This window comes from Xanthomonas hortorum pv. pelargonii, assembly GCF_024499015.1.
GTDB lineage: Bacteria > Pseudomonadota > Gammaproteobacteria > Xanthomonadales > Xanthomonadaceae > Xanthomonas > Xanthomonas hortorum_B.
This window is the reverse complement of sequence record NZ_CP098604.1, coordinates 3,334,754-3,450,096: the sequence shown is the minus strand read 5'-3', so window position 1 is coordinate 3,450,096 and position 115,343 is coordinate 3,334,754. Positions and strand designations below refer to the sequence as shown.

The following is a 115,343-nucleotide window of genomic DNA, read 5'->3' as shown; positions in this document are numbered from 1 at the left end:
CGCCGCGTAGCTGGGGGCGGTCGGGCGTGAGTCGTAGCGCGACCGCTGCGCCAGTGGTTTCCACGCGCGTGCGCGCCACCTCGCGGCCATCGCGCCAGGCCACCGCTTCGAGGACGCCCGGCGCGTACTGCACCTGCCATTGATTCATCTGCGCGCGATCCACCGCCTGTTTGCCGAGCGAGCGGCCGTTGAGCCACAACTCCACCTGCGCGGCATTGCAGAACGCCATCACCTTGATCGGCTGGCCTTCGCGGCCCGGCCAGTTCCAGTGCGGCAACAGATGCAGCACCGGCGCATCGTCGATCCACAACGCGCGGCGCAACCAGTAGGCTCCCTTGGGAAATCCGCACTGGTCCATGATGCCGAAGAACGAGCCCACCGACGGCCATTCGAACGGCGTGGGTTCGCCGCGATAATCGAACCCTGTCCACACGAAACTGCCGGCGACGAATGGGCGTTCGGCAATCAGCTGCCAGGCGCGGCGATGGGTATTGCCCCAGTCGGCGGCCAGGCTGTCGTCTTCGGCCACCACGTGTGCGTCCATGTCGGTGAACCACGCGCCGCGGGTCTGAAAGGCACTGGTGTCTTCGCTGGACAACATCGGCGTGCGCGGGCGCGCGGCATGCACGCGGTCGTAGTTGTACTGGCGATAGTTGAAGCCCAGCACGTCCACCACATCGGCCGCGCCGCGGGTGGCGAACATGCCATCGTTCATGCCGGCAGTGATCGGGCGGGTGTCGTCGAGCGCACGCACGGCGCTGGCGGCGCGCGCCATGATGGCGTAGCCGGTGGCGGTGCCCTGCAGCGGCTCTTCGTTGAGCAGCGACCACAGGAATACGCTGGGATGGTTGCGCTGGCGCCGCACCATCGTTTGCAACAGCGCCACGTACTCGGGTGCGGGGTTGAACAAGCGGTTCTCGGCCATCACCAGCATGCCGAGCCGGTCGCAGGCCTGCAGCAACTCCGGCGCCACCGCGTGATGCAGGCGGATGGCATTGCAGCCCATCGATTTCAGGCGACGCAGGCGAAACGCATGCAAGGCATCGGGCAGCGCCACACCAACGCCGGCATGGTCCTGATGCAGGCACACGCCCTTGATCTTGAGCGCGCGGCCATTGAGAAAAAAGCCGTGGTCGGCATCGAAGCGCAGGCTGCGAAAACCGATCTCGCACTCGGCATGATCGCTGCGGCCGTCTTCGCCGCGCACGCTGGCCACCACGCGATACAGCGCCGGCGTGTCCACGCTCCAGCGCTGTGGCTGCGCGACCGATACGCTCACTTCTGCTTGCGCAGTACCGAATGCAGCGACGCGTAATTGCGTCTCGCCATGCGCCACCACAACACCACGTGCATCGCGTAGTTCGACATCTACCCAGGCCTCGGCAGGCTGCTCATCGCTGTTGACAAGCTCCAGCTGCACCGGCACCTGCCAGACATCGCCCGGGCCTTCGCGCGGCACCACTGCCAGGCCATCGCCAGCAACATGCAACGGCGTACGCAGCACCAGCCAGGTGTGCCGGTAGATGCCGCCGCCTTCGTACCACCAACCGTCCATCGCTTCGGCATCGACGCGGATGGCGATGCTGTTCAAGGCGTTACCGTAGCGCGCGACCGGCGTGAGGTCGATCACCAACCCGTTGTAGCCGCTCCAGCTACGTGCCATCAGCATGCCGTTGACCCACACGGTGGCATGGCTGGCGATGCCGTCCAGACGCAGCTCCACCGCCTGGCCGCGCGCGGAGTCTTCCAACCGCAGCGTGCGCCGGTACCAGGCGATACCGCGCGGGCGATAGCCTTGCGCGATATTGGCGTCGGCGCGCACTGCCTGCTCCACCACAAAATCGTGCGGCAATTGCAGCTGCCGCCAGCCGGTGTCGTCGAAGTCCGGCGCCGCCGCACCCCAGGCCCGGCCCGCCTTGGCGTTGTCGTAGGTCTCGTCCTGCGCAAGCAGACGCGGGAACGGCAGATCGCCGGCATGGAACCGCCAGCCCTCATCCAGATCCAGCCATTGGCCACTGCCATCTTTGACCGATGGCGGCGGAGTAGGACGCGGCTTACCGGTAACACCAGCGCGTGCAGTTGCAGCGCTCGCCATGCCGGGAGTCAACGTCGGCACACCAAGCAACGAGGAGGCGCAGACGCTGCCGGCGAGGAAGTCACGCCTGCGCATGGCAGTGCCCGATCAACAGCATTGCGTACATGCCCTGCGAACGACGCGCAGCAGCAACACCCGCAGCATCTTTGAACTGCGCTTCCACAACAGCTGCAGCATTGCATTCAATGCGTGCTGTAGCACGCAGCCGTGCACACTGGCGCTGCGCGCCCTCCCCGCCATCAAAGCATGTCCCACTGCATCGACAGGTAGTAGCTGCGACCGGTGACCCCAGTCATCTGCCAACGGCTGGTGATGTCCTTGTAGGCCTCTTCGGTGCGGTTGGTGAGGTTCAAACCGCCCAGCTGGAAGCTGAGCTTGTCGTTGACCTGATACCCGAGCACCGCATCCAGCTGCGTGCGCGCCTTCATGGTGTGGCCTTCGCGCGCGAAGAAGCTGTCGCTGCTGTCCTGCTCGTATTCGCTGCGATGGTTGAGCGAGACGCGTGCCGAATAATGCTGGCTTTCCCAGTATGCGGTGGCGTTCCAGGTCTGCTCGGACAGATTGCGGATCTGGAATGCCGTATCGCGCTGCGGAATCACGCGGGTGAAGTTGGAGGTCACGCCGAAGCCATCGATCGGCAGCCAGGCATCCAGCGATTGTGTCCAACCCAGCTCGTAACCACGGATCTTGACCTTGCTCGGATCGTTGGTGGTGGCGGTGATCTCGTAGATGTTGCCGACGCCGTCCACGCAGTCGCCGGCCGCATTGCTGGACAGTGCGGTGCCGTTGAACGCGCCCGGGCAGACGATGCTATTGAAGGTGCCGTTCTTGATGTTCTTCCAGAAGCCGGCAACGGTCAGCGCGCCACCGTTGCCGTAATACCACTCCAGGCTCAGGTCGGCCTGGTCGGCGGTCAATGCCTTCAGATCGGTCTGGCCCTGGGTGACGATGAACGTGGTGGTGCCGCCGGTATTGGTGCCGGTGGAAATGGTCGAAGCGATGGCGGTGTTGCTGTCCAGGATCGGCCGCACCAGCACCTTGGCGGCGGCAAAGCGCAGCAGCAGGTCTTCGCGCATGTCCAGCACCAGATTCAGGCTGGGCAACCAGTTGGAATAGTCGTACGGCGCACGCGCGGTGCCGATCACCACGTTGGCGTCGTCGCTGGCTGCCTGCGCCTGGGTGAGGTAGGTGTCGGTGGTGCGCTTGGTGTTTTCGTAACGCATGCCGACGTTGCCGCGCAGACGCATGCTGCCGATGTCGGTATCGATGCGCGCCATCGCATAGGCCGATGAAATGTCGTTCTCGATGCTGTAGCTGCTTTGCGGGGCGAACAGCACCGGCACGCTGATACCGGCAGCCGCCAGCGAGCGCGCGTAGGCCGCAATGTCCGGGGTCACCCAGCTGTCCTGCGAGGCGAGTTGTCCGTCGAGGAAGTTGCTCACCGTGCTGTTGGCGGCCGACAGTTCCGGGAACATGTCGAAGCCCGACACGGCACCAGTCCTGAGCAAATACAGAAAATCGCGCCTGCGCACATCGCGGTCGAAGGTTTCGCGCCGGTATTTGGCACCGAAGCGCACTGCGTTCAACGCGCCCAGGTCCAGATACCGCTCGGCATCCAGTTGCAACGACCATTCCTTGTTGCTGAGCGACTGGATGCCGCCATTGGGATATTCGCTACGCACCAGATTGGCCTTGTCCCAGGCGCTGGCATCGGTGGCGTCGGCATCGGTGATCAGCGAAATCGCATCCGAATTCGAGGTGTCCAGCAGCGTCGAGGTCGGCTTGCGGCCCAGGATCGCCGCGCGCTCGTTTTCATCGGTCTTGCCTTCGGTGTAATTGGCCGCGCCACTCAAGGTCCAGGCATCGCCCTTCCACTTGAAGTCGTAGGTCAGTAGCCGCGTAGACAGATCGTGCTGTTCGATCTGGCGGTTGTTTTCCAGCCAGTAGTCGGACGCCGACACCTGCGTGGCAGTGAGCCCGTTGGTCTGCAGTACGGTCAGCGGGCTGCGCTCGAACGAATACACCAACTGGTTCATGTCGTTGGCGGTCTTGTCCTGCGAATACAGCGCGGTGAGGTTCATTTCCAGCTGATCGCTGGGCTTCCACTGCAGCCCGCCGTTGAACATCTTGCGGGTGGTTTCGCGCTCGATCGAGCGGTAGCGCGGGCGGCGTGGAATGTACAAGGTGCCGGCGTCGGTTTGCTGCGTATACCAGCGGTCGATCCACAGATAATCGGCGCGATCCTTGAGCTTCTGATAACCGGCGCTGAGGAACACGCCCAGATCGCCACCGCCGAATTTAAACTGGTCGATATAGGTCAGCACGCCCTTGGGCGTGGGCGCACCGCCGGCAAATTCGGCGTATTGCGCCTTGGCCGAAAACAGCAGCTTGGTCTGCTTGTAGTCCAGCGGTTTGGTGGTGTTGATGTTGACCGTGCCGGACAACCCGCCGGCATCCATGTCGGCCGACGGCGACTTGATCACCTCGATACCGGCAGCCACTTCCGGCTGGATGATGTCGTAACGGAAACCATCGGTGAAATCAGCGCTCTTGATCACCTGGCCGTTGATGGTGGTGGCCGAATACTGCGGGCCCAGGCCACGCACGCTGATGGTGGAACCGCGCCCGTTGATGGTGGAAATCTGCACACCGGGAATGCGCTGGATCGCCTCGGCGATGTTTTCGGCGGGGAACTTGCCGATGTCCTGCGCCGAAATGCCGTCGGTCATGCGCACGTCGTCGCGCTTGTTGTCCATCGCGGTGATCAGGCTCTTCTGGTACGAACTGGTGACCTTGACCGTATCGAGCTGGGAAATCTGCGCAGCGTCTGCAGGCGGCGACTCCTGCGCCTGCGCGCTGGCGCCGCAGGCAAGCAGCGACAGCGCGATGGCGATGGATAGCGAGGAAGGCGAACAACAACGCAACGAGGCACGCGAGACAGGTGACATGGGAGATCCTGAGGTGGAATGGCTGGACGACGACGCGACTGGCATTCCGATCGGTCAGCGATGACAGATCCCGGCGTTGGGCAACCCACCCACACGCGCACAGGCCCCCAGTCCCGGACATCCGGAACCGCCTGCGATCTGTTGTTTGAGACGCACCCCGTACGGCCCCCCGTGGGTGCCGATGCCGCCTCCCTCCCAGGACGGACATCGCGTGCCATTGCTGATCAACGGCCCTGACTGGCAAATACCAATTCAGTGAATTTGATTCTTATGGTCTTTAAAAGATTCTGTCAACAGTCACTGTCGAAAGTGTTTGATCGCTACTCGTGACTGGAGCCATATCCTTTATTCAAGGGTTTTTATGGGTGCGCTCAGGATCATTCGGGTGCATCCCGGGTATCGTTGTCACAGGACCAGTCAATGACCAATTCGCCATTACCAGACCAATTTTGTTCCAGGCGAAATGTGCCAGACGCATCGCATTCGCTGGAAGCTGCGTCACAGTCGATATTCAGGCGTTCCTGCGTGTCGAAAGCGGCGTCGATGTCTCACCAACGCAACCAGCTGACTGCAGCAATGACTACAGGCGGCGCTACGCCGACAACGTTGTCAGCAGGCTAGCTGTGCGCGCCGTCAAGTCGGCCTGGACGAAGACACAGGCCATCACGCATGCACGCTAATGGTGCAGAAGACAGCCTACCTGGCGCGCAGCCCGCCAAGCAGCGCTCAGCGCAATTGCCCCTGATCGATGCGCAACGACATGCGCTCCGGCGTGGCGGTAAAGCCCAGCAGTTGCAGGCCCACGCCCAGCACCGCGTCCTGACCGGGATCGACGCGCGACTGCAGCTGCCAGCGTCCGTCGCGCCACAGTTGCAGCTGCGCGTTGGCCTGCACACCTGCAGGCAGCGCGGCGTCCGGCAGCAGTGTCAGCACCGCCGTGTCGTCCACGCACACCGGTTGCCCGGATAACCGCAGCGGCGGCAAACCCGTCAGCTCGCCCGCCCCACTCGGCAGCAGTTGCAGGCTGACCCGCCCGCGTGCGTGCACGCAGCGGGTGGCATCGAATAGCAGATCGACCTGCTGCAGTTCCAATGCCAGATCGATCAAGGTCATCCCCGCAGGCTGGCGTACCAACAACTGCCCCTGCGCATCGCGAATGCCGTGTTGCGTGCCATCCACCAGCAGCACTTGCAGCTGCGTGGTCTGCAGGTACACCTGCCGCTCGCCACGCAACAACGGCCAGACGCGCGGCCGCACCGCGACATCGCCGAATGCGATGCCCTGCCATTGCACCTGCCGCAACGTGCCGGCCCACACCGGCCCTTCCACGTCCAGCACCGAAAACGGCAGCCCCTCGCGTGGCAGTACCAGGCGCAGTGGCAGCCATGCCAGCAACGCGACCAATAACATCAGTGCAAATACCAAAATCCAACGCGTGCGCGTCACGGTGCGGGCTCCGCAAATCCGCAGCGTACCCGCAGTTGGCCCTGGTCGCGCACGATGCTCAGCTGCGTCGGTGCCAGGCCATGCGCTTGCCGCAGCCGTTCCAGCCAGGCGAACAAGGTGGTGGCGCTCACCGCATCGATCTGCACCTCCAACCGGCCCGAAGCGCTGCGCTGTTGCGAGGTGATGCCGACACCGGCATCGCGTGCACTGCTTGCGATGATCTCGGCCAGCCCAGCTGTGCCCGCTGCGGTGGGACGCTTGGTTGCCGACGTCTGCGCGGATGCATCCAGTACCAGCTGCGCCGCATCTGCGTAACGCGCCTGCGCCTGTACACGCCAGTGCCGCAGTGGCAGGTAAAGCGCATACCAACCGATGAACGCGGCCACTGCGGCGCACATCACGCCCAGCATCACCCGCTCGCGCGGCGCACGCGTCTGCCACCACTGCATCCCGCGTTGCAGACCTGCACTCATTGCACTGGCTCCAGCACGAATGGCGTGCGCAGACGATCGTCCTCGCTCTGGCTGGTGCCTGGTTGCACTTTCCATCCTGCCTCTGCCAGCCGCGCGGAAAGTTGCTGCACGCTGGCGGCATCGGTATGCAGCAGTGTGGCCCGCAACGGCTGTGCGGATTGATAGTCAAGCTGATCCAGTTCGGCAGCGGGAATGGCATCGACTGCGGCGAACAAGGTGCCGAGCTGCACCGCCAGGGTATCGACCGCCGCACCCGCATGCCGACGTGCCTGCAGCGCTGCAGGCACCGCCGCTGCGTCGTGCACGCCCAACTGCGCGGCGGCGCGCGACTGCAGCATGCGCGCACCGATCTCGTAGCGTAGTGTCTGCGCCAGCAACAGAAGTAGTGGCGACAGCAACACCAGCGCGGCCAATGCCGCAAGACGACGCGGCGTGACCATCTGCGCAGTGTCCGGCTTTGCAGCGAATGCGTGCTGACGCAGATTGATCGGTGTGCGTGTGGCGCATCGCGCAAAGCAGGCAATCGCAAGCGCAGGATCGGTCGTTGGCGGCTGTACCGGTGCGCGCTCGCCCAGCAGCATGCGTGCAACCTCGGGCTCCAGGCTGCAGGCCAGGCCTGCGGCACGGATCAGCCAACGGCCATCCCAGTCCATCACTGCCGCCGCACCGTCGGCACCGGGCTCCAGCAGCAGGCAATCGGGCACTACGGCATCGGGGGTGACGCCTAGCTGCGCTGCGCGCGCCAACCACTGCTGCATCACCGCGCTCTCCACCGCAGCCACCAGGCGCGTGCCATCGGCTTCGGCACTCTCGGCGATCACCACATGCAAGGTCTGCGTCTCCACGGCCAGATGCTCGACCAGTTGCAGGCGTGCGGCGGCTATCGATTGCGCGGTGCTGCGGCCCGGCAATGTCAGCCAGCGCAACTGCACGTCCACGCCCGGCACCACCAGCACGCAGCGTGTAGACGCTTCAAACGGCGCGCTGGCTGCGCGTTGCGACAGCACCTGGCCGTGCGCATCGACGCGCACGGCAATGGCTTGCGCAGTGGCATCGGTGGTCAGCAACAGCAAGGTGGTACTCATTCGTCGGAACTCCATTGGCGTGCCACCAGCCGCACACGCCCCGCAGGATCTTGCTGCAACAAGGCATCCAGCATGACCTGCGCGCCGGCATGGTCGACCTGGCTGTAGAGGGAGAAATAGCTGGTGCGTAGTGCGAATTGTTCCAATACGGCGTTGGAAGGCTCGGCCTGTATCAGCGCAGACTGGCTCAGGAACGTCTTGGCGTCGCGCCATCCTCCGGCCGGCCGCGCGGCAATGACGCGTCGCGCAGCTGGCAGCTCCAACGCGCCTTCGGTGAGCGCCACCAACACCGGCGCATCTTCCAGGCTGAGCGTATTGATATTGATCGGCGACAAGCGCCCCTCCGGCAATGCACACAGATACGGCCGCAATTGCGCGATCACCTGCGGCGTATAGCCGGCGATGGCGCGCAGTTCGCTGACGCCGGCCAGCAAGGTCGCCCCGGTGCGCAACGGCACTGCCGATTGCAGGTAGCGATCGTCTTCGGCGCCCTGCGCACCGGGCTGGCTGTCGCTGTCGATCCAGTCCACCAGCGCATCGCTCAAGGCCTGCGCCTGTTGCGGCGCGATGCCGAGCACCTGCAGCAACGCGATGTATTGGCGTGTACCGTCGTCGTTGCGTTGCCATTGCTCGGGAGCACCGGCGACCACACTGTTGAGATTGAAACAGCCGCCGCGATCGCGCAGACGCACGCTCACCGCGCCGTCGTCCAGCGGGAAGGTGATCGGTTGATCGTTCCAGCCGCCCTCCAGCGTTGTGCGCATCGGGTCGCGCCTGGCCAATGCCTGCAGACGTTGCCGCGCAATGGTTTCGGTGCCCAGCGCGTACCACTGCGCCTGCGTCATCGCCTCGCCATTGCCGCTACGACGCAGACCGAAGCGCAGATCGTCCAGCACCGCCACCATCAGCAGCGTCATCACTGCGACCAGCAACAACACCGTCAGCAGTGCCACGCCGCGTTGCTGCGTACCTGCGTTCAAGGCCTTCATCCGCGTCCCTCCGGCAGCACGAACAGCTGACGCACGCGGCCCCATTGCTCCAGGTCCAGCTCCAGCGAGATCGCATCCGGCAGTGCCTCGAGCCCGCCGCTCCAGCCATCGCTCCATTGCGCGCGATAGTGAAACCCCACCACCGCCGAGCGCACGCCACGCAGCACCACCTGCGGCGTGCCGGCAACTGCACCATCGAGCGCGGGGCGTGCACTGCGCTCCAGGCGTCCATCGACCACGCGGTACTCCACGTATTGCAACGACGCACGCGGCGCCTGATCCGGATTGCTCCAGCCGCGCCGCACAAACCCGAACAAGGGCCCAGACACACCCGGCTGGCTTGCGATGAACGCTTCACGTGCTGCGCCGCCCTCGCTGTTGCGCGTGCGCCGCACAGCGGCCTGCTGCAGATCGCTGCGCAGCAGACCATGCGCAAGTTGAAACTCACGAATCTGCTGCAGGCGCGCACGTACCGCATCGCGCTGATCGATGCTCTGCCGCATCACCACCACTGCCGCGACTGCCACCAGTGCGAACACCGCCAGTGCAACCAGCAACTCGATCAAGGTGAAGCCGGCACTGTCACGGGTACACACTGCGGCACGACGTGCGCGGATCATTCGGCGCTCCGCAAGACGCTGAGACTGGCGATTTCCTGCGCCTGCGCTGCGGCCCGCACCTGCACCTCGATCCGCACAATGCCTGCGCCGCCGGCCGGCATCGACTTTCGCTGCCAGTCCCATGTGCGTCCGCCCAGTGCCTCTTGCCCATTCGCCGGTGCCAGTGCTGCAGGGGTGGGCGCGAGCATCGCTTCGATTGCCTGATTCTCTGCAACCACCGCAGCCAACGCACGCTCTTCCAGCACCACCGCAGTGCGCGTGCTTTCGCCGGACAAATTCAGCAAGCCAACCACGGCCATACCGAAGATCGCCAGCGCGACCATCAGTTCGAGCAGCGAAAATCCAGCGCTGTCATGGCGATTAGCGTTGTGGCGCATCGACCCGCACCACGCCGGCTGCATCCACCAGGACCTGCACCTGCTGTTGACCGTCAGCCAGCGCGATGCGTTGCGGCGTGGCCGCACCGGTAGGATCGAAACGCACGCTCACTTGGGTGCCGCCAACCGGCAATGCGGTCTGCACGCCATCCGGCCAACGCATGGCAACGAAAGGTTTTTCATCCAGTGGCACCCAACGCTGCTGCACCTGACGTCGGAATGCATATCCACCCGCATCGACAGTCACCTCGACCATGCGCAGGCTCAGGATCGCCTCGTCGCGTGCGTGCAGCAGGGCGCTGGCCAACGCGTCGGCCTGGTCGTGCAGATCGCGCCGTGTATCGGGCAAGGTCATCACCACCAAGGTGCTGGCGAGTGCGGTGATCACCAGCACCGCGAGCAGTTCGAGCAAGGTGAAGCCACGCATGCCCGCGCGCGGCGCGCGTGCGGGCACGTGCTTAACGATGGTCGGTTGCCCAGACATTTCGGCAACTCAGCGCCAGTTGCCGATATCGGCATTATGGGCGTCGCCGCCTTCCACGCCATCGGCGCCGAACGAATACACATCGAAGCCGCCGCTGCGGCCCGGGCGACGGTACTGATACGCATGCCCCCACGGATCCTCCGGCAGGCGGCGGATGTAGCCACCCTGGCGATAGCGCTCCGGCCGGGTCAATCCGCTCGGCGCGTTGAGCAGTGCCTGCAAACCTTGTTCGGTGCTCGGGTAGCCGAGGTTGTCCAGGCGATAGGTTTCCAGCGCCTGCTCCAGCACCGCCACGTCGGCACGCGCTTTTTCGACCATCGCGCGGTCCTGGCTGGGCATCACGTTGATCATCACCACCGTGGCGAGCAGGCCGATGATGACGATCACCACCATCAACTCGACCAGGGTGAAGCCGCGCATGCGCCTGCACGATGTGAGCGAGCCGATGCGTACGCGAGGATGGATGGACTGCATGAGGATCTCCAAGGATAAGCGGCTGCGCTCAACCAAGCGCGAGGGTGTTGAATTGCAGGATGGGCAGCAGGATCGACAGCACGATCACCGCCACCACGCCGCCCAGCAGCACGATGATGGCCGGCTCCAGCAAGCTCATCGCCGCGGTGGTGAACGACTCGAATTCGCGCTCCAGATAATCGGCGGCACGTTCCAGCATCGGCGCCAGGCGCCCGCTGTTTTCGCCGCTGGAGGCCATGTACAACAGCGTCGGTGGAAACACGCCCGCCCGCTTCATCGCCGCTGCCAGGCTGCCGCCCTCGCGGATCGCGGTGACCATGTTGTCGGTGGCCAGCCGCAACGCGCGGTTGTCGACGGTGCGCGCAGCGATCATCAAGCCTTCCATCAACGGCAGCCCGCTGTTGACCATGATCGCCAGGGTGCGCGCCATGCGTGCGGCGTGCAGATCGCGGATCAACCTGCCGAGCAAGGGCGCACGCAGCAGCGCGCGGTCGGCCGCCAGGCGCAGCTCCGGGCGCTTGAGCAACCGCAGCGCCGCGATCACCGCAATGACCAACGCAATCAGCAACGGAATGCCTGCATGCAACAGAAAGTTCGACACGCCAATCACCATGCGCGTCAGCAACGGCAACGCACGCCCCATCGAATCGAACTGGTCCACCACCTTGGGCACCACGAAGGTCATCAGCACGATCACCACCGCACCCGCGGTCAACGCCAGCGCGGCCGGGTAGACCAGTGCAGACTGCAACTTGCTGCGCACCTGCGCCTGCCGCTCCAACAGATCCGCCAACCGCTCCAGCACCTGCGGCAACGCACCGGCGCTTTCGCCCGCGGCCACCATCGCGCGATACAGCGGCGGAAACGCATTGCCCTGGCGTGTCATCGCATCGGACAGACGGAAGCCTTCGACCACCAACCCATGCGTCTGGCTGGTCACCCGGCGCACGCCGCGGCGTTCGGACTGCGTGCCGATGGTGCGCAGCGCTTCTTCCAGCGGCGCGGTCTCCACCAGTGTGGCGAGCTGGCGGGTGAACAACACCAGATCCTTGCCGCTGAAACGCGCCGGGCGCACGCTGCTGGTCGCTACCGCCGCCTCCACGCGCACCGGTACCCACTGCCGCTGTTCCAGTTGCGCACGCGCACTGTGCGCGTTGTCGGCAGTGATCACGCCCTGGCGGCTGTGCCCGTGCAGATCGAGCACGGTGTAATCAAACCGTGGCATGCGCATCGTCCTGCTGGCGGGTGACGCGCAGCGCTTCTTCCAGCGTGGTGAGACCTTGCAGCACCGCAGCGCGCGCGGCATCGCCCAGGCGCGGTGCGCGTGCGAAGGCCACCGCGGCCAGGGCATCTTCGTCGGCGTTGTCGCCGATCAGGCGCCGCATTGCATCGTCCACCGCGATGGCTTCGTAAATGCCCACGCGCCCGGCATAACCGCTGTGATGGCAGACCGGGCAACCCACTGCGGTGTAGGTCGTTGCCGCGTCCGTGGCATCCAACATCTGGCGCGTACTGGCATCCAGCGGGCGCGGTGCGCGGCACTGCGTGCACAGGCGCCGTACCAACCGCTGCGCCAGAATCAACCGCAGGCTCGATGCGAGCAGGAACGGTTCGATGCCCATATCGCGCAGGCGCGTGACCGCGCCCACCGCATCGTTGGTGTGCACGGTGGACAGCACCAGGTGGCCGGTCAAGCTGGCCTGCACCGCAATCTGCGCGGTCTCGGTGTCGCGGATCTCGCCGATCATCACCACGTCCGGATCCTGCCGCAGGATCGCGCGCAAGCCGGCCGCGAACGTCATGCCGACACGTGCGTTGACCTGGGTCTGGCCGACACCGTCGATGGCGTATTCCACCGGGTCCTCCACCGTGAGGATGTTGCGCGAGCCATCGTTGAGCAAGCTCAGCGCCGCATACAACGTGGTGGTCTTGCCCGAACCGGTCGGGCCGGTGACCAGCACGATGCCGTTGGGCACCTGCAAGGCGCGCTGCACGGTGTGCATCACCGCCGGCGGCATGCCCAACTGCGCCAACGACAGCGTGCCCTGCTCCTTGTCCAGGATTCGTAGCACCACGCGCTCGCTGCTGCGCGTAGGCAGCGTGGAGACACGTACATCCAACGCTTTGGCGCCCATCACCAACGACACGCGGCCATCTTGCGGAATGCGTTTTTCGGCGATATCCAGGCGTGCCATCACCTTGACGCGCGACACCAGCAGCGGGGCGATGCGTCCGGGCAAGGTCGCCGCTTCGCGCATCACGCCATCCACGCGCAGCCGCACGCGCAAGCGCGATTCGTAGGATTCCAGATGCACGTCCGAGGCGCCCAGGCGTGCAGCCTCGGCGATGATGCCGTTGATCAGGCGGATGATCGGCGCATCGTCCTGGCTGTCGAGCAGATCGGCGGTGGGGATATCGTCGATCAACGAATCCAGGCTGCCGTGCAGATCCAGCGCCTCCACCTGCACGCCCTGCTCCATGCCAGCATCGGCGTAGATCTCCGACACATGCCGGTCGAAGACCGACGGCGCCAAGGTGCGTACCTGCAATGGCACACCGAGCGCACGCCGCAGCTCGATCAGGGCCTGCACATCGCCGCCTTCGCGCAGGCCGATCTGCGCAACAGTGTCGCTGCCGAGCAGCACCACGCCGTGGCGCTTGGCGAACGCATACGAAATGCTGGCGCGCGCACTGCTCATGGCATCAGCGCTGCACGGGGCGTGCGCTGGGCGCAGGCGTGGGTGCTGGTGCTGGCGCCACCGACGATGGCCCGGCCGGCAACTGCGGCGGCTGTGCACGCAGATAGTCGCGCACCAGTGCATCGAGCGCGGCTTCCGGGTCGCCATCGGCCAACTGGCGATCGCGCAGATAGTTGTAGCGCGGTGCGGTCATGCGCTGCGCATCGGCCGCATCGCGGATGATGGTCGGGCGAATGAACACCATCAGATTGGTCTTGTCGCGATTGCGCGATTTATGCCGGAACAGCGCGCCCAGACCGGGCACATCGCCCAGCAGCGGCACCTTCTCCACCGTCTGGCGGTCGTTCTGATCGAGCAGTCCACCGAGCGCGACGATGGCGCCGTTTTCCACCACCACGCGGGTTTCGATCTGGCGCTTGTTGAATACCAGCTCCGAGGATTGCGCGCTGACCGGCCCGGCGATCGCCGAGACCTCCTGCTTGATCGCCAGCGTGATGCCGCCCGCGGTATTGATCTGCGGGCGCACTTCCAGCTGCACGCCCACATCCTGGCGCTGGATGGTGCGGAACGGATTGACGTTGGCGGTGCCCAGCACTTCGCCGGTGGTGATCGGCACTTCCTGGCCCACCAGAATACGCGCCTGCTCGTTGTCCAGCGTCATGATCGACGGTGTGGACAACAGGTTGGAGCCGGTGTCGCTCTTGACCGCATCGATGATCATGCCGAACACCGCATCGTTGCTCTGCCCGGCCAGGCCGATCAATCCACCGCTCAACCCCAGCAACGATTGCGCGGCCACATTGCGCGCCTGTTCCAACACCGAATCTTCTTCACCGTTATTGCTGCGCGTGCCGGCAGCCGCAGCGGCCAGCGGCACGATGCCCGGCGCTGCACCGCTGTATTGCGTGGCGATCAACGGCACCGTGCCATTGCGGCCTGCCAGCAACAGCTGCACACCCAGGCGCTTGGCGGCGTTATCGGAGATCTCCACCACGATCGCTTCGACCAGGACCTGCTCGCGATGCACGTCCAGCTGCCGGATCACATCCATCAAGGCGCGCTGGGTTTCCGGGTCGGCGTTGATGATCAAGGCATTGGAACCGGGATACCGCACGATCACCGGGCGCTTGCCGGCAGCCGGTGCAATCACCTGCGTCTGTGCACCGCCGGCAGCGGCCGCCACATCCACGGCAGTCGGGCGCGCATCCTGCCCAGGCTGCGCGTCATTGCCTGGCGTCTGCCCGACCAACTGCTGCAACACGGGCAGCAATTGCTCGGCGCTGGCGTGTTGCAGACGCACCACGCTGACATCGCCGCGGCGCTCTGCGCGCCCGTCCAGATCCACCGCAGTGCGCACCACCCGCTGCACCAGTGCCGGGTCGCCGCGCACGATCAGGGAGTTGCTGCTTTCCACCGGCAACACCGACAGCACATTGCTGCGCTCGCCCGCCTGCCCGAACAGCGAGGTCAGCGTGCGCGCCAGTTCCTGCGCCGAGCTATTACGCAAGGTCACCGTATCGATCGCCGCGCGGTCGGTGTCGATCTGTGCGACCAGGCCGCGCACGCGGCGCAGATTGTCGGCGTAGTCGGCAATCAGCAGGCTATTGCCTTGCGGCATCGCCATGATCACGCCGCCGCGCCCGATCAAGGGCTTGAGAATCTCAGCAGCGCTGCGCGCATCCACGCGCTGCAGGGTGAACACCTGCGTGGCAAAGCCCAGGTTGCCGTTGGCCGCGCTGCCGGGCTGTTGCGCTGCGGTGTCGTCGGGAATGATGCGATAGGTCGAAGGACCGCTGGACACCGCGATCAAGCCATTGGCACGCAACACCGCCAACAGCATGCCGAGCAGATCCTCTTCCGACATCGCCTGCGCACGCGCCACATTGACGGTGCCCTGCACGCGCGTGTCCAAGATGAAGGTGATGCCGGTGGCACGCGACACATCCTGGATGAAGGCACGCAGGTCCACATCTTGTAAACGCACGGCCGGCGCATCGGCGGCATGCAGCGACACCATCGGCACCGCCGGCGGTGCAAGCAACAACGTGGCTGAAAGCAGCCATATAGGGCGAACAGCAGTCATTGCGGGCGCTTCAAGGTCATGGTGTGGGTCTGGCCGTCGCGGCGGTAGGTCAGCGTGGCCGCCTGGCCATCGCGCAGTTCGTCCTGCAGCTCGCGCAGGTGTTCGGCATCGAGCGTGCGGCCATTGATTTGAGTCAGCACATCGCCCGGTGCCAGGCCGGCCTGGCGCAGCAGTGCGCCATCGCCGCGCGGCATCACGGTAAAGCCGCTGCCATCCGTACTTGCACGCAAGCCGGCGGTCGTCAGCAGTTGTTGCGGGTCGACGGCCGTTGCTGCGGCGGTGCCGGTGACTGTGCCGACATTCGACATCACGGCAGCTGCGGCGCTTGTCGGCACTGTCGCGTTCGTTGCCGGCGATGTGGTCGACGAAGCCGATGCCGTGGATTCCACCAACGCCAGACGCCGCACGCCATTGCTTGCACGCAGCAACACGTGATCGCTCGCGATCGCTTGCAGCGTCACGCCACGCACCACGACATCGCCGATGCGATAGGCGCCTTGCTTGCCGTCGCCACTGCTCAAAAACGCGGCGGCTTGCGTGCCGCCTGCGCGCACGCCATGCAACACGATGCCATCGCTGCTGCTCTCGGGCACGCTGCGATAGAACACATCGCGGCGCAATGCGGGCAGGTCCGCGCCGGTGGCCGTGGCAACCTGGGCAGTGCCCAACGGCCCGATCGGTGTGATCAAGATCCACAGCAGGCGCGCGCACTGCAGCGCCAACACCGCAAGCAGCACGCAGGCCAACGCGGTGCGAACACCACGCAGCGTCATCAAGGGTTTCAAGGAGGGCAAAACGCGCTGCAAAGCGGACATCCGTCTCAGGATTGCGGTCGGATGACAGAATGCGGCAGCAATGTGTCAGTTCGAAGAAACCAATGACACACGCCGACACACGGCGCGACACCATCGAACGCAAAACGCCCGCCATGCGTTGCACAGCGGGCGTTTGCGATTACCGCAACAGATATTGGATCAGAAGCGCGCTGTCACACTCAGGTCATACGTCACGCCGGGCTGGTACTCGTACAGGTCCACCCGGTTGCTGCCCAGGCTCTGGTATTCCTGATACTTGGTCTTGAGCAGATTGCGTGCCGCAAAGTTCAGCGACAGCGTATTGCCCGACCACACCAGACCCTTCTTGATCACCAGATCCAACGAAGTGCCCGGCTTGTCGATGTAATCCGGCTGCCCCGGGCGACCACGCGCCGACACCCGCTCGCCGACATAGTTGGCGATCAACGTGGCCTGGCTGTGGGTGCTTTCGCTTTCCACACCGATCTGCAGGTTGGCGATGTCGTCGGACTGCCCCTGCAAGGCCGAGCCATCGCGGATGAACAAGGTCGCCTGCACCGGTGCGGTGAAGCCGAACGGCTGCACGGTGTCGCCATCGCTGGCACTTACTTCCGACTTGGTGCGCGTGTAGTTGCCAGACACGAATACCCGGTTGTCGCCCCACCAGTCGCCCGCGATCGGCAGGTCCAGATACTTCTTGGCTTCCAGCTCGACGCCGTATAGCGTGGCTTTGGGCGCATTGATGAAGCTCTGCACGATGCCGCCACCGGGTGCATCGTTGACGATGGCTTCGATCGGCTTGTCGATGCTCTTGTAGAACGCGCCAACGGTAACGTACTGGCCCGGCTCGAAGAACCATTCGTAGCGCGCATCCAGATTGACCAGCTCGCTATCGACCAGAAACGGGTTACCGAAGAACTGGCGGTCGATATCCGGGTCCAGATACTGCTGCGGTGCCATCTCGCGGAACTGCGGCCGTGCGATGGTCTTGGAGGCACCGAAGCGCAGTTGCTGGTTTTCGGCAAAATTCCAGGTCACCGTGGCCGATGGCAGCGCGTAACTGTTTTCCAACGGTGCCACGCTGTCCTGGCGCGTGCCGCTGAAGATGTCGTACGGATGCACCGCCTGCGTGGCGTCTTCGTAACGCACACCGACGGTGGCGCGCAGGGTCGGCACGATCTCGCCTTCGGCCTGCAGATACGCCGCCTTGACCTTCAAGGTCGCATCGTACGCGGCCGCACCGAAGCTGCCGGTAGCTTCGCGCAGGCGCAGCAGATCGTTGCTGAGGTTGAAATCGGAGATCAGGTAATCCACACGCTGGAACTGGTTGTAGAACGGCAGCGGGCCGTCCAGTGCCAGGAAGCGGAATTCGCGACTCCACGCCGTGCGGTCGTTGTCCAGATAGGCCAGACCACCCTTGACGGTGAGGTCGTGCTCGATCGGCAAGCGCCAGGTCACATCCACGCCACCGCTGGCCACCTTGTCGTCGACCTTGCTGAAACGGGTGTAGTTCTGCACGCGCGAAGCATCGTGCGCCCAGTAGCCATCCAGCAGTTCGTAACGAATGCCGGTTTCGTACGGCACATCGCGGCTGGCATTGGCCACCGCTGCGCGCCATTCGATCTTCAGGTCATCGTATTCGCCGAACGCATGCGTACCGCGTAGCTGGTTGTTGATCAGCTGGCGCTCGTACCACTCGGTGTTGTCGTCGCGCACATCGAAACCGGCCAGCTCATCGCGGCCGGCGCGACTGCGCGCCACCTTCAAGGCATCGTGCACATACAAGGTGGTCCAGCCGATGGTGTGGCGGCCGTATTCCCAGCCCAGGCCCAGCATGCCGTTGGTGCGCACGTTGTTACGGGTGGTGGCGAAGTCGTAATTGGAATTGAACTCGACCGTATCGCCGACAAAGATGCCGTCCTGCTGCTTGCCGGTACGCGTGCGCCATTCGTTGTCGTAGCTGGCCACTGCAATGATGCCCAGCTTGGCTTCGCCCACATCCATGCTGTAACCGGCACTGCCGCCCACATTGACGTCCGGGGCGATGCTGTCCTTTTCCTGCAGCACGTACAGGTTGGCATTGTTCAAGCTGCGGCCGATGCTGCGGATGTCCTCGCGCGAGAAGCTGCCCAGATCGACGCGCCGGCCGCTCTGGATCGCATCGCGCAACGCGGCAGGCTGCTTGCGCGTGCCATCGTCATAGCCCCACTCGTCGTCGCCGGAGCCGTAGTAGGTCAGGCCTTTTTCGCCGGTGCTGACGCTGCTGACGCCGCCGCCCACCGTGAGCGAGAGAAACGGTTTATCCGGCACCGTCATCGATTGCAGATCGATCACGCCGCCGCCGAATTCGCCCGGATAATCGGCCGAATAGGTTTTTTGCACGGTCACGCTGGCCAGCACATCGCTGGGAAACAGATCCAGCGGCACCACGCGCTGCATCGGCTCGGGGCTGGGCAACGGCGAGCCATTGAACAACGCAGAGGAATAGCGCTCGCCCAGGCCGCGCACATACACATATTTGCCGCGCGACAGGCTCAGGCCGGTGACACGCGTCAGCGCTACCGCTGCGCTGCTGTCGCCGGTGCGCTCCATGTCCTCACGGGTGATGAAGGACGCCACCTCGGAAGTCTGCAGCATCGGTTCGGGAATGTACTCGCCACGCACCACGACCTGGTCGAGTTGCTTGGGCGCACTGTTGGTGGTGCTGGTCGTGCTGCTGGTACCGCTGCTGGAATCGGCATCGGTCGTGGTCGATTGCGCCAGAGCAGCGCCGGAAAACAGCAAGGTGGAAATGGAAAGAGACAGGCCCGTCCGCGAAAGACGGGCGACAGCGGAGGTTCGCATCGTGGGAGCCCTGGCAACTGAAAGATGAAGCTGGACGCATCACGCGGCGACCATCAGGCCGCCGCGTGACGCTGTGCCTCAGCAGGGACGATCGGCGGTCAGACCGCAGGTCCAGCCCTGCCACCAGGTGTCGTTAGCATCACGCACGCCACCGATGTAGTTCACCTGCTGGAAGAAGCTGCTTACCCCATTCAAGCCCTGGAATGCCGGCACGGCGGTTTCGTTGGCGCCATTGACGAAGGTGTTCTGCAACGTGGACACACCGTTGGCGACGTTGTTGGTACCGGCCGCAAACTGGGTGGCCGCACGCGCATCGCTACCGAAGGCGGTCGGGCAGGCGAAGAACACCGAGTTGAATGTGCCCAGGGTATCGGCGTCGGCCAGGTTGAAGCACACCAGGCCATCGCCGGTGCCACCCGCCGGACGCGTAAACACCGAGTTGTAGAACGCGGCCTGCGTGCCCTGGTTGAGCATGATCGCCGCACCGGCGCGCGCATTGCCCACGTAGGTGAAGTTGGCCACCTTCGGGCGCGAATACGGCTGGCGACGCAGGCTGCTCCACTCGTTCATGCGGTCGCCGCCACCGGCGCGCTGCACCACGATGCCGAACTGCAAGGCGCCGTTCCAACCGGCATCGGTATCCAGCGAATCGTCGTCGGCACCGGTGATCACCACGTGGCTGCCGTTGACCGAACCACCGAACCATTCGATGCCGTCGTCGGAGCTGTTGTGGATCTGCACGTAATCCAGACGCGTGCCGTTGCCCACACCGGCCAGGGTGATGCCCTGCAGCTCGTTGTTGGGCGAGATTTCGAAGCCCGAATACATCACGCGCAGATAGCGCATGGAACCGCTGTTGTCGGTGACGCTGTTGCCGCCGTAGAACGCGTTGGTGCCTTCCACCTGCGCCTGGCATTCCGGCGTACCTGACACGGTGGTGCCCGGGCAGTTGTTGATGGCCGCGCGGCCCAACACCACAATGCCGCCCCACAGGCCGATGGTATTGGCGGTGACGGTGCCGTCCAGCGCCTGACGCGCGGTGAACACGATCGGTGCGGTGGCGCTGCCTTCGGCAAAGATCTGCGAGCCGCGATTGACCACGATGTAGTCGCTACCCGACGAGCCGTACAACGTCGTGCCCGGCTCGATCGTCAAGATGCCCTGCGCGCTGCCGGCGGCAGGTGCAATGGCATTGCCGCCGCGGTCGGTCCCCACGTTGACGCGGCCACTGATCGAATACGCAGTGCCTGCACGTGCCGGTACAACCAGATTGCCGGTGATGGTGTCCGGCAACTGGCAGGCGCGCAGCGTGTTGTTGGCGATGGTGCCGACGTTGGAAAAACCGGTCGGGCAATCCGCAGCCGGGCCGGTCGGTGCCGGTGCAGGCGTCGGTGCCGGCGTGGGCGCCGGGGTCGGTGCAGGAGCGGGTGTCGGTGCGGGCGGAAACGCGCCCTCGCCAGGCGAAGCGACGCGGTCGGCACCACCACCGCAGGCGGACAGCGCCAGTGCGGTACCAAACGTCATCAATAATGTCTTGCTGCTGTTGCGAACGGCCATGCGGCTGATCTCCAGGTCAAAAGGTCCGGTATGAAGAGGAGTCGTCAAGAATTGGTGGCGTTCCGCGCACTGCAGTGGCGAGCACGTTCAAGATCCCCGTCACTTTTATAGGGGCTATGTGTTGCATTTGTCTTACCGCGACACATTTGACATAAAGCTGCCACACATTGGCATGCACTGTAGGGTGATGACATCGACCACTATTCCCGCCGCCCTGGGTGATTGGATCATTGCGCAGGCAATGGCTGGCCAACCGCCCGAGCAAGCGCTACAACCGCTACTGGATCAGGGCTGGAACGAGCAGGACGCCATCGACGCGGTAGAAGCATTGCTGCGTGAGCACATCCAGCAACATGCAGTGACAAACAGCCTGCCGGTACCGGTGCGCGTGCCTGCGGTGTTGCAGGACAACGATGCCTCGCTGCTGGATCTGGGCGACCGCCAGGTGCGCGTGCTGGTCAGCCTGCTGCTGCCGCGCGTGGTGGTGCTGGGTGATTTTCTGTCCGATGCAGAATGCGATGCCTTGATCGCACTGGCACAACCACGCCTGGCACGCTCGCGCACCGTGGACAACGACAACGGCGCCCAGATCGTGCACGCAGCGCGCACGAGTGACAGCATGTGTCTGCAACTGGGCCAGGACGCGTTATGCCAGCGCATCGAAGCGCGCATCGCACGCCTGCTCGATTGGCCGGTGGACCACGGCGAAGGATTGCAGGTCCTGCGCTACGCCACCGGCGCGGAATATCAGCCGCACTACGATTATTTCGACCCAACCGCCGCCGGCACGCCGGTGTTGTTGCAGGCCGGCGGTCAACGCCTCGCATCGCTGGTGATGTATCTCAACACGCCCGAACGCGGCGGCGCCACGCGCTTTCCGGATGCACATCTGGACGTGGCTGCCGTCAAAGGCAACGCCGTGTTTTTCAGCTACGACCGCCCGCATCCGATGACGCGCAGCCTGCATGCCGGCGCACCGGTATTAGCCGGCGAAAAGTGGGTCGCAACCAAGTGGTTGCGCGAACGCGCGGTGCGTTTGCCCTAGTCAGTCGAGTGCGCGGTGCCCCACCGCTCGCGGGACACGCCGTGAATCCGTCCGTGGAGGCTCGGTGGCTGCATCCATGCCGCCACACGGTCCCGCAATCAGCGAGGACACCGCACCAGAGAGTTGATCGGTTGCTTTGTTTAAAACCATGCACACCGACCACCCCGACTGGTCCTTGCCCGTCCACCGTCGCGGGACCTTACGCGGCATGGATGCCGCGTAAGAGCCTACATGGACGTACTTGCGGCGTGTCCTGCGATGGTGGGCGGGCAAGGGCCCTGCAGCGAAGGCACAGATCAACCGCTCTGTAACTGATCTATCCGCACTCTCCATGCGTTTCAAGACAACCGAGATTTCGAGTCTTAGCGCCGTTTAGATGCGATCAAAAGCTTGGTGAGTCGAGCGCGCGGTGCCCTCACCGCACAGTTTGCTGATTGCTTGAAAACATGCGCACCGACCACCTCGACTGGTCCTTGCCCGCCCACCGTCGCGGGACCTTACGCGGCATGGATGCCGCGTAAGAGCCTACACGGACGTACTTGCGGCGTGTCCCGCGACGGTGGGCGGGCAAGGGCCCTCCAGCCATGCCGCAGCCCTGCGCACCAAATTTTGCCGGTCATTCCAAAACAGCAAAACACAGAAAAATCAGCGCGACCCAAACACCCGCTGATCCACCCGCAACATCACCAATCGCAGCCGCGTCCACGCAAGACACAACCCGGCAAGGATGCCCAAGGTATCGGCCAGCGCATCGTAGGGATCAGCACTGCGATTGGTGGTCAACGCACCTTGCGCGATCTCGATCCCGATGCCCAACAGCACCAACCCAAACGCCGCACACAACAACGCCCGACGCGTGGCGAACAATTGCACCGCGCCCCAGCACAACAACGCGAACGTCAAAAAGTGCTCGGCCTTGTCGCTGTTGGAGGGTAGCTCCGGAAACTCTGGCGGTGGCCCCAGGCACACCGCAATCACCACGAAAATTGCCGCGACCCACAAACCCACCCACAACCACGGCCGATGAAACGGACGCAGCGCAGACGTTACAGCCGCCATGTGAGATCGCCCGCCAGGAATGCAGGCGCAAAATCGACATCGCGCGCAAAGCCCATCACCTGGAATCGCTCGCCCATTTCGCTGGGCAAGGTCAATCGTTTGATCTGCTCGCGCAAGCGCATGCGCCCCACCTCATCGGTGCGCGTATCGGCCTGCGCCAGTAGCGCATCTAATCCATTGCCAAACAGAAAGCTCGATTGCGTGCAGTAACCGGCCAACTCGAAACCGGCCCCGGTGCCGGCCTCGGCCAATGCGGTGAAGTCTACCGACGCGGTCAGATCCTGCAGACCCGGCCAGCGATACAGATCCTCATGCATGCGATGACGGTAAAACGCACGCAAGGTGCCGTCTTCGCGTTGCGCACGATAGAACTCGCCACGCGGGTAACCGTAGTCGACAAACAACATCGCCCCGCGCTTCAGACCACCGGCCACCGCCTGAATCCAGTACGGCAACTGCGGCAACAACTCCGAGCGATACCCATCGGCGAACGGCTGTTGCAGATAGCGCTCCAGATGACGCACCGCTGCCCCCAGCAACGCATCGGCCGGCTGCTCGCCACGCGCAAACTGCTGCTGCGCATCCAGCACCACGGTTTCCTCATACACCTCGCCATCGCGTAGTGCGAAGCGCGGCGTGGGCAATGCATCGATCACTTCGTTGGCGAACAGCACGCCTTCCCAATCGTCCGGAAACGGTGCATCCAGCCACTCGACCAGATCGAACACCGGCGGTATCAGCGTGCGCCCCAACCGCTCGCGCTGACGTTCGCGCAAGTCTGCACTGGGCTCCAGAATCGCGTAACGCTCGGGCAGCGCATCCAGCTCGAGCAGGCGCTTGAGCGTGACTTCGGCAAATGCGCCGCTGCCACCGCCTACTTCGAGCACGCGGGCACTTGGGCCCAGTTGCTGCAACACCGGCGCCAACGCACCGGACACGGTCGCTGCGAACAACGGCCCAAGCTCGGGCGCGGTGACGAAATCGCCGGCCTCGCCAAATTTGCTGGAGCCGGCGCTGTAATAGCCAAGACCCGGCGCATACAGTGCCAGCTCCATGAAACGCGAGAACGGGATCGCACCGCCGGCAGCGGCGATTTCGGCGCGCACATGCGCAGCCAGGCGGTCGCTGTGCGCCAATGCGTCCGAATCGGGAGTGGGAAGGTCGGCGTGCATGCGGGCACCGGTTGCGGGGACAATGCACAGGATAGCCGAGCCCTTTGCAACGCCGAGCGAGTACGCCATGACAGACAGTTCCAAGGTGGTCTTGATCACCGGCGCAGGCCGCCGTATCGGCGCGCAGATCGCCACCACCCTGCATGCGGCCGGCTACCGCGTGGCCTTGCATGCGCACCGCTCCGGCGACGCGCTCAGCGCGCGCGTGGCCGCGTTGTGCACGCAACGCGCAGGCAGCGCGCTGGCCTTGCACGCCGATCTGCGCCTGCCGGAGGCACCGGCGCAACTGGTCGCCGACTGCATCGCCGCATTCGGCCGCCTGGATGGCGTGGTCAACAACGCCTCGGCGTTCTATCCCACCGCGCTGGGCGAAGCGACCGCAGCGCAATGGGACGAGTTGTTTGCAGTCAACGCGCGCGCGCCGTTCTTCATCGCCCAGGCTGCGGCCGCACAACTGCGCCAGCACCATGGTGCCATCGTCAACCTCACCGACCTGCATGCCCAGCAGCCAATGCGCAATCACCCGCTGTACGGCGCCTCCAAAAGCGCGCTGGAGATGCTGACCCGCTCGCTCGCACTGGAACTGGCACCGCAGGTGCGCGTCAATGCGGTCGCCCCCGGCGCGATTCTGTGGCCGGAAGAAGGCAAGTCTTCCGACGCCAAGCAGGCCCTGCTCGCGCGCACGCCACTGGCACGCATCGGCACGCCCGAAGAGATCGCCGAGGCAGTGCGCTGGTTGCTCGATGAAGCCAGCTTTGTCACGGGCCATACCTTGCATGTGGACGGTGGCCGCCAGCTCAGTTGAGCGGCAACGGCGCTACCGCGCCACATCCAGCGATGGGGCCGCATCCAGCTCCACCGTCGTAAACGCGGTGCCATACTGCGGGTGCGCCTGCCACAGCGCCGCCAGCGTCTGCCCACTCAACGGGTCGACAAAGTCGGGCGCGATATCGGCCAGCGGCTTCAACACGAACGCATGCTTGAGCTCCGGCCGCGGAATGCGCAGATGCCCGGGCCCTTCGATGATGCAATCGCCGAAGAACACCACATCCACATCCAGCGTACGGTCGCTGAAACGCGGGCCACTGCGGTCGCGGCCGTGCGCGTCTTCCAGCGCATGCAGCCAATGATCGAGCGCGTGCAGATCCAGATCGGTGTCCAGCACCACCGCGTTGTTGACGAAGTCCGGCCCATCGAAGCCCACCGCCGGCGTGCGGTACGCAGGCGACACGTCGAGCTGGCCAAAGCGCGCGCGCAAGGCGTCGACGGCCAAGCGAAGGTAGTGAGTCGGCTGGACATTGCTGCCGAGGCTGAGAAGCACGGTGGTCATGCGTTATTCGCGCATGCGGCCGGCGTGGGCGTCAACTGTTGCAATCGCATTGCACTTGAACAAGCACGCCCGCAATTCGCGAAAACCCTTGGATCAGGCCATTTCGAGCGCGTGCGACACGGCACGGAACACCCGGCGCATTTCCAGCGGCTTGCGCAGCACATGCACCGGGATATCCGCCGGAAAGTGCATCCGCTGCAGCGGCGCGCCGACATCTTCCAGCACGATCGCCGGGCCCTGATAGCCCAGCTCCTGCATGCTCAACAGCACGCTCACGGCCGAGAGCAGAATGATGTCGCTGTCGATGATCACCAGGTCGGGCATGGCGTGTGGCTGCACCAGTTGCAGCGCGGCCGCGCCATCGGTGGCCAGCTGCGGCTGATAGCCCTGGCTGGACAGTGCATTGCCCAGCAGCGACAGGCGCGTGGCTTCGCCGTCCACCAGCAGGATGCGTTGCCCCTGGCCCAGCGGCAGCGGCGGCTCGGTGTCGGCAACCGCCACCGCGTTCGAGCGCATCGGCACCAGCATGTCGAAACGCGTGCCCTCGCCCAGCCGGCTGTCGACCAGGATGCTGCCGCCGTAGCTTTCGATGATGCGCTTGCACGAAATCAGCCCCAGCCCGGTGCCATCGGCCTTGGTGGTGAAGAAGGGGCTGAACAGGCGTGCGCGGGTTTCATCGCTCATGCCCACGCCGGTGTCGGCCACGCTCATGCGCACGCGCGCATCGTCATGGCGATCGGCCGACAGAATCAATGTGCCGCCACCCGGCATCGCCTGGATCGCGTTCAAGCCCAGGTTGAGCAGGCATTGCTGCAGTTCGGTGTAATTGGCCTCGATGGTCAGATCCAGGGCGATCGTCTCCATCTGCAGGCGCACGCCATCGGGCAGGCTGCTCCTGAGCAGCATCTGCACGCCCTGGAACAGACTGGCGACGGATACCTGCTCGCGCGGCTTGTTGGAGCCGCGCACGAACGAGAGCATCGACTCGGCCATCTCATGCCCGCGCCGGCCGCACTCGGCCACCACCTTGGCCAACTGACGCAGCTGCGGGTCGTCGGTGCGCCCGGCCAGCAGGTCGGGCACGATCAACAACGGCTGCAGGATATTGCGCAGGTCGTGACTCAACCCGGCCGCCAGCATCGCCAGGCTTTCCAGCCGCTGCGCGCGCATCAGCTCGCTCTCCACGCGCTGACGTTCCAGGTCGGCACGCGCTTCGCGGATCGCGCGGATCACCGCACTCGGCAAGCGGGTCGGGTTGTGCTTGATGATGTAATCGTTGGCGCCGTCCTGCAGCGCCTTGACCGCAGTCTCCTCGCCCATGGTGCCGGAGACGAAGATGAAGGGCGTGGCGCCGTTCTGGCGCACCAGACGCAATGCCTGGTGGCCGGAAAACCCGGGCATGCTCAGATCCGACAGCACGATGTCCGGCTGGAATTCATCCAGCGCGCTGCGCAGCGAGCGTTCGCTGTCCACGCGCTCGAACGCCGCGTCGATGCCGGCATCCAGCAGCTGATCGGACAACAGCTCGGCATCTTCCGGTGAATCTTCCACCAGAAGGATCTTCAGCTGCTCCAGTTTGCCACCCTCTTGCAGCATGGTTCAGTCCAGCTCCGGTGCCTGATTGATGACCGCCCAGAACGTGCCGAGCGTCTTGACTGCATTGAAGAACTGATCGACATCCACCGGCTTGACCACATAGGCATTCACGCCCAGGTCCCAGCTGCGGGCCAGGTCGCTCTCTTCGCGCGAGGACGACAGGATCACGATCGGCAAGCGCTTGAGCGTCTCGTCGCCGCGCACCTGCTTGAGCACTTCCAGGCCATCCAGCCGCGGCATCTTGATGTCCAACAGCAACACCGCCGGCAAGCCTTCCTCGCGATCGGCGAACGCGCCACGACGCAGCAAATAGTCCATGGTTTCCACACCGTCTTCGACATGCACGATGGGGTTGGCCAGGCGGGCTTCGCGCAGAGCGTCGACCGCCATTTCTGCATCGGCCGAGCTGTCTTCTGCCAGAAGAATGGTACGGATGGCACTCATACATTGAACTCTTGGTTGGGCGCTTCATGCGCAGGGGGAAGCACAAAATGGAACGTGGCGCCTTCGTCGACGACGCCCTCGGCCCAGACCCGGCCACCGTGGCGCGTCAACACGCGCCTGACGCTGGCCAGGCCAATGCCGGTACCGGCGTATTCGCTGGCCTTGTGCAGACGCTGGAACACACCGAACAACTTTGCGCTGTACTCCATATCGAAGCCGGCACCGTTGTCGCGCACACTGAATTGATGGCCGCCGTCCGGCAGCGGCCGGTAGCTGACCTCGATCTTGGCCACTTCGCGCTTGGCGCTGTACTTGACCGCATTGCCCAGCAAGTTCATCCACAGCTGGCGCATCATGTTTTCGTCGGCCACCAGCACCGGCAGCGGGGCGATATGCCAGTCCACACGGTGGCCGGTGTTTTCGCTCTGCACGCTGGAATCCAGGATCGCGCGCGTCTCCGACACCAGCGATTGCATGTCCACCGCCTGCAGGCGCAGCGCACTGCGGCCCAGGCGCGAATACACCAGCAGGTCGTCGATCAGCGACGCCATGCGCCGCGCCGAGCTGCTGATCACCTCCATGTAGTGACGCGATTTTTCGTCCGCCGCATCGCCCAGGTGGCGCGCCAGCTTGTCCGAAAAACCGGCCACATGCCGCAACGGTGCGCGCAGATCGTGCGAGACCGAATAGCTGAAGGCTTCCAGCTCGCGGTTGACCTCGGACACCTGATCGACCTTGCCTTCCATCTGCCGGTTGAGTTCCTGGATGCGCTGCTGCGAGGCTTTCTGCAGGCTGATGTCGCTCACCGTCATCAGTACCACGTCTTCGTCGTTGGTATCGGGCAACGGCATGCGTCGCGCGTTGATCAACATGGTGCGCAGCACGCCATCGGCGCCGCGCTGCTCATGTTCGTAATCCCACAACTCGCGGTCGCGCAGCAGCACGTCGGCGAGTCGCTGATGAATCTGCGCATCGCGCCACACGCCCTCGCCCACGTCCTCCAGCGACATCGATTCGTTACCGCGCTCTTCCAGGCCATACAACTCGGCGAAGGCCGGGTTGTGCAGCATGATGCGCTGATTGTCGTCCAGCAGCACGATCGGCTCGCGCACGGTCTGCAGCACCGAACTGGCGCGGCCATTGGCACGCAGATATTCCTGCTCGGCCGCCAGGCGGCGACGGATCTGCCGCTGCAGCAACCAGATCACCGTGCCCAACAGCAGCAACTGCACGGCCAGCGTCGCCCAGCTCAACACCGCGTAATGCGTGCGTTCTTTGGTGGCGCGCGTACTGCGCAGTTCCAGCAACTTGCTTTCGGCGCGTTGCAACTCGTCGATCAACAGCCGGATCGGGTTGCTCAAGGTCATGTCGTCGATCAACGCACGGATCTGCGCCGGATCGGTGGTCACCGCGATACGCTCGGCCAGCAGCAAGCGGCGCTCGATCGTGCTCTGGATGCGCCCCATCCGCACTTGCTGAGCCGGGTTGTCCTTGGTCAGCACGATGAGCTGATGCACCGCCGCCAGCGCTTCACGCCGGCCACGCCGCATGCGCTCCAGCAAGGCAGGGCGCACCACACCATGCGAGCGCATCAACGCCGCCGATTCGGTATCGCGCATCGCCGCTTCCAAGCGCTGCGCGGTCTCCTGCACGTCCTGGCTATGCGAGACCCACACCGCAGCCTGATTGGCGTTGTGCGCCATCTGCTGCAACAGCAACGAGGGCACCACCACAATCAGGAACACGGCAACTGCCAGCAAAGGCAGGCGCCAGCGATCCCATCTGTCTGCTTGGACCGTTGTCTGCATTACTCGATCTGTATCCGCTCGCTGCAAGGACCCGAAGGCGCGCCGGTATTATCCCCGACCAGACCCAAGGTGAGATTAATGATTCAGATTTGTCACGCCGATCCGTGACATAGCTGAATGGGCATATCATAAGTGCAGTAAAGGTGAAAACGGTGAGACAAGTACGCCGTTTATCGGCTGTATCGTTGGCACACTGCACAACCGACGTGGCGAAGTGTGTGCAGGCAACCATGCCGCCATCTAGGCGCCGGTCCCAAGCGATGCCAAGAACGCCTTAATGAAAGACATCAAGACACTGGATCTGAACCTGCTCAAGGCGCTGGATGCCTTGCTGGACGAGCACAACGTCACCCGCGCTGCGGCCCGGCTGGGCGTCACCCAACCGGCCATGAGCGGCATGCTGACGCGGTTGCGCAAGACCTTCGACGACCCGCTCTTCGTGCGGGCACAGCGCGGTATCGTGCCCACGCAGCGTTGCCTGGCATTGGCCGGGCCGCTCAAGCAGGTCATCAGCGAAATCGGCGGCTTGCTGCAACCGCTGGTGTTCGAGCCATCGACCGCGGCGCAGACCTTTACGATTGCGGCCACCGATTACGCCTTGCGGGCGATCGCGATTCCGTTCCTGTCTGCACTCAAGCAACAGGCGCCGCACATCAGTGTGGCCCTGGTGCCGGTGGACGACCGGCAGATCTACGTTGAGCTGGAACGCGGCGAGATCGACCTGGCCCTGCTGACGCCAGAAAGCACGCCGCCCGACCTGCATGCCCGCGCGCTGTTCGAAGAACGCTACGTCTGCGTGTTGCGTGGCGACCACCCTGCCCTGCAGCGAAACCGCAAGCGCCTGACGATCGACCAGTTCTGCGCGCTCGACCATGCGCTGGTGTCGTATCTGGGCGGAGGATTCCGCGGTGTGACCGACGAGGCCCTGGCAGCGCTCGGCAAGCACCGCAGGGTCACCTTGTCGGCGCAGTCCTTCCTCATCCTTCCCGAGATCCTGCGCGCCAGCGACATGGTGGCGATCCTGCCCAGCCGGTTGGTTGCCGGCATCGAAGGCCTGGCCACATTCGAGCCGCCCATCGCCATCCCGGGCTTTACCAAGATTGCCGCCTGGCATGCGCGTACCCATCACGATGGCGCGCAACGCTGGCTGCGCCAGCTGCTGTTCGATCATTGCGGAGATCGCGCCACGCGCCGCCGTAGATAGGCAGTGCGCGTGACCGCAGGGCGTCGCCATTCAACGATGGCATTCCAGCTCACGCCATCCCGGCAACTGGCAGATGCCGCGCTTACCTGGCGGCGCGGGCAGCGGCAACCAGACCGTCCAACCACTCCTGGTGACCATTGATCATCGGGTTGGGCTTGGTGTTGTGCAGCTCTTCGGCCGGCTTACCTTTCTGGGTTTCCTGCGTGAGGATGCGCACGCGGCCGCCATCCAGGTCTTCCACCAGCCAGGCATGGTGCACGTCCAGTCGCGTCGCGCTGCCCTCCTCGCCCGACCACCCGTGCCACGCAACGCGTCCGGGCTGGCCGTTGGTCGGTGCGACGAACTCGGTGCAGCGGGCATGCACCGGAAATCCGAAGGTTTCGAAATAAAAACGCACACCGTCTTCCAGCTGCGGACCGGTGTCATCGAAAAACGCACATTGGCCGAGTTGGCGTAGTAGCTGGGCCAGCGCGAGGGCACGCTTAGCAACGGCCAGATCTCGGCGGCAGACAAGCCGGCGACGATGACCTCGTTGGAGGCAAAATTTTCGGTGAAACCCGGCACGTAGCCTTCTGGCCAGATGATCGCATTGGCGTGCGCAACGTTGGTTTGCATGAGAGATAGTCCTGCGTTGGATGAAAGTGGCCTGGATCAGCAGTGCCACGGGCGCGCAATTGCTGCCCATGCCTGTCTGTTCGGCCAAAGATGGCGGCCGAGCAGATATAAATCCAATCCTTACTTTTTATTTCCTCCATCGCCGAATCTGATATCAGCATCCGGACACTGCCACGCGATGCGATACACCTGAGTTGCGCACGATCGATCCTGGAATCGATCGCCACTGTCGCTCACCAGGCCACCGCGTCACTGCGCCAGTGGTGCGTAAGGGCTGAAAAATTCGGCGCCGGCCCACTCCGGCATCTGCACGTCGATCGCCGGGCCCCGTACGAAGCTGGATGCCTTGTCGGGGTCGCCCTTGCCATTCCACGCTGTCGTAAACGGCCAGGGATACACCGGGCGCGCTCGCATGATCGGTACGGTGGACGGCTTGTCCGGCCCAAGCGCTGCTGCTTGCGTGCCTGGCGCAGGCGCCGCGCGCTCACCGCCCATGCCACCTGCACCTCGCGGCGCTCCAAAATCGCTCGCTGCATCCTGCTGCGGTTGACGCGCCTGGATTGCATCCGGCGCACTGCCACGCTCGACCCAGGCCATCATCGGCGTCAGCAGATCCATCTGGTAGGGACCCTCGCCGTTGGAGCAGTGATACATGCCGGGAAATACATACAGGCGTGCAAAGCCGTCGACACGCTTGCTGCCCATGTATTCGCGCATCGCAGTGTAGTAGGCGATGCTGTTGATCGGCGAAATATGCGGGTCGGACCAACCGTGGAAGAGGATCAGCTTGCCGCCGTTGTCGGCAAAGGCCGACAGGTCGGGGTCAGTCGCATCGAACAGGCGATGCCGAAAGCGCAGCTTCTGAAACGTCGCCAGATCGAACTGCATGTCGGCCAGCGTGAAATCGCTCGGCGGATCAACGTCGAACGCCATGTTGCGCAGCACCGGCAGGCTGACCTTCTCACTGAAGATCGCCTCGTTGGCCGACTGCGGCACATACACGCCGGCCCAGGCTAGCTCCGACCCGTACTGCGGGCCACCGGCGCTCAGGCGCGTGCCGGTCGCAGGGTCGCGTGGGCCGTCATAAAACTTGCGGGCGACCTCGATCTCGGCCGCGCTCAGGCAGGCGGAACGATCCCGCGCATCGGCCGGGCATTGCAGCGTTGCCGGATCGAAGTGGCACACCAGCGGATTGCCGACCACCCCATCGGCCAGTCCATCGAGCGCATCGCAAGCTTTGAGCACCGCTGCATGCAGGATCGGCAGGCGCGCTGCCAGCAGCACCGGCTTGCCGTCGGCACCGGTATTGGCACGTGCCTGCCAGGCATGGAAGACCGCGTTTTGCACAATGAAATTCAGCGCGGCGGCACCGGCGATGATGCCGTCGAAATCATCCGGATAACGCTGCGCCTCGACCAAGGCCTCGCGCCCACCATCGGAGCAGCCGCTGAAGTACGCGTAGCGCTGCGGCCGGCCATAATAGGCCCGGACCAACGCTTTGGCAGCCACGGCCGTCAGGTGCTGGCCGCGATAGGCGAAGTCGGCGCGTTTGCCTGCGTCCTTGCCGAATGCGCCATCCTGATCCTGATGCCCCATGTCGGTGGCCGCCAACACGAAGCCGCCGCTATTCAAGGGCGCGCATCCATCGGCAGCGCCGACATTGCCCGCGATGCTGCCGCACAGCCCACCACAGCCAATCTGCAGATAGCGCTGTGTCCAATGCTGCATCGGCAACTGCACTGCAAAGTTGATCGTGGGCGAGAGCGTGCCTTCGACTGCGCAAATCGACCGGCCCGCCTGGTTGGTGGTTTCGACAGCAGCGGTGATCTTGCTGCCCGCACCCCCGATCGCGCCCAGATCGAACGTCGCCAAGTCCGCGCAAGCCATCACAGGCTTGACGACATCGAGCGCGGCAGCGGCCTTTGGCAGCGCTGCCATGGCTGGAACAACGGCAGTCGGCGCATCCTGGGCCCGTGAGCAGCCTTGCAGCCCGCCGCCAAGCGCTGCGGCAACTACGCTAATCATGGTCGCCCGGAACAGCTGCTTGTTGCGCATGATGAAACTGGTCGGGCTACACATCGCAAGGATCCTCTTTCTTCAACGAGTCGACGCGTACGCACCGGCCGAATAGGTCAGCTCATAGCTGTGGCTGTAGATTTCCAGGATATTGCCGAACGGGTCTTCCATATAGACCATGCGATAAGGCTTTTCGCCCGGGAAGTATTCACGCACCGGCATGCGCTGCTTGCCACCGGCAGCAACGATCTTCGCCGCCAGTCCTTCGACATCCGGGTCCTGGATGCAGAAGTGAAAGACACCACTCTTCCAGTATTCGAAGTTGTTGGCCGGCTTTTCCGCGTTGCGAAACTGGAAAATCTCCACGCCCATACGATCGCCTGTCGATAGATGCGCGATGCGAAACGAGCCCCAACCGGCTCCGAAGACATCCGTACACATCACGCCGATGGCGCTGGCGTCTTCGTTGATCAGGGTCGGCGGCATGATCAGATACCAGCCCAATACATCGGTGTAAAACGCGACAGCGGCGTCGATGTCAGTGACCGACAAACCGATATGCGAGAAGTTTCGCGGATAAGGCTGAGACATGGGGAGCGCACGGCGAATGAGGTGCACCGATACTAAGTGGGGATGACGGCGATGAGACCCTGCAGCGTCTTATGGCCCCGATAAGATCCTGATATAACCGCCACCACGCATGCTCGCAGCAGAAGGCGTCACATCGAGCGCGCACGTCGCCGAAAGGCGTGGCAAGCGACCTTCCAGGCCCGATCAGCCACGCACACCAAAAAGGCGCACTCCGAAGAGTGCGCCTTCGTGCTCAGACCAGCCGCCTCGTCGCGGCGGCCCGGCATCTGTGGCTGCGATTACTTCTTCGCAGCAACAACCTTCAGACCCACCGACTTGACGCTCTTGACGCCTTCGATGCCCTTGGCCACAGCCACGGCCTTGTCGTGCTCGGCCTTGGTCGCGACCGAACCGGTCAAGGTCACGATGCCGTTCTTGGTCTCGACCTTGACGTCGGTACCCGACACGTTGTCGGTGGCCAGCAGATCGGCCTTCACCTTGGTGGTGATCCAGGTGTCGGTCACCGGCTTCTTGGACTCGTCCATGCTGGCAGCGTGGTCCTTGTGATCGGCATGTTCCTGCGGCGCCGCGAATGCCTGCGAGGCGCCCAGCGTCAGGCCGAGCGACAGCGACAGAGCCAACAGCGTGCGTGCATGCGTCATGTTCTTCATCCGATACCCCTTCCAGTGAATGTGGCCGCAGTCTGCAGTGGCGTTCGTCGTGCAGGTGTGACTGCCAGATGCAGAGGTTGTGAACCTGGCGCACACGGGTGTGTGCAATACCATGGACGCTTCCTCAGTCGTTGCGATGAACCGTTTTCAATGCCTAAACCGTTCAATCTGGCCGTCGTCGGCTATGGCTATGTTGGCCGCACCTTTCATGCCCCGCTGATTGCCAGCACACCGGGTTTGCAGTTGCACAGCATGGTGTCGTCCAAGCCGCAACAAGCGCAGGCCGACTTCCCCGACGTGGCCGTGCTTGCCGATCTGGAAACCGCGTTGGCCGACCCCGCGCTCGATGCGGTGGTGCTTGCCACGCCCAACCAGACCCATGCGCCGTTCGCCTTGCAGGCACTGGCCGCCGGCAAGCACGTGCTGGTCGACAAACCCTTCGCACTGGATGCCGCACAGGCGCGCGAGGTGGTGGATGCTGCCGCAGCGGCCGGGCGCATCGTCAGCGTGTTTCAGAACCGCCGCTGGGATGCAGACTTTCTCACCGTGCGCCGGTTGATCGACGAAGGCCAGCTGGGCGAAGTAGTGGAATTCCATTCGCACTTCGACCGCTATCGCCCGCAAGTACGCGACCGTTGGCGCGAGAGCGACATCCCCGGCGCCGGGCTGTGGTACGACCTGGGGCCGCATCTGCTCGATCAGGCACTGCAATTGTTCGGCACCCCGCAGGCGATCAGCGCGGATCTGCAGCGCCAACGCAGCCAGGCACGCAGCGACGATTATTTCCATGTGACCCTGCGTTACCCGCGCCTGCGCGTGATCCTGCATGCCGGCTCGTTGGTGGCCGACAGCAGCCTGCGCTTTGCCGTCCACGGCACTCGCGGCAGTTATCTCAAGCACGGGCTGGATACGCAGGAAGACCAACTCCGCGCCGGGCGTCGCCCGGGCACCGCCGGCTGGGGTGTCGACCCGCTGCCCGGCACCGTCACCCGTGTCGATGAAGAAGGCCGCGTGCACACCCATCAACCCGACACCCTGCCCGGCGACTATCGCAACTGCTACGCCGCATTTCGCGATGCATTGGCCGGTACCGGCCCGGCACCGGTCAGTGGTGCAGACGCCGTGCAGTTGATGGAACTGCTGGAGCTGGCGCAACGCAGTGCCGCGTCGGGTCAGGTGCAGTGGCTGGATGGTGCCGGCGCCACGTCTGGCGACCGCTGAAACGACTGCGCGCCCGCAAGGCAGGCGCGCAGAACTGCTTCACTCGCTGACGCGTTACGCGTCCTTGCTGCCGATCGTCGGCGGTGTCGCGGTGGTGGTCATCACCGCATGCCCACCGAACTGGTTGCGCATCGCCGCCAGCAACTTGTCGGTGAACGAATCCTTGTCGCGCGAGCGCAACCGCTCCATCAACGACAGCGTGATGATCGGCGCAGACACTTCCAGATCGATTGCCTCGGCCACCGTCCAGCGGCCTTCGCCCGAATCGGCCACGAACGGTGCAATGCCGGCCATGCTCGGGTTGTGCCCCAGCGCATCGGCGGTGAGATCCAGCAACCACGAACGCACCACGCTGCCATCGCGCCAGATCTCGGCGACCTGGTGCAGATCCAGTGCGAAATCGGTCTTGTGCTGCATTAGCGCAAAGCCTTCGGCATAGGCCTGCATCATTCCGTACTCGATCCCGTTATGGACCATCTTGGTGAAGTGGCCGGCACCGCTCGGGCCAACCCGTCCCCAGCCCTTGTCCGCTGCCGGCGCCAACGTGGCCAGCACCGGATGCAGCGTGGTCACTGCCGCCTCGTCGCCGCCCACCATCAGGCTGTAGCCTTCCTGCAGACCCCAGACGCCGCCGCTGGTGCCGCAGTCGACGAACGAAACACCGCTGGCCTGCAACAGCGCGGCGCGGCGTTGCGAATCCTTGTAATACGAATTGCCGCCGTCGATGACGATGTCGCCGGCCTGCAACAACGGCAGCAGCTGCGCCAGGGTGTCATCGACGATCTTGCCTGCCGGCACCATCAACCATAGCACCCGCGGGCTCGGCAGCGCCGACACCAATGCTGCCAACGCATCGGCAGTGACAATGCCCTTGGCCTGAGCACTGCTACGCGCGCCCTCGCCCGGATCGTAGCCATGCACGCGATGCCCGCCGTGTACCAGACGCTCGGCCATGTTGGCGCCCATGCGGCCCAAACCCACCATACCCAGTTCCATAATCGCTCCTCGCGATCTGATCAGTGCAGGGTGCCACGCTGGGCGTACGCTGGCGTGGCGAAATTCTCAATGGATCGTTCCGCAGCGGTGCCGGCGCTGCACTGTTGCAGCTGCCAATCGATCCAGCGCCAGTACAAGGTGCTGCGCAAATTGTGCAGGGTCAGGTCGATGGCATACGGCGTGCGCGGATTGCGGTCGAGCAGTCGCGCCACGTGGTAACCGATCGGCTTGACGCCCTTGGGATGCACGTAGACCAGAAAGCCCTGATAGAACGGATCGTCCAGTAACGCTTGTAGCGTTTGTAGCTGCGCGTGTTGTTGCGCATCGAGCGTGGCGCGCAGCTGCGCATCGCGCTCGTACAGCAAACGCTCGAAGCGGCGCTTGCCCCGCCCGCGCAAGTCCTTGGCCAGTTCCCAGATCTGTCGATTGAGCGCGTCGTAATGCGCAAAGCCGCCGTGCTGCGCCAACGCCTGCGCCGCCGCATCGCTGACATCCACCACCACGAAGTTTTCGGCCTGGTTATGGATGTCGTCCAGATACGACTTGTCGAACACATGCGCGATAAACCCCGGCGCACCGACAAATGCCTGGCGCCCCAGTTGCGCGGTCTTGACTGCCTTGCCGTCGGCAAAGAATTCGCCGGCATGCGCACCCAGCAAGATGCTGTCGGTGTTGTGCAAGGTCAAAAAGGTACCGATCGACAACTCGCCAGGCGTAAACACCTGATCGAATCCGGCATCGCCATACAGCTCGCGCTGCGTGGCCAGCTGCGCCACCTGGCGCCCAACCCCGCATTCGGAGCGCACCTGGCCGCTGTAGAACGCATCCAGCGCCTGCGCATTGCTGCCACGCGGCTGATAACCACGCCCGAAACTACGAAAACCGCTCCAGCCCTGCGCAGCGGCGCCACGCCAGCCGAAGCCGATCCAGCCCAGTTGCACGGCCGAAAACCGATAGTGCGGGTTGTCTTGCAGCTGCGTCGTTGCACGCCGCGTGGCCGCGCCGACTTCGAACGCGTAGGCGCACTGCGTGGCGGAATCGTCCAGCAAGGCCTTGAGCGATGCGCCGCGTTGCTGCGCATTCCAAGTGACCGGAAGCGTCAGCTGCAGGTCGCCGGCGGCGCGTGCCTGCGCGAGCGAGCCGCGCGTACACGGTTCTCCGCGTTGGATCACCGGCGCACTGACCGCTGCGCTGCGGATGTCCCAGCCCAGGCGCCGCAGCAATGCTTCGACGCAGTCCACCCCTGCAGCGTTTGCTGCCTCACTTGGCGCGGCACCGGCGACCTGCAGCAATTGCGCGGCCAACAAGGCCAGAGCAAACATACCGTAGCGGCAAGTGCGAAAAAAACTCATCGCTGCGATGTGGTGTGAATCGACAACACGGCGCTGCACCCTCAAACGTAGAAAGCCCCGGCATGACCGGGGCTCGTAAAATCAATACATCACCTTCAGCGGCGTTCGCAGACGCGCTCGACCTGACGGTTGCCGTTGGCTTGCTGACGATTGCCCTGGATGGTGCGGCCCGCAGCACCGCCGGCGACTGCACCAGCCACGGTTGCCAGCTTCTTGCCGTTACCGCCACCGACCTGATTACCCAGCAGACCACCAACCACTGCGCCTGCAACGGTGCCGCCGACGCGATTGGGGTCGGTCGAATTCTTCTGCACTTCGACATTGTGGCAGCGCACGCGCGTGCCGTCATTGAACTTGCGGCCTTCGTCTGCTTCCGTATAACGGTGCTGACGCGAATGGGTCTGGGCCTGCGCGAAGGTGCTCGTCGCCATCAGGCTGATCAAGGAAATACCCAGCAGGGAATTGCGCATCTTCATCGTGGTCTCCGTCGTTCTCGCCCACTCGGCGAGTCATGGCTGCACTCTCGCGGCTCGGTCGAGAACGCAACGTGAAGCGCGCAGCCGGCTATTCAGGTTCCGGAGCGAAGCGTGAACTCTAACGTCACGGCTGAGTTGCGGGCTCGGTCTGCGGCACGTTCATCGGCGTGGATGCAGGTGCAGGTGCAGGGGGCGGATCCTGGGCCTCGACCGGTAGCGGCGCAACCGGCGGCTGTTCGACTGTTATGGAAGCAGACGTTGCGGCAGCGGCCGGCACTGCAGTCGCGGGCGTTGCAGCCGCTGCGGTCGGCACGGGTGCCGCCGCAGGTGTAGCCGCAGCCGGATGTGGCGGTGCAACTGGCGCGGGGGCCGCACTCGCAGCGGCAGGCACGGCCTGGGTCACATTGGGCAGATACGAGTTCAAGCGCTCGAAAAAGCGCTTGTAGAAAGCCGCGTCCTGCACCGTGGTGGTGGACACACGCACCAGCGAATCGCCGGTGCTGCCCACCGGCAGCGACAACGAGCCGAGCACGCCAACACCCACGCTGGCCGAGGTCGAGCTCTTCTTCAGTGCATAACGATCCTGCAGCGCGCTGACGAACACCTGCGCCTTGCCGCCCTCCTGCGTGGCGCAGGAAATGCGCAGATTGAGCTGCTCGCTCTGGTCGGCTTCCTTGAGCTGGAAGTTCTTGCTGCCTTCCACGCCTGCGGCATCGGCGCGCGTGACCGCGTAGCCCTGGCTCAACAACACGCGCCGCGCGGCCTCGCAAGCCTGCATCGAGGTGGCCGCCACACTGCGCGAATAGGTATCGTCGGAGTTGAACGACTCGCGCATCAGCATCGTGTCGCCCTTGCTGCCACCGCAGCCAGCCAGGGTTGCCAGCGCGCCAAGCAGCGCAGTGCGCGCGATCAGGGAAGAACAAGACATAGAAAATTTCCGGCATCCAAAACCGGCCAAGAGCATAGCCGCAACCCATGTGCGCGTGGCGTGGCGTTGCCGGATCAGGGCAACGGCGGTTCATCCGCCGGCAATTGCAGGTCCAGCTGCAGGCGGCTGCCGTCTGCGCCGATGCGCTCGGCGCGTAGATAGTGGTGCGCACGCACCGCGGCCAGCGCCACCGGCGCCCGGCACGGCTCGCCCCACAGGCTCAACGCGAATCCCTGCGCCTGCAGCCAACCGGTGACGCGGTCCCACAGTGGCTGCTCGGCTTGCAGGATCAGGTCCAGATCGGCCGGGCCCTGGGGCACCAAGTCCGGCGACTCCAACCAACGCGCGTAGCTCCCGTGCACCACCACCGGCAGGCCTTGCGCCCGCACCGCCTGCAGCAACTGCGCCGCCTGCTGCAGGTCTAACCGCGGACGGCAATGCTGGAAAATCAATGCGTATTCGTGGCTGCGATTGCTCTGCGTGCCGGCATGCGCCAGCGCTGCGCCCGGCCGCTGGTAGCACAGCACCCGTTCCTCGCGCAGCGTGAACAGGCTGGCGAGGATCCGCCCCAGATCCCACGCCTGCGGGATCGCCCGCCCGCCGACAACGACGTTTTCCACCATCGCCACGCCGAAGCCATCCGGCCGTAGCCGCTTTCGCAATGCATGCAATACCGCACGCATGCCGGACAGATAGCCCGCGTAATCGGCACTGGCATACAGCTGCCCAGGCACTACCTGGCCGCGCCAGTGGCAACCGAAATACGGCACGTTGGTCAGACACAGATCGATCGCCGCAGCAGGCGCGGTGTCGACCAACGTGCCGACCACGACCGACGCGTGCACACCATGCCGTTGCAGGCGCGTGCGCGCCAGTTGCGCACGTGCAGGGTCGATCTCCATGCCATGCGCGTTGCGCCCTTCCATCGCCGCCGCCAGCAGCGTGCTGCCGAAACCGCAGAACGGATCGAACACCTGCTCCCCCGGCGCACTAAAATGCCGTACGAACGGGCGCATCTGGTTGACCCAGCCACAGTCGCGCCCGCCAAGCGGATCTGCGGCGCATAGATCGTCTGGCAATACCCAGGCCGGGTCGTCCGGTGTTGGCGTCCACCAGCTGTGCTGATCGAGTTCATCCATCGGCCGGCTCCCACAGCACATCGGCATCCGGATCCCAACCTGCGCACAGACGGCCGTTGGCGAAAAACACCAGCTTGTAGAGGTCGCCGGTGGCATGCCGCGCGTGCATGGCGGCGTAGTCGGCGCTTTCGAACACCACTTCCAGGCCATCCTCACTGCGCATGCGCAGATTCCAGAAGTAATAGCCCTCGGTCATGCCGTCCGCTTGCCAACGCGACCACCACGGCTGCTGCATGCACTGCGCCAACAAGGTCTCCATCCCGATGCGGTGCTGCGCGATATAACGCCAGGTGCCATTGCTGCGATACGCATCGTCCAGACGCGACAACTCGCGAAAGATCACCTGGCTGGCGCCACAGCTGCGCGCCCACGCGATGTACTGCGCCACGGCATCGGCACTGTCCACACCACCGCGTTGCACGATGCAGACCAGTCGCACCGGCACGCGCGCCGCAATGCCTCGTGCCGTATGCGCGAAAGTGGCCGTATCGGCAATCGGCTCGTCGGGGCGAAAGCGCATGATCGCGTCGTTGCCCGCCTGCAGCGGGTGGTGACGCGACAGCTCGATCCACGACAGGCCGAAGTCCACCAAGGCATCGATCAACTGCGCACCTTGCGCACGCGCAAACCCGGCACCATTGCTGTACAGCACGCGCTGCTCCACACGCGGGCCGTTGGGCGTTGTTGACAAGGTGTGCAACAAAGCCTGCAACCAATCCGGATCGTCGGTCATCTCCAACCCGGACAAGGAATACGACAACGGCACCTTGTGCAGCAGCTGCAACGCAGCGCTCAACTGTGCGAAGTAGTCCGGCCCCGGACGCAACATCGCTGCGGCCAGGCCGCCGCCGTGCTGGCGCAGGTTTTCCGAACAGAAACCGCAGCGCGCCGAACACGGCCGCACCGACGCATACGGCGTAAAGGTGATCGGCAACGCCACCCGATACGCGCGCTCGCCGATGCGCAGCGCATGCCATCGGCTTGTCTCGCGCTGCTGCGGCACGCGCCGCCGCAGGCTGGGCGCCGCAGCGCGCAGCCCGGCCAACAGCGGCGATGCAGACAGCAACGAAGCCTCGTCGATGGAAGCGTCCATGACGCTGCCTGCGCGCCGAACGTCAGCGACGCGCAGCGTCGGCACGCGCGCGCACCTGCTCCAACGTCCACTCCTGCTGCATGACGCCGTTCTCCCACACCGTCACCAACGCATCTTCGCTGCCGGCGCTGGCGGCCACTTCGTCGAGCAAGGCGCTGCGATAACTGCCATCGCCGCGGTCGCGCAATAGCGTCAATCGACCACGCTTGCTCTGCTTGCCCTTGTCGGTGATCGGGTCCTTGTAGACATCGATCCATTGCCCGTCCACACGCACCGCCGAGCACTTCAGCGCGAACTTCTGCGTATCGCGGTCCACCTTCTGCAGCAACGCACCGCCCATGCCGAAGGCGACGTTGTCGGCGGCATATCCGGCGGCAGTGATGCGTTCGAGAATGGCGTGCAGCGATTGCGGATTGATGCCATCGCCCTGGATCACCCGCACATGATTGAGCACCTTGTAGCCCTTGCCGTTGCGCTGATGGCCGAAGGCGTCGTCCAGCAGCAGCAGGCACTGTTCGACCACATCCACCGGGTCGCCGGAATCGGGGCGGATCACTACCGTCGCGCCGGAGGCGATGATCTCTTCGCGCAAGGTGGTGCCCCAATGCTCGCGAATGGCGCGGTAGATGTCGTAGCTGTCGGACACCACCGCCACGATGGAACCGGGCCGTGCAAATTGCGTGAGCATGTTGCGATACGCATCCACCTCGCGCTCGCGCCCCCAGCTGGTGATGGTGCTGTGCTCGGCGGCGGGAATCGAATACCCCGCCACCGGCGTGTGGTAATGCGCACGCGCCAGCAGCAACGCCGACAAGGTATCGGTACCGAGGAAGTTCACCAGGTGCGCCGCGCTGCCCAGCGCGGCCGAGCCAAGACTGGACACCCCTCGCGCGCCAAAATCATGCAGCTTGAACGGCAACTGCCCTTCCGGATCGTCGCTGGTGCGCTGCAGATAATCGCGCACGATCTGCTTCACCTGCCAGCTCACCGTGGCCACCGTCACCGGGTACCACACGCGCAACAGCAGCGTTTCCAGATACGACGGCACCCAGAATGCCTTGGGGTCGGTGGACTCGATCGTCATCAACACGTTGTGCGTGGGCACCACTGCGCCTTCGGGCACCGCGCGGATGCGGATCGGCAGCTGCCCGCCGAGACGATCCACGATATCGCGCCAGCCGGCTTCGTTGAACGGCTCGCCATGCGCGGCCAATAGTTCCTTCGCATCGTCGATATCGGCGTGCGTCACCGGCCGGTTGATGGCTTCTTTCAGGATCGACTGCAGGCCGAAGAACACGGTCTGGTCGTACACGCCACCGCGCGATTCCACATAGAAAAACGCCGCATCGGTGCCGGGCGGGTATTGCAGCCAGTGGCTGGCTTTGTAGCTGTCGGTGTTGAGCAGCAGGTTATCGAGGTAGTGCATGACGGAAGCTCCTTCGCGTCGAGTGAACCAGCGGTCTATCCGCCGGCGGGAGGTCATGGTTCAAGCCGACACACGGTGCGAGCGGCTGCTTGATAGTCAGCAGCAGCACGCAGCAGATGATGTCGCTCTCAACCACGGCCCAGGAAAAATTCAAGAATATGCAGATGGTCTTCGTACAAGCGCGGGCCCATCGCCATCACTTCGGCGATCGGAATCCAGCGCGCCTTGTCGGCATCGTCGCCGCCGCGTACCGCGGGCAACTCGCCGGCCGGAAATTCGAAATGGAACGCATGGGTGATGGTGCGTCCACGCAGGCTGCGCTCGGGGTGATCGAACACCTGGCGCCCCCGCAATGACCCCTTGAGCACCGGCACCGGCACCTTGAGCCGGGTTTCCTCGCGCAGCTCGCGCAGGCAGCCGTCCAGCAGACCTTCGTCCTGGCCGATGAAACCACCCGGCAACGCCCACAACCCCTTACCCGGCTCGGCGCGACGACGCACCAGCAACACATGGCCCGAATGCACGACCACCGCATCGGTGGTAACGAAGGTCGGCGCATACGGCGCGTCCTTCCACGCGGCGCGGTATTGCTCGATGAAGCGGTACTCGGCCACCAACTGCACATAGCTCGGGGAGTTGCGCCGGAACGCCTCCAGCATGTCGTACACCGGCGCCGGCACATTGCCGCGCAACATCAGCAAGCCACCGTGGAAACCGATCTCGCCGGCTTCGAACAGATAGCGGCGCAACTCGGTGGCCGACAGCGTGGCGGTGTGCTGCACATCTTCCAGCGGCCACTGCGGAAACTCACGCAGGTAATAACTGCTGGCATCCTTGTCCATGCCGATCAGGCCGATGCGTGCATCGAGCGTGCCGCCATCGGCATGCACGGCTTCCGCCACCTGGCGCTGCACGTCGGCGATCCACAGGCTTTCGTTATAAAGATGGTCGCGCAATGGCCGCACTATCAACCGGTCGCTCTCGCCCGGCAACGCGGACTCGATCATCACCGCGCGTTCGGCAACGGTCCACGGATTGCGAATGGTGCGAGGCGTGTCGGCAGAGCCGATCAACACAATGAGCTTGTTCGCCTTGCCCAGCGCGTGGCGGGCGACGGCGGCGTGGCCGTTATGAAAGGGCTCGAAACGCCCAATAAACACGAGATAGTCGTACTGCGGTGCCATGAGAATCCCTCACGGTTGAGTGGTCAGCCAGCGGTCTATCCGTTGGCTTGCTGCAAATGCTACGCCGATGCGCGGCGGCGTCAAGCCTGCGATGCAGCGATGCACAGTGATCTATCGGTCATGCCAGCTGACTAGACTTGGCAGTCTGCCCTTATCAGGAATTCGCCTGTATGCCACGCCAATCCACACGCCAATCCATTCGCGTCGTGTCACGTTGCTTGCTCGCTGCAATCGCAGTGCTGTGCATCGCATTGCCTGCATTGGCCGCGCCTGCGCCCGCACCACTGCGCGTGATGTCGTTCAACGTGCGCGTGCCGGTGGATACCGAAGGCGACAAACGTTGGGAGGTACGCCGCACGGCGATGGTCGCGCTGATTGAAAAAGCGCACCCCGACGTCTTCGGCACGCAAGAGTTGGTGAAAGAACAGGCGCAGTATCTGGCAGCACAATTACCCGATTACCGCTGGTTCGGTAAAGGCCGCCGCGCCGATGGCAGCGACGAACATATGGGCGTGTTCTACGACAGCAGTGTCCTGACGGTGGTCGAATCGGGCGACTTCTGGCTGTCCGAAACGCCTGAAATTCCCGGCAGCAGCAGTTGGAACACCGACCTGCCGCGCATGGCCACCTGGGCGCTGTTCGAACGCCGCAGCGACAAGCGCCGCTTCTATCTGTTCAACACCCACTTCGCTCACCGCGACCAGGACGAAGCAGCGCGCGAACACAGCGCACGCGTGATCCTGTCACGCATCGCAACGTTGCCTGCCGGCATTCCGGTGGTGGTGACCGGCGACTTCAACAGCGATCCCGACAACGGCACCTACCGCACGCTCACCGCTGTACTTGGCGATGCGCGATCACATGCGACCAAGCGACAAGGCCCGGAGAAAACCTTCCAGGACTTCACCACCCACCCGACCCGACGCATCGACTGGATCCTGTTCCGCGGCCTCACACCGACGCGCTTTTCCACATTGGATCAGCGCCCCGGCGGCGTGCTGCCGTCAGACCACTATCCGGTGCTGGCCGAACTTGCCTGGCCGCAGTGACATCGCGACAGCCCTGCCCTGCCCTGCCCTGCCGACCTGAGCGAGCGTCCCTGCGCGCGATTGCGCGTGACCATTAAAGCCTCATCGCGCGTAAGTGCATCCCCCAAATCACCATCAATTTAATGAAGGGATGTTGGTAATGGCGGGGATTTTGCTCGGATCGAAAAGAGCAGATCAGGTTGCCCGCCATCGGCCCGCGCAGACACCGCTCGCAACCAGGCACACCGACCATCTCCACTGGCCCTTGCCCGCCCACCGTCGCGGGACCTTACGCGGCATGGATGCCGCGTAAGGTCCCGCGACGGTGGGCGGGCAAGGGCCCTGCAGCAAAACCACAGGTCATCCGCTCTCAGAGCCGCTCTTAGTCAGCATCAAAAAAAAAGCCACCGCATGCGGTGGCTTTTCTTGCACTACAAACAACCCACCAAGATCAATCAGCCCAACGTCCCGGCGCAGTCGACTGCGGCAACACCTGCGCCGATAACGGCTGGTCCTGCGAGAGCAGACCCAGCGCGTCGGCAATGATCGCGGCCGATTCGTGCAACAACGGATCCGGACGCTTTTCTGCGGCCTTTTCGCGTGCGGTGTCCTTAACGATGTCGCGCTCGTTGCCGGTCAGGCCGTCGTCGCTGTCCTCGGCAAGCGGGTCCAGCGGCAGACCCAGCTGCTTGCGCACCTGTTGACGTTCCTTGCGCTGCTGATCCTGCTTCTGACGCTCGGCAACGCGCTCGGCTTCGTTCAACGAGATGAACTTCTTGGCCTTCTCATCGCGGAACTGCTTGACGTCTTCTTCCCACCACTGGAATTCCTTGTCGGTGGCGATACGCGCGGTATGCAGGCCCTGCAACTTGGGCAACAGCGGCGCGAAGTTGCCGTATTGGGTATGCGGTGCAGCGGCGATGCGTGTCCACGGCAGCGCGTTGTCGTAGGTGCTCTCACCGAACTCGGTGGCATCCACGCTGGCCGGGAATGCGATGTCCGGCACCACGCCCTTGTGCTGGGTGCTGGAACCACTGACGCGGAAGAACTGCGCAATCGTCAGCTTGACCTGACCATAGCGCTGACCTTCGGCAGCCGGCCAACGATCAAGATCAACGATGTTCTGCACCGTGCCCTTGCCGAAGCTGGTCTCGCCGATCACCAACCCGCGGCCGTAGTCCTGGATGGCGCCGGCAAAGATCTCCGATGCCGATGCCGAACCGCGATTGATCAACACGCCCAGCGGGCCGTCCCATGCCACCTTGGGATCGCTGTCGCCGTTGACGGTGACGCGGCCGCCGGATTCGCGCACCTGCACCACCGGGCCTTGCTGGATGAACAGGCCGGTGAGCTCGATGGCTTCGTCCAGCGAACCGCCGCCGTTATTGCGCAGGTCCAGCACCACGCCGTCGACCTTGTCGGTCTTGAAGCCGGCCAGCAGCTTGGCCACGTCGCGCGTTGCCGAGGCATAGTCAGCCGCATTACGACGACGGCCTTCGAAATCCTGATAGAAGCCCGGCAACTTGATGATGCCGATACGCCGCTCCGGCTCGCTGCCCTTGGCCGGCAGCGTGATGGTCTCGCCCTTGGCAGCCTGCTCGGCCAGACGCACCTTCTGCCGGGTCAAGGTCACGGTGCGGTGCTTGCCGTCGATGCCCGACTCGGCCGGGATGTATTCCAGACGTACCTGGGTGTCCTTGCTGCCGCGGATCTTGGCAACCACATCGTCGATACGCCAGCCGATCACATCTTCGATCGCACCGTTCTTGGCCTGACCCACGCCCACGATACGATCGCCCGGCTTGAGCGTGCCATCCACTGCCGCCGGACCACCAGGGATCACCTCGCGGATCACCACCATGTCGTCCTGCTTCTGCAGCTGCGCGCCGATACCTTCCAGCGACAACGACATCTGCTGATTGAAGGTCTCAGCGGTGCGCGGAGTGAAGTAATCGGTGTGCGGATCGACCGCATTGGTGTAGGCGTTGACGAAGAACTGGAACACGTCCTCGCCTTTCAACTGCTTGACCGAATCGGCCAGCGAGACGTAACGCTTGTCCAGCGTCTTGCGAATGTCGTCAGGCTTCTTGCCGGCCAGCTTGAGACGCAGCCAATCGTTCATCACCGACTGCCGCCACAGCACGTCCAGCTGCTTGTCGTCGGCCGCCCACGGCACGTCCTTGCGGTCGTACTCGAACTTGTCGGTGCCGGAGAAATCGAAGTCCTGCTTGAGCAGGTCGCGCGCGTATTTGACGCGTTGATCGACACGCTTCTTGTAGACCGAAAACACCTGGAATGCCGGCTCCAGATTGCCGCCACGCAGCGCATCGCCAACACCCGTCTGCAACGGCGCAAAGCTATCGATGTCGGCCTGGGTGAAGAACTGCTTGCTGCCGTCCAGTGTCTCCAGATAGCGCTTGAAGACGTCCTTGGACATCGCCTCGTCCAGCGTGCGCGGACGGTAGGCATAGCGGCTGTCGGAGAGCAGACCATAGACCAGCTTGGTCGCGGTGGCCTGGTCGGGCGTGGCTGCAGCCGGCAACGCCGTATCGGCGCGTGCGAGCAAGGCCATCGGAGTAGTCAACACCAGCGCCAGCAGGCCGGCCTTCATGGACGTAGAAACGTTGTAGGTCATCGAATGGCTCTCGGCACGGGGCCGATGAAAGGAAGGCGGTGAACGGATCAGACAGCATGACAGTGCCGAAAGTTGCTGGCGTTGTCATCCGCTGCTGAATCAGCCTAGCGCCGGGCCTGTAGCGGATTGTGAACGCGACCGCACCCTGCGCGCGCAGACGCATGGCCCGGATACGACACGGCCCCGCGCTGAGCGCAGGGCCGCGTGGCTTGCTCCACTGCCAGTGCTGACCTCAGGCCGCGACGCCAGCGCCGGCTGCCTGCCGGTCGGCGTGATACGACGAGCGCACCATCGGCCCGGAGGCGACATGGCTGAAGCCCAGCGCATTGCCGTAGTCCTCCAGCGCCTTGTACTCCTCCGGCGTCCAGTAGCGCATTACCGGGTGGTGGTGCGGCGTCGGCTGCAGATACTGGCCGATGGTGATCATGTCCACATCGTGCGCGCGCAGGTCGCGCAAGGTGGCCTGCACCTGCTCCATCGTCTCGCCCAGGCCGAGCATGATGCCGGACTTGGTGGCGATGGACGGATGCTGCGCCTTGAAGCGCTGCAGCAGGGTCAGCGACCACTGGTAATCCGCACCGGGGCGCACGTTCGGATACAGGTCCGGCACGGTTTCGATGTTGTGGTTGAACACGTCGGGCGGGCTCAGCGCCAGGATCTCCAGCGCGCGGTCCATGCGGCCCTTGCCGCGGAAATCCGGGGTCAGGATCTCGATGCGGGTCTTGGGCGAACTGACCCGGATGGCCGAAATGCAGTCCACGAAATGCTGGGCACCGCCGTCGCGCAGATCGTCGCGATCCACGCTGGTCACCACCACGTACTTCAGGCCCATATCGGCCACGGTGGTGGCCAAACTGGCCGGCTCGCTGGCGTCCGGCGGCTTGGGCCGGCCGTGCGCCACATCGCAGAACGAGCAGCGCCGCGTGCACACCTCGCCCAGAATCATGAAGGTCGCGGTGCCGTGGCTGAAGCACTCGTGGATGTTCGGGCAGCTGGCTTCTTCGCAGACCGTGACCAGGCGGTTTTCGCGCAGCTTGGCCTTGAGGTTCTGCACCGCGTTGCCGGACGGAATCCGCACGCGAATCCACGACGGCTTGCGCAGCACCGGCGCATCGACGAACTGCACCGGCGAGCGATTGATCTTGTCGCCACCGATCTGCTTGACGCCGGTCTGCAGCGGCGCAGGCGCGGCGGTGTCGCCGGAGACGACCTGCAAGGGGATGGAACGGGCGATAGGCTGGGTCATGGCAATAACGGGCGCTCAGGCCGGAAGCGAAAGGTCGGGCAATGCGGAAACAGGCTGCAACACGAGACCGAACTGGCGCGCCAGCTGATCGAGCAGCACCGCCTTGACGGCGTCCATCCCGGAAGGGCCGCCTAAGTCTAGCACCGAGGTCACTTGCAGGCCCTGGTAGCCACACGGGTTGATGCGGTGGAACGGCTCCAGATCCATCGCCACGTTGAACGACAAGCCGTGGAAGGTGCAGCCGCGCCGCACCCGGATCCCCAGCGCGGCGATCTTGGCCCCGCCCACGTACACGCCGGGCGCGCCCTCGCGGCGCTCGGCGACGATGTTCCATTCTTCCAGGGTGTCGATCAGCGCCTGCTCGATCTTGCACACGTAATCGCGCACGCCGATCTTGAGCCGGCGCAGATCCAGCAGCGGATAGACCACCAACTGGCCGGGGCCGTGATAGGTGACCTGCCCACCGCGATCGACCTGCAACACCGGGATGTCGCCGGCTGCCAATACGTGCTCGGGTTTGCCGGCCTGGCCCAGCGTAAACACCGGCGCATGCTCGACCACCCACACTTCGTCGGCGGTGTGCTCATTGCGCGCATCGGTAAAACGCTGCATCGCACGCCATACCGGCGCGTAGTCCTGGCGGCCGAGATCGCGCAGTTGCGCCGGCAGGATCGGAACCGATGCGAGCACAGGCTCGGCCGCTACAGCGTCCACTTCACTTCCGGGTGTTCGCGCAGCGCCTGGTGGGCGGCATCGAACTGCGCCCGGTCCTCTGCGCGAAAGCCGATCCGGATGGACACGTATTTGCCGGTGGACGAGTGCTTCCAGCTGATGCTTTCTTCCAGCAACTCGACGCCAGTCGCGGCGAGCAGACGCGGAAGCTCGGTTTCCAGCCCGCGTTCGGCCTCGCCCATGGCGGTGAGCTCGAAGGTGCCGGGAAACTGGAAGCCGTGATCGGGGTTGTCGGAGCTGATTTCCATCCGCCCATTATCGGGCCGCTGGCGGGCAAACCCAAGCCCGTCTGCCACTCTGACGTGTCGCAGATAGCACAACGGGGCCACATGAGCCCCGTTGTGTCAGACCAGACGCATCACGCCTGACCTGCGTCTTGCCAAAGACTTACTTGGACAGTTCCAGCATGGCCGACGACACCCAGCCACGGTTGCCCATCTCGTCTTCGACTTCCCACATGACGCCTTCCTTGTTGCCGGTCGGGTACAGCATCATGCCCGGCTCGAGCGTGCGCACAGCCGCGCCGGAACCCTTGGCATTGCCCAACAGACGCCCTGCACGCGTGACGGTGACCGCCTGCTGGGAATTGGAAGCCGCCGCATTACCGGACAAACCGCCGAGCTGGCTGACGACATCGGTATAGGCCTGCAAATAGGCCAGCGTGATCACTTGGCCGATCTCGGTATTGGCATAACCGCCGGCACCGGCAGCGCCGAAATCGCCGCCAGTGAACAGATTGCCACGCGCACCCCAGCCCAGGTCGGTCTTCTTGGCGTTGCCTTCGGCCATGGCGACCTGTTCGGACGAGCGCACATCGGTGATGGTCAGGACCACGTCGGCGGTCTTCTTGTTGAGATTCAGGCCACCGACCAGGTTGCCGGCATTGCCGCCGACCAGACCGCCCAGCATTCCGGCAATGGCGCTGCCGCCGGCATTGTGATTCTGCGAAATGAGGTCTGGCGTCATCACATAATCGGCCGCGCGGATCTGGCCCTTGCCCACGTTGGAACGTGCGCGCAGATCGCCGTTCGCCGCCATCTCGCGCTCGCGCTGCGATGCCGCCATGCCCGCGCCACGGTCCACCAGGGTGAAGCAGCGCGAACGATTGACGAATACCTTGATCAACTTGGAAGGCGCCGGCAACTGCTGACCCGACCACCAGTTGACTGCATCTTCCGGCTCGATGACCGACAGGCTGCCCAACGGCTTGGCACACACCGGGATCTGCGCGACGGCGTCTTTGCGCTGGTCCTGTGCGGAGCCCTTGAAGGCATCCTTCAATCCGGCCGATGCCGGCGCGCTGACACCAGCCAATGCAATACCCAATACGCTGGACAACAGCGCTGCGCTCACAGAAATCGTCTTGCTCATGTAGTTCCCCTGACACCTGCGTTGCCGTTGGCAAACGCGATCCATTGCTAATGAAATAGCCTGCGAGAGGCCGCCGTTCCTTGGGGCTGGTTCCCCCGGGGGCGGATCATATGCTATTCGCGCGAGCTTTTCATGGCTGCGCATGCCGTAAATGGAACGGACTGGTGCCGGCAGCCTCAACCGCCGCCCAAGATTGCTCGGGCATGATGCCGGCACACATTCACGCGGCGCAGCAGCGGCCGCAGGCACCTTTGCCGAACATCGTCCTTTCCTACCTTTCCAGGCCCTCCATGCTTCGACCGCGCGCGTTGTCTGCTGCCCTGCTGCTTTCTCTCACCGGGCTGTCGATGCCGGCCCTGGCGGCTGATCAATGCGACTCCAGCAGGCTGGGACGGACCCCGCCGGCGGTGAATTTCCGGGTCGACAACGATTTGTTCGGCGGGGAGGATCAGGACCAGGGCTATTCCAATGGCGCGGTGCTGACGCTGGTGTCGCCCAACCTGGTCGACTACACCGACGACCCCTGCCTGCCGCGCACCGCGCGCTGGGTCAACGGTTATCTGGAACGTCTGCATCCGGGCGAGTTCGACCAGCAGAACATGGTGTTCTCGATTGGCCAGGGGATCTTCACGCCGACCGATTCCACCCGGCGCGACGTAATTCCCGACGATCGCCCGTATGCGGGCATCCTGCTGGCGAGCTTCGGCTACAACGCGCGCAACGATGCGCACCTGCGCACGACCCAGTTGCAGATCGGCGTGGTCGGCCAGTGGGCGTTTGCGCAGGAAGCGCAGGATGCGATCCACGATGCGCTGGGCGATGAAAAATTCCAGGGCTGGGACAACCAGCTGCACAACGAGCCGCTGATCAATCTGGTGCACGAGCGCATGCGCCGCTGGCCGGGCGATGCGGCGGCCAATGCGGACGGCTTCGGCTGGGATTTCATTTCGCACTGGGGCGGCGCGGTCGGCAACATGGCCACGCACCTGAATGCCGGCGGCGAAGCGCGCTTTGGCTGGAAGCTGCCGGACGACTTCGGCAGCACACCGACCCGGCCAGCCGGCGAAAACACGGCGCCCAGTCGTTTGGGGCGTGCCAGCGGCTGGTCGGGACACCTGTTCGTGACAACCGATGCGCGCTGGGTGCTGCGCGACATCACCCTGGACGGCAACACCTTCCGCAGCAGCCATAGCGTGGACAAGCGCGCGTTCGTCGGCGACGTGGGTTACGGCCTGGCGGTGATGTACGGCCGCTGGAAATTCGCCATCGCCCGCTATCACCGCACCCGCGAATTCGACACCCAGCGCGAGACGCCGGTGTATGGCAGTTTCACGATCAGTCGGATGCTTTGAGGGCGGGGAATCGGGATTGGGGAATCGGGAATCGCAAGAGCAAACGCTGTGCTCCTGCATCTACCGATTCCCGATTCCCCATTCTCGATTCCCAAAAAAAAGCCGGCTTTCGCCGGCATTTTTTTATTCAGATTCCCACCACATCCAGAACGCATCCCAGAGGCGCTTGAAGAACCCGCCTTCTTCGACGGCGTTGATCGCCACCAGCGGGGCCTGAGCGATGATCTTGCCGTCCAGGCTGACCTTAACGGTGCCGATCTGCTGTCCCTTCTTGATCGGGGCCTGCAGGTTCTTGGCCACTTCCATGCTGGGCTTGAGGTCGTTGTAGCGACCGCGTTGCAGGCTGACCAGCAGCGGCTGGGCCACGCCCAGCTGCACTTCGTCCTGCTCACCCTTCCACACCTTCTGCTTGGTCACGACCTTGCCGGGCGCGTACAGGCTGTGGGTCTCGAAGAAGCGGAAGCCCCAGTTGAGCAGTGCCAGGCTGTCGTCGGCACGCTGGCGCTCGGACGAATCGCCCATCACCACCGCCACCAGGCGCTGATCGCCGCGCTTGGCCGAGCTCAGCAGGCAATAGCCGGCTTCGGAGGTGTGGCCGGTCTTGATGCCGTCCACCGCCGGGTCGCGCCACAACAGCAGATTGCGGTTGTTCTGCTTGATGGTGCCGACCTGGAATTCCTTGATCTTGTTGTAGGCGTAGGTCTCCGGGTAATCGCGCACCATCGCGCGGCCCAGCATGGCCAGATCGTAGGCGGTGGAGTGATGGCCTTCGGCGCTCAGACCGTGCGCGTTAACGAAGTACGAATCCTTCATGCCGATCTTGGCGGCGTAGCTGTTCATCAGCGAGGCGAAGGCTTCTTCGCTGCCGGCGACATGCTCGGCCAGGGCGATCGCGGCGTCGTTGCCGGACTGGATCGCCATGCCCTTTTCCATATCTTCCAGACGCGCGGTCTGGTTGACCGGGAAGCCGCTGTAGCTACCGTCGGTGCCGGCGCCGCCCTCGCGCCAGGCGCGCTCGCTCATCATCACCTGGTCGTCGCGCTTGACCTTGCCGTTCTTGATCTCGGCAGCGACCACGTAGGAGGTCATCACCTTGGTGATGCTGGCCGGCGCCAGCTGCTGGTGGATGTTTTCACCGGCCAGCACCTGCCCGGTGGCGTAATCCATCAGGATCCAGGACTTGGACACGGCCGGCGCGGGTGCAGGCGGAACCGGCACGGCGGCCGGCGCAGCAGCCACTGCGGGAGTCGGCTGCGGCGCAGGTGTCTGGGCGCAGACCAGGCCGAAGGCGAACGTGGCCACGACAGCGGCGGCGAAGCGGAATTTCATTGAAGAACGACTCCTGACGGGCCCGAAGGCTGGGTAATGCGAAATTGTAAGGTGCGATGGCGATCAAGGCGACGCGCCGCAGGGCATGCACGCTTGCGGAGTTCAGCGTTGTCGTAACCGTGCGGGCCGAGAATGCCTGTAGCAGCGCGCGTCGGGATCGAGCGAGGCAGACGACGCTGCATCCAGAGTGAGCGAGTGGGCTAGCCGATTCCGTGCGCCAGCCCTGCCGGCCGCCCAGTCGACGACTGGGCGGCTGGCTCGATCGCTGCGCTTAAGACGCAACGCTTAATTGGCGACGATTTGCGGGCGCCCGAAACCCAGCCCGGCAATGCGCTGGGCGATTTCCGAGGCATTGGCGTGGTCGCGTGCGTTGACGCGCAAGCGCCACAGGGTGCGCCCGCCACTGACGATGTCGCTGACGCTGGCACCGGCGATGCCGGCCGAGGCCAGCTGCGACAGCGCGCGATTGGCGTTTTCGCGACTGGCGAAGCTGGCGACCTGCAACAGGATGTCGCCGAGTGCGGTCTCGGCAACGCTGGGTGCCTTGGCAGGCACCGGTTCGGGCTTGGTCGCACGTAGCGGCGCGCTGCCTGCAGGCTTGACCACCGCGACCGCAACCGGTGCGGCAGGCGCAGGCGTCGATGTAGTGGCCGATGCCGGCCGCGGCGCAACCGATGCTGGCTTGCCGGTCGCAACACGCACGCCCTGCGACTTCATCCACGCATCGAAATTGTCCGGATTGCCGGGCTGGCGCGAATCGGCCACGTGATAGCGCCAACGCTCACCTGCCGCAGTGACCGGCGCGGCGGCGATCGATGTCGCCACCGGCACGGCAGCCGAACTTGCCGCCACCGCGCGCGGAGCAACCGTGCCGTTGGGCAGACGCTGCACCAGACCATCGATCTGGCTGCCGCCCGAGGCTGGCCGCGCTGCGGCAACGCCGGTAGCGACAGGTACCACGCCATTGCGGCGCTTGGCCAGCAGATTGCCGTTGTCGGCTTCGGTCAGGCCGCGCACTTCGACATTGCCGGTGCCCTTGCCGGTGATGCCCAGCTTCACCGCAGCGGCGTAGCTCAGATCGATCACGCGGCCGTCGTGGAACGGGCCACGGTCGTTGACGCGCACCACCACCGAGTCGCCGGTGTCGGTATTGGTCACCAGCGCAAAGCTGGGCAGCGGCAAGGTCTTGTGCGCGGCGGTGAAGGCGTACATGTCGTAGACCTCCTTGTTGGAGGTCAACCGGCCGTGGAATTTGCTGCCGTAATACGAGGCGGTGCCGCGTTCGACATAGTCGCCGGGGTTGTCCATCACCACGTAGCGCTTGCCCAGCACTTCATACGGCGAGCGATTGCCCACCGCCGAGCGCGGCTCGTTGCTGACCAGCGGCTCGGGAATGCAGGCCACGTTGGGAACATGGTCCGGGGTGGTGTCCTTGACGCCGGGTTTGTACAGGCCGCCGGCGGTGTAATCGCCACGCGTGGACGGATCTTCCTTGGCTGCCGCATACGGCGAGCTCGACGGGCATCCGGTGGCGACATACGCCGGCCCCTTGCCTTCGACCTTGACGCCCTTGATCGCGCCGCTGCCTGCGCTGCCCGAACTCTTCTTCGGTGCACTGCTACAGGCCGCCAGGCCGAGCATCAGCGCCATCGGGATCAGCCACTTGGGGCCTGTCATGCTGTTCATGCCGGGGGTAACTCCTTGCCGGCGATGGCCTCGGACAGCTGGAACACGGCCATCGCGTACATCTTGGAAATGTTGTATCGGGTGATCGCGTAGAAATTCTGGAAGCCCAGCCAGTACTGCTTGCCGTTGGCATCGTCCAGGGTGATCGGCGTCGCCGTGCTGCCGGCCACTACGGGCGCATTAGGGTGGTAACCACGCGCGGACAGATCGGCCAGCGTGTACACCGGCGACCAATCGGTGGGATTGAATTCCTCGTGGCCGGCGGCCAGCGTGGCCGGCACCGCGACCTGACCGCCGCGCACCCAGCCGCCCTTCTTGACGAAGTAATTGGCGACCGAGGCGAACACGTCATTGTGGTCGGTGAACAGATTGCGCTTGCCGTCGGCATCGCCATCCACCGCAAACTGGCGGTAGCTGGACGGCATGAACTGGCCCATGCCCATCGCCCCGGCATAGCTGCCGATCAGCGTGGTGACATCGAGTTGCTCTTCCTTGCCGAGCGCGAACAGCTGGCCGAGTTCATCGCGGAAGAACAGCTCGCGACGCACTTCGCGTTCGAGCTTGGCCGGGTCGCCGCTGCGCGGATAGCGGAACGCCAGCGTGTACAGCGCATCCAGCACGCGGTACTTGCCGGCGTTGCTGCCATAGCTGGTTTCCACCCCGATGATGGCCACGATCACCTGCGCCGGCACGCCGGTGGCCGCTTCGACCTTGCTCAGTTCGGCGCGGTGCTCGGCCAGGAACTTGCGGCCGCCATCGATGCGCGCCTGGGTGATGAACATCGGCCGGTATTCGTTCCACGGCTTGACCCGTTCGGCCGGACGCGACATCGCGGTGGCGATGGCGTCCTTGAATTGCGCCTGCGCCAGCACCGCTTCGATCTGGGCGGCGTCGAGGCCGTACTTGGCGGCGGTGTCGCGCACGAAATTGGCACGTGCGATCTCGAACGGCACCGGGGTCAGGTCCACCGGCGGCAACGCGGGCGCTTCGGCGGCCGCACTGGCGGGCGCGACCGGGGCGCTCGGCGGCTTGGCCGGGGGCGCACTGGCGGCCGGCGGCGGGGTCGGAGGGCTGGGCTGGGTCGCGCAGGCGACAAGGCCAAGGGTGAGCAGGCAGGTCAGGGTGCGTCGAATCATCGGCCGAGAGTAACAGAGACCAGATGAACTTCTGGCAATAAGACCATGAAACGAAAGAGCTTTAGCCGAAGTCAAGACATGCCGCAGCATTGGCACAAGCTTGCAGGACACTTCGCTGGAGGGCGCAGCACGAAAAAACCTCCATGCAGGCCCGGATGTGTCCGCTGCGATGGAATCGGGGATTCCCTCAGTCCCCACGATGCAGCACCTCGCGGCGCTGCATCGTTTTTCGCAAACAGCATTTGAAAAAATCAGGCGCAGCCGAAACGCCGGCCACGCCCGATCAATCGATCACAGTTCCGGGAAACGCGGTGCCGTCGAGCAGGTCGGGATCGCGCCACTCAGTTGCACGGGGGCGGTAGTGACGCCGGCGCCCAAATTTTCGGCGGTCAGGTCGCTGTTGAACAGCCCGATCTGCGCATTGCTGGCAGTGACGGCAGTGTTGCCTGTCGCAAGATTGGCCAGCACCAGATCCAGCGGCGTCTGCGCATCAAAGCCCTTCAGGATCCAGCCCTTGCCCTTGAGGCCAACATCGCCCGTGGTACGCAAGCCGTTGACCACGATCTCCTTGAAACTGGGCTTGGTCCCGCTACCACGGGTCGAATAGAACGGGTTGATCACCAGCGGGCTGGTCACCCCGAACAGGCAGATGTTGCGATAGGTGATCAGGCTGACCGGGCCGCCCTTGACGATGCTGGTCTTGATGCGGAGCCCGTTGCTGTCGGTACTGCGGTTGCCGGCATCGTCGATGGAGGTGATGGCGTTGTTTTCGATCAGCACATTGTTGACCCCGGACATCACTTCGCTGCCGATCGAGATGCCGTGGGTGCCGTAACAGCGGTTGTCGCGCACGCTGATGTTGCCGGACTTGGAGGCAATGGTCTTGATCGCCACGCAGTCGTCGCCGCCCATCACATCGTTATCGACCAGGCTGGCGTTGACCACGCTGTCCAGGTCCAGACCATCGGTGTTGGGGCTGGTGGCCGGCGACTTCACCCGCACGCCCCAGATGGTCAGGCCATCGACGATATGCGCGAAGAAATGGAAGTACGCCGCATTGATCAGGTTGACGTTGTAGAGGGTGAAGGTGTTGGAGTTCTGCACCTTGATCAGGTCCGGGCTGTTCTGCACCTGGCCTGCGTTCTTGGCGTTTTCGCCGAATTCCCACCAGGTGGTGCTCTTGCCGAGCATGGGCAGATCGCCGCGGCCGTCGATGGTGCCCTGGCGCCCGCCGGTGCGCACACCCATGACGCCCGACTTGACGCCCTTGACGCTGATCAACGGCAAACATCCACCGCTCTTCGCACCGGCAGTGCCGCAGCCGCTGCCGTAGTCGGCCGGATTGCGCGAGCCGTATAAGGTGACGCCCTGATCGACGACCAAGGTGACACCAGTGGGAATCGACAGCGGCCCGGTGAGAAGCGCAGTGCCGGTGCCGGCCTTGAGCAGCACGCTGCCGTTCTTGCCGGTGCAGGCAGTCAGCGCGGCCTGGATGGTTTTGGTGTCTGGCGGCGCGCTTTCCGATGCAGCGTCGAACAGGCGCGCACTCGGCGTGTGGCTGGCACTGACCGTCTGGCAGGTGGCAGGAATCGCCGGCTCGGAGACAGCGCGCGTATCGCCCGTTGCAAGGTTGATGGCGCCGGCTTGTGCGGCGAGCGTAAGACAGACACCGCCGATGGCGGCGGTTAGCAATTTCATGGAAAAGATCACCTGAAAGAGGAATGGCGCGTGCCTGCTGAAGCAACGCGACCCGGCCGCGGCAAACTCAGCGGCGTGATGGACTCTACGGAGCAACGCCCGCACATGCGCAAGGCAAGCGAACCCGGCGCCGCACGAACGAAGCGGCACCGCACCGGCGTGTCGTCATTGCAACGCAGCGCGCAGAAAGGTGCGCGATTTGCGAAGCGTCAGCTGCGTGACATGTGCGTGTCGCATGTGGCGCACTACCCCTCACTCCTCCCCTTGCATGCATAGAGGCACGCCCGGCCTGACAGCGACTGCGCAAACGCGCTCGACCTCCCGCATTCGACTTGTTACCGCGTCAACGTATTGAAATGAAAAATGTTATCGCCTGGCTCGCGAGTATTAGCCCCTATCACCACTGGACGCGTCCGACATGGCCTGCTGCTGAGAGCGCGCAGCAAGCGTCATCACTGGGCCCGTTGGGTTCTTGTCGATCTCTTCGCGCTCCCGCTGGAACTGCACCATCTGCTGTACCCGTTGCTGATCCAATGCCTCCGTCTTCTGCAAGGTGTCATTGATGCCAGGCGATGGCGTGTTGAGCGCGACTTCCGAGTGGAAACCCGGCGTTTTGCCAAAGACAAAGGCGACATCATCTTGGATAGTCACTTTGCGGAGTTCATCCGCGCGTTCGATCCCTGACTCTTTGACGGCATGCAATACCTCTGCCGTCTTCTCATCGGAGGTGCCTTTCGGGAGCTGCGCCTGGATGGCGGAGAACAACGCGTAATCCCGATGATCAGAGGGAAACCCCTGCTGAGAGACATCTAGGGAGAGCCTGACTTGCTCGACCCGATCCTCCTCTTGTTCACCTGCGTCTGAACGCTCGCTAGCCCTACCAAAACCTAGCGACGACGTATAGACAGCGGGTTGGCGCTCCGGCAAGACGATCTGCGCCGGCACTTCGCTTTGCGTTGGAATTGCCGGCGACGAAGCCTGCATCGCCTCTTGCTGCTCTGCCTGCAATGGAACAGTCGATGACGCACCGTTCTGTGGTGCAACTCCTTGCGCTTGCTGCTCGCTACCCTGCTCCACCGGCCCATTTGCCGATGCCGGCTCTGTGGGTTTCAAGGACTCTCGGCGCGCGTGTTGTGCCTGCGACAGCACTGCATCCAGGTCTTGGCCGGCAACGCCCGTTGCCGGCAACCCTTGGTCTTGCTGAAACTGCCTCACGGCATGTTCGGTCTCCGGACCGTAGTGCCCGTCTTGCGGCACGGCCTGGCCGTTCGGACCCCGGGCATCTACTTGCTGCAATCGATACTGCAAGAACTCGACCTCTTGACCTCGGTCGCCGAGGCGCAGCCCTTCCACTTCATGGGATGCCGGCGACACTGGCGCAGCGGCCTGAGTAGGCGCTTGATCGTGAGAGGTTGAAACTGATGATGCCGGCCCGGCACTCGGCGCAGCTGTGCTTGCCAAGGCTGGCGCTACCGCCTCTGCCTTCGGCTGGACTGCGCCGGCTGTCGGGGGTGCGGCAACCTCAGGTGTTCGGGTTTCTTGTGGTTCGCGTTGCGGGACAGGTTCGGGCTTCGGTTCGGCAGGCTTGGCGACCGGGCGCACGTCTTCTGGCGAAGGCGCGTTGGCGGATGCAGGCATCACGACCGGGGCAGGCGTTGCCGTCTCCACAACAACAGGCACCTCGGGAGTGTATGCAACGTTTCGATCACGCTGCGCATCAATGGCTGCCTGAGGCGCTTGGGTTTCATCCACATGCGGAGCTGTAACGGTCGTTGCTGCGAAGCTTGCGACCTGTTGCGCCTCTTGCGTGGAAACGCCCTGCCGATTGGCCTCGCGCAGCGCTTGCTCGTAGGCATCGCGCTCTTGGGGCGACTGCGCGTCAATGCGCAGCTCTGGTGCATTGGCCGAAGGGGATTTTTCTTGCCGGAGTGACTGCACCTCGCCCAGTGCCTGATGGATCTCGTCAGCGCCGGTGGTCGCCGCAACACGCACCGCACCATCGGCGTCACGGCTCAGATGCTGGATGGGGCTGTCCACCGAGTATTGACCGGTCGCATCACGCTCCAATGCCAAAGAGCTGGTCGCTGCATCAATCCCGTTTGCCTCACGGGTCTTTTGCACCGCAAGCTGGATCGCGCCTGCGGTCTGGGCATTGGGCGCAACGCCATAGGCGGCATACGTCGCTTCGGTATTGGCCTGGTCCTGCTGCTGCAGGGTTGGCGTTTGCCGCGCGGACATCTGTGCCAATGCCTGCGCATGCTGCTCCAAGGCCGGGTACAAGCGTTCGCGCGTTGCGTTGAGTTCCAGCGGGACATTGCCTTCGGCAGCAACACCATCATGTCGCCACTGGCCTTGCGTATCGCGCTGATACTGCTTGCCGTCCGAGGCTTGCAACGAGTCCGGGTTCAAGGCTGTTTGCACGGCCGCTGGCACGGGGCCGAAGTCCTCCCAGCCATTGCGCTGGTGGGCAGCCTGATAAGTCGCTGCAATTGCAGCTGGGCCACGGGCAATGTTGGCATCCACCACCTGGGCTGCTTGCTGGTCCAACGCAGCACTGCGCTCGGGGCTTGCCGGATCAACCGTCCAGACGGGCCGATCGTTCCGATCAACGTCGTCGGCGACCATCCGTGACCACTGGCCATTCGCCGGATCGTGTCGCCAATCACGCGCGTAGAGATGCGCAGCATCTGCCTCACTGGATGGCTGCACATAAGGATTACTGGGTTGCACCTTGCCCAGCGCCTGCTCGGTCGCTTCGCCACTGGCGTGATAGTTAAGCTCTCGCGCTTTTTCGGGCAGTGCGAACATGGCCTGCTTCTGCGGCGCATCCACGCCATCGTTGGGCAGATCGGCTTTCTCTTGGCGCAGCCACTGGCTGCCGTTGAACTCCCAACTCACGCCCTGCTTGTCGGTTTGCGTATAGATCTGACGGTTGTCCCAGAGCGTCACCGCTTTGTCGGCAGCAGCACTGAACAGATAACCATCGGCCACCACCAGCGCGACGGGCCCGGCACCGGTTGTGCCAACCACGGCAGCGGCGGCGGCACCTCCCGCCCAGCCGCCCGCGCCTCGGGCAGCAAAGTGCAACGCTTCTGAGCGTGCAGCAGTGAGGTTGTCTTGTGCCAACAGCGTGCCAACACGCTCTCCGGTCTGCGACGCATCGTAGGCGGTCGCGGCAACACCCAAGCCCGCAAGCCCTGCTGTCATCCCGGCGCGACGCAGGCCTGGGATCTCCGACTCGGGCACAGGCACGCGTGCAGGCGGAGCACCTGGCCGCACGAGTTCGTCGATGGTGGCAATGCCTTCCAGCCGACTGGCAACCCCATCGCTGACGTTGAGCTCGGCGTGCTCAGCTAGCAATTTCGCTCTGATGGCTGGGTCAGACCGGGGAATTTGCTGCGCATGTGCTGGCAGGTCCCGATGCCAATCGGCCTGTTGTTGCCAGCTCTCGCGCAGCTGCTGTGTAACGGTAGGATCCTTAAACCACGCATTGCGCGCCTGCTCCAGGGCCTGTCCTGGCGATCGTGCATCGGTACGGCTGTCGTAGAGCTCTGCACCCTGGCGGTTGAAGATGCGGATTGGCGCGGTGGTCTGCTCATGTACGGTGTCTAGGCTGCTCGGCAGCTTGGTGTAGATGGCTTCGCGTGCGCCTTCGGGGACATAGCGGCCGTGACCTTCCCGATCCAGTTGTTGAGCAAATCTTGCGTCGACCCCATGCTCGCTTTCCAGTTTGTGCGCGGCAATCGCTCGCACCTCGACGTCATAGCCGCGCGATTGCAGATCCTTGATCAGACTTGCGCTCCATTCACCATTGCTGAGCGTGGTGTCGAAGATCAGGTTCTTCTTGCCTTCGATGGTGGCCTGCAGCAGCTCGTCGGCCCATCGGCTGGCATCGGCGCGGGTATAACCGGACCAAGTATAGGGATGGGCGTTGCGGAGGGTTTCCACTTGAGGATGGAATTCGCGAAGTGCATCCGGATCAATAGTTACAGCATCTTTTTCCAATTCTGCTCGTGCGGCACGAGCAAGGCTGCCTTCCCCGAGCCAGGCTGCCCTCCCAGAATAATCGCCTTGGGATGTTCCAGTGATGACTTGAAATCCAAGGCCGCATCAACAATAATTTTTCTCTCAAAAACCTTCTTGTGAGTAGTTTCATCGAGCTGGGGATGCTGAGCATTCATCGTAGCTCTCCCTTATTTTTTCGATGTACTCCCATAGCGCATCTAGATCCGACATACCCCCATTTTTTGAATATGCACGAAGCATCAGAAGTTCTTTTTCTTCGGCCTTTCCAATAGCCGTCACGTCTCCACTCTCCTCGGCGGCTTCGAGTTCTTTGCGGGCCTCAGAGATAAAGGATTCAAGCCTCCCTTCAAGGGCCCAAATGGCGCCATCAAAAGGCATTAAAATATAAGGCTTCTCGGTGTACGCATCGAGAACCTCCTGGAGACGTTGGATCAGCTCGGGGTAGTCTGCGAGTAGTTCACACAACTTCTGCGGCACGGGAGGCGGAGGCAGTGTTTTTTCAGTCAATGCATTATCGCGCTTGAACATTTCAAGATTTTCTCTGTCAGGAGAGGGTGCCGCAGGTGTGTGTGCTTCAAAGTAAGCAAGCATGTTGCCGCTTTTCCAGTTGTGACTGAACCCCGCAGGCCCAAGCTGCCTACGCTTTTTCTCGGCCGCCTCCAATTTTACCGGGTCACCGTCCTCCTCAGCTTCCCTAAGCTCCCTGTTGACCTCACCCAAGATGGAATCCAAGCAATCTTCTAGGTTCCATATTGCAATTTCAAGAGGAGGAGTGACCAATGACGGACTATCCACCGACTCTTTGATGGCCGATTTCAATCTATCCATATATTCAGGGTATTCCTGAAAAATTTTCTGCAACCCTTCGGGAACGGGAGGATATTCGCCAATCGAGCCAGATGAAGGAGAATTTTCCTGTGTCATTTGAACATCCTGAGCGGTGCGCTGGCTTTGACCATTGGGATACTTCGAACTTGGGAAGCCAAAATAATCCATCAAGTTCTGCCCCTTCCATGCGCCCTTAGCGGCGCTGTGAAGCATAAGCAGATGCGTTGACCTCGCTAGTGCGATTGCCTCTTGGTCACCTGTTTGCTCCGCAATGCGCAGCTTTTCGCGTGACTCGTCAATGAAAGTATCGATACAGCCCTCGATCGCCCAGATCGCAAACTCCAACGGAGGGGTGATCGGCGATGGCTTATCGACCGACTCTTGGAGTGCGCTTTCCAACCGCGCAATGTGATCGGGGTAATCCTTGAAGCTTTCGCGCAAGCCTTGTGGCACTGGCGGTCGCTTGCCGACCGAATCAGGGGAAGAATCGTTGGTCTGAGTCATAAAAGCATCCTGATTGAGGCGTTGCATTGGACGTGGAAGATTGGGCTTGCGCTTAGGCGTTGCCACGGATGCACCCGGTTGCAATTGCCCCAACTGCTGCACAGTGCGTGCATTGATTATTCCCCGATCACGCAGCAGCTGTTGACCATGGACTCCATCAGCCTTTGATCTACTTAGAGGCCTATTGGAAGACGTGCTATCACTCATGCGGGGACCATCTTTAAGGCTTCGATCTTCACCTTCGGCAACAAGCGCTTGGTGAAATAGGCATCTTCGTAATACTTGATCTTCTCGCAGAGCACCGGGCTTGGGATGCCTTCATAGAGGAAGACTTCCTTGTCAAAGCCCATCGCCTTCAACTCTTGCGGCAGCATCAAGGCACGGCGTTGCTCGGTCTCGGAGTAGGACACGCTGCTTTGCTTGCCACTGGTGTGCGACTTGTTCTTCTTGCGCACCGTGGTGTAGCCGAGCATGTCCGAGTAGTCGTTGGCGTCTTGCTGCTCGCGCGGGGCATAGACAATTTGCAAGGCATGGTTGGTGATGATGGTGCGCGAGACATCCTTGCCATAGGTCGCGTCCAGCTGCGCCATGCTCTGGATGATCGGCAGCAAACGTATGTTGTAGCCGGCCATGTAGCTCACCGCGCTTGCGATGATGTCGACCCGGCCGATGGACGTGAACTCGTCCATCAACAGCAAGCACTGGTGTTTGAGCGCCGGGTTGTTCTGCGGCAACTCTTTGGTGTTGAGATTGATGAGCTGACTAAACAGCAAGTTGATCAACAAGCGGCTTTCGGCCAGCTTGTTCGGCTGGATGCCGATGTAGATGCTCATCTTCTTCTTGCGCACATCAGTCAGCAGGAAGTCGTTGTCGCTGGTTGATGCATCCAGGATCGGATTGATGAACTGGTTGAGCGGCTCCTTGAACGTGCCCATGATCGAAGCAAAGGTCTCCTCGGCTTGCGAGAGCAAATTGTCGAAGGCGGTCTTGGCGTCGCGGCCCAGGAACTCGCGCTGCGAGAGCTTTTTGAGGTAGCCCTTCAAGTCGCTCCCATCGCCAGATGTCACGCGATAGAGCATCCCAAGGGTTGGGAACATCCAGGTCTCTTTCGGGTGCTTGCGCTTGATCTGATCGTCCAAGCTATCGAACAAATAGAGCGTAAACGCCATGAAAGCATTGCGGGCCTGGCTCACCCAGAACTTCTGGGCGTCGGAGCCATCTGGGTAGAGCATGGCCGCGACACTCATGAGGTCCGACACGCGAAAGGCGGGATCGGGCGAGATGTAGCTCAGCGGATTCCATCGGTGGGTGCGCCCATCTTCGGCAAAGGGGTTGAACAAAAAGACCTCTTGGCCTTGGCTCTTACGCCAGCCCGAGGTCAGGTCGAAATTTTCTTGTTTGATGTCCAGGACCACCACGGAGCCTTGGTAGTCGAGCAGATTGGGAATGACGATGCCCACGCCCTTGCCCGAACGCGTGGGCGCGGCCAGGATCACAAACTGCTGACCGGGCAAGCGCACCAACTTGCCACCGTGCTTGCCAACCACAATGCCGGTTGGCGACGGTTTGAGCATGTCCTTCTTGGCCAGATCACTGCCCGAAGCAAAGCGCGCGTCGCCATGCAAGGCGGCCGCCTTTGGCTTAAACAGCGGGATCAGCAGTGCGAACCATGCCAGGAGCGGCACGCCGAAGCCGATGGCGCCGGCCAGCTTGATCTTGCTGGCATAGGGAGCGAACTGCGGGAGGTCGAGCGCTTTGATATAAGACCAGTAGGTGCCAAAGCTGAGCGGCCCAGCCACCTTCAACAGCATCAGGATCAACTGACCGGAGAGGAGAACCCCTCCGATTAAGGCAAACAGCAAGAGCCCAATGGCGACGCCGATCTTGATCTTTCCTTTCATGATGCGGTGCCTTTCATCCTCGGATCCTTGGCTTTTTCATCAGACAATCGTCTATCAGATTACAGGATCAGCCTACGGCACGGGATCGGTACGCACCGCCACAAAAGCTTGGGCACCTGATTACTCATATTGAGTAGAACGCATACCTAAGCGGTAATTCAGATCGTGGATTACACGCTAGATGTCCCCTCCAGATCTGATCGAGTGCCTTGGCTTTGAGTGGTCCTTGCAATCGACGGTCTGTCGCTAGGCGATGTAATGCTTTGCATCTGCCTGCATACCCAGGCCTAGCTCAATACCCATGCACAGGACGATGCGCCTTGACCGCCATCACCAGGCCCAGTCCGGCCAGCAATGACACGGCCGAGGTGCCGCCGTAACTCATCAGCGGCATCGGCACGCCGACCACTGGTAATAGGCCGGAAATCATGCCGCCGTTGACCAGCACGTAGACGAAGAACGCCAGCCCGGTGGCACCGGCCATCAGCCGCGAATAGGTGTCGCGCGCTTGCGAGGCGATCCACAGGCAGCGCCCGATCACGATCAGATACAAGGTCAGCACGGTGGCCACGCCGATCCAGCCGAATTCTTCGCTGAGCACCGAAAACGCAAAGTCGGTGGTCTGCTCGGGAATGAAGTTCAGATGCGATTGCGAGCCGAGTCCCCAACCCTTGCCGTCGAAGCCGCCGGAGCCGATCGCGATCTTGGATTGAATGATGTTCCAGCCCGCGCCGAGCGCATCGTTTTCCGGGTTGAGAAACATCATGATGCGGTCCTTCTGGTACGGCCGCAGCAGCCAGAACCAGGCCACCGGCGCGGCCGCCGAAACACCGCCCACGCCCACTGCCACCCACCACCAAGGCAAGCCGGCCAGCAGCAGCACGAACACGCCGCTGGCGGCGATCAGCACGCCGGTGCCGAAGTCCGGCTGCAGCATGATCAAGGCAGTGGGCACGCCGATGATCATGCAGGTGACCAACACGGTGGAGATGCGCGGCGGCAGCGGCATGCGATGCAGATACCAGGCCGCCATCATCGGCAGGCTGATCTTCAACAACTCGGCCGGCTGCAGGTAAAACAGTTTCAGATCCAGCCACTGGCGGCCGTACTTACCGGTGCCCAGTGCGAACACCGCCAGCAGCGGCAGCATCGACAAGCCGTAGACCCACGGGGTCCAGGCGCGCAGGCGCAGCACCGACATGCGCGAAATCCCCCACATCGCGGCCAGGCCGATGACGAAGCGCACGCCTTGCGCCATCACCAGATGATCGCCGTTGGCGGCGCCGCCGGCGCTCTTGAGCACCGACAGGCCGATCACCATCAACGCACCCAGCGCCAGACATAGCACCCAGTCCAGGCTGCGCGTGAAGCGCGCCACCATGTCCACCAGCCAGCGCAGGATGTCAGTCAATGGTCGGTCTCCTGGACCGCGTCCGGCACATCCGGCACCACAGGCTGGGCGGGCGTGTTGGGATCCAGGGCAACGGCGGTCTGGCCGATCACCACCGGCAACTCGGCCAGCGTGGCGGCGGCCGCATCGCCAGCCGCACGCGCATCGGTGGCGCCGGCCTCGAACTGGTTGACGCCTACGGCGGTCATGCCGAGCTCGCTGTCCAACGGCTCCAGGCCGGCGGGCATCTTGCCGAGCAGCCAGGCGTCGAAAATCTTGCGTGCGATCGGCGCCGCCGAGCTGGTACCGAAGCCGCCACCCTCCACCGCCACCGCCACCGCGATGACCGGGTTGTCGGCCGGTGCGAAACCGACGAACAGGCCGCGGTGACGCAAATGCATCGGCAGGCTGCGCGGGTCCACCGCCGCCACGCCCCTGCGGCTGACCACCTGCGCGGTGCCGGTCTTGCCGGCCATCAGGTACGGTGCGCCGGGGGTGATGGCATAACCGGTGCCGCCGGGGCGCATGGTGTCCATCATGCCCTCGCGCACCACCTGCACATGCGCAGGATTCGGGCTGATCGGCTTGCCCGGCGGCTGGATCATCGGCTGCCACGGATGATCGAAGCCGGTGCGCTCTTCCAGCACCAGATGCGGACGCTGCAGCAGGCCGCTGGCGATCCCCGAGATGCCGCGCACCAGCTGCAGCGGGGTCACCTTCCAGTCGCCCTGACCGATGGCGATATTGACGGTGTCGCCGGGGTACCAGCGCTCCTTACGGGTTTTGTACTTGTAGGCCGGCGACGGCAGGATGCCGCCGATTTCGCCGAGCAGGTCCACCCCGGTGGGCGCGCCGAAGCCGTACCCGCCCATGTAGTGGTCGAAGCGCTCGATGCCCATGTCCACCGCCAAGCGGTAGTAATAGGTATTGACCGACTGGGCGATCGACTTGCGCAGATCGGTCCAGCCATGCCCGCCACGGTGCGAGTCGCCCCAGCCGCGGCTGACGCCGGGCAGGTAGAACATGCCGGTGGACAACACCCGGTCTTCCGGCCGACGCAGGCCGCTATCCAGCCCGGCCAGCGCGATCAGCGGCTTGAGCGTGGAGCCCGGCGCCACGCCACCCAGCACCAGCCGGTTGAACTGCGGCCGCGAGGGGTTGTCGTTGAGCATGCGGAAGTCGGTATGCGAGATGCCGTTGACGAACAGGTTGGGGTCATAGCTGGGCAGGCTGACCATGCCCAGGATCTCGCCGGTGCGCGGGTCCATGGCGATCGCCGCGCCTTCGTGCTCGCCGAATGCGGCCACCATTGCGCGCTGCAGATCGGCATCCACCGACAGCCGCAGGTCCGCGCCCGACTGCGGCGCGACCCGGCCGACGGTGCGGATCGCCCGTCCCTGCACATTGGTTTCGACCTGCTCGTAGCCGACCTGCCCGCGCAGATCCTGCTCGTAATAGCGCTCCAGCCCGGACTTGCCCATGTGGGTGAGCGCAGCATTGCCCTCGCCCAGTACCGCCAGATCTTTTTCGTCGATGCGGCCGACGTAGCCGATGATGTGCGCGAACAACGGGCCGAACGGATAGCGCCTTGTCAGATACGGCTCCAGCTCCACACCGGGAAAGCGCCAGCGCTCCACCGCAAAGCGCGCCATTTCCTCATCGCTCATGCGCAGCTTGAGCGTCACCGGCAGAAAGCTGCGGCGCGCCTTGCGCTCACGATTGAAGCGTTCCAGATCCTCGGGCGCGATCGGGATCACCTTGCCCAGCGCGGCGAGCATGGCGGCCATGTCGGTGACCTTGTCGGGGGTCACATCCAGGCGGAAGGCTGGCACGTTCTCGGCCAGCAGCCGGCCGGTGCGGTCGTAGATCATGCCGCGCCCGGGCACCACCGGTTTGGGCTTGATGCGGTTGGCTTCCGAGCGGGTGGCATAGACCTCGTGGTCGAGCACCTGCAGCTTGAAATACCAGCCGCCCAGGCCGACCAGGCACACCACCACCATCACAAAGCCCAGCACCGCACGCCGGCGGAACTGCTCGGCTTCCGCGTGCGGGTTCTTGGGGTGACGACGCCCGTGCATGGCTTACTTCTTGCTCCGCTTGCCCAGCCGCACCGCATCCAGCAATACGAACAGCGGCGGCCACAGCGCCATGCCCAGCAGCGGCGCCCACCAGTAGCTCCACGGCAGGGTCGGCTCGCCCACGGCCAGATGCACCGCCGAGGACACGATGCGGTCGTTCAGCAGCAACCCACCGATCGCCAGCGCCTGCTGCGACACCGGGAAGAAGCGCATCCGCGCGCGAAAGCGCTGCAGGATGAAGGTCAAGATCACCAGCCGCAGCGCCTGCTCGCCGAGCAGCCCGCCGTACAGCAGATCGGCCAGTACGCCGGCCACGAACGCGATGCCCAGCCCGACCCGGTCCGGCTCTTCGATCACCCAGTACGCCAGCACCAGCGCCAGCCAGTAAGGACGCAGCGGCTGCACCGCGAGCGGCAGCGGCAGCAGGCCCAGCACCAGCGCGATGACGAAGCTCACCGGCAGGATCCAGGTGTTGCGCATGCGGGTCATTGGTCCGTCTCCGGTTGAGACGGGCGGGAATCGGGAGTCGGAAGTGGGGAATCGGTAGGAGCGGTGTTCTGCGGCGGCCGCGCACCGCTCGCACGGCCAGCTGGCGTCTGCGCGCCGCTGCCATTCCCTGTTCCCGCCGCCCGCACGCCCTGCGGCGAAGCCGGACGGGGATCGGGAATCGGGATGTTGGATGCGTTCGACGCGGGGGGGCGGGCCAGCGTGGTGGACGGACGGACGGACGCTCGCGCGCGGGCCGGCTGCGCGCCGGGCGCGGCGGGTGTCGATGCGGACCGTGCACGCGGCGCGGTGCCGGTGCCCGATGCCGCTTCGGCCGTCGGGCGTGCCGGATCAATCGCTGTGTTGGAAACTCCGCCCGCCGGCGTGCGTGGTGTTGCGGTCACCGGCGCAATCGCTGGCGCGCTGGCCGCAGCCGCCTCGACGCTGTTGCTGTTGCTGTTGCTGTTGCTATTGCCGTTGCTGTTGCCGTTGCGAATCCCAGCTCCCGACTCCCCACTCCCGGCCCCAGGCACCACCCGCAACGGTTTGCCGGCGCGCAACAACAACACGTCGCGGCCGCGATCGAGCTTGGCGGCGGGGGTCAGTTCGCCGACCAGGAAGGCGTGGGTGTCGTCGGGATGCAGCTCGGACACCTTGCCGACCGGGAAACCCGCCGGGAAGCGGCCACCCAGGCCCGAGGTGACGATCTCGTCGCCCACCTGCACGCCGGCGCTCAGCGGGATGTCGCGCAGTTCGAGCCGGTCGCCACGGCCGTAGACGATCAGGCGCACGCCGTTGCGCGCGACGCTGACCGGGACCGCGTGGTCGGGGTCGGTGAGCAACAGCACCGTCGAATGCAGCGGCGTCACTTCGATCACCTGCCCCATCAGACCGCCGGCATCGATCACCGCCTGGCCCATCAGCACGCCATCGCGGCTGCCGGCATCCAGCAACAGACGCTGCCGGGTCGGGTCCAGGTCGATATCCAGGATCGGCGCCAGCTGCACGTCCAGGCCGCGCCGCTCGGCCACGTTGAGCAGTTCGCGCAGCTGCGCGTTGTCCAGCGCGGCGGTCTGCAGCCGGGTCAGGCGTGCATTGGCCACCAGCAGCTGATTGCGCAGCGTGCGGGTTTCTTCCACCAGTTGCGCGTGGGTGGCGGCATTGTCGCGCACCTGCGAGCCGATCCGCCCCGGCAGCCCGGCCACCGCCCAGATCGGCTGGATCAGCAGATTGGCCTGCATGCGCAGCTGGCTCAGCCAGCTACCGCGGCTATCGAGCGCGATCAGCACGATCGCCAGCACCAGATAGACCAGCAAGCGCAGCGTGGAAGTGACTTCGCCCGGACGGGAGGCGACGGGAGGACCGGCGTAGGAGGGCACTTTCAGGGCCGGGAATGGGGAGTCGGGAATGGGGAATCGGAGAGCGCTGTGCTGCCCTCGGTGCGGCTGAGGCTAAAACTCAAATCGGCGGAACCGCGTAGCAACCGCGCAGGGCCGCAGGCAGGGAATGTTTTTACGATTCCCCAATCCCGATTCCCGATTCCCGTCCCCATCACTCCGGCGCGAAGAACTCGTTGCCGTGCATGTCCACCAGCTCCAGCGCGCGACCGCCACCACGGGCCACGCAGGTGAGCGGGTCGTCGGCCACCTGCACGTGCAGGCCGGTTTCTTCGGAGATCAGGCGGTCCAGGTCGCGCAACAGCGCGCCGCCACCGGTGAGCACGATGCCGCGCTCGGCGACGTCGGCGCACAGTTCCGGCGGGGTCTGCTCCAGCGCCAGCTTGACCGCGGAGATGATGCCCGACAGCGGCTCATGCAGCGCTTCGAGCACTTCGTTGGAGTTGATCTTGATCATCTTCGGCACGCCCTCGGCGAGGTTGCGGCCGGAGATTTCCATCTCCTGCACCACGTCCTGCGGGTAGGCGCAGCCGATCTGCAGCTTGATGCGCTCGGCGGTGGCTTCACCGATCAACATGCCGTGGTTGCGGCGCACGTAGTTGGTGATCGACTCATCGAAGCGGTCGCCGCCCACACGCACCGACTGCGAGTAGACGATGCCGTTGAGCGAGATGACCGCCACCTCGGTGGTGCCGCCGCCGATGTCGATGACCATCGAACCGCGCGCCTCGGTCACCGGCATGCCGGCACCGATCGCAGCGGCCATCGGTTCTTCGATCAGATACACATCGCGCGCACCGGCCTCTTCCGCCGATTCCTTGATGGCGCGGCGCTCGACCTGGGTGGAGCCGGCCGGCACGCACACCAGCACGCGCGGGCTCGGGCGCAGGAAGCGCGACTTGTGCACCTTCTTGATGAAGTGCTTCAGCATCGCTTCGGTGTAGGTGAAGTCGGCGATGACGCCGTCCTTCATCGGGCGGATCGTGGTGATGTGACCAGGCGTGCGGCCGAGCATCTGCTTGGCTTCTGCGCCGACCGCAGCCACCGAGCGCGTGCCGCCGATTGCGCGGTCCTGACGTACCGCCACCACCGATGGTTCGTTCAGTACGATTCCCTGCCCGCGCACGTAGATCAGCGTATTGGCCGTGCCCAGGTCGATGGACAGGTCGTTGGAGAACATGCCGCGGAGTTTCTTGAACATCGGGGGAGCCGTTCCTGAGGAGTCGCGTGCCCTGCCGCCAGAGTGGCGAAAAAATGGGCGAAAAACGAAGTCCACTAGCCTAGCAATCCCCCCCGGTGCGAGCAAGGAAAAATCAGGTATTTCGGCCGGGTTTTCATGTGCCGGTCACGCCGGGCATGGCATGCGGTTGTGGCCCTGATCGGTCGCAGCCGTTACCCTTTGCGCCGCGGCGTTCGCGCCGCCCCGCTGCCATGCCCGGCAACTGGCGGGTATTTCCCTACGCAAAGGCCTGACTCGATGTCCGCACTGATCTGTGGTTCCCTCGCCTACGACACCATCATGGTGTTCCCGGACCAGTTCAAGAATCACATCCTGCCGGACAAGGTGCACATCCTGAATGTGTCGTTCCTGGTACCGCGCATGCGCCGCGAGTTCGGCGGCTGCGCCGGCAACATCGCCTACAACCTACATCTGCTCGGCGGCGCGCCGATTCCAATGGGTACCGTTGGCCAGGATTTCGGCCCCTATCGCGAACACTTCGAAGCGCTGGGCATCGACCTGTCGCGGGTGAAGATCATCGATGATCTGTTCACCCCGCAGGCGTTCATCACCACCGACCACGACAACAACCAGATCACCGCGTTCCATCCGGGCGCGATGATGCGCAGTTACGAAAACCATGTGCGCGACGTGCCCGGCGTGACCCTGGGCCTGGTCGGCCCGGACGGGCGCGAAGGCATGATCCAGAACGCGGAAGAGTTCGCTGCCGCCGGTATCCCTTTCATCTTCGATCCCGGCCAGGCAATGCCGTTGTTCAACGGCCCGGAGCTGCGCCAGTTCATCGAGCAAGCCCAGTACGTGGTGGTCAACGACTACGAGTCCAACCTGCTGCAGGAACGCACCGGCTGGGACGAGAAGGACATCGTCTCGCGCGTGCAGGCCTACATCACCACGCAAGGCCCGAAGGGTGCGCTGGTGCATACGCCGGAGAAGACCTACGACATCCCGCCGGCGCACGAGCGCCGCGTGGTCGACCCGACCGGCTGTGGCGACGCCTTCCGCGCCGGGCTGATCTACGGCATCCAGGGCGGCTACGACTGGCTGACGATCGGTCGGATGGGCAATTTGATGGGCGCACTGAAGGTGGAACATCCGGGCACGCAGAATCAGCGCTTCGATTTCACCGAGTTCAACGACCAGTTCAAGCAGCAGTTTGGTTACGCGCTCTGAGGCTGCTCAGATGAGCAGCGTAGAGTGCGCTCTACCCTTCTCCCATCGGGAGAAGGTGCCCCGCAGGGGCGGATGAGGGTACGAGCGAAGCCACGTGCAGTTCCAACAGCATGAGGCTTCGCACCGTACCCTCACCCCAACCCCTCTCCCGCAGGAGAGGGGCTCGTTTGTCTCACTCGGTATTGAGCGAACAACCACCACACCGGCACCTGCCATCGCTGGCCGTGGCATCCGCATCAGCCATGCAGTTGCAGCAACGCAATTTGCTGCAATGCAGTTGCTGCAATGCAGTTTGAGCATCAGCCCGATCTGTGCCTCTACTGACGCTTCGCGCTCACTGAGGAACGCTGGCCCATGTCCGAGCCAAGCGTTGTCGCCGCTACGTCCATCGCCCTGCCTGAGATCGAACCGGATGTGCTCCGGCAGATCCGCCGGCTGCGCGACATCGCCCCGTTGGCCGCGCCACTGTCGCGCTCGTGGCGACGCTGCCTTGACGAGCATTCGCTGTTGCCCGAGGCACCACCCGAAGCGCTGGTGCACGATGCCTTGCACGTGCGCGAGCGCCAGCAGCGTCTGGGCGAGGTGCTGCGCATCGCCAAGGTGGAAATGGAAAACCTCTACGAACAGATCGCCGGCAGCGGTTATGCGGTGATCTTTGCCGATGCCGAAGCGACAGTGCTGCACAGCGTGCATGACCCGACGCTGCTGCGCGAATTTCGCCAGGCCGGCCTGTTCTGCGGCGCCAGCTGGGCCGAATGTCATCAGGGCACCAACGGTCTGGGCACCTGCGCGGTGGAGCGCACGGCGGTGAGCGTGCACCGTGGCGAACACTATCTGACCCGCCATCTGCCATTGTCGTGCTGCGGCGCGCCGATCCTGGACCCGCACGGCGGCCTGCTGGCGGTGCTGGATGCCTCCACGCCCGATGCGCAGGACGGCAAGCAGATCCAGCGCCACACCGTGGCCCTGGTGAGCATGTCGGCGGCGCAGATCTCGCGCTCGCATTTTCTCAATCAGTTCGGTCACGCTTTCATCCTGCGCTTCCATAGCCGGCCCGAGTTTGCCGGGTTGCTGCATGAAGCGCTGATCGCGATCGATACGGATGGCCGTGTGTTGGCGGTCAACGAGGCGGTACTGGAGCAGCTCGGCAAGATCGATCGCAGCCAGTTGGTGGGCCGCAATATTTCGCAGGTGATGCAGCTGGATTTCGACACCCTCGAGCACCGTGCCGGCAGCGATGCCGGCACCTTGTGGTCGATCCGCTGCGCCTGCCACGGGCGACGTTTCTACGCACTGGTGCGCCCGCCGCGTGCACGTCCGGCGCTGCCGGCGGTGGGCGGGCCGGCACAGCTGGCGCCGGATACCGAGCTGCAACCCGGTGAGCATGTGGGCTCGGATCCGCGCATGCGCCACAACCTGGCCAATGCGTTGAAACTGGCAGCGCATCGCGTGTCGATCTTGCTGCGTGGCGACACCGGGACCGGCAAGGAAGAGTTCGCCAAGGCAGTGCATCGGGGCTCGCCCTGGGCGAATGGTGCGTTTGTGGCGATCAATTGCGCCGCGATTCCAGAAGCGCTGATCGAAAGCGAATTATTCGGCTATGCACGCGGCGCCTTCACCGACGCGGCGCGCGAAGGCCGCCACGGCAAATTGCTGCAGGCCAGTGGCGGCACGCTGTTTCTGGATGAAATCGGCGACATGCCGCTGCCGTTGCAGAGCCGCCTGTTGCGCGTGCTGGAAGAACAATCCGTCACGCCGTTAGGCAGCGAACGCGCGGTACCGTTGGAACTGCACGTGATCAGCGCCAGCCACCGCGATCTGGCGCAGCGGGTGGCAGCCGGCGAGTTCCGCGAGGATCTGTATTACCGGCTCAATGGCGTGGTGCTGCATCTGCCGCCGCTACGCGAGCGCAGCGACAAGGCCGAGCTGATCCGCACCTTGCTGCGCGAAGAAAACAGCGAGCACAGCGTGCGCATCAGCGAAGAAGCGATGCACAAACTGCTGAGCTACGCCTGGCCGGGCAATCTACGCCAGCTGCGCAATGTGCTGCGCACGGCGGCGGTGCTGTGCAGCGATGGCGTGATCCGGCTACCGAATCTGCCGCAGGAAATCGTCGATGCCGGCAGCGCGCCGTGTCTGGTCGATGGCCGCGCGGTGGCGGCCGACGACATGCCCGGCCGCGTCGCACTCGATCAAGCCGAGCGCCTGGTGTTGCAACAGCAACTCGAACGCCATCGCTGGAATGTCAGCCGCACCGCCGATGCCTTGGGCATCAGCCGCAATACGCTGTATCGCAAGCTGCGCAAGCATGGGTTGGATACGGGCTAAGCGCTGTGCTGCCTGTGGCTAATCGCTGCATCCCGGAGGCAAATGCCGGTGTTCGCCCGAGTGATCACTCGCTGCGATCAGACGTGTCGCTCGACATCTGCGTCCTACGCACTGATTGAACCATTTCGATACGCATACTTGAGTTAGCGCCGCGTTGCTCCGCTCTTGAAGCATCCCGGAGCTGGCTTGGATCGACATGATCCCGATCCACTCGGGTCGCTCACGCGAAACCTCACCAGCGCGCCCAGAATCATGTCATCGACTGGCAAATAACAACGGGCGCCAATTTCAACTGGGTTGTCAATCCAAAAAATCTAGACCCTAGTCGCAATAGAGAGATTCTCGCCTGATTTGACTATTTTTCTGTTGACAGTTAGGTGACAGAAGAATTATCAATAACTCACCGAGCACATCCATACGACACCAACAGAATCTGAACAGATCAGGGACGATGGACAAGAGCAGAGACCGATCTTTGAATAAAAGCACTTGCAAGAGTGCTATCGGTTTCTACTGATATCGGCGCCGGTATACACAGCATATTTCCGTGCAACTCCTGATTGCACTGTGGTCGAGTCGAAACGCCATGAAGATATTCACAATGGCCTTTAGCGATGCGCGTACAGCAATGCACGCTCGACATCGACATCGACACAATTATTAAGATGTGTGTGCAACTTTGCGGATGCGATGTCTGAGAGTGGACAGAGACTGCAAGGCAAGTGGCTTTTGACCCGCCGGTCCACATATAGGCGCTCGGCCTCCATACCCTAAATCCCTCTTCATTTGCTTCTGAACTATAAAGACGCTCTATTGAGCGTCAATGATTCGGACCAGGCAACCTCCTGACCGAGTCGGGCGACTGCATTTGCACCACGCATGGCGGCAGATCAGTATCACTACGCCATTAGCACGGCAATCGTGACAACTCGCACTGATTTTAATTCGCTCTTAACACGTTTTATTTATTCACTTATTTCAGTCTTGCGACAGAAAAGATGCAACGTAAATCACGAAATTTTTAGTTGTGTAGCCAATGGCGCTTACCGCCATTATTTTAGTGAACCGTAAAATCCTGAAAGAACTGATCGACCTCTCCCCTTTGATCCCCTCCGCCAATGCGGCAAGTGGCGCGGGAGGTTTTTCTCCACGATCGGCATATATAAAAAACATAACCAATAAACATATGGAGTTCACTCCTTGAACACCTCAACTCAAAAAATCGATGGGCGTCATCGTGACGCATACCTGGCTTCGAAGCTGCGCGGTCTGCTCACCGGACAGAGCACTTCGTTCCTGATGGAAGCGCATAACGGCTTATCTGCGCGCATCGTTGCCGAAGCAGGCTTCGAGGGGATATGGGCATCGGGCCTGTCCATCTCAGCCTCCTTGGGTGTGCGCGACGCCAACGAAGCCTCCTGGACACAGACATTGGAAGTGGTCGAGTTCATGACCGACAGCACCGATCTGCCGATCCTGCTGGATGGAGATACCGGCTACGGCAACTTCAACAGCGTGCGCAGGCTTGTCCAAAAACTCTGCCAACGCAACGTTGCCGGAGTCTGCCTCGAAGACAAGATGTTCCCCAAGACCAACTCCTTCATCGGCGAGGATCAGGAGCTGGCGGACCCTTCCGAGTTCGCAGGCAAGATCAAGGCTGCCAAGGATAGCCAGAGCAACGACGCATTCTGCGTTGTGGCGCGGGTGGAGGCACTGATCGCCGGGCGTGGGCTCACCGAGGCCTTGAGCAGGGCCGAGCAATACCACGCCGCCGGAGCCGATGCGATCCTGATCCACTCGAAGAAAAGCGACGGTGCGGAGATCCTGAAATTTGCCGAGCACTGGCAAGACCGCTGTCCCTTGGTGATCGTGCCGACCACGTATTACGCGGTGCCGACTCAAGCGTTCATCGATGCAAAGATCGCCAGCATCATCTGGGCCAACCATAACCTGCGCGCGTCCGTGGCCAGCATGCGCAGGATCTGCGCGACCATTCACCGGGAGCGTTCGCTAAGCGGCATCGAGAAGGAACTGCCACGGGTAAAGGAAATATTCGACCTGGTCGATCAGGACGAACTGACGCAGGCCGAAAGCATCTATCTCCCCAAGAAGGAGAAAGTGGCCGCGCTGGCCAGCAACAGCTACGGCGCAGAGGCTGCACGATGATCAACGGCAAGGAATTTGTCGCGACCGCGTCGCGGCTGGGGTTCGATTTCTACACAAGCGTGCCCTGCTCCTATCTGACATCCCTGCTCAATGGAGTCCTCGGCGACCCACATGTGCATCATGTCACCGCAGCCAGCGAGGGCGAAGCCATTGGCATCGCGGCAGGCGCCTATCTTGCGGGGCGCCTGCCAGTGGTGATGTTACAGAACTCGGGCTTGGGCAACGCTGTCAATCCATTGACCTCGCTCAACCACGTATTTCAGATTCCCTGTCTGCTGATCTGCAGCTGGCGAGGCTCCCCCGGTGTCGCAGACGAGCCTCAGCATGCTGTGATGGGCGAGATCACCCAGAGTCTGCTCGATGTGTTGCGTATTCCGCACGCACGCTTCCCATCCGAACCGGATCAGATCGAGTCCACGCTACGGGCTGCCCATGCCTGCATCCAGCAGACGCGTTTGCCTTACGCGCTGGTCGTGGAACCCAACGTACTCGAAGACGAGCATCTGCTGGCGCAAGCGGTGATCCGAGTACCGGCAGCGACGCGATCGCAGTTCGGAACATCCGAACTGCCGCTACCAAGCAGGGAAGACGCGCTGCGCACGGTGGTCTCCATGACACCGCATAACTCCGCCATCATCGCAACCACGGGCAAGACCGGGCGGGAACTATTCTGCGTCCGCGACGATGCGCGCAATCTCTACCTGGTGGGATCCATGGGATGCGCCAGTGCGCTAGGTCTGGGGGCTGCGCTCAACACTGATCATCCCGTGATAGTGCTCGATGGCGATGGCGCTGCGCTGATGAAGCTCGGCAACCTCTCCACCATCGGCCGCTATCAACCGGCCAGTTTCATTCATGTGCTGCTGGACAATGGCGTGCATGACAGTACGGGAGGTCAGCCAACCAATTCGGGAAACATCGATTTCCCAAGCGTGGCTGCAGCCTGCGGCTACCGGGCCACCTACGCCTGCTACGGGGATGCCGCGCTGAAACAAGCACTGGATATCGCTTTACACAGTGCCGGACCGCACTTCATCCATTTGCGTATACGACCTGGTTCCATGCATCCGCTACCGCGCCCAACCGTTTCGCCCAGCGAAGTCGGCAGACGATTTGCGGCGCATCTACAGCAGCGGAGGATCTCCACATCCGACGCGGTCGCCCACCCTGCCGCTGCACGCGCCAACACAACCGAGAGGTCGGCGGCGTTATGAACTACCCAATGCCATTCAAAGAATGGGCGCGCCACGCGAAGGTACGCGGCCCGCTACCGATGTACGCACCCGACGCCAATGACTGGCAACACGGATTGCTTTTCACACCCGAACTGGTGTCGTGTCATCGCCATCATCTTGTGCAGGCGCAGGGTCCGGACGCCTTGCGCTGGTTGTTGGCGCAGGCGCTGTACAACAACCTAGAGTTCACACAGGTGTTGGAACATCAGGTGGTCAACACGGCGGTATATCGGATCGCGCGCGGCGACAGCGGATTCGAACTTCCAGAGGGCATGGTCACCGACGCCTGGAACATTCTGGTGGACGAGTCCTACCACGGCAAACTCACCGCCGATCTGGCGCGCCTGGTGCAGGCCCACACTGCAATCCCTGGAACATCGGCCAAGATTCCTGCGTTCTATCAACGCCTGCAACGCGAGTTTGCGCGCGCCGATCCCTCCACCGCCGAGCTGCTGCCACTGTTCTTCTGCTCGATTTCCGAAACACTGATCACCAGGAATCTGGTCGAAATCCCTCGGGATCCGCGGGTGATCGACGCAGTACGTCAAGTCATGAAAGACCATGCGGAAGACGAGAGTAGACACCACCGTTTCTTTGCGAGCTTCATCGCCCATGCCTGGCCACAGTTGAGCGAGCGACTCAAGCGTCGCATCGGCCCGCTGTTACCCTCGTTCATTGCAATCTTCACCGATCCCGACTTGGTCGCCGTGCGAGGTCAGTTGCACGATATCGGCTTGAACGAAGCGCAAACCGATGAGGTGATCAACGACTGCTACTCGCCGCAGCAGTTGGCGCAGGTCCGGCGTGAGGCGGCAAGGGCATGCATCGGCACGCTACGCAAGGTCAATATCCTGGAAAGTGCGCAGGTCCAGGACGAATGCGTGCGTCTGGGCTTGCTGGACCCTCTTCCTGAGGAGACGTTGCCATGAGGGCGATCATCCTGGCCGCTGGAACAGGCAGCCGGCTCAGAGCGCATACCGAGCTGCCCAAGTGCCTGCTGACACTGGGGGACAAGTATCTGGTCCAGCATCAGATCGATGCGCTCGTAACGCTTGGCGTCGATGACATCCACGTGATACTCGGCTACCGCAGCGACGACGTGGCCCGGGTACTGCCGCCGCATGTCCATCGTCACGTGTATCCCGGCTTTGCGGACACCAACAACCTTTGGACCCTGGCCGCCTTCGCGACATTGCTTTCCGGCACATGCGTGATTCTGTTCGCCGATGTCTGGGTCGACAGCGATGCGGTGCGCGATCTGGTCAACACCGAGGCGGAGATCGCTGTGCTGGCCGATGGGCGCGCCTGCCTTGAAGGCACGATGCGGGTACTGGCACAGGGCGAGCGACTCGTCGACCTGGGTAGCCATATCGCCGTGGAGCAGGGCGATGGCAATTTCATCGGCATCGCCCGCTTCAGTGCGCGCGCCGCGTCCGCACTGGGCGAATGCATCGTCGACCGCGTCCGTCGGGGCGAGCTCCAGCAGTCGTATTACACCAGCGTCATCCCCGAACTGCCGGTGGCATCTCCCGCGCTGATCGTGTGGATGGGCGGTCGTCGCTGGATCGAAATCGACTGTGAGGACGACCTGCGCAAGGCACATCGGCTTCCCATCGCATCCTCCACGCCTGCGCCTGCAGTGCCTGTTTAAAGGAAAAACCATGTGCGGATTCGTAGGTATCTTTCATCGTGACGGTGCACGTTTCGAGCAACACGACATGCTGCATGCGATGAACCAGACCATCGTGCACCGTGGTCCGGACGACGCAGGCATCCATCTCTCCGGCCCGGTCGGTCTGGGCTTCCGGCGGCTCAGCGTTATCGACGTACCGGGCGGCCATCAGCCCATGATCGACGAGCATACCGGCGTGGCGCTGGTGTTCAACGGCGAGATCTACAACTACAAGCAATTGCGCCAACAACTCGAAGCGCTAGGCGCGCAGTTCCGGACGCGTTCGGATACCGAGGTGTTACTGCGCAGCTTCATCCATTGGGGTGCGCAGTGCGTGGAGCGGTTGTCCGGCATGTTCGCATTCGCGGCTTGGGATCCACGCACGGGCACACTGACACTCGCGCGCGACCGCTTGGGCGTTAAGCCGCTGTACTGGACGCAGATTGGCTCGGATTTCGTGTTCGCCTCGGAGGTCAAGGCATTCTTCCAGCATCACGGATTCGAACGGCGTGCCGATCTGGACGGCATCTCGAGCTACCTGAGCTTCCGTCAGCCGGTGTGGGACAACACCTATTTCGAAGGCGTCCACAAGCTGCTGCCCGGCGAGATGCTGGTTGTTACGCCGGCACAGGTGCACCGCCACCGGTACTGGGCGCTGCCCACGCCTATGCCGGAGCAACGCAGGAGTGAAGCCGATTGGCTGGAGGTGCTCTCTGAGAAGCTCGACGCGGCGGTGCGGCGATGCCTGGTGTCGGATGTTCCACTCGGGGCCTACCTGAGCGGCGGATTGGATTCCAACATCATGGTAGCGCTCATGGCCCGCCATATGACATCGCCTCCGCAGACCTTTTCGGTCGGCTATGGCACGCATGGCTACGACGAAGGCGCCTATGCGGCCGAGGCCGCTGCTGCGGTCGGCGCCGAACATACCCATCTGGTGATCGACCGGAAGGAATACATCGACGGCATGGCACCACTGATCGTGCAGTGCGATGCACCACTGATGATTCCGCAGATGGTGGCCGGACTGAAGCTATCGAAGGAGATTCGTCGCCACGTCAAAGTGGCCCTTAGCGGCGATGGCGCGGACGAACTTTTCGGCGGCTACGGGCGGGTCATGCGCTCGCCATTCGACTGGAAGAAGATTGCAGCGGCGCGGCGCGTACTGGGCCCGGCGGCGCAATGGTTGAGCAAGCTGGGTCGAGACCCGTATGGACCTGTCAGCAACCTCGGGTGCGCACGGCAGATCGAGCACTTCTTCAACGTTTACCACTGGATGCCACTGAACGAGAAGATGGCGCTGTTCTCTCCTGATGTACGCAGCCGTCTGAACAGCGACCGCAAAACGCTGGCCCCGTTCGAAGAAGCCTTCGAGCAAACCCGCGATTGTGATCCGCACGACAGGGTGTTGCATGTATTCCAGAAAATCCATCTGGGATGCGTGTTAGACAAGGTGGACACCATCGGAATGCTCGCGTCGTTGGAAGGACGCGTACCTTTTGTCGATCATGAGCTGGTGGAGACGTTCGTCCATATGCCGCATCGTCTGAAGATGAAATGGCGCTCCCCGCTAGCGCTGGTCCGCGCACTGGGCACTTCGGCTTTCAACGCATCCGAAGTGCTGGATCAGAACAAGTATCTGCTGCGCACGTCCGCCCAACGCCTGTTGCCGCCGCATCTTGCGCAGCGCAAGAAAATGGGATTCCCCACTCCGCTGGACGACTGGCTCAAGGCCGGCATGCTCGACGACGCGAAAGCGATCCTGCTCGACCAACGCTCGCGCGAGCGCGGGCTATTCGATGCCAAACGGCTGGAGCATTTCCTGTCGCATCCGCAATCGCTGGACTACGACTTCTACGGCAAGAAAGTGTGGATGCTGATGAACGTGGAGCTTTGGTTCCGGGGCGTGGTCGATGCCGCGCCGGCTGCAAGCGCTGCGTCACCGTCGCATGCAGTGCCGATCACTGCTGATGCAGATGCTCACAGCGCCCATGCACAGATGCATTGACCGAGAAGGAGCCGACATGGGCAAGATGCAATTGCGACATGAGCAATGGCGAATCGCCGGTGCACGGGTTGATGGCGCTACCGATCGGTTGGAAGTGCGCTTCCCGTACGACCGGGCGCTGGTCGGAACGGTACCGTTGGCGCAGGCCGAAGACGTGCGATCTGCACTCGCCCAGGCGTACGCCTACCGTGCGACGCTCACCCGCCATCAGCGGCATACGATCCTGTTGACCGCGCGCGATCTGTTGATCGCACGCACCGCTGCATTCGTGCAGTCGATCGTGGCCGAGAGCGGGCTATGCGTGCGCGATGCCAGCTACGAAGTCGGCCGTGCCGCAGAGGTGCTGCGCACGGCAGCGCATCAGGTGCTGATCGACGATGGCGACATCTACGCATGCGACATTACCCAGAGCGGACAGCAACGACGCGTCTACACACAGCGCGACCCGTTGCTTGGTGTGATCGTGGCGATCACACCGTTCAACCACCCACTCAACCAAGTGGCACACAAGATCGCGCCGTCCATCGCAACCAACAATAGGATGATCCTCAAGCCCAGTGAGAAGACTCCACTGACCGCCTTGCTGTTTGCCGATCTGCTTACCGATGCGGGGCTTCCCGGACCGATGCTGACGGTCATCACCGGTAAACCGGAGGTCATCGGAGACGCGCTACTGACCAGCGAACAGGTGGATCTGGTGACCTTCACCGGCAGCGTCGCCGCAGGCAAGCAGATCGCTGCCCGCTGCGTCTACAAACGACAGGTGCTGGAGCTTGGGGGCAACGACCCGATGATCGTGATGGAAGATGCCGATCTCGACGAAGCTGTCTCGCTGGCAGTGGCCGGCGCCTATCGCAACAGCGGGCAACGCTGTACCGCGATCAAGCGATTGCTGGTGCATCGGCAGGTCGCAGATGCGTTCGTGGAGCGCCTGGTGCAGGCCACGCAGGGACTGAAGGTGGGTGATCCGTTCGATCCACAGACGGATCTGGGTACCGTCATCGACGATGCGGCAGCCGCGCAGATCGAACGCCGCGTCGATGCAGCGGCAGCCGCTGGCGCCCAGGTCCTGTGCGGACATCGGCGCAACGGCGCGCAGTACCTCCCCACGGTCGTCGACCACGTCATGCCGACCATGGAGCTGGTGCAGCAGGAGACGTTCGGACCGGTGGCACCGATCATTCGCATCGACTCGATCGACGATGCAATCCGGATCGCCAATGCCAGCGACTTTGGACTATCGTCGGCGCTGTGCAGCAACCGCTGGGACTACATACAGCGCTGCGTGGCCGAGTTGCAGACCGGATCGGTGAACATACGCGAGGTGCCGGGCTTTAGACTCGAGTCCACTCCGTTTGGCGGCATCAAGAGCTCCGGGCTGGGCTATAAAGAAGGCGTTCTGGAAGCCATGTCCGCCTACACCAACGTCAAAACTTACTCGCTTCCCTGGGGCGAAAGGACGGTGGCTTGATGGACAGCATGGGCTGGATCTACCCGCTGTTGATTCTGACCGGCATGCTGTCCGGATTCCTCTCCGGCCTGCTCGGCGTGGGAGGCGGTTTTCTGATGGTGCCGGTCTTCATTGTGCTGTTACCACTGCGGTTCCGGATAGACATCGCCGTCCTGCCGCAGGTGGCAGTGGCCACTGCATTGGCCGCCACCATTCCAGCCACAGCCAGTGCCGTGATCGCGCAGTATCGACGCGGCGCGCTTCCGATCGGCTGGGCGGTACGGCTGGCACCGACCGCCGGCGCCGGCGCCGCCATCGGCGCGATCATCGCAGGCCGCATCCACGGCGTCTGGGTAGCGGCGATCTTCAGTGCGTATGCCGCCTATTTCGGCCTACGCATGATCCGAGGCGCGGGAATGCAAGTGCCGCCTGACGACCCGCCGATACACACCCTCGCCACACGTATGCCGGCGCGGCTGATCGGTGGATTGATCGGGTTGTTCAGCGCGACAGCCGGCGTCGGCGGCGCCAGCCTCACCGTACCGTACGTGCTCGCCCAGCACGACCGCCTGGAGATGCGTAACGCGATCGCAGTGGGAAGTGCGGTCGGGCTGGCCATCTCCCTGATCGGTGCTCTCACCTTCGTCCTCGGCCCGGTGCCTGCAATGGACGACAGCCGGGGGTTGGTCGGGCTGGTGTGTTGGACAGCCGCCATTGCGGTGGCGTTGCCTGCCACGCTGCTGGCGCCCACAGGCGTCTCTGCCGCCCACCGCTGGCCCACACGCAAGCTCAAGCGGGCCTTCGGCCTGGTCATGTTGTCCGCATCACTGGTGACACTATGGAAGGTGTTCTGCTGATGCCTGCCGTACGCCCCTGCGCCTGCAACTGTCGCGACTCGACCACCCTGACCGCACAATCGAGCAACAGCGGACCGTGCTAACCGCCTCAGCGGTGGTGCATATCATCAATATGCCTGCGGGACAGCGCTGGACCGCATGGGTAACCGGAATAGTGGGCCGCGATGCTCTGCCTGCAGCGCAGATGCAAGCGTTGTCTCAATCGTTTGGCGGCGAGCTGTGCTACGACGCGTTGTCCGATGGCATCGTCTATCGTCGCCAGTTCAGCGCAGAACAGCTTCAGCAGCGCGGCGACGCGGCAATGCAGCAGTTCCTGCACGCGCACGCGCAGGCCCGCGCCGCGCTGCTGGCCGATGATCCGCAAACTGGCGATGCCCAAGCGCGCCTGAAAGCGCTGGCACACGCGTTGGGCCACGTCGCGCCCGCTGCGCTCACCGTGCGCAACGGCGATGCCGATGCACTGGCGGCAGGGTTTTTGAACGCGGTGAATGCAGCGATATTCGATGTCCGCCTGGCACGCCCGCTGCACGCCGCCGAAGCCGACGCGCTCGCAGCCCTGCTCGCCTGGGTGGAGGACACGCTTGGCGCTGCGCCTTGCGTTCTGAGCATCCGCAATGCTGTCCGCGTGCAGGTCGAAATCGTGGCATCGCGGGACAGGCTTCCGGAAACCTGGCAACTGGCGCATCACGATGCTGCCATCCCCTATATGTTCATGGATGGCGAATGCCATGAATCGTCGTGGGGAAAATACTATTTCGAAAACGAGTTGGGCTATATGGTCGGCTGCCTGCGCGCCTTCGGTGCTCTGATGGAAGCACACGATCGGATCCTGGATGCGCATCTGCTCTGCCAGCTGCACGACCTTGCGGTGGCCGATGTCTTCAAACGCAGCTCGCCTCCGCTGCGTGAGCGGTTCCAATCGGGCTACCGAGCGCAGCCGGTCGAATTTGCACTAAGCCTTGGGCGCAACTGCTCGGCCCAGGGACTAGCAGAGTTTCACCGCTCCGCGGCCGCCACCAACGGCTGGATCGAGGTCGAACCGCCAACGCACGGACACCCCGGACGATTGCTCGCACAGACGCGCAGTCCCGCTCTGTGCTTCGACAAGGCACAAGACATCCTGTCGCAATATGCCGCTCAGGTGCCCCCGCCCTCGAACTGCCGCCAGCGTGCCGAGCTAGACGATGCGACGATGCACGCCATCGCGCAGTGCTGTCAGCAGCTCAACCAGCACCACCTGTTCGCCGAAGCCAACATTCGTACGATTGGCTTTTTGTGCTTGAACAAACTCCTACTCGATCAGGGCGTAGCACCAACTATCCTGGAGTATCCCAAGGTGCTGGATATGTGCTCGACCGCCGACATCATCGCAGCTATCCGCCAGGGCCAGCATCGCTTCCAGGCATTGCAGGCGGCCTGACGGCATCAGGCCACACGCTGCTGCCTTCCATTGCCACATCCCACGACCAGGAACACATCATGACGCAATGGCAATCGGTACTAATCGAACAACAACGTTACTACGACGACCGCGCAGCGGAATACGACGACTGGTGGTTCCGTCGCGGATCCTTCGATGAGGGTGATGCGTCTAATGTCAGGTGGCGCGAGGAGGCCGCACGCGTGCAGGACGCACTGGATACCGCTGCGCTGGAGGGCGACATCCTGGAGCTGGCGGCCGGTACCGGCATCTGGAGCGTCCAGTTGCTGCCAAAAGCACGCTCACTGACCCTGGTCGATGGATCGGCGCAGATGCTGAAGTTCAATCCGGCAACCTGTGACCCGCGGGTGCGTACGGTGCAGGCAGATCTCTTCCAATGGCAAGCCACGCGGACCTACGATGCAGTGGTATTCGCGTTCTGGGTCTCGCACGTACCACGCGAGTTGTTGCCGCAGTTCCTGCGCAAGGTAGCAGATGCGTTGGATGTGGGCGGGAAGTTCTTCTTTATCGACAATCTCCCCAAACCCGAGGCGCTGTCGCCGCACGTCGTGGGCGTGGAAGGCCAGTTGATGCAGCGCCGCCTGCGCAATGGCAACGTCAGCACGATCGTCAAGAACTACTACGCGACCAGCGAATTGCAGGCCGCGTGCAGCGCTGCAGGGCTGGACGTAGTGGTGAGCCAGACACCCACGTTCTTTCAGTACGGGGTCGGATATCGTCGCTGACGCCTTGGGCGGTCGGTCGGCTAGCGCGCCTATCCGGGGCTGACGGCCCATGGCGGACGCATGCAATGCGCTACAGATTCCAACGCAATCCGATCAAATACTGCCGCGGTACGCCCGGTGCGAGAAAACGGGCCGGGCCGGTTTCTACTGGTGCATCCTGCGGGCGCGCGAGTTCGCCATCGGGGAAGACATCTTCGGCCACGGCCGCATACGTCGCGTAGCGGCGGTTGAAGACGTTGTCGACACGCGCAAACAGCGACAGCCGGTCACTGAATTGCCAACGTGCCTGCAGGTCTACCAGCGCATAGCCGGCGGTGCCGATGTCGATACGCTCGGGTGCGGGCTCGCCGTCTTCGGCGTTGTCGACCTGGCCATCTTCATTGCCGCTGGCCACGCGGCCTGAGACCGCACGCACACCAGCACCCAAGGTCAGCGCATCGCGCTGCCATTCCACCCCGAGTTTGAGGTTGTGGCGCGGCAATGCGGCGATGCGAAGGCCGGGACGCAAGGTGATTACACGCTCGCCGGAGAGCAATTCGCCATCACTGCGATAGGTCGCATCCAGAAAGCTGTAGCCGGCTGACCACTGCCAATCGCCGCTGCGCAGGCGTAGCGACAGATCCGCACCTTGATACCGGGTGCGGCCGACATTATCGAAGTAACCCAGCTGTGTGTCCGGTGCGCGCAGGAACAAGATATCGTCGCGATTGTCGGCGCGATACACCGATACCGTGGCATTGGTGTTGGCCGACGGCGCCCAGCGTGCGCCGAGTTCATAGGTGCGCGAGATGATCTGCTCCAGGCGCGGGTCGGCTTGCAGGCCGGTCGGCAAGCGGCACGGCTGAGTGGGATCGGCGCAGCCCAGTTCGATCGCGGTTGGCGCTCTGCTGTTCTGGGCGACCGAGCCGTACACCGTCAGCCCCGAATCGAGCCGATGGGTCAGACCCAGGGACGGATTGGCCTTGGCATAGACGAAGCGCTCGCGCGGGCGGTCGCCGTCTTCGGCGGTGGAAAGAATGTTGTCCACCACCACATGGTTCCAGCGCACTGCGGCGGTGAGATGGGTGGCATCGTCCAGCGCCCAGGTGTCGGCGACGAACACGCCCAGCGTTTTGGTGCTGCCGCGCACGCCGGAAAAGAACGCGCGCTCGGCATCCGGATCGGCAGCGACCGAGCGGTCCGGTTGCACCCAACCGTCGCGGGCGAATTGCTGATACCGCACATGGCCGCGATCGAAGGTCACTCCGGTGCTGAGCGCATGCGCGCCCCATTGCTTGCTCAGGTTGAGCGCAAGTCCCTGCGCTTCCTGGCGCATCTGGGTGGTGTTGAGCGCGCCGCTGGGCAATGCATCGGCATCGGCGCGTGCCACATCGCAATCGGCATCCAGTGCGCTGCCATCGGCGGCATAACCGGAGGCACATTCTTCGACGAATTCTTCGTAGTCCTCGCCGATATCGCCATTGACGGTATCGCGCCGGCCCACGCGCGAGTAGGCCAGTGCATGCAGTGCGGTGTCCGCATCGAAACGGTGGTCCAGTTGCGCGGTAAACAGCGTATTGCGATTGCGGGTGAGGTCGGGCGAGGTGTACACCGAGCGGCGGTCGGCGCGATACAAGCCGGGCTCGGGGCCATCGTCGGTGTAGCGCGTATCCGGCAACAAGCCATTGCCGATCAAGCGGCTGCGCCCGTGCAGCACCGACAGGCTCCAATCGGTCTGCTCGCCTTGCTTGCCGACCTTGCCGAACAACGTGCCAAGGCGACCTTCGGAGGCATCGCGCCAGCCGTTTTCATCGAAGCCGGTGACCGCGACAAAGCCATGCCACCCGTCCTGACTGGCGAGGCCGTAACTGGCGTCCAGCCGCTTGCGTGCGCCGCTGCCGATGCTCACTTCGCCCTGCAATCCAGGTGCGGTCAAACCGGAGGCAGTGGACAGCACCACCGCGCCACCGAGCGTGTTCGGCCCGAACAAGGGATTGGAGCCGGGCATCAAGGTCACTGCCTTGATTGCCGACTCGGGCAGCATGTCCCAGCTGACGATATCGGCGAACGGTTCGTTGAAACGCACGCCATCCAGATACACCGATACCCCTTGCGAGGCGCCCGGCAAGGCGGACGCGCGAAAGCCGTGGAAGGTGAGATCGTTCTGGAACGGACTGCCTTGCACATCGTTGCCGTCCACACCGACAAAGCGCCGCTGCAGCAGATCGCTGAGGTTGTTGCTGCGCCCGCGCGACAGCTCGCCATTGGTGGCCGATTGCACCATGTACGGCAACTGCGCCGCGTCGATGGTGGTGCCGGGAATCGGTGTGGCGGTGACCTCGATGCGGTCCAGCCAGGTCACCTGCGGCGCATCTTCGGCCATTGCAGTGCCGAGCGTGCCAGCGCACAGCAGCGCTGCGCAGGCGCAGGCAAGCCGATGTCGTTGCAATGCATCGCGGCCATGGCGTGCGGCGCGAAGCGGCGGTGTGCTGCGATACCCCAGTAAGTGCTGCGTCGACCTCATGTCGTCTCCCTCAATAAAGCACGATCGATTTGATACCGCGCGCTGCACGCAGATCCGCCAGCGCCTGATTGATGTCGTCCAACGCCAGGGTGCGCGTGATCAACGGCGCCAGCTGGATGTCGCCTTGCAGATAGCGCTCGACATAGCCGGGCAGCTCGCTGCGCCCTTTTACCCCGCCGAATGCGCTGCCGCGCCACACCCGCCCGGTCACCAGTTGAAACGGGCGCGTGCTGATTTCCTGCGCGTCGTCGGCCACGCCGAGAATGACGCTCTCGCCCCAGCCCTTGTGGCAGCACTCCAATGCCGCGCGCATCGCGCCGACATCGCCCACGCATTCGAAACTGTGGTCGGCGCCGCCGTCGGTGAGGTCCACGATCACCTGCTGGATCGGTGCGCCGTAATCGCGCGGATCCAGGCAGTCGGTGGCGCCCAACGCACGCGCCAGCGCGAACTTGGCCGGATCGATATCCACTGCGATGATGCGCCCGGCCTGCGCCAGCACCGCGCCCTGCACCACCGACAAGCCGATGCCGCCCAGCCCGAACACCGCCACGCAATCGCCGGGCCGCACATGCGCGCTGTTGAGCACCGCACCGACACCGGTGGTGACCGTGCAGCCGAGCAGGCAGACCTGATCCAGCGGTGCATCCGGATGGATACGCGCCACCGCGATCTCGGGCAACACCGTGTATTCGGAAAACGTGCTGGTGCCCATGTGATGCAGGATCGACCGCCCGTTCAATGAAAACCGGCTGCTGCCATCGGGCATTAGCCCGCGCTCCTGGCTGCTGCGGATCGCCTGGCACAGGTTGGTGCGACCGGAGCGACAGAACTTGCACACGCCGCATTCGGGCATGTACAGCGGGATCACGTGATCGCCGACACGCACGCTGGTGACGCCGATGCCCACGGCTTCGACAATGCCGGCGCCCTCCTGCCCCAGGATCACCGGAAAGCTGCCCGCGTGCCCGTGCGCCAATGCATGCGCATCGCCATGGCAGATACCGGTGGCGACCAGGCGCACCAGCACCTCGCCGGGACGCGGCGGCTGCAGGTCCACCTCTTCGATGGTCAGCGGCTGGTGCGGACCCCATGCCACCGCAGCGCGTGTCTTCATCCGGCCTCCCTGGCGCGCGTCGGCATGGCCGCCGCTCAGCGCGCGATCACCACGCCCCACGGCAATTCGCCGACGGGGATCTGTTTGATCTGTTGCAACGTCGCGGTGTCGATCACGCTCACTGTGTTTGAGCGCCCGTTGGCGACATACAGCTTATCGCCGGCCGGTGTCAGCGCCGGATTCCATGGCCGCAGCCCCACCGCAATTTCGGCAAGACTGCGCGCGCTTTTGGTGTCTATCACGCTGACCGTGCCGGCACCGCCATTGGACGCGTACAGGCGGGTGCCATCGGCCGACAACGCCACCCCCGCCGTGCGCACGCCGGCCGGCAGACTGGCGCGGCGTTGCCGCGTTTTCAGGTCGATCACGTCCACCACGTTGGCGGTTTCCTGCGCGATGTACACGCTATGCCCGTCCGGTGCGAATGCCATGCCGCGCGGATGGCCGCTGGTGGCGACCACACCGCGCGATTGACGGGTGGCCAGCTCGATCATGTCCATGTCGTTGGAGCCCTCGTTGCTGGTGAGCAACCACTGCCCGTCCGGCGTATAGGCGCAATGCTCCGGCGCCTGCCCGCGCGTGGCGATCAACTGCTGCAGCTTGAACTGCGCGGCATCGATCAACATCACCTGATTCTGCCCTTCCACACACACCGCGAACTGTTTGCCATCCGGCGACAACGCGATGCCTTCGGCGTTCTCGCCGATCTGCACGCTGCGCAGCACCGCATCTTTTTCGGTATCGAGTTCGATCAAGCGATGATGCTCGGCATCGATCAGATACAGATGCCCCTGCGGGCCCGGCAACACCTGCTGCAAGCGCTTGCCGAGCTGGCCTTGCGCACTGAGCGTGCGCACCACCGTATCGGTGTGCGTATCGATCACCGACACCGTGCCGCTGCGCTGATTGGGCACGTAGGCAAACACCGGCGGCGTTGAGGGCGCCGGTGTTGCTGCAGGTGTTGCTGCAGGCGTCGCAGAAACTGCCGCCGCAGGTGCGGTGCTCGACGCAGGCGTAGCAGCGTCGCGCTGGCAGCCCGCCACTGTCAGCAGCGCACCCAGCACCGTTGCGACATAGATGCGCTGCCACCTGATCAGCGCTGACCTCATTGCGCCTTGCCCGCGGTCTTGTTGATCGAATGGATGAAGGCGAGCAGTTTTTCGGTGTCGCCCGGCTTGAGCACCGGCGCGAACGGCGGCATCTGCCCGACCACTTTTTCATGTCCGATGCGGGTCTTGCCGTGGGTGATCATCGCTGCGGTGCCTTCGCTGATCAGCGCGCGCAAGGTGTCGTCGTCGCTGCCATACACCCAGATGTCGTTGGTCAACGGCGGGCACATGCCACCGCCACCGGTGCCGCCGTGACAGGCGTTGCAACCGGCCGAGAAATAGATCTTCTTGCCTTCGGCAATCAGCTCGGGCGTGACCTTGACCTCGGGCCCCTTCGGAATCGGCACGACCGCAGCCGGCGGTGCCGGTGGCGTGGCCGGATCCGGCGCGGGCCCTGCGGCCGGGTTGGGCACCCCGGCAGTCGCCGCTGCAGGCGCAGGGCGGTACCGGTGGCCGGCGCAGGCGCATTGGCAGCCGGCGGAGCGGCCGCCTCAGATGCGGGCGCTGAAGGCGGCGCCTCCTTGCCGCACGCGGCCAGCACAACGCTGAGCATCAACGCGCACAGCGGTGCGCGCATGGAACGATCGAAACAACCCACAGTGGACTTGCGCATGGACGAACCTTTCTGATCGGAGGGAACACCGCGCACCCCGTGCACGCGGCAGGTGACACAGTCATTGCCGAAGTCATTGCCGAGACGAACGCCTGGCCTGCGTGAGCAGCGTGGCCAGCGCGGTGTCGCCGCGTGCCTGCGCCAACGTGGCGGCGGTCTTGCCATCGCGATTACGTGCGGCAGGATCGGCACCGGCCGCCAACAAGCGCTTGGCCACTGATTCGCGCCCGGCCGCTGCAGCCAACATCAATGCAGTGACGCCGGCCTGATTTGCGTGGCCGACGTCGGCCCCGCGTGCCAGCACCGCATCGAGAATCGCCGGGTCGTCACGCGCCACCGCAAACATCACCGGCGTGAAGCCGGTGGGATTGGCACGCCGCACATTCGCACCCGCTGCCAGCAATGCCTGCACCACGCCGACATCGGCGTAGGACACCGCCACCTCCAGCGCGCTCCAGCCATCGCTGGAGACGGTGTCCACCGGTGCACGCTTGCCCAGCAACTTGCCGACACTGTCGGCATCGTTGGCCCAGGCCGCCTTCATCAACGCGGTCCAGCCGCTGCTATCGCGCGCATCCAGGCGTGCACCGGCATCGAGCAACAGGCTGACCAGATCCGGTTCCTGATTGCGGATGGCCTGATGCAACGGCGGCTCGCCGAGCAGGTTGGGACGATTGGCATCGGCGCCATGCCGCAACAGCCACGCTGCACGCACGCCATCGCCGGCATCCAGCGCATGCGCCAGTTCCTGGTTCGGGTCGGCACCGTCGGCAATGCGAAGTTGCAGCTGCGCCAGTTCCTGCGACGACGCGGCCGGGCTCGGCGCTTTCGAGACCGGCGTCGGCGTCGCATACGGCCCGTGCGATGCCAGATCGCCGGCAACCACGCAGTCGCTACACCGCACCAGCGGCACGTGGTAACTGCGCAGAATTTCGGCGATCTTTGCCGCGCTCTGTTGCATGGCCGTGTTCAAGGCATCGCGCAGGTCCGCGTTCTTGCGCGACACTGCCCACGCCATCGAGTACTCCAAGACCGAATCGTCGATGGTGTTGAGCGGCACCACGCCCAGCCCGCTGCGTTGCGCGTAATACCCGGCCACCGGGCCCCAGGATTCGGCCGCATCCAGTTCATTGGCAGCGACACGTTCGACCAGCTTGCCGGGATGTTCTTCCGGCGCGGTGGCCGAGTCGTAGAACAGGTACTGCACATCGCCGCTGATGCCGTGCTCGTACAAGGCCTGGCGTGCGGGCGAGCTTTGGAACACGCCCAGCCGCAGCTTTTTCAGCCCCGGGTCGTCCAACGATGTCGGTACGAGATTCAAGCCCTTGCGCGTCACCAGCACATAGGCCGAGCGATACAGCGGGCGCGTGGTCAGGCCCTGCTCGAAATCGCTGTTGAGATCCATCAACACATCGCAGCGGCCGGCATTGATGGTGCTGCGTGCCAGCCCGCGTTGGTAGTAGGTGCGCCACTCGTATTCCAGGCGCCGCCCCATGGCATCGGCCACGACCTGCGCGATCTTGTTCTGGAAGCCCTCGCCGGCCTTGTTGGACAGCGGCATGTTGCCGGGGTCGGCGCATACCCGCAGCACCTGCGGGTCGGGTGCAGGCGGCGGCGAGGTCACGACCGATGCCGATGACGATGACGGTGGTGCGGTTGATGCAGGCGCCGCAGTGGGCACCGCATCGGAAGAAGAAGCGCGAGCCGTCGGTGAGGACGGCTCGCGTGTGCAGCCTGCGGCGACGAGTCCGAGGCTGCAAAGCACCAGCAGCTGACGCAGCCGCCGGCTCATGCCACGCGTACCGGCAGCCAGCTGCCGGTACGCGCTTGCAACGCCTTGCCTGGATCTCATCGTGCGGTCTTCGCTGCGGCGTTGGCGGTGCCGCCGCCTGCGGCCGCGGTGGCGGTGGCACTGGCGGTCACGGTCTTGCCGGCGCCATCGATGCGGAAGGTGTGCACCATGCCGCCGAGCGGAATCTTGTCGAAACCGGCACCGAATGCCAAACCGGCTGCGCCCAGCGCGCCATACGGATCGGCCGGGTCCAGACCTGCGGCCACCGGCAAGCCGATCCAGCCACCGATACCGGAGAACACCGCAACATACTGGTGCCCATTGGCCTTGTAGGCGATCGGGTTGCCGATGATGCCGGAGGGCAGTTTCATCTCCCACAGCTTCTTGCCGGTGTCCTTGTCCACCGCACGGAACCAGCCATCCAGCGTGCCGTAGAACACCAGCCCGCCATCGGTGACCAGGGTGCCGCTCCACACCGGGAACTTCTCCTTGATCTCCCACTTGGACTTGCCTTCCACCACATCGAACGCCTTGACGATGCCCAGCGCACCCGGCTCGTTGGGCTTCATCATCACGTTGGCAAACACGTAAGGCAGACCCATCATGGTGTTGCCGCGTTCCTGCGGTTCCAGCTCCATATGCCAGTTGTTGGTGCCGCAGAAGAACACCGCCGAATTGGCCGGGTCCACCGAGCACGGCTGCTGGTCCCTGCCGCCCATTGCCGAGGGGAACGCCTGCACTTTCTTGCCGCGTTCCAGTGGCGAATGCGCGGCCACCTTCACCGGGCGGCCGGTCTTCATGTCGATGCGTTCGGCCCAGTTGGCCGGCACGAACTTGTGCGCGCGCAGCAAGGTGCCGTCGCGACGATCGAGCACGTAGGCAAAGCCATTACGATCGAATTGCACCACGGACGGAACTTCCTTGCCGTCGATGGTCAGATCGACCAGGATCGGCTCGTTGATGCCGTCGTAATCCCATTGGTCGAACGGGGTCTTCTGATAGCCCCACACCGCTTCGCCGGTATCGATCTTGCGTGCGAACAGGGTCATCGACCACTTGTTGTCATGCTCGCCGTTGTTGCATTCCTCCTGCGAGGTCTTGCCGCAGCGATACGACGGGCTCCACAGGCCGGGATTACCGGTGCCGTAATAGAGCAGCTTCAACTTCGGGTCGTAGCTGTACCAGCCCCACGCCGCACCGCCGCCGCGCTTCCATTCGTCGTTGGGAAAGGTCTTGACGCCCAGATCGCCGAGCTGGCCGTGCTGCGGATTGGCCTTGTTGAAATCCGCACCCAGGCAGATCGATTTGTCGGTGCCGGCCGCATCGCAGGACCACACCTGCTTGCCATCGGCCAGACTGTAGGCCGCCACGCGCCCGAGCACGCCGAACTCGTTGCCGCTGATGCCGGCGATCACTTTGCCGTCGGCAATGATCGGCGCCATGGTGATGGTTTCGCCCTTGTCCGGATGCCCGAGTTTCTGCTTCCACACTTCCTTGCCGGTCTTGGCATCGAGTGCGATCACATCGCCGCTCAGGCTGCCGAACACCAGCTTGCCGTCGGCATACGAAGCGCCACGGTTGACCGTATCGCAGCACGCCACCGCCACCGAGCGTTCGTCCTGTTGCGGGGTGTATTTCCACAACACCTTGCCACCGTCGTCCTGCGCCGCCAGGTCGATGGCGAACACGTTGTTCGGGTAGGCGCTGACCATGTACATGATGCTGCCGATCACCAGTGGCTGGCCTTCGTGGCCGCGCGTGGCATCGGTCTTCATCTCCCACGACATCTTGAGATTCTTGACGTTGTCGCGATTGATTTCGGCCAGCGGGCTATGCCGGGTGAGTGCGAAGTCGCGCCCGATGCCGCCCCAGTTATCCGGGTTGCTGGCATTGGTGGTGAATTCGCCATCGGTGTCGACCACGGCGGCGGCCGGCGGCGCAGCGGCGGGCGCGGCTGCCGGTGCGGGCGCTGCAGTTTCAGTGGCGGCGTCCTTTTTACAGCCGGACAGCGCGGCGCTCAGCGCAAGCATGAGCAGCGCACCGCTGCGAATGCTGCGACAGGAAGATTGATGCATATGCGTCTACCCCTTCGATTGAACAACCAGTCGGTTGAAACATCCGCAGCGCAGGCACTGTTGCAGCCAGTTGCGTCGCAGACGTCGGAAACGTCGAGGGAGAAGAGAGCAAACGCCATGCCAGTGCGCTGGTGCGGTGCACCATGTCGGGGCAGCGGGGCTTTGCTGTGATGGCAGTCGCTTGAGCGAGGTGCACTGTCACGGTTTTGGCACAGTTTGCACCGGGCGTGCTGTTACATCGGTGGTGCAGATGGTTCGGTGTTGCCAGTCAGCAAATGCCATGGCAATGACTGCGGGTTTTGCTCGCTGCTGGCTGCATCAGGCCGCGCCCGCAGCTTCTGCTGGCACGCCTTGTTCCAACACACTGCATGTACATCAGACCCCGTTTTCCCTTTAGACATCGACCGAAATCGGTGGCGCTTGCGCGCGTACCGGCGTGGGACCTTACGCGGCATGGATGCCGCGTAAGAGCCTACACGGACGTACTTGCGGCGTGTCCCACGCTGGTACGCGTGCAAGCGCCCTCCATGAGCCGAAGCATTCGCACAAGACTGACAGACGTTGCATGTGTGGGTTGGTGTGTGCACGGCGCCGCATCCGGGAGCGGGACACGCCGTGAATCCGTCCGTGGAGGCTCGGTGGCGGCATCCATGCCGCCACACGGTCCCGCACCCGGATACGACACCGCTCTCCCACTGTTCGCGCCTGCTGGTCGGCAAGCACTGCAGGTCGATGCCATGCATTTGGACTTACGCATTCAACGTCGTCGGCATCGATATTTTCGTGGCCGAGGGTCACTATTAGTCAGGTGGACGTTTGATTTTGCGCGATAACGTCCCTGGGAACTTTCATGCGCCGTGTGGCGCGAGTCACTTTCTCTTCTTGCCCGGCATTGCCTCGAATAAATCAGGCAACCTCACAGCGAGACGGATTGAATAGTCATCCAAAGACAGCGCGGCGAGCTCTGCATCGCAATCAACCCATCCGCACTGCTCGCCTACTTGCGAGACACCACGCCAGCCTTCCACCGCATCAGCAACTGCGTGCAATCCTGCAAGCGCCAGTCGGCAAAGCCGGGCCAGGGGTCACCCGACGTGTTGACCAGCACCGTGCAGGCGCCAACGGCACGACCGCAGGCCAGGTCGTTGTGGTGGTCGCCGACCATCACCAATGCCGCACCGTCGACCGACCAGCGTCGTTCGAAATACCGCAGGCCATCGGGCGCGGGTTTGGGCGCGGCCTCGTCACGGCCGACGATGGTGTCCCAGGCAAATGCATCGTGCAGGCCGATCGCCTGCAACGTCACCTGCGCCAGTTCGCGTGCGTTGCGGGTAAGCATGCCGAGTTGGCATCCGGCCGCCTGCAATGCACGCACCAATTCGACTGCACCGGGCGCGGCGCGTGCGGTCCGTGCGAGCTCACGCTCGTGCTCGAGTAACCATGCGTGTTTGGCAGCAGCCTGGTCGGCAGGTAGCGATGCCAGATGATGCAGGATGTCGGCCTCGGACGGGATCTCCAACACGCGTCGAATCAATGCGAAATCATGCACGGCTTCGGTCAGCGTGCCATCCATGTCGAAGACCCAGTGGCGGTACCTGGACAACGCGGGAGATGTCTGTGTGAGTGTCATGCAGTCCATACGTACATACGTGCGAAGACGTGAGAGTGGTGAACGCGACACGGCAGGCAATCGTCAGGCGAAAGCACACCTTGCGCAATCACCAGGATAGACGCGCGGCACACACCGATGCGGTGCACCGACCGCGCGTCTATGTGCCGCACGGTCGGCTGTGGCGTCTACTTCCAGCCCGGCATCTGCGTGTTATCCAGCCCACCCACTTCGAACTCGGCGGTACGCGTGCCGCCGGCTTTCACCGGGAACGCGATACTGATGCGCTTTGCACCGCGCGCCAGTTTCCATAGCGCCTTGTCATCGTCGATGAACATCGCGATCGCTTCATCGGTGTCGGGGCGATGCGCGGCCATCGGGCGCACTGCGCCGCCGTCGGCCGAGACCTGCACCTTGCAGCCGCTGTAGCAGTTGAAGTCGCCGGCCTTGAGCACCAGATAGCTGTGGCGCTTCCACTGCGGGTGATCGCGGAACACCAGGCTCACCGGCTTCGGGCCGCTACCGTCCACGTCCACACGGTCCTTGGCATCGATCATCGCCGAGCGCTGCGTGCCGCCCTTGGCCGGCACCTGCGAGTATTGCCATAACGCCTGCATGCGGCGCAATTCGCGCGCCTGCTCGCCCTTGGCCTTGATGTCGGCGTAGCCGGATTCGATGCGTGTGGCCGCAGCGGTGCCGGCGTAGCCTTCCAGCAACGCGGCGCCATGCGCGCGTGCCATGTCCCAGTTCTGCACTTTCACTGCCTCGTCGTATTGCTTGGCGAGCGCATCGGCCTCGCTTTCCTTGACCTGCGCCTGTGCGGTTTCCTGCGCCTGACGTTGCGCCTCGCGGTCGGTACAGCCGCTCACTACAGCGACGCACAAGGCCGCGCTCAGCAGATACTTCATCGTGGACTCCGGGGCGAATTCAATGGCAACGATACCAGCCTGCCCCGATGGAATTGATCAACGGCTTGCGCAGACAGCCTGCCCACGATCAGACGACCAGACACTGTAGGAGCGCACCCGGGCGCGATGCAGCGCTGGAAGCGGCGGGAGGGCGTCTTGCAACGCCCTCCCCTGCCATTACGGCTGCGGCTGCGTTGGCGGCGCTGCTTTCGCCTTGGCAATCATCTCGGTCACCGATGCGGTGGTGATCGGGTGATAGCTGGGCTTGGCCTTTTCGAAGGCCTGTTCGGCGAAGGCGATGCCGTCCGGGGTCTTCAACAGTTCGGTATAGATCGGCAGCACCAGCTTGCGGCGGCCGACGCGTTCGATGAACTCGCCGGCAGCGGCGCGCGCATCGGTGTAGCCGCTACGGATCGCCAGCGGGTACCAACGCATCGCGATTTCACCGTTCGGGGTGCCGGTGAAGTGGTAGGCATCATCCAGTTGCTTGAGCTGTTCCGGCGTCAAGGTCGCGCCCATGCCGCTGAGGAAATGCACCCACTCCTGCGTGCCCCACTCGCCGGTGACCTGCTTGTTGGGCAGCGTGCCGCTGCCGCTCCAGGCGATGCGTGCGGTATCCACGATCGAGAAGCTGCGCGAGCGGGCCTTGGTGGCGAAGGCCGGGATGCCCGGCTGCTTCAACCACGCGTCCACTTCGGCCGCGCTCACGGTATTGGGATGGTTGGCCAGCAGGTTCTTGTTGAGGTAATCGACGAACTGGTCGGTGGTGGCGCTCTGAAACGCGTGATCGTCGAACCAACCGCGCAGGAACGGGTCGAACACTTCGCGGCCGAAACGCTGCTCCAGGAACTGCAGGAACCACGCGCCCTTGACGTAGGCCACCTGGCTCAAGGCTTCGTCGGGGTCGCGCTCGGCCAACGGCGGCAATGCCAATGCCTGGTCGGCCGGCGCCATGTCCTTTACTTCGGCCAGCAGATCGCCCTGGTCGATCTCGCGTTCCATCTCGGCCATCTCCGCGCCGTACAACGCCTCGGTGATGCGCGCCTGCACGTAGGTGGTGAAGCCTTCGTTGAGCCAGATGTCCTTCCAGCTGGCATTGGTCACCAGGTTGCCCGACCAGCTATGCGCCAGTTCGTGCGCGACCAGCGACACCAGCGACTTGTCGCCGACGATCACGGTGGGCGTGGCGAAGGTCAGGCGCGGATTTTCCATGCCGCCGAACGGGAACGACGGCGGCAGCACCAGCATGTCGTAACGGCCCCAGCGATACGGGCCATAGAGTTTTTCGGCGGCACCGATCATCTTTTCGGTGTCTTCGAATTCCTTGGCGGCCTTGTCGGCCATGGCCGGCTCGGCCCACACGCCCGAGCGTGCGGAAATCGGCTTGAACACCACATCGCCGGCAGCAATCGCCAGCAGATAGGACGGAATCGGCTCGGGCATCTTGAAGCTGTAATCGCCATCGCGCGCGGCCTTGGGGTCGTTGTCGGCGCTCATCAGCACCATCACGTCCGGGCGCGAGGTCACATGCGCGCTATAAGTGAAGCGCACGCTCGGGGTGTCCTGCAACGGCACCCAGCTGCGCGCGTGGATCGCCTGCGACTGGCTGAACATGAAAGGCAGCTGCTTGCCTTCGGTCATCGACGGCTCCAGCCACTGCAGGCCCGAGGCGGTCGGTGCGGTGTGATACGTGATCACGATCTTGGACGGCTGAGTCGGCGTCTCGATAGTGAGCTTGCTGCCGAAGGTCTTGTCGGCCGGCGCCAGCGCAAATTGCAGCGGCGCCAGCGCGCCCTTGCCGTCGTCGGCCTGCACCTGCGCAATGCTCAGCTCGCGCGTGTCCAGCACCAGCTGCTTGGCGGCCTTGTCTTTCCAGTCCAGCGTGTAGGTCGCGGTGCCGCCGATTTGCTTGGCGTCGAAATCCAGCTTCAGGTCCAGCGCCAGATCCTTGATGACCACCAGCTGCGGCTGGGCGTAGGAGCTTTCGTCGTGGTTGCGGGCGTCTGCTTTCACGGGGGCCTTGGCGGTGGCGGCCGGTGCCGCGTTGGTCGCGGCCGGCGGTGTGGACTCGTTGGAACAGCCGGCCAGCGCGATGGAGACGGCCAGGGACAGCGACAGGAACGGGAAGCGCATCGACGGCACCGCAGCAAGGGGAATCGGGCATTTTAGCGCTCTGGGCCGCTGCCTGCCCGTGCCATCGCTGGCGGCTCAGGTCACCGGATGACTGCGCGGGGTATCGTGCCCGTCGCGCACCAGGCGCCGACCGCCGGAGAACTTGGCGCGGTACATCGCCACATCGGCGCGTCGATACAACTCGGTGGCATCCAGACCCTGCTCGCAGACCGCGCTGCCGGCGCTGACATGCAGCGGCGCTTCGTCGGCATCGTCGCGTTCGAGCATCGACAGCCATTGATTGAGTTTGAGCGTGGCCTCGTCTTCGCCGGCATGCACGCCGATTAAAAATTCATCACCGCCCCAACGCCCGATCCAGTCCTGCGCACCGAGCCAGCCGTACGCCGATTCCACCAGCCGCACCAACACGCGGTCACCGGCCAGATGGCCGAAACGGTCGTTGATCGTCTTGAGGTTGTCCATGTCCAGCACGAACAACACGAACGGCCAGCCTTCGCGCTGCGCGGCGGTGACCGAATCCAGCATCGCCTGCTCGCAGCCGCGCCGGTTCAACGCCTCGGTCAGCGAATCGAACAAGGCGTGCTTCTTGAGATCGCGCATGCCGGCATCGATACCGCGCAGGCTGCGATTGATGCCGCGCAGCAAACGCCCCAACTCGTCGTCGCCATGTTCGGGCAGCGTGGGCAGGCGTTGATCGGCGTAGTACGCATCCAGCGCGTCGGCGGCGATGCGAAGTGGCGCGAGCAAGCGATACAGTGCAGACAGCGTCAGCGCGGTGCCCGCCAGCGTGGCCAGCAATGCCACGATCACCACCGACCACAGCGGGCGTCCGCCCAACTCGCTTTGCGATGCCAGCCAGACGATCAGCAACAGCAGCGGCAAATGGATGCCGACAAAGGTCACCGCCAGCAGTTTGGCGCTGAAGGAGCGAGGAAACACGCGCGACAGCCCTGCGTACAAGCGCATGCACGTCTCCAGCGAAAGGTGGCCTAGTGTCGCCGACCATTGGTGGAGCCAACGCGACGGGAGTCTCAAAAGTTTGTCGGCAAACGCAGGCGCGCAAGGTGCGATGGCGCGGCAAGCGAACACAAGCGCCGTGTGCTGCGGGGTGTCCGGCGCGCGATACACGCCGGACTGGACGCTCAGGGATTGACGCGTCGGATCACTCTCAGATCTTGTAACCGGAGTGGATCGCCACGATGCCGCCGGTCAGATTATTGAAGTGGCAACGCGCAAATCCGGCATCGCCCATCATGCCCTTGAGCGATTCCTGCGGCGGATGCTTGCGAATGCTCTCGGCCAGGTACTGGTAGCTGTCGGCATCGCGTGCGAACAGCTGGCCCAACTTGGGCAAAATCTTGAACGAGTGGAAGTCGTAGATCGGCTTGAACCACTCGGCGGTGACTTCGGAAAATTCCAGCACGCGCGCCTGCCCGCCCACCTTCAACACGCGATACATCTCGCGCAGCGCGGCGTCTTTATCGGTGACGTTGCGCAGGCCGAAGGAGATGGTCACCAGATCGAAGCTTTGATCCGGGAACGGCAGCGCCTCGGCATTGCATTGCACGTAGTCGAAGCCAGCCACCAGGCCGCGATTGGTCAGCCGGTCGCGGCCCACCGACAACATGCCGGCGTTGATGTCGCCCAGTACCACCGCGCCCTCATTGCCCACACGCTCCTTGAGCAGCACCGCGATGTCGCCGGTACCGCCGGCCAGATCCAGCACGCGGTCGCCCGGCTTCACCTGCGCGGTCGCCACGAAGTAGCGTTTCCACGCGCGGTGCACGCCCAGACTCATCAGATCGTTCATCAGGTCGTAGTTGCGCGCGACCGAGGTGAAGACTTCGCCGACCAGCTTCTGCTTGTCCTTGGCAGCGACATCGCGAAAGCCGAAATGGGTGGTGCCGGAGGTATAGGGAGATTCGCTCATGGGTGGATTATCGCACTGCTGACGCCGCCATGACCGCAACCGGACCACAATCGCCGTCTTCTTCAGCGACTGGCCCAGCGAGCATTCGGTGCGCGACAAGTACGTCCAGCGCGACTGGCAGCCCCATGAGAAGCCCACCCTGCCGGGGTCGGCCTCCACGCCCCTGCACCCCACCCGGCGGCGCATCCAGTACGGGCTGGTCGGCGTGGTGGTGGCGCTGACCGGTGGGCTGAGCAATGCGCTGGTCACCGCCAACCTGACCTATCTGCAAGGCACGCTGGGCGCCTACGCCACTGAAATGGCCTGGCTGCCTGCCGCCTATGTGATGACCAACATGTCGGCCAACCTGCTGCTGGTGAAGTTCCGCCAGCAGTTCGGGCTGCGCCGGTTCACCGAGATCTTCCTGGCGCTGTATGCGGCCATCGCCTTCGCGCATCTGTTCGTGCACAGCCTGAGCTCGGCCATCACCGTGCGTGCTGCGCACGGGCTGGTGGGCGCGGCGCTCAGTTCGCTGGGGCTGTATTACGTGATCCAGGCGTTTCCAGCCAGGTACCGGCTCAAGGCGGTGGTGACCGGGCTGGGGGTCACCCAACTCGCATTGCCGTTGGCGCGGGTGTTTTCCACCGATTTGCTGGAATTTGGCGAGTGGCAGGGCCTGTACCTGTTCGAATTCGGCCTGGCGGTGTTCGCGCTGGCCTGCGTGCTGGCGCTCAAGCTGCCGCCGAGCGATCGCTATCGCGTGTTCGAGCCGCTGGATTTCCTCACCTTCAGCCTGTTCGCGGCCGGTTCGGCCGGTCTGGCGGCGGTGCTCTCGCTGGGGCGGCTGTTGTGGTGGACCAGTACGCCGTGGCTGGGCGTGGTGCTTGCCGCCTCCATCGTGCTGCTGTGCACGGCAGCGTGGATCGAGCACAACCGCCGTAACCCGATGATCAACACGCGCTGGCTGGCAAGCGGCGACATGCTGCGGCTGGGCCTGGCGATTCTGCTGATCCGGCTGGTACTGTCCGAACAAAGCACTGGCGCGATAGGCTTTTTCCAGACCCTGGGACTGGCGAACACACAATTGCAGACCCTGTTCGCGCTGATGCTGTTGGGCGCGGTGGTGGGCGTGGCCGCGAGCGCGTGGCTGATCAATCCGGCGCGGGTGGCCGAGCATCTGATCATTGCGGTGGCCGCGATCTGCATCGGTTGCTTCATGGATGCCGATGCCACCAGCCTCACCCGGCCTGAGCAGATGTACGTCAGCCAGTTCCTGCTCGCGTTTGGCAGCACCTTCTTCATCGGCCCGGCAATGGTCGCGGGGCTGGGCCTGGTGATTGCGCAACCCGGCAATCTGATCAGCTTCGTGGTGCTGTTCGGCATGGCGCAGAACATGGGCGGCCTGCTCGGCAGCGCACTGCTCGGCACGGTGCAGGTGGTGCGGGAGAAATACCATTCCAGTCAGTTGGTCGAGCACCTGGTGTTGAGCGACCCGCAAGTGGCCGCGCGCGTGCAAGCATATGCAAGCCTGTATGGCCGCAGCATCGGCGACCCGGCGCTGCGCCAGGCCCAAGGCGTGCGTGCATTGGGCAGCGTGGCCACACGCGAAGCCAATGTGCTCGCCTATAACGACGTGTTTCTGTTGATCGGCTGCATCGCCATCGCCACCGGGCTATGGATCCTGTCCGTGCTGGTGTGGCGGCGTTATGTGCGCCCACCCGTGTCGCCCACCTCTTCCGCTTCCACTGTGCGCCCATGAATACACCTGCAGACACTACTTCCCTTGCCGAACAGCAGCGCCGCCGACGTCGCCGTATCGGTGGCGTGATCGGCTTCGGCGGGCTGGCCCTGCTCGGCGTTGCGCTGGTGCTGTATGCATGGCGCCTGCCGCCGTTTGTCAGTGCCATCGAGCACACCGAGAACGCGCTGGTGCACGGCCAGATTACGGTGATCGCGCCACAGGTCAGCGGCTATGTCACGCAGGTACCGGTGCAGGACTTTGCGCACGTCAAGCACGGCCAGTTGCTGGCCAAGATCGACGACCGCATCTATGCCCAGCAACTCGAACAGGCCAAGGCGCAGGTGCAGACCGCGCAAGCCAACCTGTCCAACTGGGACCAGCAGCGGCACAGCGCCGATGCGACGATTGCCGAACAACGCGCCGCACTGAGCAGCAATCAGGCCCAGCGCGATCGCACCCGTTCGGCGTACGCACGCACGCAGCAACTGGCCAGCCGGCAATTGGTCTCCGAACAGGATCGCGACACCGCATTTGCCGCACGCGCGCAGGCCGATGCCGGCGTGGCACAGGCACGCGCCGCGGTGCAGGCCGCCGAAGAAAATGCACGCAGCGTCACCGTCAATCGCGCCGCGCTGCAAGCGGCGGTTGCCAACGCGCAAGCGGCCGTGCAACTGGCGCAGATCAATCTGGACAACACGCGCATTGTTGCCCCGCGCGATGGCCAGCTCGGTCAGCTCGGCGTGCGCCAGGGCGCCTACGTCACCAATGGCACGCAGCTGATGTCGCTGGTGCCGGACACGCTGTGGATCGTGGCCAATTTCAAGGAAACCCAGATGGCGAAGATCCGCATAGGACAGCGCGCCAGCTTCAGCGTGGATGCGCTGAACAATGCGCGTCTGCACGGGCGCGTGCAGGAAATTTCCCCGGCCGCCGGTTCGGAGTTCAGCGTGTTGCCGGCCGATAACGCCACCGGCAATTTCGTCAAGATCGCCCAGCGCATTCCGCTGCGCATCAGCGTCGATCCCGGCCAGCCGCTGGCAGCGCGCCTGCGCGCAGGCATGTCGGTGGTGGTGGCAATCGACACCGGCAGCGCAGTCGACTAAGAGCGGCTAACAAAACTACTTCACGCCAGTCCACTGCAGGCCGGCTGATCTGCTGCCTGGCTGCAGGGCCTTGCCCGCCCACCATCGCGGGACACGCTGCAAGTACGTCCTTGTAAGCTCTTACGCGGCATCCATGCCGCGTAAGGTCCCGCGACGGTGGGCGGGCAAGGACCAGTCGAGATGGTCGTTATGCATGGTTTTAAACAAAGCAACCGATCCACTCTCTGGTGCGGTGCCCTCGCCGATTGCGGGACCGTGTGGCGGCATGGATGCCGCCACCGAGCCTACATGGACGTACTTGCGGCGTGTCCAGCGAGCGGTGAGGGCACCGCGCATTCGACCCACTCAGCGTTTGATCTGGACTTTTGACTGCATCCATCGAGATGCGGCCGACAAAACCGCTGCACTCACTGACAGGCGCTCGCTCGCTACGTTTTGTTAGCCACTCTAAGCCAACGCAGCCGCTATCATGCGGTGATGTCGTCTTCGTCCTCCCATTCGCTCTCACTGCGCTGGCAATGCCTGCGCTTCGAGCAACTGAGCACCACGCAGCTGTATGCGCTGCTGCGGCTGCGCTCGGATGTGTTTGTGGTGGAGCAGCAGTGCGCGTATCCGGAGCTGGATGGAAAGGACACCTTGCCAGGTGTACTGCATCTGCTCGGCAGCACCGATACCGATGTGTTGGCCGCGTATCTGCGCGTGTTGCCGCCCGGCGTGAGTTATCCCGAACCCAGTATTGGCCGGGTGGTCATTGCCGCCGCACAGCGTGGTCACGGCTTTGCGCATGCGCTGCTACGCGAAGGCTTGCGCGTGGTGCAGCAACACTGGCCGACCAGCGCCGTGCAACTGAGTGCGCAATCGCACCTGCAAGCGTTCTATGCCGCACACGGTTTTACGCCATCTTCCGCCGTGTATCTGGAAGACGGCATTCCCCACATCGACATGCTGCGTCGCGCCGACGCCGCCACCCAGGAGCTTGCATGATCACCACCCCCGACTACCGCGCCCTGCTCGACACCGCCATCGCCGAAGCCCGCCAAGGCCTGGCCGAAGGCGGCATCCCGATCGGCGCTGCGCTGTATCACAACGACGGCCGCCTGCTCGGTTGCGGTCACAACCGCCGCGTGCAGGAAAACGACCCGTCCGTGCACGGCGAGACCGATGCCTTCCGCAAGGCCGGCCGCCAGCGCCGCTACAAGGACACCATCATGGTCACCACGCTGGCGCCGTGCTGGTACTGCAGCGGGCTGGTACGCCAGTTCAATATCGGCACGGTGGTGGTTGGCGAATCGGTCACGTTCCAGGGCGGCGTGTCCTGGCTGCGCGAGCACGGCGTCAACGTCATCGACCTGCAAAGCCAGGAATGCATCGACCTGCTGGGCGGCTATATTTCCGCCAACCCCGACGTGTGGAACGAAGACATCGGCGAGGACTGACGCCGCTTGAGCAGACTGGACAGCGCTTGCCCGCACGCGTAAGCGCAGCGCACGCCGCGTTGCGCGTGCCATCCACGCGCAACGCTAGACACGCTCATCCGAGTTGATATCAACAGGTCTTTTGACACGCCGGGCGCTAAGCTCGCGTTTTACCCGATGGATCATTGATGGCAGCGGCCAACGAACAGGTGTCCAACACGTCCACTGCGCATTCCCTGCAGCTGGACATCGTCAGCCTGAGCGGTGCGTTGTGGAGCGGCGAAGTGCGCGAGGTCAGCCTTCCCGGAAGCGAGGGCCGCTTCGGCGTGATGGCGCGGCACACGCCGCTACTGACCATCCTGGCCGAAGGCATGCTGCATATCCACCCGGTCAGCGGCGAGCCGTTGCAAATCTATGTCTGCGGTGGCTACGTGGAAGTGCAGCCGGACAAGGTGTTCGTGCTCGCCGATCTGGCCGCACGCAGCGAAGACCTGGACCAGGCGCGCGCGGAAGCGGCGCGGGCTGCGGTCACCTCGCCACTGGCCACCAGCCTGACCGACACCGCCTACGCACAGGTGCACATGGAGTTATTGCATCGCTACAGCGCCAATCTGCGCCATGCGGCTTCTCGCTAGCGATGGCATGCGTTAGCCGCGCAGCCTTGTGCATGCGCGCTGCAATCAGGCATGTCACGCGCTGCTGATTTCGATGCGCGATGCACGCAACGCAAAGGCCCGCCGAATCGGCGGGCCTTTGCGTTGCAACACCCTGCATCCCTAAAGGATGTAGCGGCTCAGATCCGGATCCTGCACCAGCTCACCCAACTGCGCATCGACATACGCCGCGTCCACGGCGACGCTCTGTCCATCGCGATCCGGGGCTTCGTAGCTGAGCGTATCCAGCAAGCGCTCCAACACCGTGTGCAGACGACGCGCACCGATATTTTCCTGGCGCTCGTTGACCTGCGCGGCGATCTCGGCCAACCGGTCCACCGCATCGGCGCCGAAGGTCAAATTGACGCCCTCGGTTTGCAACAAGGCTTCGTACTGCTTGATCAATGCCGCCTTGGGCTCGGTGAGGATGCGCACGAAATCGGCCTTGGTCAGTGCGGTCAACTCCACCCGGATCGGGAAACGGCCCTGCAATTCGGGAATCAGATCGCTGGGCTTGGCCAGATGAAACGCGCCCGACGCGATGAACAGGATATGGTCGGTCTTGACCGTGCCGTACTTGGTCGACACGTTGGAGCCTTCCACCAGCGGCAACAGATCGCGTTGCACACCTTCGCGACTGACATCGCCACCGGTCGAACCGGCTTCGCCACGCTTGGCGACCTTGTCGATCTCATCGATGAACACGATGCCGTGCTGCTCGCAGGCTTCGATCGCCGCAGCACGCACGTCGTCTTCGTTGACCAGCTTGCCGGCCTCTTCTTCGATCAGCAGCGGGCGCGCGGCCTTGATGGTGAGTTTGCGCTTCTGCGACTTGCCGCTGCCCAGATTGGAAAACATCTGCCGCAGCTGCTGGCCCATCTCTTCCATGCCCGGCGGGGTCATGATGTCCATGCTGGCATTGACCGCGACTTCCAGTTCGATCTCGCGCTCGTCCAGCTCGCCATTGCGCAGCATGCGGCGAAACTTGATGCGGGTTTCGTTGTCTTGCGACGATGGCTCGTTACGCGCGGCCTCCGGGTCGAAACCAATCCCGGCGGCACGTCGCGGCAACAACGCGTCCAGGATGCGGTCTTCGGCGCGTTCTTCGGCCTGGTTGCGCACACGCACCTTGGCCTGCTCGCGATACAGCTTGACCGAGGTGTCGGCCAGGTCGCGAATGATCTGCTCCACGTCCTTGCCGACGTAGCCCACTTCGGTAAAGCGCGTGGCTTCCACCTTGACGAACGGCGCATTGGCCAATGTGGCCAAACGTCGCGCGATCTCGGTCTTGCCGACGCCGGTCGGACCGATCATCAGGATGTTCTTGGGCATTACTTCGTTGCGCAGTTCCTCGGGCAACTGCATCCGGCGCCAGCGATTACGCAGCGCGATGGCGACCGCACGCTTGGCATCGTGCTGGCCAACGATATGACGGTCGAGCTCCTGCACGATTTCGCGCGGAGTCATGGTTGAGGTATCGGGATTTGGCATTGGGAAGTCGAGAATTGGGAATGGGGAATCGTGGGGCAAGAATCAAGAACCTATATCGTTAGAGTGGAGACGAAACCGCTGTTGCGATTCCCGATTCCCCACTCCCGAATCACAGCTCTTCGACCACCACATTGCGATTGGTATAGATGCAGATATCGCCAGCGATGTGGATCGCTTCGGTGGCGATGGTCTTGGCGTCCAGTTCGGTGTGCGCCAGCAACGCGCGGGCGGCCGACAAGGCGTACGAACCGCCGGAACCAATCGCGATGATGCCGTCTTCCGGCTCGATCACATCGCCCGTTCCGCTGATGATCAGCGAGGTCTCTTTATCGGCCACTGCAAGCAGGGCTTCGAGCTTGCCAAGGCGGCGCTCGGTGCGCCAATCCTTGGCCAATTCCACCGCTGCGCGGGTCAGCTGGCCGTGCTTGTCGAGCTTGGCTTCGAACAACTCGAACAAGGTGAACGCGTCGGCGGCAGCGCCAGCGAAACCGGCCAGCACCTGCCCCTCGCGGCCGAGCCGGCGCACCTTGCGCGCGTTGCCCTTCATGACGGTATGGCCAAGCGTGACCTGACCATCGCCAGCGACGGCGACATGCCCACCACGCCGGACCGAAATGATGGTGGTGGCGTGAACGATGTTGGGATTCTGGCTGGGGTCCATGGGTCCTCCGGGGGTTTCCAATGAGGTGGGGACGCCCCTGCCGGGTTCAAGCATGCTGCGCGCATGTGCTGCGGGCGGCTGATGCAGCGCGCTCAGACGGCAGGAGTGCGAGCGCACTGCTTGGACATGTCAGTGTGCGCGCGCTTCGCCCGCACTCACTCATCTCGGCGTTGGCGCAGGAAATCCTCGATGACGTTGAGCGGCGCTGGCGCTCGTACCCTCACCCCAACCCCTCTCCCGCCGGGAGAGGGGCTTAACAGCGTCATGCGTGCAGTGGTCGCTCAGCGACGTGCATCAACTGCACGCGACTGTACACAACTCAATCGGCGACCTCCTGCGCTGCACACCACTCAATCCGCGGCTTCCGGCACTAGGCACCACTCACTCATCAGCTTTCTTGCGCTTGGCACGCGGATGCGCGGCGTCGTAGACCTTGGCCAGATGCTGGAAATCCAGATGCGTGTAGATCTGCGTGGTGGCGATATCCGAGTGGCCGAGCAACTCCTGCACGCCGCGCAGATCGCCGGACGATTCAAGAATATGGCTGGCAAAACTGTGCCGCAGCATATGCGGATGCACGTCCTTGAACATGCCCTGGCGCACCGCCAGTTGCTTGATGCGGATCTGTACCGCACGCTGCGAAATCGCACCGCCCGCACGGCCGGGGAACACATGCGTTTCGGCACGCCCGCCGCTATCGCGCAGCCACGCGCGCAGTGCGGTGATCGCATGCGACCCCACCGGCACCAGGCGCTGCTTTTCGCCCTTGCCCAGCACCATCACCAGGCCGCTCTCCAGATCCAGATCGCGCCAGCGCAGCGCGCATAGCTCACTCAAGCGCAGGCCGGAAGAATAGAACAGCTCCAGCAAGGCGCGGTCGCGCAAGCCCAGCGGCGCATCGGTCGGGACTTCGACCAGGCGCACCGCCTCATCGGCATCCAATACCTGCGGCAATTTGCGCGGCGCCTTGGGCGCACGCATCGCTGCTGCCGGGCTGGCCGCAATGCGGCCATGCTTGAGCAGCCAGGCGTAGTAGCTACGGCATGCCGAGAGCCGGCGCTGCAGGCTCTTGGGCGACAGACCGCGTCGATGCTCGGCAGCGACGAACTGGCGCAACTGCGCGCTGGTGAGTTGCGCGCTGTCCAGCAGCGCAGCATCCAATGGCGCGCCATCTTCACTCTTTTGCTCGGCCGCCCAGCTCACCAACGCAGCCAGATCGCGTCGATAGGCATCCAGCGTGTGCGCAGACACCTGCCGTTCGACCTGAAGATATGAAAGAAAGTCTTCGACCGAAGACATCTTTAAATTCCTCGCTGCCGCGCCATCGGAGCAACCATCCACTGCAGGTCGCTCGCATCGGCGCGCCCTGCAATGCGCATCATGCGTCGAAGCGTTGCAGTGCGACGCTCAACGATTCGCCCATCATGCGCAGGAACAAGGTGCCCATGCCGGGATAGAAGCGATTGGCATCGCTGCTGCCGACCGCGATCAGGCCGATGCCGGGCAGCGGCAGCAGCGCGGTGGATTGCACCTCGGCGGCTTGTTCGGCATACAGCAACGCATGTTTTTCGGTCTGCAGGCGGCCGCAGATCGGCTCGCCGTCGCTCAGACAATCGCGGAACGGCGCCAAGCGCGCGTCATCGGCGGCGATGACCTGCAGCCAGTCGGCGTCCAGTCCGGCGACCGGCGTCAGCAACACCAGCCGCACCAGTTCGCCATTGAAATCTTCTGCCAGCGAGGCCGCCATCGCCTTGAGCGTGTCGGCCGCGCTGGTCTGACGCATCAGCGCCAGCGTCAGTTGATGCGTGCGCACCGCCAGGCGCTCGTTGTCCTGGGCGTTGTGGCCAAGTTCGTGCAATCGCCGCGACAGCTCACGATTCTTGTCGCGCAACACTTCCAGCTGATAGGTGGCCAGCGAGGCGGTCGGGCCGTCGTCGCGTGGTACCAGCAAACTCACCGCAAGATCCGGGAACTGTTTGAGGAAGGTCGGATGGCGTCGCAACCATGTGGCCACTTCGTGCGCGCTGAATTTATCCACGCTCTCGCTCATCAGTTCCACTCTCCATCGAAAACGAACACGGCCGGGCCGGACATCACCACTTCCTGCTGATCGCCGGCCCAGCGGATGCGCAGCTCGCCACCGGGCAAGGACACCCGCACATCGCGTTCCACACGGCCGCGCTGCATCAGCACCACCGCCGCCGCGCACGCGCCACTGCCGCAGGCCAGGGTTTCGCCGACGCCGCGCTCGAACACGCGCAGACGCACATGCGTGGGCTCGACAACTTGGACGAAACCAACGTTGACCGAATCGGGAAACGCGGCATTCTGCTGCAACAATCCACCCACGCGCTCCACCGGCGCAGCATCCACGCGACCCACCTCGATCACGGCGTGGGGGTTACCCATCGACACCGCGCCAAAGCGCACGGTCTCGCCGTGCACCGGCAGCGCGTATTCCTCGCGCGCATGTGCAAAGCCGGCCAACGGGATCTGCGTGGGCTCGAAGTGCGGCACGCCCATCGCCACCGCATAGGTGCCGGCGTCCAGACGCTGCACGCGGTGCGCGGTGAACGGGCTGTCGATGACGAATTCATCGCCCTGCGCCGTGCCATCGCGCACCAACCAGGCGGCGACACAGCGCGCGCCGTTGCCGCATTGGCGCGCGGCCGAGCCGTCGGAATTCCAGATGCCGTAGGCGGCCACCGCCTCGCTGCTGCGCGGCGCTTCGATGGTCAGGATCTGGTCGCAGCCCACGCCAAAGTGGCGGTCGGCCAGACGTGTGGCCAGCGCGGCATCCGGCGGCGGCGTGCCGTCGCGCAGGTCCAGCACCACGAAATCGTTGCCGGCGCCATGCATTTTGGTGAAACGCAGACGCTCGCTGCGACCGTCAGCGCTCATTGCCGCGGCTAGCGGGCTGGTCGGTGGTGGACGCGGGCTTGGTGTCGGTGTCGACCGGCACTGGCGCCGGCGTCGACTCGTCCAGCGGTTGCGGCGCATCCGGCGGCTGCGGCACAGGCTGGGCTTCCACCGGCACCGGCTTCTGCGGCATCACCAGTGGGCCCTTGTTGCCGCAGGCGGCAAGCAGGACAAAGGTCGCACCAACCAGTGCGAGGCGAACGGATGGTCGGGACATAAGGCTCATGCACCGAAGTATAGCCAGAACACCCTGACTGCCGTGCGCTCAGGGCGCGGTGGGCAGCGCGCGCGGTGGCGGCTCGGGGCGCAGCCACAGCCAGATCGCCACCACCGCCATGCTGCCGATCGACAGGCATTTGACCCAGAACACCGGCACGCACCACAGCATGATGCCGGCGCAGATGGTCATGGTGAGCGTGGCCATCCATTTGGCCTTGCGGCTGACCGCGCGATAGGTCTGCCATTCGACGATGGCCGGGCCGAAGCGCGGATGCGAGAGCAGCCAGTTGTGCAGACGCTCGGAGCCATGCGAGGCGGCCCAGGCGGAAATGAGGATGAAGACGGTGGTCGGCAACCCGGGCACAAAAATACCGACGATGCCGGTGGCCAGGCTGGCGTAGGCCAGCAACCACCAGGCCCAGCGGAATCGAGTCGGTCGCGTCATGGGTAAATGATACGGCCAGTGGGGGGTGAGGTGGTCAGCGCCCCCCTTCTCCCACCGGGAGAAGGTGCCCGAAGGGCGGATGAGGGTACGTCTGCACGCAGGAACTGGAGCCCTGCTCTTACCAATCCCAAATCCCGACTCCCCAATCCCCGCCCCTCACCTACTTGACCCCAAGCTGATCCAGCACAAACGCATACGATTCGGCCGCCTCGCGGTAGCGACGGAAGCGGCCGGATTTGCCGCCGTGGCCGGCTTCCATGTTGGTGCGGAACACGATCGGCTGGGTGCCGGTGTTGTCGTCGCGCAGTTTGGCGACCCATTTGGCCGGTTCCCAATACTGCACCTGCGAATCCCACAAACCGGTACCGACAAACATTGCCGGATATGCCTGTTTGCGCACGTTGTCGTACGGCGAGTACGACAGCATGTAGTCGTAATAGTCCTTGTTTTCCGGGTTGCCCCACTCGTCGTATTCGTTGGTGGTGAGCGGGATGCTGGCGTCGAGCATGGTGGTGACCACGTCGACAAACGGCACCTGCGCCACCATCACGCGGTAGTCCTGCGGGGCCATATTGGCCACGGCGCCCATCAGCAGGCCACCGGCGCTGCCACCGGATGCGGCGACGCGATCCTTGGCTGCATAGCCCTGCGCAACCAGCCCACGCGTGACATCGACGAAGTCTGTGAAGGTGTTCTTCTTGTGCAGCAACTTGCCGTCGTCGTACCACTGCCGGCCCATCTCCTGGCCGCCGCGGATATGCGCGATGGCATACACCACGCCACGGTCCACCAGGCTGATCGCCGGCAGATTGAACGCCGGATCCATCGACATGCCGTAGCTGCCATAGGCGTACTGGAACAGCGCGGCAGTGCCGTCCTTCTTGAAACCCTGCTTGTAGACCAGCGACACCGGCACCTTGACGCCGTCGCGCGCAGCCACCCAGACGCGCTCGGTGACGTACTTGCTGGGGTCGTAGCCGATCACCGGCTGCTGCTTGAGCAACTTGCGCTCGCCGGTCTGCGTATTGAGTTCGTACGTCGTTGCCGGCGTGGTCAGCGAGGTATAGCTGTAACGCAGCCAGGCCGTGTCAGGCTCGGAATTGATCGCCAGGCCCATCGAATACGCCGGCTCGTCCGCCTTGACGTATTGCGGTTCCCCCGCAAGAGCCCGCACATCCATGTGCGGACTGTTGAATTGAAGGCGTACGCGTTCCAGCCCGCCGGAGCGCTCTTCGATCGCCGTAAAGCCATCGAACAGCTCAAAATTTTCGATGTAGACGTTGTCGTCGTGCGCCACCCAATCGGTCCACTGCTTGCGCGTGGTCGCATCGGTGGGCGCAGTCACCAGCTTGAAGTTCTTGGCGCCATCGGCATTGGTGCGGATCACCCAACGGCCATCGAAATGCTCGGGGTGATACTCGACATCGCGCTCGCGCTTGGCCAGCACGGTGAAGCGCTCGGGCTTGTCGGCCGGCGCGTAGCGCGATTCTGACGACACCG

91 protein-coding genes and 2 pseudogenes (2 of these 93 running past the window's edge) are annotated in these 115,343 nt (G+C 63.7%); 23 read left to right on the top strand and 70 right to left on the bottom strand.

Translation table 11 applies throughout. From position 1 onward, the window contains the following. The 16 genes from galA to NDY25_RS14955 form a co-directional block, all read right to left on the bottom strand. On the bottom strand, positions 1-2,170 hold the 5' portion of the coding sequence (galA, locus tag NDY25_RS15030) for a beta-galactosidase GalA (RefSeq protein WP_256627545.1). The gene continues 725 nt to the left of window position 1, outside the view; only the first 2,170 of its 2,895 coding nucleotides appear in the window; its start codon is at positions 2,168-2,170; its stop codon lies off the left edge, out of view. 164 nt (positions 2,171-2,334) lie between these two features. After that, entirely contained in the window at positions 2,335-5,043 is a 2,709-nt protein-coding gene (locus NDY25_RS15025; protein WP_168959442.1) for a TonB-dependent receptor, read from the bottom strand. Positions 5,044-5,769: 726 nt separating this feature from the next. Continuing rightward, positions 5,770-6,453 carry a type II secretion system protein N gene (gspN, locus tag NDY25_RS15020; RefSeq protein WP_168959455.1) on the bottom strand — a complete coding sequence of 228 codons (684 nt, stop codon included), beginning with the start codon at positions 6,451-6,453 and terminating at the stop codon, positions 5,770-5,772. Positions 6,454-6,485: 32 nt separating this feature from the next. Continuing rightward, positions 6,486-6,962 (bottom strand): type II secretion system protein M, encoded by a 477-nt coding sequence (gene gspM / locus NDY25_RS15015; RefSeq protein ID WP_168959441.1) that lies wholly within the window; start codon positions 6,960-6,962, stop codon positions 6,486-6,488. Continuing rightward, entirely contained in the window at positions 6,959-8,047 is a 1,089-nt protein-coding gene (gene gspL, locus NDY25_RS15010; RefSeq protein ID WP_168959440.1) for a type II secretion system protein GspL, read from the bottom strand. Before gspL ends, gspM begins: the two co-directional genes overlap by 4 nt. Continuing rightward, positions 8,044-9,036 carry a type II secretion system minor pseudopilin GspK gene (gene gspK, locus NDY25_RS15005; protein WP_168959439.1) on the bottom strand — a complete coding sequence of 331 codons (993 nt, stop codon included), beginning with the start codon at positions 9,034-9,036 and terminating at the stop codon, positions 8,044-8,046. Before gspK ends, gspL begins: the two co-directional genes overlap by 4 nt. Beyond that, on the bottom strand, positions 9,033-9,656 hold the full coding sequence (gene gspJ / locus NDY25_RS15000; RefSeq protein WP_168959438.1) for a type II secretion system minor pseudopilin GspJ: 624 nt from the start codon (positions 9,654-9,656) through the stop codon (positions 9,033-9,035). The genes gspK and gspJ overlap by 4 nt, the downstream gene beginning before the upstream one ends. Beyond that, positions 9,653-10,033, bottom strand: coding sequence for a type II secretion system minor pseudopilin GspI (gene gspI / locus NDY25_RS14995; protein ID WP_168959437.1), 381 nt, complete (start codon positions 10,031-10,033; stop codon positions 9,653-9,655). The genes gspJ and gspI overlap by 4 nt, the downstream gene beginning before the upstream one ends. After that, positions 10,017-10,460 carry a GspH/FimT family pseudopilin gene (locus NDY25_RS14990; RefSeq protein ID WP_168959454.1) on the bottom strand — a complete coding sequence of 148 codons (444 nt, stop codon included), beginning with the start codon at positions 10,458-10,460 and terminating at the stop codon, positions 10,017-10,019. The genes gspI and NDY25_RS14990 overlap by 17 nt, the downstream gene beginning before the upstream one ends. A 66-nt stretch (positions 10,461-10,526) precedes the next feature. Continuing rightward, positions 10,527-10,991 (bottom strand): type II secretion system major pseudopilin GspG, encoded by a 465-nt coding sequence (gene gspG / locus NDY25_RS14985; protein WP_168959436.1) that lies wholly within the window; start codon positions 10,989-10,991, stop codon positions 10,527-10,529. A 28-nt stretch (positions 10,992-11,019) separates the two neighbouring features. After that, positions 11,020-12,216 carry a type II secretion system inner membrane protein GspF gene (gspF, locus tag NDY25_RS14980; protein WP_168959435.1) on the bottom strand — a complete coding sequence of 399 codons (1,197 nt, stop codon included), beginning with the start codon at positions 12,214-12,216 and terminating at the stop codon, positions 11,020-11,022. Beyond that, positions 12,203-13,690 carry a type II secretion system ATPase GspE gene (gene gspE / locus NDY25_RS14975; protein ID WP_233366593.1) on the bottom strand — a complete coding sequence of 496 codons (1,488 nt, stop codon included), beginning with the start codon at positions 13,688-13,690 and terminating at the stop codon, positions 12,203-12,205. The genes gspF and gspE overlap by 14 nt, the downstream gene beginning before the upstream one ends. Positions 13,691-13,694: 4 nt before the next feature. Further along, positions 13,695-15,773 carry a type II secretion system secretin GspD gene (gspD, locus tag NDY25_RS14970; RefSeq protein WP_256627544.1) on the bottom strand — a complete coding sequence of 693 codons (2,079 nt, stop codon included), beginning with the start codon at positions 15,771-15,773 and terminating at the stop codon, positions 13,695-13,697. Next, the gene (locus tag NDY25_RS14965) at positions 15,770-16,588 is read right to left on the bottom strand and encodes a type II secretion system protein N (RefSeq protein WP_168959432.1); all 819 of its coding nucleotides are present in this window, start codon (positions 16,586-16,588) and stop codon (positions 15,770-15,772) included. Before NDY25_RS14965 ends, gspD begins: the two co-directional genes overlap by 4 nt. A 159-nt stretch (positions 16,589-16,747) precedes the next feature. After that, a complete protein-coding gene (locus NDY25_RS14960; RefSeq protein WP_256627543.1) occupies positions 16,748-19,411 on the bottom strand; it encodes a TonB-dependent receptor domain-containing protein in 2,664 nt (887 codons plus the stop codon). 78 nt (positions 19,412-19,489) lie between these two features. After that, on the bottom strand, positions 19,490-20,968 hold the full coding sequence (locus NDY25_RS14955; protein WP_043889440.1) for a hypothetical protein: 1,479 nt from the start codon (positions 20,966-20,968) through the stop codon (positions 19,490-19,492). A gap of 187 nt (positions 20,969-21,155) precedes the next feature. Between NDY25_RS14955 and NDY25_RS14950 the strand changes: the two genes are divergently transcribed. Next, the gene (locus NDY25_RS14950) at positions 21,156-22,013 is read left to right on the top strand and encodes a 2OG-Fe(II) oxygenase (protein WP_168959430.1); all 858 of its coding nucleotides are present in this window, start codon (positions 21,156-21,158) and stop codon (positions 22,011-22,013) included. Between the two features lie 645 nt (positions 22,014-22,658). Here NDY25_RS14950 and NDY25_RS14945 read toward each other — a convergent pair. Together NDY25_RS14945 and NDY25_RS14940 are read right to left on the bottom strand one after the other, a co-directional pair. Continuing rightward, positions 22,659-23,072, bottom strand: a complete 414-nt coding sequence (locus NDY25_RS14945) for a VanZ family protein (RefSeq protein ID WP_168959429.1) — start codon at positions 23,070-23,072, stop codon at positions 22,659-22,661. Next, a complete protein-coding gene (locus tag NDY25_RS14940; protein ID WP_180336592.1) occupies positions 23,060-24,313 on the bottom strand; it encodes a class I SAM-dependent methyltransferase in 1,254 nt (417 codons plus the stop codon). The genes NDY25_RS14945 and NDY25_RS14940 overlap by 13 nt, the downstream gene beginning before the upstream one ends. Between NDY25_RS14940 and NDY25_RS14935 the strand changes: the two genes are divergently transcribed. Next, positions 24,312-25,049: a pteridine reductase gene (locus tag NDY25_RS14935; RefSeq protein WP_168959427.1), complete on the top strand. Its 738-nt coding sequence runs from the start codon at positions 24,312-24,314 to the stop codon at positions 25,047-25,049. The genes NDY25_RS14940 and NDY25_RS14935 overlap by 2 nt on opposite strands. 12 nt (positions 25,050-25,061) lie before the next feature. Here the strand turns inward: NDY25_RS14935 and folK are convergent, their stop codons facing one another. From folK to NDY25_RS14915, 4 genes are all read right to left on the bottom strand, one after another. Then, positions 25,062-25,574: a 2-amino-4-hydroxy-6-hydroxymethyldihydropteridine diphosphokinase gene (gene folK / locus NDY25_RS14930; protein ID WP_168959426.1), complete on the bottom strand. Its 513-nt coding sequence runs from the start codon at positions 25,572-25,574 to the stop codon at positions 25,062-25,064. Positions 25,575-25,667: 93 nt separating this feature from the next. After that, positions 25,668-27,170, bottom strand: coding sequence for an ATP-binding response regulator (locus NDY25_RS14925; RefSeq protein ID WP_168959425.1), 1,503 nt, complete (start codon positions 27,168-27,170; stop codon positions 25,668-25,670). Positions 27,171-27,173: 3 nt separating this feature from the next. After that, a complete protein-coding gene (locus NDY25_RS14920; protein WP_168959424.1) occupies positions 27,174-27,614 on the bottom strand; it encodes a response regulator in 441 nt (146 codons plus the stop codon). Beyond that, positions 27,611-29,422 (bottom strand): sensor histidine kinase, encoded by a 1,812-nt coding sequence (locus NDY25_RS14915; RefSeq protein ID WP_168959423.1) that lies wholly within the window; start codon positions 29,420-29,422, stop codon positions 27,611-27,613. The genes NDY25_RS14920 and NDY25_RS14915 overlap by 4 nt, the downstream gene beginning before the upstream one ends. A 277-nt stretch (positions 29,423-29,699) precedes the next feature. Between NDY25_RS14915 and NDY25_RS14910 the strand changes: the two genes are divergently transcribed. Beyond that, positions 29,700-30,626, top strand: a complete 927-nt coding sequence (locus tag NDY25_RS14910) for a LysR family transcriptional regulator (RefSeq protein ID WP_168959422.1) — start codon at positions 29,700-29,702, stop codon at positions 30,624-30,626. Between the two features lie 82 nt (positions 30,627-30,708). Here the strand turns inward: NDY25_RS14910 and NDY25_RS14905 are convergent, their stop codons facing one another. The 4 genes from NDY25_RS14905 to NDY25_RS14890 all read right to left on the bottom strand — a co-directional run bounded on the left by NDY25_RS14905 (position 30,709) and on the right by NDY25_RS14890 (position 34,498). Then, positions 30,709-31,023, bottom strand: coding sequence for an SRPBCC family protein (locus tag NDY25_RS14905; RefSeq protein WP_256627542.1), 315 nt, complete (start codon positions 31,021-31,023; stop codon positions 30,709-30,711). Between the two features lie 467 nt (positions 31,024-31,490). Further along, on the bottom strand, positions 31,491-33,179 hold the full coding sequence (locus NDY25_RS14900; RefSeq protein WP_218974110.1) for a tannase/feruloyl esterase family alpha/beta hydrolase: 1,689 nt from the start codon (positions 33,177-33,179) through the stop codon (positions 31,491-31,493). Positions 33,180-33,338: 159 nt separating this feature from the next. Next, positions 33,339-33,848, bottom strand: coding sequence for a lactoylglutathione lyase family protein (locus NDY25_RS14895; RefSeq protein WP_168959420.1), 510 nt, complete (start codon positions 33,846-33,848; stop codon positions 33,339-33,341). Positions 33,849-34,126: 278 nt separating this feature from the next. Beyond that, on the bottom strand, positions 34,127-34,498 hold the full coding sequence (locus tag NDY25_RS14890) for a BON domain-containing protein (protein WP_006452629.1): 372 nt from the start codon (positions 34,496-34,498) through the stop codon (positions 34,127-34,129). Between the two features lie 150 nt (positions 34,499-34,648). On the opposite strand from NDY25_RS14890, the gene NDY25_RS14885 reads away from it, so the two are divergent. Next, positions 34,649-35,719 carry an oxidoreductase gene (locus NDY25_RS14885; protein WP_168959419.1) on the top strand — a complete coding sequence of 357 codons (1,071 nt, stop codon included), beginning with the start codon at positions 34,649-34,651 and terminating at the stop codon, positions 35,717-35,719. Between the two features lie 54 nt (positions 35,720-35,773). Here NDY25_RS14885 and gnd read toward each other — a convergent pair whose 3' ends face one another. The 8 genes from gnd to NDY25_RS14845 all read right to left on the bottom strand — a co-directional run bounded on the left by gnd (position 35,774) and on the right by NDY25_RS14845 (position 44,313). Beyond that, positions 35,774-36,715: a phosphogluconate dehydrogenase (NAD(+)-dependent, decarboxylating) gene (gnd, locus tag NDY25_RS14880; protein ID WP_251755003.1), complete on the bottom strand. Its 942-nt coding sequence runs from the start codon at positions 36,713-36,715 to the stop codon at positions 35,774-35,776. Positions 36,716-36,735: 20 nt separating this feature from the next. Continuing rightward, positions 36,736-38,067 (bottom strand): hypothetical protein, encoded by a 1,332-nt coding sequence (locus tag NDY25_RS14875; protein WP_251757073.1) that lies wholly within the window; start codon positions 38,065-38,067, stop codon positions 36,736-36,738. Between the two features lie 95 nt (positions 38,068-38,162). Next, the gene (locus tag NDY25_RS14870; protein WP_115037735.1) at positions 38,163-38,543 is read right to left on the bottom strand and encodes a glycine zipper 2TM domain-containing protein; all 381 of its coding nucleotides are present in this window, start codon (positions 38,541-38,543) and stop codon (positions 38,163-38,165) included. A gap of 124 nt (positions 38,544-38,667) precedes the next feature. Then, positions 38,668-39,471, bottom strand: coding sequence for a DUF2242 domain-containing protein (locus NDY25_RS14865; protein ID WP_256627541.1), 804 nt, complete (start codon positions 39,469-39,471; stop codon positions 38,668-38,670). Between the two features lie 74 nt (positions 39,472-39,545). Further along, entirely contained in the window at positions 39,546-40,610 is a 1,065-nt protein-coding gene (locus NDY25_RS14860) for a DNA methyltransferase (protein ID WP_168959415.1), read from the bottom strand. Continuing rightward, on the bottom strand, positions 40,603-41,703 hold the full coding sequence (locus NDY25_RS14855) for a hypothetical protein (protein ID WP_168959414.1): 1,101 nt from the start codon (positions 41,701-41,703) through the stop codon (positions 40,603-40,605). The genes NDY25_RS14860 and NDY25_RS14855 overlap by 8 nt, the downstream gene beginning before the upstream one ends. Positions 41,704-41,725: 22 nt before the next feature. After that, complete coding sequence (locus NDY25_RS14850) at positions 41,726-43,129, bottom strand: nicotinate phosphoribosyltransferase (protein ID WP_168959413.1); 1,404 nt, start codon at positions 43,127-43,129, stop codon at positions 41,726-41,728. 128 nt (positions 43,130-43,257) lie between these two features. After that, positions 43,258-44,313, bottom strand: coding sequence for a bifunctional nicotinamide-nucleotide adenylyltransferase/Nudix hydroxylase (locus NDY25_RS14845; RefSeq protein ID WP_168959412.1), 1,056 nt, complete (start codon positions 44,311-44,313; stop codon positions 43,258-43,260). Between the two features lie 170 nt (positions 44,314-44,483). Here NDY25_RS14845 and NDY25_RS14840 point away from each other — a divergent pair, with 170 nt between their 5' ends. Beyond that, positions 44,484-45,362, top strand: a complete 879-nt coding sequence (locus tag NDY25_RS14840) for an endonuclease/exonuclease/phosphatase family protein (protein ID WP_168959411.1) — start codon at positions 44,484-44,486, stop codon at positions 45,360-45,362. A gap of 430 nt (positions 45,363-45,792) precedes the next feature. Here NDY25_RS14840 and NDY25_RS14835 read toward each other — a convergent pair whose 3' ends face one another. From NDY25_RS14835 to NDY25_RS14815, 5 genes are all read right to left on the bottom strand, one after another. Beyond that, entirely contained in the window at positions 45,793-47,952 is a 2,160-nt protein-coding gene (locus tag NDY25_RS14835; protein ID WP_180336591.1) for a carboxy terminal-processing peptidase, read from the bottom strand. Between the two features lie 256 nt (positions 47,953-48,208). Continuing rightward, a complete protein-coding gene (gene lipA, locus NDY25_RS14830) occupies positions 48,209-49,222 on the bottom strand; it encodes a lipoyl synthase (protein ID WP_023905152.1) in 1,014 nt (337 codons plus the stop codon). 15 nt (positions 49,223-49,237) lie between these two features. Then, positions 49,238-49,936: a lipoyl(octanoyl) transferase LipB gene (gene lipB, locus NDY25_RS14825; protein ID WP_168959409.1), complete on the bottom strand. Its 699-nt coding sequence runs from the start codon at positions 49,934-49,936 to the stop codon at positions 49,238-49,240. Further along, complete coding sequence (locus tag NDY25_RS14820) at positions 49,924-50,202, bottom strand: YbeD family protein (RefSeq protein ID WP_251755107.1); 279 nt, start codon at positions 50,200-50,202, stop codon at positions 49,924-49,926. Before NDY25_RS14820 ends, lipB begins: the two co-directional genes overlap by 13 nt. Before the next feature lie 139 nt (positions 50,203-50,341). Further along, positions 50,342-51,325, bottom strand: a complete 984-nt coding sequence (locus tag NDY25_RS14815; protein WP_168959408.1) for a CsgG/HfaB family protein — start codon at positions 51,323-51,325, stop codon at positions 50,342-50,344. 290 nt (positions 51,326-51,615) lie between these two features. Here NDY25_RS14815 and NDY25_RS14810 point away from each other — a divergent pair, with 290 nt between their 5' ends. Continuing rightward, on the top strand, positions 51,616-52,677 hold the full coding sequence (locus NDY25_RS14810; protein ID WP_168959407.1) for a lipid A deacylase LpxR family protein: 1,062 nt from the start codon (positions 51,616-51,618) through the stop codon (positions 52,675-52,677). Positions 52,678-52,800: 123 nt separating this feature from the next. Here NDY25_RS14810 and NDY25_RS14805 read toward each other — a convergent pair whose 3' ends face one another. The 12 genes and pseudogenes from NDY25_RS14805 to NDY25_RS14750 all read right to left on the bottom strand — a co-directional run bounded on the left by NDY25_RS14805 (position 52,801) and on the right by NDY25_RS14750 (position 72,337). Then, on the bottom strand, positions 52,801-54,006 hold the full coding sequence (locus tag NDY25_RS14805; protein WP_074058295.1) for a D-alanyl-D-alanine carboxypeptidase family protein: 1,206 nt from the start codon (positions 54,004-54,006) through the stop codon (positions 52,801-52,803). Positions 54,007-54,291: 285 nt separating this feature from the next. Beyond that, entirely contained in the window at positions 54,292-55,692 is a 1,401-nt protein-coding gene (locus tag NDY25_RS14800) for a septal ring lytic transglycosylase RlpA family protein (protein ID WP_168959406.1), read from the bottom strand. Then, positions 55,689-56,828: a lytic murein transglycosylase B gene (gene mltB / locus NDY25_RS14795; protein ID WP_168959405.1), complete on the bottom strand. Its 1,140-nt coding sequence runs from the start codon at positions 56,826-56,828 to the stop codon at positions 55,689-55,691. The genes NDY25_RS14800 and mltB overlap by 4 nt, the downstream gene beginning before the upstream one ends. 291 nt (positions 56,829-57,119) lie before the next feature. Next, complete coding sequence (locus NDY25_RS14790) at positions 57,120-58,526, bottom strand: glycoside hydrolase family 28 protein (protein ID WP_168959404.1); 1,407 nt, start codon at positions 58,524-58,526, stop codon at positions 57,120-57,122. 387 nt (positions 58,527-58,913) lie between these two features. Further along, entirely contained in the window at positions 58,914-62,615 is a 3,702-nt protein-coding gene (locus NDY25_RS14785) for a zeta toxin family protein (protein WP_256628000.1), read from the bottom strand. A 993-nt stretch (positions 62,616-63,608) separates the two neighbouring features. Beyond that, positions 63,609-63,821 (bottom strand): annotated as a pseudogene (locus tag NDY25_RS14780) (hypothetical protein); the annotation flags it as partial. Between the two features lie 266 nt (positions 63,822-64,087). Beyond that, a complete protein-coding gene (locus NDY25_RS14775; protein ID WP_168958647.1) occupies positions 64,088-65,785 on the bottom strand; it encodes a type IV secretory system conjugative DNA transfer family protein in 1,698 nt (565 codons plus the stop codon). Between the two features lie 292 nt (positions 65,786-66,077). Next, a complete protein-coding gene (gene rodA / locus NDY25_RS14770; RefSeq protein ID WP_168958648.1) occupies positions 66,078-67,196 on the bottom strand; it encodes a rod shape-determining protein RodA in 1,119 nt (372 codons plus the stop codon). Beyond that, the gene (gene mrdA / locus NDY25_RS14765; RefSeq protein WP_006451889.1) at positions 67,193-69,253 is read right to left on the bottom strand and encodes a penicillin-binding protein 2; all 2,061 of its coding nucleotides are present in this window, start codon (positions 69,251-69,253) and stop codon (positions 67,193-67,195) included. Before mrdA ends, rodA begins: the two co-directional genes overlap by 4 nt. Positions 69,254-69,256: 3 nt before the next feature. Continuing rightward, positions 69,257-69,742 carry a rod shape-determining protein MreD gene (gene mreD / locus NDY25_RS14760; protein WP_256627539.1) on the bottom strand — a complete coding sequence of 162 codons (486 nt, stop codon included), beginning with the start codon at positions 69,740-69,742 and terminating at the stop codon, positions 69,257-69,259. Then, a complete protein-coding gene (mreC, locus tag NDY25_RS14755; RefSeq protein WP_168958650.1) occupies positions 69,739-71,118 on the bottom strand; it encodes a rod shape-determining protein MreC in 1,380 nt (459 codons plus the stop codon). Before mreC ends, mreD begins: the two co-directional genes overlap by 4 nt. A 172-nt stretch (positions 71,119-71,290) precedes the next feature. Further along, the gene (locus NDY25_RS14750) at positions 71,291-72,337 is read right to left on the bottom strand and encodes a rod shape-determining protein (protein WP_023905168.1); all 1,047 of its coding nucleotides are present in this window, start codon (positions 72,335-72,337) and stop codon (positions 71,291-71,293) included. A gap of 276 nt (positions 72,338-72,613) precedes the next feature. Here NDY25_RS14750 and NDY25_RS14745 point away from each other — a divergent pair, with 276 nt between their 5' ends. From NDY25_RS14745 to NDY25_RS14690, 12 genes are all read left to right on the top strand, one after another. Beyond that, positions 72,614-73,546, top strand: a complete 933-nt coding sequence (locus NDY25_RS14745; RefSeq protein ID WP_006452026.1) for a carbohydrate kinase family protein — start codon at positions 72,614-72,616, stop codon at positions 73,544-73,546. A 354-nt stretch (positions 73,547-73,900) separates the two neighbouring features. Further along, positions 73,901-75,874 (top strand): sigma-54-dependent Fis family transcriptional regulator, encoded by a 1,974-nt coding sequence (locus NDY25_RS14740; RefSeq protein WP_023905170.1) that lies wholly within the window; start codon positions 73,901-73,903, stop codon positions 75,872-75,874. A 1,036-nt stretch (positions 75,875-76,910) separates the two neighbouring features. After that, positions 76,911-77,078, top strand: a complete 168-nt coding sequence (locus NDY25_RS14735; protein WP_168958651.1) for a hypothetical protein — start codon at positions 76,911-76,913, stop codon at positions 77,076-77,078. Further along, positions 77,075-78,040, top strand: coding sequence for a phosphoenolpyruvate mutase (gene aepX, locus NDY25_RS14730; RefSeq protein WP_168958652.1), 966 nt, complete (start codon positions 77,075-77,077; stop codon positions 78,038-78,040). The genes NDY25_RS14735 and aepX overlap by 4 nt, the downstream gene beginning before the upstream one ends. Then, positions 78,037-79,254: a phosphonopyruvate decarboxylase gene (gene aepY / locus NDY25_RS14725; RefSeq protein ID WP_168958653.1), complete on the top strand. Its 1,218-nt coding sequence runs from the start codon at positions 78,037-78,039 to the stop codon at positions 79,252-79,254. The genes aepX and aepY overlap by 4 nt, the downstream gene beginning before the upstream one ends. Beyond that, a complete protein-coding gene (locus NDY25_RS14720) occupies positions 79,251-80,204 on the top strand; it encodes a diiron oxygenase (RefSeq protein WP_168958654.1) in 954 nt (317 codons plus the stop codon). The genes aepY and NDY25_RS14720 overlap by 4 nt, the downstream gene beginning before the upstream one ends. Beyond that, entirely contained in the window at positions 80,201-80,926 is a 726-nt protein-coding gene (locus NDY25_RS14715; RefSeq protein ID WP_168958655.1) for a phosphocholine cytidylyltransferase family protein, read from the top strand. Before NDY25_RS14720 ends, NDY25_RS14715 begins: the two co-directional genes overlap by 4 nt. A gap of 10 nt (positions 80,927-80,936) precedes the next feature. Next, positions 80,937-82,955 (top strand): asparagine synthase (glutamine-hydrolyzing), encoded by a 2,019-nt coding sequence (gene asnB, locus NDY25_RS14710; RefSeq protein ID WP_168958717.1) that lies wholly within the window; start codon positions 80,937-80,939, stop codon positions 82,953-82,955. Then, positions 82,918-84,426: a phosphonoacetaldehyde dehydrogenase gene (gene phnY, locus NDY25_RS14705; RefSeq protein ID WP_306308904.1), complete on the top strand. Its 1,509-nt coding sequence runs from the start codon at positions 82,918-82,920 to the stop codon at positions 84,424-84,426. The genes asnB and phnY overlap by 38 nt, the downstream gene beginning before the upstream one ends. Beyond that, positions 84,426-85,262: a sulfite exporter TauE/SafE family protein gene (locus tag NDY25_RS14700; protein WP_168958657.1), complete on the top strand. Its 837-nt coding sequence runs from the start codon at positions 84,426-84,428 to the stop codon at positions 85,260-85,262. The genes phnY and NDY25_RS14700 overlap by 1 nt, the downstream gene beginning before the upstream one ends. 97 nt (positions 85,263-85,359) lie before the next feature. After that, positions 85,360-86,682: a hypothetical protein gene (locus NDY25_RS14695; protein WP_256627538.1), complete on the top strand. Its 1,323-nt coding sequence runs from the start codon at positions 85,360-85,362 to the stop codon at positions 86,680-86,682. A gap of 59 nt (positions 86,683-86,741) precedes the next feature. Next, positions 86,742-87,428, top strand: coding sequence for a class I SAM-dependent methyltransferase (locus NDY25_RS14690; RefSeq protein WP_168958658.1), 687 nt, complete (start codon positions 86,742-86,744; stop codon positions 87,426-87,428). Between the two features lie 70 nt (positions 87,429-87,498). Here the strand turns inward: NDY25_RS14690 and NDY25_RS14685 are convergent, their stop codons facing one another. From NDY25_RS14685 to ubiE, 11 genes and pseudogenes are all read right to left on the bottom strand, one after another. Then, entirely contained in the window at positions 87,499-89,790 is a 2,292-nt protein-coding gene (locus tag NDY25_RS14685; RefSeq protein WP_168958719.1) for a TonB-dependent receptor, read from the bottom strand. A 151-nt stretch (positions 89,791-89,941) separates the two neighbouring features. Next, entirely contained in the window at positions 89,942-91,048 is a 1,107-nt protein-coding gene (locus tag NDY25_RS14680; RefSeq protein WP_168958659.1) for an S-(hydroxymethyl)glutathione dehydrogenase/class III alcohol dehydrogenase, read from the bottom strand. Between the two features lie 35 nt (positions 91,049-91,083). Continuing rightward, positions 91,084-92,157: a beta-propeller fold lactonase family protein gene (locus NDY25_RS14675; RefSeq protein ID WP_168958660.1), complete on the bottom strand. Its 1,074-nt coding sequence runs from the start codon at positions 92,155-92,157 to the stop codon at positions 91,084-91,086. Then, positions 92,154-92,806, bottom strand: a pseudogene (locus NDY25_RS14670) (c-type cytochrome). The gene NDY25_RS14675 and the pseudogene NDY25_RS14670 overlap by 4 nt, the downstream one beginning before the upstream one ends. Before the next feature lie 37 nt (positions 92,807-92,843). Further along, positions 92,844-94,622 carry a quinoprotein dehydrogenase-associated putative ABC transporter substrate-binding protein gene (locus NDY25_RS14665; protein ID WP_168958662.1) on the bottom strand — a complete coding sequence of 593 codons (1,779 nt, stop codon included), beginning with the start codon at positions 94,620-94,622 and terminating at the stop codon, positions 92,844-92,846. After that, on the bottom strand, positions 94,619-96,637 hold the full coding sequence (locus tag NDY25_RS14660) for a methanol/ethanol family PQQ-dependent dehydrogenase (protein ID WP_343243408.1): 2,019 nt from the start codon (positions 96,635-96,637) through the stop codon (positions 94,619-94,621). Before NDY25_RS14660 ends, NDY25_RS14665 begins: the two co-directional genes overlap by 4 nt. A gap of 997 nt (positions 96,638-97,634) precedes the next feature. Then, complete coding sequence (locus tag NDY25_RS14655; protein WP_168958720.1) at positions 97,635-98,276, bottom strand: HAD family hydrolase; 642 nt, start codon at positions 98,274-98,276, stop codon at positions 97,635-97,637. Positions 98,277-98,434: 158 nt separating this feature from the next. Further along, a complete protein-coding gene (locus NDY25_RS14650) occupies positions 98,435-99,154 on the bottom strand; it encodes a hypothetical protein (protein WP_168958663.1) in 720 nt (239 codons plus the stop codon). 177 nt (positions 99,155-99,331) lie between these two features. Next, positions 99,332-101,287, bottom strand: a complete 1,956-nt coding sequence (locus NDY25_RS14645; protein WP_168958664.1) for a M1 family metallopeptidase — start codon at positions 101,285-101,287, stop codon at positions 99,332-99,334. Between the two features lie 75 nt (positions 101,288-101,362). Further along, complete coding sequence (locus tag NDY25_RS14640; RefSeq protein ID WP_168958665.1) at positions 101,363-102,253, bottom strand: GGDEF domain-containing protein; 891 nt, start codon at positions 102,251-102,253, stop codon at positions 101,363-101,365. Between the two features lie 202 nt (positions 102,254-102,455). After that, positions 102,456-103,217, bottom strand: coding sequence for a bifunctional demethylmenaquinone methyltransferase/2-methoxy-6-polyprenyl-1,4-benzoquinol methylase UbiE (ubiE, locus tag NDY25_RS14635; RefSeq protein ID WP_168958666.1), 762 nt, complete (start codon positions 103,215-103,217; stop codon positions 102,456-102,458). An 88-nt stretch (positions 103,218-103,305) separates the two neighbouring features. On the opposite strand from ubiE, the gene NDY25_RS14630 reads away from it, so the two are divergent. The 5 genes from NDY25_RS14630 to atpC all read left to right on the top strand — a co-directional run bounded on the left by NDY25_RS14630 (position 103,306) and on the right by atpC (position 108,090). Continuing rightward, complete coding sequence (locus tag NDY25_RS14630; RefSeq protein WP_168958667.1) at positions 103,306-104,955, top strand: efflux MFS transporter permease; 1,650 nt, start codon at positions 103,306-103,308, stop codon at positions 104,953-104,955. Then, on the top strand, positions 104,952-106,040 hold the full coding sequence (locus NDY25_RS14625) for an HlyD family secretion protein (protein ID WP_168958668.1): 1,089 nt from the start codon (positions 104,952-104,954) through the stop codon (positions 106,038-106,040). The genes NDY25_RS14630 and NDY25_RS14625 overlap by 4 nt, the downstream gene beginning before the upstream one ends. Before the next feature lie 477 nt (positions 106,041-106,517). Next, on the top strand, positions 106,518-107,024 hold the full coding sequence (locus NDY25_RS14620) for a GNAT family N-acetyltransferase (protein ID WP_168958669.1): 507 nt from the start codon (positions 106,518-106,520) through the stop codon (positions 107,022-107,024). Further along, positions 107,021-107,476 carry a nucleoside deaminase gene (locus NDY25_RS14615; RefSeq protein WP_006451321.1) on the top strand — a complete coding sequence of 152 codons (456 nt, stop codon included), beginning with the start codon at positions 107,021-107,023 and terminating at the stop codon, positions 107,474-107,476. Before NDY25_RS14620 ends, NDY25_RS14615 begins: the two co-directional genes overlap by 4 nt. Before the next feature lie 167 nt (positions 107,477-107,643). Continuing rightward, on the top strand, positions 107,644-108,090 hold the full coding sequence (atpC, locus tag NDY25_RS14610; protein WP_168958670.1) for an ATP synthase F1 subunit epsilon: 447 nt from the start codon (positions 107,644-107,646) through the stop codon (positions 108,088-108,090). A gap of 141 nt (positions 108,091-108,231) precedes the next feature. Here atpC and hslU read toward each other — a convergent pair whose 3' ends face one another. From hslU to NDY25_RS14570, 8 genes are all read right to left on the bottom strand, one after another. After that, positions 108,232-109,599, bottom strand: a complete 1,368-nt coding sequence (gene hslU, locus NDY25_RS14605; RefSeq protein WP_043889451.1) for an ATP-dependent protease ATPase subunit HslU — start codon at positions 109,597-109,599, stop codon at positions 108,232-108,234. Positions 109,600-109,708: 109 nt separating this feature from the next. Then, positions 109,709-110,260 (bottom strand): ATP-dependent protease subunit HslV, encoded by a 552-nt coding sequence (hslV, locus tag NDY25_RS14600; RefSeq protein ID WP_006451318.1) that lies wholly within the window; start codon positions 110,258-110,260, stop codon positions 109,709-109,711. Positions 110,261-110,641: 381 nt separating this feature from the next. Next, entirely contained in the window at positions 110,642-111,559 is a 918-nt protein-coding gene (gene xerC / locus NDY25_RS14595; RefSeq protein ID WP_168958671.1) for a tyrosine recombinase XerC, read from the bottom strand. A 79-nt stretch (positions 111,560-111,638) separates the two neighbouring features. Then, complete coding sequence (locus tag NDY25_RS14590; RefSeq protein ID WP_006451316.1) at positions 111,639-112,310, bottom strand: DUF484 family protein; 672 nt, start codon at positions 112,308-112,310, stop codon at positions 111,639-111,641. Continuing rightward, positions 112,310-113,161, bottom strand: a complete 852-nt coding sequence (gene dapF, locus NDY25_RS14585) for a diaminopimelate epimerase (protein ID WP_168958672.1) — start codon at positions 113,159-113,161, stop codon at positions 112,310-112,312. The genes NDY25_RS14590 and dapF overlap by 1 nt, the downstream gene beginning before the upstream one ends. Next, positions 113,151-113,405 carry an LPS translocon maturation chaperone LptM gene (gene lptM / locus NDY25_RS14580; RefSeq protein WP_168958673.1) on the bottom strand — a complete coding sequence of 85 codons (255 nt, stop codon included), beginning with the start codon at positions 113,403-113,405 and terminating at the stop codon, positions 113,151-113,153. The genes dapF and lptM overlap by 11 nt, the downstream gene beginning before the upstream one ends. 39 nt (positions 113,406-113,444) lie before the next feature. Further along, complete coding sequence (locus tag NDY25_RS14575) at positions 113,445-113,843, bottom strand: YbaN family protein (protein WP_168958674.1); 399 nt, start codon at positions 113,841-113,843, stop codon at positions 113,445-113,447. A gap of 160 nt (positions 113,844-114,003) precedes the next feature. Beyond that, positions 114,004-115,343, bottom strand: the 3' portion of a protein-coding gene (locus NDY25_RS14570) for a S9 family peptidase (protein ID WP_168958675.1). It continues 802 nt past the right edge of the window; only the last 1,340 of its 2,142 coding nucleotides appear in the window; its start codon lies off the right edge, out of view — the gene reads right to left on this strand; its stop codon occupies positions 114,004-114,006.

What these genes read in the sequence shown, in the direction of transcription:
- NDY25_RS15025 (WP_168959442.1), bottom strand. Translation starts at nt 5,043, where the DNA reads ATGTCACCTGTCTCGCGTGCCTCGTTGCGTTGTTGTTCGCCTTCCTCG.
- gspN (WP_168959455.1), bottom strand. Translation starts at nt 6,453, where the DNA reads ATGTTATTGGTCGCGTTGCTGGCATGGCTGCCACTGCGCCTGGTACTG.
- gspM (WP_168959441.1), bottom strand. Translation starts at nt 6,962, where the DNA reads ATGAGTGCAGGTCTGCAACGCGGGATGCAGTGGTGGCAGACGCGTGCG.
- gspL (WP_168959440.1), bottom strand. Translation starts at nt 8,047, where the DNA reads ATGAGTACCACCTTGCTGTTGCTGACCACCGATGCCACTGCGCAAGCC.
- gspK (WP_168959439.1), bottom strand. Translation starts at nt 9,036, where the DNA reads ATGAAGGCCTTGAACGCAGGTACGCAGCAACGCGGCGTGGCACTGCTG.
- gspJ (WP_168959438.1), bottom strand. Translation starts at nt 9,656, where the DNA reads ATGATCCGCGCACGTCGTGCCGCAGTGTGTACCCGTGACAGTGCCGGC.
- gspI (WP_168959437.1), bottom strand. Translation starts at nt 10,033, where the DNA reads ATGCGCCACAACGCTAATCGCCATGACAGCGCTGGATTTTCGCTGCTC.
- NDY25_RS14990 (WP_168959454.1), bottom strand. Translation starts at nt 10,460, where the DNA reads ATGCGTGGCTTCACCTTGCTCGAACTGCTCGCGGTGCTGGTGATCACC.
- gspG (WP_168959436.1), bottom strand. Translation starts at nt 10,991, where the DNA reads ATGCAGTCCATCCATCCTCGCGTACGCATCGGCTCGCTCACATCGTGC.
- gspF (WP_168959435.1), bottom strand. Translation starts at nt 12,216, where the DNA reads ATGCCACGGTTTGATTACACCGTGCTCGATCTGCACGGGCACAGCCGC.
- gspE (WP_233366593.1), bottom strand. Translation starts at nt 13,690, where the DNA reads ATGAGCAGTGCGCGCGCCAGCATTTCGTATGCGTTCGCCAAGCGCCAC.
- gspD (WP_256627544.1), bottom strand. Translation starts at nt 15,773, where the DNA reads ATGACTGCTGTTCGCCCTATATGGCTGCTTTCAGCCACGTTGTTGCTT.
- NDY25_RS14965 (WP_168959432.1), bottom strand. Translation starts at nt 16,588, where the DNA reads ATGTCCGCTTTGCAGCGCGTTTTGCCCTCCTTGAAACCCTTGATGACG.
- NDY25_RS14960 (WP_256627543.1), bottom strand. Translation starts at nt 19,411, where the DNA reads ATGCGAACCTCCGCTGTCGCCCGTCTTTCGCGGACGGGCCTGTCTCTT.
- NDY25_RS14955 (WP_043889440.1), bottom strand. Translation starts at nt 20,968, where the DNA reads ATGGCCGTTCGCAACAGCAGCAAGACATTATTGATGACGTTTGGTACC.
- NDY25_RS14950 (WP_168959430.1), top strand. Translation starts at nt 21,156, where the DNA reads ATGACATCGACCACTATTCCCGCCGCCCTGGGTGATTGGATCATTGCG.
- NDY25_RS14945 (WP_168959429.1), bottom strand. Translation starts at nt 23,072, where the DNA reads ATGGCGGCTGTAACGTCTGCGCTGCGTCCGTTTCATCGGCCGTGGTTG.
- NDY25_RS14935 (WP_168959427.1), top strand. Translation starts at nt 24,312, where the DNA reads ATGACAGACAGTTCCAAGGTGGTCTTGATCACCGGCGCAGGCCGCCGT.
- NDY25_RS14940 (WP_180336592.1), bottom strand. Translation starts at nt 24,313, where the DNA reads ATGGCGTACTCGCTCGGCGTTGCAAAGGGCTCGGCTATCCTGTGCATT.
- folK (WP_168959426.1), bottom strand. Translation starts at nt 25,574, where the DNA reads ATGACCACCGTGCTTCTCAGCCTCGGCAGCAATGTCCAGCCGACTCAC.
- NDY25_RS14925 (WP_168959425.1), bottom strand. Translation starts at nt 27,170, where the DNA reads ATGCTGCAAGAGGGTGGCAAACTGGAGCAGCTGAAGATCCTTCTGGTG.
- NDY25_RS14920 (WP_168959424.1), bottom strand. Translation starts at nt 27,614, where the DNA reads ATGAGTGCCATCCGTACCATTCTTCTGGCAGAAGACAGCTCGGCCGAT.
- NDY25_RS14915 (WP_168959423.1), bottom strand. Translation starts at nt 29,422, where the DNA reads ATGCAGACAACGGTCCAAGCAGACAGATGGGATCGCTGGCGCCTGCCT.
- NDY25_RS14910 (WP_168959422.1), top strand. Translation starts at nt 29,700, where the DNA reads ATGAAAGACATCAAGACACTGGATCTGAACCTGCTCAAGGCGCTGGAT.
- NDY25_RS14900 (WP_218974110.1), bottom strand. Translation starts at nt 33,179, where the DNA reads ATGGCAGCGCTGCCAAAGGCCGCTGCCGCGCTCGATGTCGTCAAGCCT.
- NDY25_RS14895 (WP_168959420.1), bottom strand. Translation starts at nt 33,848, where the DNA reads ATGTCTCAGCCTTATCCGCGAAACTTCTCGCATATCGGTTTGTCGGTC.
- NDY25_RS14890 (WP_006452629.1), bottom strand. Translation starts at nt 34,498, where the DNA reads ATGAAGAACATGACGCATGCACGCACGCTGTTGGCTCTGTCGCTGTCG.
- NDY25_RS14885 (WP_168959419.1), top strand. Translation starts at nt 34,649, where the DNA reads ATGCCTAAACCGTTCAATCTGGCCGTCGTCGGCTATGGCTATGTTGGC.
- gnd (WP_251755003.1), bottom strand. Translation starts at nt 36,715, where the DNA reads ATGGAACTGGGTATGGTGGGTTTGGGCCGCATGGGCGCCAACATGGCC.
- NDY25_RS14875 (WP_251757073.1), bottom strand. Translation starts at nt 38,067, where the DNA reads ATGAGTTTTTTTCGCACTTGCCGCTACGGTATGTTTGCTCTGGCCTTG.
- NDY25_RS14870 (WP_115037735.1), bottom strand. Translation starts at nt 38,543, where the DNA reads ATGAAGATGCGCAATTCCCTGCTGGGTATTTCCTTGATCAGCCTGATG.
- NDY25_RS14865 (WP_256627541.1), bottom strand. Translation starts at nt 39,471, where the DNA reads ATGTCTTGTTCTTCCCTGATCGCGCGCACTGCGCTGCTTGGCGCGCTG.
- NDY25_RS14860 (WP_168959415.1), bottom strand. Translation starts at nt 40,610, where the DNA reads ATGGATGAACTCGATCAGCACAGCTGGTGGACGCCAACACCGGACGAC.
- NDY25_RS14855 (WP_168959414.1), bottom strand. Translation starts at nt 41,703, where the DNA reads ATGGACGCTTCCATCGACGAGGCTTCGTTGCTGTCTGCATCGCCGCTG.
- NDY25_RS14850 (WP_168959413.1), bottom strand. Translation starts at nt 43,129, where the DNA reads ATGCACTACCTCGATAACCTGCTGCTCAACACCGACAGCTACAAAGCC.
- NDY25_RS14845 (WP_168959412.1), bottom strand. Translation starts at nt 44,313, where the DNA reads ATGGCACCGCAGTACGACTATCTCGTGTTTATTGGGCGTTTCGAGCCC.
- NDY25_RS14840 (WP_168959411.1), top strand. Translation starts at nt 44,484, where the DNA reads ATGCCACGCCAATCCACACGCCAATCCATTCGCGTCGTGTCACGTTGC.
- NDY25_RS14835 (WP_180336591.1), bottom strand. Translation starts at nt 47,952, where the DNA reads ATGAAGGCCGGCCTGCTGGCGCTGGTGTTGACTACTCCGATGGCCTTG.
- lipA (WP_023905152.1), bottom strand. Translation starts at nt 49,222, where the DNA reads ATGACCCAGCCTATCGCCCGTTCCATCCCCTTGCAGGTCGTCTCCGGC.
- NDY25_RS14820 (WP_251755107.1), bottom strand. Translation starts at nt 50,202, where the DNA reads ATGGAAATCAGCTCCGACAACCCCGATCACGGCTTCCAGTTTCCCGGC.
- NDY25_RS14815 (WP_168959408.1), bottom strand. Translation starts at nt 51,325, where the DNA reads ATGAGCAAGACGATTTCTGTGAGCGCAGCGCTGTTGTCCAGCGTATTG.
- NDY25_RS14810 (WP_168959407.1), top strand. Translation starts at nt 51,616, where the DNA reads ATGCTTCGACCGCGCGCGTTGTCTGCTGCCCTGCTGCTTTCTCTCACC.
- NDY25_RS14805 (WP_074058295.1), bottom strand. Translation starts at nt 54,006, where the DNA reads ATGAAATTCCGCTTCGCCGCCGCTGTCGTGGCCACGTTCGCCTTCGGC.
- NDY25_RS14800 (WP_168959406.1), bottom strand. Translation starts at nt 55,692, where the DNA reads ATGAACAGCATGACAGGCCCCAAGTGGCTGATCCCGATGGCGCTGATG.
- mltB (WP_168959405.1), bottom strand. Translation starts at nt 56,828, where the DNA reads ATGATTCGACGCACCCTGACCTGCCTGCTCACCCTTGGCCTTGTCGCC.
- NDY25_RS14790 (WP_168959404.1), bottom strand. Translation starts at nt 58,526, where the DNA reads ATGAAATTGCTAACCGCCGCCATCGGCGGTGTCTGTCTTACGCTCGCC.
- NDY25_RS14775 (WP_168958647.1), bottom strand. Translation starts at nt 65,785, where the DNA reads ATGAAAGGAAAGATCAAGATCGGCGTCGCCATTGGGCTCTTGCTGTTT.
- mrdA (WP_006451889.1), bottom strand. Translation starts at nt 69,253, where the DNA reads ATGCACGGGCGTCGTCACCCCAAGAACCCGCACGCGGAAGCCGAGCAG.
- mreD (WP_256627539.1), bottom strand. Translation starts at nt 69,742, where the DNA reads ATGACCCGCATGCGCAACACCTGGATCCTGCCGGTGAGCTTCGTCATC.
- NDY25_RS14750 (WP_023905168.1), bottom strand. Translation starts at nt 72,337, where the DNA reads ATGTTCAAGAAACTCCGCGGCATGTTCTCCAACGACCTGTCCATCGAC.
- NDY25_RS14745 (WP_006452026.1), top strand. Translation starts at nt 72,614, where the DNA reads ATGTCCGCACTGATCTGTGGTTCCCTCGCCTACGACACCATCATGGTG.
- NDY25_RS14740 (WP_023905170.1), top strand. Translation starts at nt 73,901, where the DNA reads ATGTCCGAGCCAAGCGTTGTCGCCGCTACGTCCATCGCCCTGCCTGAG.
- NDY25_RS14735 (WP_168958651.1), top strand. Translation starts at nt 76,911, where the DNA reads ATGGCGCTTACCGCCATTATTTTAGTGAACCGTAAAATCCTGAAAGAA.
- aepY (WP_168958653.1), top strand. Translation starts at nt 78,037, where the DNA reads ATGATCAACGGCAAGGAATTTGTCGCGACCGCGTCGCGGCTGGGGTTC.
- NDY25_RS14720 (WP_168958654.1), top strand. Translation starts at nt 79,251, where the DNA reads ATGAACTACCCAATGCCATTCAAAGAATGGGCGCGCCACGCGAAGGTA.
- NDY25_RS14715 (WP_168958655.1), top strand. Translation starts at nt 80,201, where the DNA reads ATGAGGGCGATCATCCTGGCCGCTGGAACAGGCAGCCGGCTCAGAGCG.
- asnB (WP_168958717.1), top strand. Translation starts at nt 80,937, where the DNA reads ATGTGCGGATTCGTAGGTATCTTTCATCGTGACGGTGCACGTTTCGAG.
- phnY (WP_306308904.1), top strand. Translation starts at nt 82,918, where the DNA reads ATGCAGATGCTCACAGCGCCCATGCACAGATGCATTGACCGAGAAGGA.
- NDY25_RS14700 (WP_168958657.1), top strand. Translation starts at nt 84,426, where the DNA reads ATGGACAGCATGGGCTGGATCTACCCGCTGTTGATTCTGACCGGCATG.
- NDY25_RS14690 (WP_168958658.1), top strand. Translation starts at nt 86,742, where the DNA reads ATGACGCAATGGCAATCGGTACTAATCGAACAACAACGTTACTACGAC.
- NDY25_RS14685 (WP_168958719.1), bottom strand. Translation starts at nt 89,790, where the DNA reads ATGGCCGAAGATGCGCCGCAGGTGACCTGGCTGGACCGCATCGAGGTC.
- NDY25_RS14680 (WP_168958659.1), bottom strand. Translation starts at nt 91,048, where the DNA reads ATGAAGACACGCGCTGCGGTGGCATGGGGTCCGCACCAGCCGCTGACC.
- NDY25_RS14675 (WP_168958660.1), bottom strand. Translation starts at nt 92,157, where the DNA reads ATGAGGTCAGCGCTGATCAGGTGGCAGCGCATCTATGTCGCAACGGTG.
- NDY25_RS14665 (WP_168958662.1), bottom strand. Translation starts at nt 94,622, where the DNA reads ATGAGATCCAGGCAAGGCGTTGCAAGCGCGTACCGGCAGCTGGCTGCC.
- NDY25_RS14660 (WP_343243408.1), bottom strand. Translation starts at nt 96,637, where the DNA reads ATGCATCAATCTTCCTGTCGCAGCATTCGCAGCGGTGCGCTGCTCATG.
- NDY25_RS14655 (WP_168958720.1), bottom strand. Translation starts at nt 98,276, where the DNA reads ATGGACTGCATGACACTCACACAGACATCTCCCGCGTTGTCCAGGTAC.
- NDY25_RS14650 (WP_168958663.1), bottom strand. Translation starts at nt 99,154, where the DNA reads ATGAAGTATCTGCTGAGCGCGGCCTTGTGCGTCGCTGTAGTGAGCGGC.
- NDY25_RS14645 (WP_168958664.1), bottom strand. Translation starts at nt 101,287, where the DNA reads ATGCGCTTCCCGTTCCTGTCGCTGTCCCTGGCCGTCTCCATCGCGCTG.
- NDY25_RS14640 (WP_168958665.1), bottom strand. Translation starts at nt 102,253, where the DNA reads ATGCGCTTGTACGCAGGGCTGTCGCGCGTGTTTCCTCGCTCCTTCAGC.
- ubiE (WP_168958666.1), bottom strand. Translation starts at nt 103,217, where the DNA reads ATGAGCGAATCTCCCTATACCTCCGGCACCACCCATTTCGGCTTTCGC.
- NDY25_RS14625 (WP_168958668.1), top strand. Translation starts at nt 104,952, where the DNA reads ATGAATACACCTGCAGACACTACTTCCCTTGCCGAACAGCAGCGCCGC.
- NDY25_RS14620 (WP_168958669.1), top strand. Translation starts at nt 106,518, where the DNA reads ATGTCGTCTTCGTCCTCCCATTCGCTCTCACTGCGCTGGCAATGCCTG.
- NDY25_RS14615 (WP_006451321.1), top strand. Translation starts at nt 107,021, where the DNA reads ATGATCACCACCCCCGACTACCGCGCCCTGCTCGACACCGCCATCGCC.
- atpC (WP_168958670.1), top strand. Translation starts at nt 107,644, where the DNA reads ATGGCAGCGGCCAACGAACAGGTGTCCAACACGTCCACTGCGCATTCC.
- hslU (WP_043889451.1), bottom strand. Translation starts at nt 109,599, where the DNA reads ATGCCAAATCCCGATACCTCAACCATGACTCCGCGCGAAATCGTGCAG.
- hslV (WP_006451318.1), bottom strand. Translation starts at nt 110,260, where the DNA reads ATGGACCCCAGCCAGAATCCCAACATCGTTCACGCCACCACCATCATT.
- xerC (WP_168958671.1), bottom strand. Translation starts at nt 111,559, where the DNA reads ATGTCTTCGGTCGAAGACTTTCTTTCATATCTTCAGGTCGAACGGCAG.
- NDY25_RS14590 (WP_006451316.1), bottom strand. Translation starts at nt 112,310, where the DNA reads ATGAGCGAGAGCGTGGATAAATTCAGCGCGCACGAAGTGGCCACATGG.
- dapF (WP_168958672.1), bottom strand. Translation starts at nt 113,161, where the DNA reads ATGAGCGCTGACGGTCGCAGCGAGCGTCTGCGTTTCACCAAAATGCAT.
- lptM (WP_168958673.1), bottom strand. Translation starts at nt 113,405, where the DNA reads ATGAGCCTTATGTCCCGACCATCCGTTCGCCTCGCACTGGTTGGTGCG.
- NDY25_RS14575 (WP_168958674.1), bottom strand. Translation starts at nt 113,843, where the DNA reads ATGACGCGACCGACTCGATTCCGCTGGGCCTGGTGGTTGCTGGCCTAC.